Source organism: Bradyrhizobium sp. 142 (assembly GCF_023074015.1).
GTDB lineage: Bacteria > Pseudomonadota > Alphaproteobacteria > Rhizobiales > Xanthobacteraceae > Bradyrhizobium.
This window is the reverse complement of the sequence record NZ_JADPKQ010000240.1, coordinates 1-113665: the sequence shown is the minus strand read 5'-3', so window position 1 is coordinate 113665 and position 113665 is coordinate 1. Positions and strand designations below refer to the sequence as shown.

Genomic DNA, 113665 nt, shown 5'->3' with positions numbered 1-113665 from the left:
CGACAAGCCTCCGCCAGTCAATCCCAGCAAGCCAAAGCCCAGGTTCTCTCTCGACCAGCTGGAGCTCATCTATGTGTGATTTTCCCGGGACAGCCCTGCCGCAAGCGGGAGAGGGCGCGCACCGTCGCTGCGGCTGGATATCACGATACTCAGGAGCCTCTTGTAATGCCCGTCTCCCGCCGCTCGCTGTTGAAGGCCGCAGCAGCCGTGCCGGCGCTCTCGTTTCCGGGTATCGTGCGCGCCGCAGCGCAGACCACGTTGCGCTTCATTCCGGTGATCGACCTCGCCTTCGTCGATCCCATCTATTCGACCGCGCAGGTGTCGCGAAACCATGGCTTCATGGTCTACGACACGCTCTACGGCATGAGCTCCTCGCTTCAGGTCTCGCCGCAGATGCTGTCGGGTCACGTCATCTCCGGCGACGGGCTTCAATGGGACCTTGCGTTGCGCGACGGCCTGTTCTGGCACGACGGCGAACGCGTGCTTGCACGCGACTGTGTCGCGAGCATCCGCCGCTGGGCGGCGCGCGACGGCTTTGGCGGCGAGCTGATGGAGGCGACCGACGAGCTCGCGGCCGCCGACGATCGCACCATCCGCTTCCGTCTCAAGCGTCCGTTCCCGCTGCTGTCGCAGGCGCTCGGCAAGGCTGCGATCAATGCCTGCTTCATGATGCCGGAGCGGCTGGCGAGCCAGGATCCGTTCAAGCCGCTGACCGAGGTCATCGGCAGCGGTCCGTTCCGCTATCTCGCCGACGAACGCGTGCAGGGTGCCCGCAACGCCTATGCTCGCTTCGAGCGCTATCAGCCGCGCACCGACGGCAAGCCGGATTGGACCGCGGGACCGAAGATCGTGCACTACGACCGCGTGGTCTGGACCACCACGCCCGATGCCGGCACCGGCGTCGCCGCGCTCCAGACCGGCGAGCAGGACTGGCAGGAAACCACGCCGCACGATCTGCTCCCGGTGATCAAGGCCGCCGGCGACATCGAGACGCGCATCCTCGATCCCCGAGGCTATGCCTGCATGCTGCGCCTCAATCACCTCCAGCCGCCGTTCGACAATCCCGCCATCCGCCGTTCGCTGCTGGGGGCGATCGACCAGTCCGCCTTCATGACGGCGGTGGCCGGCACCGATCCCGCCTACCAGGTGTCGCCGATCGGCTACTTCGCGCCGGGAACGCCGATGGCCAGCGAGGTCGGCCTCGATGTCTTCCGCGGCCCGCGCGACTACGCCAAGGTCAAGGCGAACCTGAAGGCCGCCGGCTATAGCGGCGAGAAGATCGTGGTGCTGGTGCCCACCAACTCGCTGGCGCAGAAGCCGCTCGGCGAGATCGCGGTCGACAGCCTGCGCAAGGCTGGCATGAACGTCGAATATGCCGGGCTCGATTTCGCGGTGGTGCTGCAGCGCCAGCTCAAGAAAGACCCGCTTCCGCAGGGCGGCTGGAGTGCGGCGGTCGGCAACTGGCAAGGCATCGACTGGCTCAATCCTGCCGGCAATACCAATATCCGCGGTGAGGGCAAGGTCGCCGGCTGGTATGCGAGCGAGAAGATGGGCAGCCTGCGGAGCCAGTGGCTGGCCGCCTCCGAGCTTGCCGAGCAGCAACGCATCTGCCGCGGGATCCAGGCCGTGGCGTTCGAGGAAATTCCCTATATTCCGATCGGCCTGTACAAGCAGCCGACCGCCTATCGCAAAGCCATCACCGACATTCTCGACGGCACCGCCGTCTTCTGGAACGTACGTCCCGCATGAGCACGATCGCAATCTTCGGCAGCTATGTGCTGTCACGCAAGGACGGTGCGCAGGACGTGTTGCGCGACCATTGGGTCCTGGTCGAAGGCAGGAAGATCGCCGCGGTCACGCGCGACAGACCGAGCGCAGATCAAACTTACGACCGTCCCGGCCGCTTCGTGCTGCCGGGCCTGTTGAACCTGCACAATCACTGCTTTAGCGAGGCGGTGGCGCGCAGCCATACCGAGGACGGCAATGGTCGCCGCAACAACCAGAGCATCGTTTACACGGTACTGCTGCCGCTGACCAAGCGCGGCGCCGATCTGCTGTCGGCGGAGGAACGTCTTGCGGTGGCGCGGCTCGGCATCCTCCAGCTTCTCAAGGGCGGGGCCACCACCGTGATGGAGCCGTTCCGCAATTCGATCCCCGAGATGTTCGATGCCGCCGAGGAGATGGGCATCCGCTTCTACGGCGCGCCTTATCTCTTCTCGACCTCAGATGCCAAGGCCGGCCCAGATGGCGTGGTCCGCTATGCCGGTGATGACGGCACCGCCGACATGGCGACCTGGGATGCGCTCTATCAGCGCTGGAACGATCGCGGCGACGGCCGCATCGGCCTTGCGATGAGTCCGCATGCCACCGACACCTGCGGTCCCGATTTGCTCAAGGCTTGCGCGGCTCGGGCACGCGAACTGGGCGTACCCATCACGACGCACATGGCGCAGAGCCGCGCCGAGGTCGAGACCATCGGCAAACGCTATGGCGGCCGCACCCCGGCGCAATACCTCGACTGGCTCGGCCTGCTTGCGCCTGATCTCATGGCGGCGCACTGCATGTTCAGCACCGACGACGATCTCAAGCTGATGGCCGCGCGCGGCATGACCGTTCTGAATTGCCCACGCGTATTCGCGCGCGCCGGCATCACCGCGGCGTTCAGCCGCTTCGCAGAGCACGGCGTGCGTACCGTGGTCGGCACCGACGGCTACAACATGGATTTGCTCGGCGAGCTCAACGCCGCCTCGTTGATCTCCAAGACCACGTACCAGCGCGCCGACGTCGCGAACTCGCCGGAATTGATCGAGGCGAACACGGCCATTGCCGCCGACGTCATCAAGCGGCCGGATCTCGGCCGGATCGAGCCGGGTGCGACCGCCGACCTCACCGTCGTCGATCTCACCCATCCGCATCTTCAACCGCTGTTCGATCCTCGCCGCGCACTGATCGCACTCGCCAACCGCGCCAATATCGATCAGGTCATCGTCGACGGCCGCGTGCTGGTCGATGCCGGCCGCTATCTCGGCGCTGATGAAGCGGCAATTACGGCTGCCGGCACCGCGGCGATCGGCAATATCTGGGAGCTGCCGGAGGCGCAGGCGGCGTTCAACGGGTGAGAGTTCTCCTGGGCGCCACGAAGAAGGTGCGCTCCCTCTCCCGCTTGCGGGAGAGGGCAGGGGAGAGGGCTCTCCCCACAAGGAGACACTCCCCGCGTGGAGGCGCTACGCGCCGACCTCTCCCGCAAGCGGGAGAGGTTGAGCGCCCGCGGCTTGCACCGATCTAAACTGATGGCACTCCGCCCTAGTCCTCGAACTCCACCAGCGCCTTGCGCATGGTCTCGACCAGATCCAGCGCCACCGGCGAGGGACTTCGCTGCGCCGGAAAGACCGCGGAGAATTCGAAGTCGATGCGCGGCAGGAAGCGGCGCACGACGACGCCGCGGGTGGAAAATTCCTGCGCAGTGAAGGGATCGCAGATCGAGACCCCGAGCCCCGACGAGACCATGCCGCACATGATCTCCGACAGCGTGGTCTCGACCCGCAGCACGCGGTGGACGTCGCTGCGGTGAAAGACCTGGTCGACGAGGTGCCGGCTTGAAGATCCCGCCGACAGCGAGATGAAGGTCTCGCCTTCGAAGTCGCGAGGCTTCAGCACTTCTTTTTCGGCCAGCCGATGTCCGGTCGGCAGTACCGCGACACGCGCTAGTGAAGGCAGCCGCAGGCTCGGCAGGCCGGAATGGGCGATCGGCACCTCGGCAAAGCCGATGTCGCATTGATTGTTCAGCACCCAGTCGACCACGATCGGCGAGATCACGCCGAAAAAGGCGAGGTTGAGGTTCGGCCGTTCTTTGAGAAAGTGTCCGGCGAGCCGCGGCAAATAGCCGTTCGACAGCGCCGGCAGCGCGGCGATCCGCAGCGAACCGGTGCGGCGGCCGCGGATCTCCTCGGCTGCCGCGGTAATGCGCTCAAGGCCGACAAAGGAGCGCTCGACTTCGGTGTAGAGAGCGGTTGCCGCGGCGGTTGGCACCAGCCCGGTGCCGCGCCGCTCGAACAACTCCATCTTGAGCAGTGCCTGGAAGTCGCGCAGCAGTCGGCTGACCGCCGGCTGGGTCACGGTCATCAGCGCTGCCGCCTCGGTCACGCTTCCCGTCAGCATCGTCGCCCGGAAGGCTTCGACCTGCCGCGAATTGATCCGCGCCACTCCCATCTCCAATTATAACATTCAGGCATGCAGAGGGTGCCATTATTCATTGGACGATGGAAGCCAGGGTTTGCGATCTTTTTCATCAGAGCTGGAGACAGCCCGCTTTTTCGGCAGTTGGAGGGCTTCAGGCTCTCTCGATCGCAGCAACGCCGCTGGGCAGGGGCCGGACACCCTGGTCGGACTGGATTGGCGCCGAACCGAATGCGGACGATTTCAGCCAGCGAGACTCGTCGGCACGTCACCTCATCCCGGTATTGGAGATCGGTCCATATGAAGACTCTCAGCCTTCTGACAGCGGTCAGCATCGCGGCGCTCGTCGCCGCCCCGTCGGTCGCCTCCGCCCAGCAAAAGACGCTCTACGTCGCCGGCTACGGCGGCTCGTTCGAGAAGACGATCCGCGACGAGGTGATCCCGATCTTCGAGAAGGGGAATGGCGTCAAGGTCGAATACGTCGCCGGCAACTCCACCGACACGCTGGCAAAACTCCAGGCGCAAAAAGGCAATCAGCAGATCGACGTTGCCATCGTCGACGACGGCCCGATGTATCAGGCGATTCAGCTCGGCTTCTGCGGTAAGCTCGAAGGTCTTCCCACTAATCTCTACGACACTGCCCGCTTCAAGGATGATCGCGCCGTGGCGATCGGCATCGTCGCGACCGGCCTGATGTACAACACCAAGGTGTTTGCGGAGAAGGGCTGGGCGCCGCCAACCTCCTGGAACGACCTGAAGGATACGAAATACGCCAAGCAGCTCGTTATCCCGCCGATCAACAATACCTACGGTTTAGAGGCGCTGGTGATGCTGTCGAAGATGAACGGCGGCGGCGAGTCCAATGTCGATTCCGGCTTCAAGATTTTCAAGAACGACATCAATCCGAACGTGCTGGCCTATGAGCCGTCGCCGGGCAAGATGACCGAGCTGTTCCAGTCCGGCCAGGCCGTGATCGCGGTGTGGGGCACCGGCCGCGTGCAGAGCTTTGCCAATACCGGCTTTCCGGTTGAATTCGTTTACCCGAAGGAAGGCGCGGCAACGCTGCTGACGACCGCCTGTCCCATCACCAAGCCCAACACCTCGCCGCTGGCTTCGAGCTTCATCAAGATGCTGCTCGACCCAAAAATCCAGCTCGTGTTGTTGAAAGACTACGGCTACGGCCCGGTGCTGAAATCGCTCGTGGTCCCGCCGGAGCTCGGCAAGATGGCGCCGATCGGCGACCGCGCGGCAAAACTCTACAATCCTGACTGGACGGTGATCAACGAGAAGCGCGAGGAGTGGACCAAGCGCTGGAATCGCGAGGTCGAGCGCTGATCGGTCACACCGGAGACAGTGCCATGGCCTATCTCGAGCTCGATCGGGTCGCCAAGCAGTTCGGTGCGCAGACTGTGGTCGACGATTTCAGTCTTGCGGTGGCGAAGGGGGAGTTCATCTCCTTCCTAGGCCCTTCCGGTTGCGGCAAGACCACGACCCTTCAGATGATCGCGGGTTTCCTCGATCCCACGCGCGGCGTAATCCGCCTGGAGGGCAAGGACCTCACGGCGGTCCATCCGGCCAAGCGCGGGCTGGGTATCGTATTCCAGAGCTACGCGCTGTTCCCGCACATGACCGCGGCGGAGAACGTCGCCTTTGGCCTCGAGATGCGAAAAGTGCCGCGCGCCGAGCGGGCCGAGCGCGTCCGCGCAACGCTCGCAATGGTTGGGCTTGCCGGCTATGAAGACCGCCATCCGCGCCGCATGTCCGGTGGCCAGCAGCAGCGCGTGGCGCTGGCGCGCGCGCTGGTGATCAAGCCGAGCGTGCTGCTGCTCGATGAGCCGCTGTCGAATCTGGATGCCAAGCTGCGCGAGGAGATGCAGATCGAGCTGCGCCAGATCCAGCGCACCATCGGCACCACCACGATCCTGGTCACCCACGACCAGAACGAGGCGATGTCGCTGTCCGACCGCATCGTGGTGATGAGCCAGGGCCGCATTGAGCAGATCGCGACGCCGCAGGAGACCTATGAGCGGCCGGCCTCGGCTTTCGTCTCGCAGTTTCTCGGCAAGACCAACGACTTTGCCGCGACGATCGATCGGACCAGCGCGCCGGCGCGATTGGTCGCCGGCGCGTGGAGCGCGCCGGCGCCTGCCGGGCTCAGTGGTCCCGTGACGGTCAGCATTCGCCCCGAAAGGATCGGGTTTGCCGATGCTGGCCTCACGGCAAAAATCGTCACCCGCATCTTCCAGGGCAATCACTGGCTGTTTCAGTGCGAGAGCGAATGCGGCCCGGCGATCGTGATCCGCCAGAATGACGGCCAGTCCCAGCCGGTCGAAGGCGAGGCCGTTCGCCTTGCCTGGCGTCCGGAGGACATGAGCGTGCGCGGAGCCTCCGCGTGAGCACGGCCGCCGAGGAACGCAGTGCGCGCGCCCCTTGGGTGCTGACGGCGCCCGCCTTGATGCTGTTCGTCGGCGTGCTGCTGATTCCGCTGGCGATGACGGTGATGCTGTCATTCCACGACTGGGGCCAGTACAAGGGCATCGAGCCCGTCTTCATCCTCAAGAACTGGCGCGAGATCGCGACCGATCCCTATTACGCCGAGATGTTTGGGCGAACCTTTCGCATCGCGATCCTGACCACGCTGCTCACCGCCGTGTTGGGTGCGCCCGAAGCCTACATCCTCAACCGCATGAGCGGACGCTGGAAGAGCTTTTTTCTTCTCATCATTCTCGGGCCGCTGCTGATCTCCGTCGTGGCGCGCACACTCGGATGGGCGCTGCTGTTCGGCGGCAATAACGGCCTCGTCAACAAGCTCCTGATGTCGTTCGGACTGATCCGCTCACCGATTCCGTTCATGTTCACCGAGACCGGCATGGTGGTCGCGCTGGCCCATGTGATGATGCCGTTCATGGTTCTGTCGGTGTGGGCGGCGCTGCAACGGCTCGATCCGCAGATCGAGAATGCCGCGCTGTCGCTCGGCGCGGGCCCCATGACCATCATCCGCCGCATCATCATGCCGCAGATCATGCCGGGCGTGCTGTCGGGCGCGATCATTGTGTTCTCGCTGTCGGCCAGCGCCTTCGCGACGCCGGCGATCATCGGCGGCCGCCGGCTCAAGGTCGCGGCGACGCTCGCTTATGACGAGTTTCTCAACACGCTGGATTGGCCGCTGGGCGCTGCCGTCGCCACGCTCTTGCTGGCAGCGCTGGTCCTGATCGTCGTCGGCAGCAATGCGCTGATCGAGCGGCGCTATGCCGAGGTGTTCCGATGAGGCGGAACGGACCGCTCGCGCTGGTCTTCCACGCCATCTTCGTCATCATCATGGTGGCGCCGATCCTGGTGGTCTGCCTCGTCGCCTTCACGCCGGAAGGCTATCTGTCGCTGCCGACCAACGGCTTCTCGCTGCGCTGGTTCAGGACGATCGCCAATTACCCAGAATTCATCCATGCCTTCTGGGTCAGCCTTGGTCTCGGCGCGCTGTCCTCGTTCGTGGCGCTGTTGTTCGCCGTGCCGGCGGCGCTGGCGATCGCGCGCTATCGTTTCCGCGGCCGCGATTCGCTCGCCGCGCTGTTCCTGTCGCCGCTGATGATTCCGCACGTCGTGCTCGGCATCGCCTTCCTGCGCTTCTTCACCTCGGCAGGGATGGGCGGAAGCTTTGCAGCACTGATCATCGCGCATGTCATCATCGTGTTTCCGTTCGCGCTGCGGCTGACGCTTGCGGCTGCGACCGGCATGGATCTATCGGTCGAGATGGCGGCGGTCTCGCTCGGCGCCGGCGGCTGGACGCTGTTCCGCCGCGTCACGCTGCCGCTGATCTTGCCCGGCGTCATCAGCGGCTGGGCGCTTGCCTTCATCCAGTCCTTCGACGATCTGACCATGACCGTGTTCCTCGCGGCTCCTGGCACCGAGACGCTGCCGGTGCGCATGTTCCTCTACATCCAGGACAACATCGATCCGCTGGTGACGTCGGTCTCGGCCTGCGTGATCGCAATCACCATGACCGCCCTCATTCTGCTCGACCGCTTTTATGGGCTCGACCGTGTGCTCGCCGGCAAGGGCGATACGGGACGATAGGAGAACTCATGTCAGGGGAATACGACGTCGCCGTGGTCGGCGGCGGATTGCTCGGCTCCGCCATTGCCTGGGGTCTCGGCCGGCTCGGCAAAAGCGTCGCCGTGCTCGACGAGGGCGACATCACCAAGCGCGCTTCGCGCGCTAATTTTGCGCTGGTCTGGGTGCAGAGCAAAGGGCTCGGCATGCCCGCCTATACGGTCTGGACAGTGCAAGCGTCGCAGGCCTGGGGACGGCTCGCATCGGAGCTGAAGCAGCAGACCGGCCTCGACGTCTCGCTCCAGCAGAACGGCGGCTTCCATCTCACCCTTGGCGAGGACGAATTTGGCCAGCGCGCCGAGCTCGTCAAGCGCATGCACAATCAGACGGGCGCTGCCGACTACAAGATGGAGATGTTGCCGGCCTCCGAGGTGAAGAAAGCGCTGCCGCTGATCGGGCCGGAAGTCTCCGGCGGCAGCTTTTGTCCGCTTGACGGCCACGTCAATTCGCTGCGCACGTTCCGTGCCTTCCACGCCGGTTTCAAGGCGTTCGGCATCGACTATCTTCCGGAGCGGCCGGTCTCAGCGATCAGCAAGAGCGGCAGCGAATTCCGCCTGAACACGCCGCAGGGCGAGGTTCGCGCCAGCAAGATCGTGCTTGCCGCCGGAAACGCCAACCAGACGCTGGCACCGATGGTCGGACTCTACGCACCGATGGGCCCAACCCGCGGCCAGATCGTGGTGACCGAGCGCACCATGCCGTTCCTGCCGCATCCGCTGACCACGATCCGCCAGACCGACGAGGGCACGGTGATGATCGGCGACAGCAAGGAGGACGAGTTAGATGATCGCGCGCTGAAGCATTCCGTCAGCGCCGTGATGGCGGATCGCGCGCAGCGCATGTTCCCGCATCTGGCGCGGCTCAACGTTATCAGGAGCTGGGCCGGCATCCGCGTCATGCCGCAGGACGGCTTTCCGATCTACGACCAGTCCGAGACCCATCCCGGCGCTTTCGTCGCCTGCTGCCATTCCGGCGTCACGCTCGCCTCCAACCATGCCTTCGAGATCGCGCGCATGGTCGCCCAGGGTGCGCTCGAGCCGGAGCTGGTCGGTGCATTCTCGGCCAGTCGCTTCGGTGACACGGGTGCCGCGAACAACAGCGGGTACTAGAGATTCTTAAGGAGCCCAGGGCATCCCCATGTTTAAACGATCCGAACAGGACAAGCGACCGCAGGTCGAGATTTTCGTCGACGGCGTCGCCGTCGCGGCGCGCCAGGGCGACACCGTCTCGGCTGCGCTATTGGCTTCCGGCTGCGACGCACGGCGTTCGACCGCGGTGAGCGGCGCACCGCGTCTGCCCTATTGCATGATGGGCGTGTGCTTCGACTGTCTCGTCACCATCGACGGCGTCGGCAATCGCCAGGGCTGCCTCGTGCCAGTCACCGAGGGCATGCAGATCGAAATCCAGAAGGGCAAGCGGGAGATCGGACGATGACTTTTGCTCCCAAGCGCGAAGATTACGACATGGTGGTGATCGGAGCCGGGCCCGCGGGGCTCGCTGCCGCGGCGACATCTGCCGAGGCCGGCCTGTCGACGCTGCTGCTCGATGAGAACATCGGCCCGGGCGGCCAAGTCTATCGCGCCATCGCTTCGACGCCCGTGATCGAGCGCAATCAGCTCGGCGCCGACTACTGGGTGGGCGCCGACCTCGTGCAGGCGCTGCGCGCGAGCAACGCAGAGATCATCCAGCGTGCCACGGTCTGGAGCCTCGACCGCAATCTCGAGATCGCGGTCTCCGTGGGCGGTGCTTCCGCCTTCGTCAAGGCGAGGCGAGTGATCGTCGCCACTGGCGCGCTGGAGCGGCCATTTCCGATTCCGGGCTGGACCCTCCCGGGGGTGATGACCGCGGGCGCGGCGCAGACCATGCTCAAATCATCGGCTTTGGTGCCGGATGGTCGCACGGTGATCGCGGGGCAGGGGCCACTGCTCTGGCTGCTCGCAGCGCAGATTTTACGCCTCGGCGGCCGCATCGACCGTATCCTCGACACCACCGAGCGCGGCAATTACTTCGCCGCGCTGCCTCACGCTTTCGCCTTCCTCACCTCGCCGTATTTCGCAAAGGGACTTGCGATGATGCGCGAGGTACGGGCCAAGGTGCAGGTCGTGTCGCGCGTCATTGAGCTCGCCGCTTCCGGTGACGGCCAGCTCGCGAGTGTGAGCTATGTGGCCGGTGGCAAGCGCGAGACCATCCCTGCGGACCTGCTGCTGGTGCATCAGGGCGTCGTGCCCAACGTCAATATGGCAATGGCGGCCGGCGTCGAGCATCGCTGGGACGATCTGCAATTGTGCTGGTCGCCGGTGCTCGATGTGAGCGGCAGTTCGTCGGTCGCCGGCATCGCCATCGCCGGCGACGGCGCCGGCATCGGCGGCGCGGGCGCGGCCGTGGTGCGCGGCCGGATCGCCGCGCGGGCGGCGGTGGAGGCACTGGCTCCTGCGGCCGCAGCGAAGCTGCCGCCGATGGCGGCGTTGCGGGCCGATCTAGTCAAGGCCGAGCGCGGACGCATCTTCCTCGACACTCTGTTCCGCCCCGCGCGGCAGTTCCGCATTCCCTCAGGCGACACCATCGTTTGCCGCTGCGAGGAGATCGCCGCGAAGGACATTGTCGATGCGGTCGCGATCGGCGCGACCGGACCGAACCAGCTCAAAGCCTATCGCCGCACCGGCATGGGCCCGTGCCAGGGCCGGCTCTGCGGCCTCACCGTTACCGAGCTGATGGCGCAGGCACGCGGTAAGACTCCGCAGGAAATTGGCTATTACCGGCTACGCGCACCGGTGAAGCCGATCACGCTCGCCGAGCTCGCCGCCGTTCCGAAGAGCGAGGCCGACGTCAAGGCGGTGGTGCGCGGATGACAACAAACGTGGATGCGATCGTCGTCGGCGGCGGCATCCACGGGTGCTCGACCGCGCTGCATCTGTGCCTCGCCGGCATGAAGCCGGTGCTGATCGAGAAGGACTATGCCGGCCGGCACGCCTCGGGCGTCAACGCCGGCGGCGTGCGCCAGCTCGCGCGGCACGTCCCGGAGATACCGCTGTCGATCCGCTCGATGGAGATCTGGGACAAGATTTCAGAGCTGGTCGATGACGATTGCAGCTTTGAAAGCTACGGCCAGGTCTTGGTCGCGGAGAACGAGGATGAGCTCGCCGCCTGCCGCGCGCGCGTGGCGGAGCTCCATGCGCTTGGCTTTGTCCATGAGGAGCTGATCGACGCGACCGAGCTGCGGCGGCTGGTGCCTGCCGTGGCTGACACCTGTCCCGGCGGCGTGGTCTCGCGCCGAGACGGCGCCGCCAACCCGGCGCAGACGACGACGGCGTTTCGCCGCAAGGCCGAGCAGCTCGGCGCCACCGTGTGCGAAGGCGCGGCCGCCACGAACATCCGGCATAGCGGCGGCCTCTGGCACGTGGATGTTGGCGACCGGAGCTACGCCGCGCCGGTCCTCGTCAATGCCGCCGGCGCCTGGGCCGGATCAATCGCGGCAGCGCTCGGCGAACCGGTGCCGGTCGAAACCGTTGCGCCGATGCTGATGATCACCTCGCGCGTGCCGCACTTCATCGACTCCGTCGTGATCCTGCGCGGGCGAAAACTCTCCTTCAAGCAATTCAAGAACGGCACAGTGCTGATCGGCGGCGGCCATCTGGCGACGCCCTATCAGGATCGCAACGAGACGGTGCTGGACTGGAAGAGCCTCGCGACCAGCGCCCGCACTGTGTTCGAGCTGTTTCCGGTGATGCGCGATGCGACGATCATGCGGGCCTGGGCCGGCATCGAGGCGAAGACCAAGGACGATCTTCCGGTGTTCGGGCCGAGTGCCCGCCACAAGGGCCTCTATCACCAGTTCGGCTTCTCGCTGCACGGCTTTCAGCTCGGCCCCGGCGCCGGCGCCGTGATGGCGGAGCTGATCGTCAATGGCGGCACCCAGACCCGGATCGGCGATCTCGGCATCGAGCGCTTCCATCCCTCCACGCTCTAGCAACAAGAGGACATCATGAGCATCACCCGCAGCATCCGCACGCCCATCATGCACCGCGCCGTCGAAGCAGGCGGCTTCGTTTTCATCGGCGGCACCATCGCCGACGACACCAGCGTTTCCATGGGCGAGCAGACCCGCAACATCCTCGGCAAGATCGCCGGCTATCTGAAGGAGGCGGGCACTGACAAGAGCCGTGTCGTTAGCACCTCGATCTTCGTCACGGATCTGTCCAAGAAAAAGGAGATGGATGCAGTCTGGACCGAATTTTTCGGCGACAACCTGCCGACGCGAGCCACCGTCGGCGTCGCCGATCTCGGCGGCGGCGCGCTGATCGAGGTGGTGGTCACCGCGCTCAAGGGCTGATCCAGTCAGTCCGACCTGGCGAACATCCCGACCAGGGCCTCGCGCAGCCAGCGTTGTGCGGGGACCGTGTCGTTGCGCTGGTGCCAGAACAGGCTGACGATGCGCGGCGGCGCCTGGAGCGGAAGCGGCATGGCGTGCAGGAGCGGCGCATGGCGGGACTGCGAGCGCAGATCGCGCGGCAGTACGGCGATGAGGTCGGACTGCCGCACGATCTCGTAGGCGGCGCTGTAATGATTGACGGTTGCGACCAGATTGCGCGACAGCCCGCGCGAGGCCAGAAAGAGGTCGTAAGACGGCAGCGTCTTTCCGGCGAGGCTCACATCGACATGGCGGGCGTTAAGGAAGGTGCGCGTGCTCAGCCGCTTCCTGGCGGTAAACGGATGGTCGCGCCGCATGAAGCAGGCATAGTCGACGGTCCACAGCGAGCGTGAGCGAATGGCGGCCGGCTGCTGCGCCTCGTTGACATAGACGCTCAACACGCAGTCGACCCGGTTGTCCTCGAGCTGATCGGCGATCTCCAGAATGGTGTTGGGCACGGTGTGAACACGTGCCTTCGGCGCCAGCTCGCCGAAATGGTTCAGCAGGTTCGGCATCACCAGCGAAGCCACATAGTCCGACATCGACAGGGTGAACTCGGTCTGCGCGCGGCCGGGATCGAACACCTGCTCGTCGAGCGCGCCGCGCACGCTTTCCAGCGCTTCGCCGATCGGCTGCCACAGCACCACGGCGCGCTGGGTGGGACGAATTCCGGTGCCTGATCTGACGAACAGCGGATCGCCGAGTGCGTCGCGCAGCCGCGCCAGCGCGTTGCTGACCGCCGGCTGCGTCATCGTCAGCGCGGTGGCGGCGCGGGTGACGCTGCCCTCGGTCATCAGCGCCTCGAAGACTTTCAGGAGGTTGAGGTCGAGCGCGCGGAACGACACGGCGAACATTCACCACAGTGATATGCTAGATCAAGATTATAAATTATGACGATAATGTCACTTTGTCTATGGTTCCCTGACCCGGCGTGCCGGGCCGTGGGAATCGAGGGGGACTTTTCATGTCGATGATATCGGCGCGCATCGAGCGCCTTCCGTTTGCACGCTTCCACACGCATCTGCTGCTGATGGGCGGGCTTGGCTACGCGTTCGACGCAATGGACGCGGCGGTGCTCGCCTTCATTCTGCCGGTGTTGCGCACCGCATGGAATCTCTCAAGCGTCCAGATCGGCGTGCTCGGCAGCAGCACCTATATCGGCTTCCTGTTCGGCGCGCTGCTCGCCGGCACGCTTGGCGACCTGATCGGCCGCCGCGCGGTTATGATGTCGGCGCTGGCGCTCTACTGCGCCGCGTCGATTGTCAGTGCGACCGTCGACACGTGGCCGTCCTTCTTCGCCGCCCGCGTCGTCGCCGGCATGGGCACCGGCGCGGAGAGCGCGATCATCGCGCCTTACCTGGCGGAGTTCGTTGCGCGGCGCTACCGCGGCAGTTTCACTGGCGCGCTGGCCGGCTTCTTCTCGTTCGGCTTCGTCGCAGCCGCCTTGCTCGGTTACTTCATCGTTCCCGCCTATGAGAACGGCTGGAGCATCGTGCTGGTCATCACGGCGGTGCCGGTCGTCATGCTGCTGTGGTGGCGCAGGGCCTTGCCGGAATCGCCGCGCTGGCTCGAGAGCCGCGGACGGGAGAAGGAAGCGGAAGCCATCCTGGACGGGATCGAGGCAGGCTTTGCGCGCGAGGGCCGTGTCCTGCCGCAGCCGGTCGTCGAAGCCATGGCACCCGTCGGGACTGCCGGAACGCTGCTCGCCAATTTCGCGGCGCTGCTGGCAGGCCGGCAGGCGCGCATCACCATCATGACCTGGATCATGTGGCTTGCGATCACCTTCAGCTATTATTCTTTCTTCGTCTGGATTCCCGGCCTTCTGGTCCAGAACGGCATGAGCATCACCAAGAGCTTTGCCTACTCGATCGCGATCTATTGCGCGCAGATTCCCGGCTATTTCAGCGCCGCCTGGTTCAACGAGCGCATCGGCCGGCAGGCGACGATTGCGTCCTACATGGTGCTCGGCGGCGTCAGCGCGCTCGGGCTCGCCTTCGCGCAGGGCGACCAGCACATCATGCTGGCAGGAATCTTGCTGTCCTTCTTCATGAACGGCACCTATGCGGGCGTCTATGCCTACACCGCCGAGGTGTTTCCGACGGCGGTCAGAACCACCGGCGCCGGGCTCGCCTCCGCGATCGGCCGCATCGGTGCGATCGTCTCGCCGATTCTGGTCGGCTACCTCTATCCCAATTTCGGCTTCGCCGGCGTGTTCGGCCTCACCACCAGCGTTCTGCTGTTGGGCGCGCTCACCGTGGTACTGATGGGGGTGCCGACGCGCGGCCGCTCGCTGGAAGAGATTGCGGCCGGTGAAGCCGCATGACCCGGACACGACATCGCGCCGATCCCTTGCTCTGCGCCGTTGCGGCCGCGCAGGGCAGTCCCGATCAGCCGGATGCGCTGTTCGCGGCGCTCGACGGCGCCCTGAAGGCGGCGATCGGGCACAAGCTGTTCACGATCCTGACCTATGACGACCACAGCGGCGAAGCGGCGCGGGTTTATTCCAATTTTCCAGGACCGTATCCTGCTGGTGGCCGCAAGCGCCTGGCGCCGGGCCCCTGGACCGAGGCTGTTCTCGACCGCGGCGAAGCCTATATCGGCCGCACACAGGACGATCTGCGCGCCGTGTTTTCCGATCACGAGCTGATCGCCTCGCTCGGCTGCGCCAGCGTGCTCAACATGCCCGTGCGCTGGCGCGACCGCACGCTGGGCTCGCTCAACCTGCTCCACGAAGCGGACTGGTACGGTGAGGACGACGTGGCCGCGTGTCTCCCGTTCGCCCAGCTCGCCTTGCCCGGGCTGCTCACACCGTCCTGACCAGACAGGAACCGCCATGTCCAGCATCCTTCTCAAGAACGCCGCTCTGCTCGATCCGCTCAAGCCGGACCTGCTGGAGGGATATCATGTCCTGGTCGAGGATCATCTGATCAAGGAGGTCTCTGACCGGCCGCTATCGGCCTCCGCCGACCGCACCATCGATCTGAACGGCAAGACGCTGATGCCCGGCCTGATCGATCTGCACGTGCATGCGATCGCCGTCGAGCTCAACCTGGCGCAGCAGGTGCACATGCCGAACGTGCTGGTGACGCTGCGCTCGACGCTGCTGCTCCGCGGCATGCTGCGGCGAGGCTTTACCACCGTCCGCGATGCTGGCGGCGCCGGCCACGCGCTAAAGCAAGCGATCGAGACCGGCCTGACCGATGGTCCGCGCCTGTTTGTCTCCGGCCGCGCGCTGAGCCAGACCGGCGGTCACGGCGACATGCGGGCGCGTTCGGATTACCTCGCCAGCGACGCGCCCTGTCCCTGCTGCGTGCGCGTCGGCGTGCTGGCGCGCGTCGCCGATGGTGTCGACGGCGTGCGAAAGGCCGCGCGCGAGGAGCTGCAGATGGGCGCCGACCAGATCAAGATCATGGCCTCGGGCGGCGTCGCTTCGCCGACCGATCCGGTCGGGGCCTTCGGCTACTCCGAGGACGAGATCCGCGCCATCGTCGAGGAGGCGCGCGGCCGCCAGACCTATGTGCTCGCTCACGCCTATACCGCCGCGGCCATCGAGCGGGCCGTCCGCTGCGGCGTGCGCACCATCGAGCACGGCAATCTCGTCGACGAGCCGACTGCGCGCCTGATGGCCGAGAAGGGCGCCTATGTGGTGCCGACACTCGTCACCTATGAGGCGCTGGCCAACGAGGGCGCCCAATACGGACTGCCGCCGGAAAGCGTCGTCAAGATCGCCGGCGTGCGCGACGCCGGCTTGCGCTCGCTCGAGATCTACCGCAAGGCCGGGGTGAAGATCGGTTTTGGCAGCGATCTGCTTGGACCATCCCAGCGCCTGCAGAGCGACGAATTCCGCATCCGCGCCGAAATTCTCGGCGCGCGCGAGACCATCGCCAGCGCGACCGTGATCGGGGCCGAGGTGCTCGGTATGGAGGGCAAGCTCGGCCGAATCGTGCCCGACGCTTTTGCGGATCTGCTGGTGATCGAGGGCAATCCGTTGCGTGACGTTGCGTGCCTGCTCGGTCAGGGCGAACGCATTCCGCTGGTGATGAAGGCGGGCAAGATCCAGTTCGACAGGCTGGCCGCGTAGCGGCGTGGCGCGCCACGTCAGATTGCGGCTTGATCTCGTGCTTCGGCAGGATTAATTAGCAGCTCTCAATCAGGACATTCGCAGCAATGGATATCACCCCGACTGCAAAGCCAATCCGCCTTGCTCACGGGGAATTCCATGCCTGCTTCGATCATCCTGTCACGCCTTTCGCTGTCCACGCCTGACGGCCGCTCTCTCCTTTCCGACATCGACCTGACATTCGGCGCCGCGTCTCAATCCAAGGGCGGGTGCAAATGAGTGCCACGCCGCTCTGGCTCGCTTCATGTTTCGCGCCAATGCGGCCTCGCAAACTGTCGCGCGCCTAAGTGGCGGGCAAGTGTTTCGTGCAGCTCTCGCCTGTGTGCTTGGCGGGCCGACGCCACCATCGCTGCTGATCCTGGATGAGCCGACCAATCATCTGGACATCGAATCCATCGAAGCCGTCGAAGCCGGACTGAGAGCCTACGACGGCGCCCTGCTCGTCGTCAGTCATGATGAGGCGTTCCTGCAGGCCATAGGGATTGCGCGCCGGCTCGATCTTGCCGCCCACGATTGTCCGGCCGGGTAGAACAATGGTGCCGGCCGGGAGCAGATGATCTTTGGCGGCGCACTAGGCAAATCATCCGTTGTCAGCGACGCATGCGCTGGCCAAGGAGCTGCGCGGCCGCAATATCACCGTGAACGCGGTGGCGCAGGGACCGACCGCAACAAAGTTCTTTCCGGATGGCAAGACGAAGGAGGTGATCGATCACCTCGCCAGGCTCGCGCCGCTGGAGCGGCTCGGTCAGCCTGAAGACGTTGCTGCCACGGTTTCGTTTTCTCGTCGGATCGGACGGCGGATGGATCAACGGCCAGGTGCTGCGCGCCAATGGCGGGATCATCTGATCCCGCCTCACAATCCGGACATGGTTGCGATTGTTCAAAAGCCCGACGCCCTGCCCCTCAGCGCGCCGGGCGGAAAGATTGAATATCAATCCGTGATCCCAATGCCACCAGTTGTGACTTGTGGCGTACTGATTTTCTACTCCGGGAAACTACCGCAACGGAACTGGGGATAGGCGCGGCCTCACGCGCGGCCGCCCGGTTCCAAGGCCTCGCCCATCTCGAACGGATGGGCCATGGCCTCATGCAGCGCGTTGCGGTCGAGCTCGCCTTCGGAGATGCTGATCACGACACAGGCGACGCCGTTGCCGATCAGATTGGTCAGTGCGCGGCATTCGCTCATGAACTTGTCGATGCCGACCAGGATCGCGATCGACTGGATCGGAATATCAGGCACGATCGACAGCGTGGCGGCAAGCGTGATGAAGCCGGCGCCGGTGACGCCCGAGGCGCCCTTCGAGGTGATCATGGCGATGCCGAGAATACCGAGCTCCTGCCAGATCGTCAGATGGGTGTTGGTCGCCTGCGCCAGAAACAGCGTCGCCAGCGTCATGTAGATGTTGGTGCCGTCGAGATTGAAGCTGTAGCCGGTCGGGATCACGAGGCCGACCACCGAGCGCGAGGCGCCGAGATGCTCCATCTCCTCGATCATCTGCGGCAGCACCGTCTCCGACGACGAGGTGCCGAGCACGATCAGCAGCTCGTCCTTGATGTAGGCGATGAAACGCAGGATCGAGAAGCCGGCGAGCCGCGCGATCGAACCGAGCACGATCAGCACGAATAGCATGCTGGTCAGGTAGAACGTGCCGATCAGCGCGGCGAGGTTGCGCAGCGAGCTGAGGCCGTAGGCTCCGACGGTGAACGCCATCGCCCCGAAGGCGCCGATCGGAGCGACGCGCACGATGATGCGAATGATGCCGAAGAACATCTTTGCCGCCTTGTCGACGGCGTCCGCGATCGGCTCGCCGGCCTTGCCGAGAAAGGCGATGGCGAAACCCGACAGGATCGAGATCAGGAGCACCTGAAGCAGATCGCCGTGCGCGATCGCGCCCAGATAGCTGTCGGGAATGATCGCCATCAGATGGGCGACGATGCCCTCTTCCTTGGCCTTGGTGACGTAGGTCGCCACCGACTTCGGATCGATCGTGGCCGGATCGATGTTGAAGCCGTGCCCGGGCTGGAGCACTTCGCCGACGAGCAGGCCGACCGCGAGCGCCACCGTCGAGACCGTCTCGAAATAGATCAGCGACTTCAGCCCGACCCGGCCGACGCGCTTGAGGTCGCCCATCGATGAGATACCGTGCACCACGGTGCAGAAGATCACCGGCGCGATCATCATCTTGATCAGCGCGATGAAGCCGTCGCCGAGCGGCTTCAGCGGCCTTGCCGAGATCGGGATAGGAATAGCCGATGAGCACACCGAACGCGATTGCGATCAGGACCTGGATGTAGAGGATCTTGTACCAGGGCTGATGCCGGCGATGGATAGCTGGCTGGATCGCGACTTGTGTCATAGAGTGTGCCCCGGAACATATTGATCTTGCTTGATTTGCATCATGTGATGGCCGCCGCAGAAGCGACAATCACATTTTTGTCGGATCGCACGAAGATCAATCGCTGCTGCGCAACTCGGGGGGAACATGTCGATCGCAACGGGCTCCGAAGAGCAAGCGCAAGGCTATTTTCCAAATTGGAAACTGAAAACCTCCGGCGTGATCATGCCCGACGAGCGGTTGCCGCTGGGACAGACGATCGTCGCGGGCCTCCAGCACGGCGTCGCGATGTCGGGCGGAACCATCATCGCGCCGCTGCTGATGGGGTTCGATCCCAATGTTGCGCTGTTATTCTCCGGCATCGGCACCCTGATCTTCTTCGTGGTCGTGGCCGGACGTGTGCCGAGCTATCTCGGTTCGAGCTTCGCCTTCATCGCCGTCGTCATCGCCGCCACCGGCTATGCCGGTCACGGGCCGAACCCGAACCTGTCGGTTGCGCTCGGCGGCATTATCGCGGCCGGTGTGCTGTACGGACTGATCGCGCTGATCGTGATGTGGTCGGGCGTAGGTTGGATCGAGCGATTAATGCCGCCGGTCGTGACTGGCGCCGTGGTTGCCGCCATCGGCCTCAACCTCGCGCCGGTCGCCGTGAAGTCGGTGAGCGGCAGCACGTTCGATACCTGGATCGGGCTGTTGACCGTTCTGATCATCGGTGTGGTCGCGGTGGCCGCTCCCGGGCTTTGGCGGCGCCTGCCGATCATCCTGGGCGCGGTCGCCGGTTATGTCACATACTTTCTGCTCGCCAATGGCGTCGGTTTGGGCAAGCCGATCGACTTCGCGCAACTCTCGGCCGCGCCATGGATCGGCCTGCCGAACTTCACCACGCCGAGCTTTCAGGCCGATGCGATCGTCCTGATTGCTCCGGTCGCGATCATCCTCGTCGCAGAGAACCTCGGCCACATCAAGGCCATCGGTGCGATGACGGGGCGGAGTCTCGATGGCTTCCTCGGACGCGCGTTCCTCGGCGACAGTTTTGCGACGATTGTGTCGGCCTGCGGCGGCGGCACCGGCGTCACCACTTATGCCGAGAACATCGGAGTCATGGCGGCGACGAAAGTCTATTCGACGCTGCTGTTTGCCGTCGCAGCCCTGGTGTCGATCCTGCTCGGCTTCTCGCCGAAATTCGGCGCGCTCATCCTTTCGATTCCGGGGCCCGTCATCGGCGGACTCTCGATCGTGCTGTTCGGTCTGATCGCCGCCATGGCGGGGCGGATCTGGGTCGAGAACAAAGTGGACTTCGCAAATGCCGCCAACCTGATCACCGTCGCCGTGGCGCTGACTGCCGGCGCCGGCGACCTCACGCTCAAATTCGGCGCGTTCACGATTGGCGGGATCGGCACCGCAACCTTCGGCGCCATCTTCCTCTACCAGATCCTGACCTCGGCGCTCGCGCGCCGCGCGGAGTGAATCCCAGGGATGCGCCCAGGGGATGGAACAAAACCCGCCTTTCGTCGATGATGAGTCACTCCGGAGAACAACCATGCCGCAAACCGATCGCTCGACCCAGTTTCCCTCGCGCCTTCTCGGGCAATATGCGCTCGTGACCGGTGCGTCCCAAGGCATCGGGCGCGCCGTCGCCATCCGCCTCGCCCAGGAAGGCGCGACGGTTGCCATCAACTATTTCGGTCATCCCGAGAAGGCCGAGGAGACGCTCGCGCTCGCGCGCACCGCATCGAGTGATCGCGGCCACGGCAGGCTTGATCATGTCATCATCAAGGCCGACGTCGGCAACGAGCAGGAAATCGCCGCGATGTTCGAGGCAGTCCTGGCACGCTGGAAGCGGCTCGACTGTCTCGTCAACAATGCCGGATTCCAGCGGGAATCGCGGAGCGAGGCGCTCGACGTCGAAACCTATCGCCGCATCATCGACGTCAATCTGAACGGCTCCGTGATCTGCGCGCAGAAGGCGTTGTCGCATTTCGTCGCTCGCGGCGGAGGCGGCAGCATCATCAACTGCTCGAGCGTGCACCAGATGATACCGAAGCCCGGCTATCTCGCCTATTCGATCAGCAAGGGTGGCATGGCCAATCTGACGCGCACGCTGGCACTCGAATTCGCCGGCCGCGGCATCCGTGTCAACGCGGTCGGGCCGGGCGCAATCGATACGCCGATCAACGCGGCCTGGACCGGCGATCCCGAGAAGCGCGGCAACGTCGCAAGCCACATTCCGCTCGGTCGCGTCGGAACGCCGGAAGAGATCGCCGCCGTCTTCGCCTTCCTCGCCTCGGATGACGCGAGCTACATCACCGGGCAGACCATCTATGCCTGCGGAGGCCTGACGCTGTTTCCCGAATTCCGCGAGAACTGGGCGAGCTAACCGCGGTTGCGTCTGCCATCTGGCAAAACCGGGCGGCTCAGACTACATCTGCGCCATGACAAATGCTCCGCTGGCAAACCGTCCGCTCGAAGATTTCGTCGGCCGGCACGAACGTCTGTTCGTGCTAACTGGCGCCGGCTGTAGCACGAATTCGGGCATTCCCGACTATCGCGACAGTCACGGCAACTGGAAGCGGACCCAGCCGGTCAATTTCCAGGCCTTCATGTCGGACGAGCATACCCGCCGGCGCTATTGGGCCCGCAGCTTGATCGGATGGCGGCGGTTCGGCCAGGCGAGGCCGAACGATGCCCATCACGCGCTCGCCCGGCTCGAGGCCAGCGGGCGGTGCGAGATGCTGCTGACCCAGAACGTCGACCGGCTGCATCAATCCGCCGGCCACCGGCAGGTGATCGATCTGCACGGCCGGCTCGATCTGGTCCGCTGCATGGGGTGCGGCCGCAAGACGCGGCGCAACGAATTCCAGGATGCGCTTGGCCGCGCCAATGCGGACTGGCTGACGCTGGATGCCGCGGATGCGCCCGACGGTGACGCCGATCTCGATCACGCGGATTTCTCTTCGTTCAATGTGCCGGCTTGCGACTCTTGCGGCGGCACTCTGAAGCCCGACGTCGTGTTCTTCGGTGAGAACGTGCCGCGCGACATCGTCGCGACCGCGCAGGATCACCTGGAGCAGGCCGACGCCATGCTCGTCGTCGGCTCCTCGCTGATGGTCTATTCCGGCTTTCGCTTCGTGCAGACGGCCGCGCGCCGGCAAATCCCGATCGCGGCGGTCAATCTGGGACGCACCCGCGCCGACGATCTGCTCGCGCTCAAGGTCGAGGAGCGCTGCGAAGCGGCGCTTGCATTCCTGCTCTGAGCGCGGCGAGGCGAACACGCCTTGCCTATTGCATGGGTGCCAAGCAGAATGGCGATGCAGCGCTGCCGGCGTTGTTGCTGGCATGGAAATTGCTGTCATTTTTTCACCCAGTCTTGACGATCAGCACGGAGAATTTTGGAATGGTTGAGGGAGCCGAAGTGCGGCTTGCCGTCGATATCGGTGGCACGTTCACGGATATCGTGCTGGACGTAGGTTTGGATCGCAAAACGCGCAAGGTGCTGACGACGCCGGCGCGCCCCGAGGAAGCGGTGCTGGACGGGATGCGTCTCATTCTCGCCGATGCACGCGCGCGTATCAGCGATATCGACGTCTTCATTCACGGCACCACGCTCGCAACCAACGCCATCATCGAACGGCGCGGCGCCAAGACCGCTCTGGTCGCGACCGAAGGCTTCCGCGACGTGCTCGATATCGGCACCGAGAGCCGCTACGATCAATACGATCTGTCCATCGACAAGCCGAAGCCGCTGGCGCCGCGCAGCCTTCGCTTCACCGTGCCCGAGCGCATCGACGCCCACGGCGCCGTTCGCCTCCCGCTCGACGAGATGGCAGTGCTCGCGCTCGCGCCGAAATTGCGCGCGCTGAACGTCGAGAGCGTCGCGATCGCCTTCCTGCATTCCTACGCCAATCCCGAGCATGAGCGCCGCGCGGCTGCGATCCTGCAGGAGGAAATGCCCGGCGTCTCGGTGACGGTGTCGTCCGCCGTGTGTCCGGAGATCCGTGAATATGAGCGCACCTCCACCGCAGTGGCCAACGCCTATGTGCAACCCCTGATCGACGGCTATCTTGCGCGCATGGCGGACGCATTGCTGGTCGAACAGTTCCGCGGCGCGATTTACCTTGTCACCTCGGGCGGCGGCGTGACCTCGATCGAGACGGCGCGGCGCTTTCCGGTGCGCCTGGTCGAATCCGGGCCTGCCGGGGGCGCCATCTTTGCAGCGCAAATCGCCGCGCGTCTTGGCGAGAGCAGGGTGCTCTCGTTCGACATGGGCGGCACCACGGCAAAAATCTGCCTGATCGAGAAATACCAACCCGAGACCTCGCGCGTGTTCGAGGTCGATCGCGCCGCACGCTTCCTCAAAGGCTCCGGCCTGCCGGTGCGCATTCCCGTGATCGAGATGGTCGAGATCGGCGCCGGCGGAGGTTCGATCGCCCATGTCGACGCCATGAAGCGCGTCACCGTCGGTCCAGAGAGCGCCTCGTCGGAGCCGGGACCCGCCTGCTACGGCCGCGGTGGCCAGCGGCCGGCCGTGACCGACGCGGATGTCGCGCTCGGCCTGATCGATCCCGACGCCTTTGCGGGCGGCACGATCAGGCTCAGCCCGGAGCTGTCGAAGCAGGCGCTGCTGCGTGCCGTCGGCGAGCCGCTGGGGCTGTCGGCGGAAACCGCGGCCTATGCCGTGCACGAGGTCGTCTGCGAGAACATGGCGAGCGCGGCGCGCGTGCATGCGGTCGAGCGCGGCGCTGTGGTTGGCCAGCACACGCTGATCGCCTTCGGGGGCGCTGCACCGCTGCATGCGGCACGCGTCGCCGAGAAGATCGGCGTTTCCCGGGTGATCGTACCGTCGAACGCCGGTGTCGGCTCGGCCGTCGGCTTTCTTGCGGCCCCGATCGCCTATGAGCTGGTGCGCAGCCGCCACGTCCGGCTCGACGATTTCGACACGGAGGCGGTCTCCGACCTCTTGCAGGAGATGGCGACCGAAGCGCGCGCGCTGGTCGAGCCGGGTGCCGCCGGTGCGCCGGTGCGCGAGCGGCGTGCCGCTTTCATGCGCTATGTCGGCCAGGGCCATGAGATCTCGGTCGCGTTGCCGAACCGGCGGCTGGCGACCGCCGATCTCGCCGGCCTGCGCCAACAGTTCGAGTCTGACTATGCGGCGATGTTCGAACGGTCGATCCCGGGCGCCGCGATCGAGGTGTTGAGCTGGTCGGTCCTCGCCACCACCGAGGCGCGCAATCCACCGCGCGTCGCCGATGTGGCACGTATGCCCGCAGGCAAGGCGTCCGGCAGCCGAAGATTCTTCGACGGCCGGGCCGGGGAGGTGATCGAGATTCCGCTTTATCGCCGCGAGGACATGGCGCCGGGTGCGACCATCGCGGGCCCGGCGGTGATCGCGGAGGACGAAACCTCGACCTTCGTCTCCACCAGTTTTGACGCCCATATCGACGGTGCCGGCAGCATCGTCATGGAACGGAAGGCGGCGTAACCATGAGCAAGCCAAGCGGCGCGAGCCTGATCGATCTCCAGATCATGTGGCACCGGCTGATCGCCGTGGTCGAGGAGCAGGCGCAGGTGCTTTTGCGCACGGCCTTCAGCCCGATCGTGCGCGAATGCGGCGATCTATCGGCCGGCGTGTTCGACCTCAAGGGCCGGATGCTGGCGCAGGCGGTGACAGGCACGCCGGGCCACGTCAACTCGATGGCGGAATCAGTCAAGCACTTCATCGCGCATTTTCCGATTGAGACGATGAAGGGGGGCGACGCCTACATCACCAACGATCCCTGGATGGGCACCGGCCATCTTAACGACTTCGTCGTCACGACGCCCTGCTTCAAGGACGGCAAGCCGGTCGCGCTGTTCTCCTGCACCAGCCATCTCATGGACATCGGCGGCATCGGCTTCGGACCTGATGCCACCGACGTGTTCATGGAGGGGCTCTACATCCCGATGCTGAAGCTGATCGACCAGGGCGTCGTCAACGAGACGCTGATGGCGATGATCCGCACCAACACCAGGCTGCCGATCGACACCGAAGGCGACACCTATTCGCTCGCGGGCTGCAACGACGTCGGCTGCGAGCGACTGGTCGAGATGATGACCGAGTTCGGCATCGACACGCTCGACGAACTCGGTGACTACATCTGCGGCCGGTCGCGCGAGGCTGTGCTCGCCGAGATCGCAAAACTGCCGAAGGGAAGCTGGCGCAACACCATGGTCGTCGACGGCTATGATGCGCCGGTGACGCTGGCCGCGACGCTGACGATTTCGGACGCGGGCATCCACGTCGATTTCGACGGCACCTCGCCGGCCTCGAAGTTCGGCATCAACGTGCCCTTGTCCTACACCACAGCCTACACCGTGTTCGGCCTCGGCTGCGTCGTCGCCTCGCAGATTCCGAACAATGCCGGTTCGCTCTCGCCGCTGACGGTGTCGGCTCCCCCTGGCGCGATCCTCAACGCGCCGAAGCCCGCGCCGGTCGCCTCGCGGCACATCATCGGCCAGATGCTGCCCGACGTCGTGTTCGGCTGCCTGCGCCAGATCATCCCCGAGGACGTGCCGGCGGAAGGCACCTCCTGCCTGTGGAATCTCAACGTGCGTGGACAGACCCGTTCTGGCGCCGGCGGCAATTACGGGTTCTCGATGGCGGTGACCAGCAATGGCGGCACCGGCGCGCGCTTTGCGAAGGACGGGCTGTCGGCCACCGCCTATCCCAGTGGCGTGCGCGGCACACCGGTCGAGATCGCGGAGACGCAGACGCCGCTGATCTTCTGGCGCAAGGAGCTGCGTCCGGATTCCGGCGGGGCAGGGCGCACCCGCGGCGGCCTCGGCCAGATCATCGAGGTCGGCAGCGGCGTCGATGCTCCGTTCGACATCCTGGCCGCATTCGACCGCATCGAGCATCCGCCGCGCGGCCGCGACGGCGGCTGTGACGGCGAGGCCGGCTATGTCGGCCTCAAGTCCGGAAAGAAGCTGCGCGGCAAGGGCTTTCAGCAGGTGCCGCCGGATGACAGGCTGGTGGTACTGACGCCCGGCGGTGCCGGCATCGGTGATCCCCGGCACCGCGCGCCGACGGCGGTCAATGACGACGTCGAGAGCGGCCTGGTGTCCTCGGACAATGCAGTTGCGATTTACGGGCACGCGCGGTGACGAGCCGGCGTCGTGCGTGGATAACGAACGGAGAGACGGAATGATCACGCGACGGAGCTTCACCGCGGGCGCAGCGACGCTGCTCGCCGCCGGCCATATCTCGACCCGCGCGCGGGCTGCGGCGGTGAGCTGGGACATGTCGACGGTCTGGCCCGACGGCAATTTCCACACCCAGAACGCTTTCGCTTTTGCTGAGGAAGTGAAGAAGCAGACCGGCGGCGGCGTCGCCATCACCGTGAAGGCCGGCGGCCAGCTCGGCTTCAAGGGACCCGAGCACCTGCGCGCAGTGCGCGACGGCCTGGTGCCGCTCGCCGACGTCCTCAACATCCAGCAGGTTGGCGACGAGCCTTTCATGGGCGTCGAGAGCATCCCGTTCCTTTGCAGCTCGATGGACGAATTGAAGGTGCTGCACAAATATGTGCGGCCCGAATACGAGAAAGTCGCCGCGCGCAACAATCAGAAGATCCTCTACATCGTGCCGTGGCCGACGCAGTATCTGCACCTCAAGGTGAAGATCGCCGATGTCGACGGGTTGAAGAACATCAAGATCCGCGTGCCCGACAAGAATGCCGTCGACATGCTGGCGGTGGTCGGCATGGCACCGGTGATGATCCCCTGGGGCGAGACCATTCCCGCGCTGGCCTCCGGCGCGGTCTCAGGCGTCTCAACTTCGGCGGTGTCGGGCGTGGACGGCAAATTCTGGGAATTCTTGAAATTCATCTACCCGACCAATCACGTCTGGTCGTCGCAGATGCTTACCGTCAATCTCGACTCTTGGAAGGCGCTCTCGGGCGATCAGCAGCAATTGGTTTCCGGCATTGCCGCGAAGATGGAGCCGGCATTCTGGGCAAACTCGCTCAAGGCCGACGTCGACAGCCTCAACCGCCTGAAGGAGGGCGGCATGGAGGTGGTGCCGGTCTCGGATGCGATGATGACCGACATCCGCAACAAGACCGCGCCGCAGCTCGACGCTTTCCTCAAGCGCGCGCCGGCGGCAGACAAGCCGGTGCGGGCCTATCTCGCCGAAATGAAGCGCTGAGGTGATGGCGAGCGTCGTGCCTCCAGCTCCACAAAGCCTGAACGCAGCGGCACCGGCGCCGCTGCGTCTCCTACTCGACGGCATCGACCGGCTCGGCCGGCTCGACGGCTGGATCGGGGGCGGCTGCTTGCTCACGCTAACGTTGTTGATGCTGTGCGAGGTCGCAACCCGCTTCCTTTCGAACTTCCTGTGGTTCTTTCCGCCGACGATCTCGATCGCCTGGGAATACTCCTCCTACCTGATGGCAGCATCGTTCACCTTCGGCGCGGCGATGACGCTGCGCGTCGGCGGCCACATCCGGGTCGTGCTGCTGTTGAAGAACGTGCCGCCGCCGGTGCAGCGTGCGATGGAAGTACTTTCGGCGGCGGCTGGTTTCGCCTTCATGGCTTTCCTGACCTCGGCCATGGCAAAATTCGCCTTCGGCGCGTTCGTCCGCGGCCAGGTGTCGACCTCGAGCGACACCCCGCTGTGGTTTCCGCAAGCGGTCGTCACGTTCGGGATGCTGCTGCTCACGCTCCAGTTCCTGGCGCGCGCGATCCAGGCGGTGCTCGGCCTGCCGCTGGAGGATCACCGCATGAAGGCCTCTCCCGTCGAATGACCGCGCTCGCGCCTGCTACCGGATACCGGATTTCATGACCATCGAAGTCGTCAGCCTGTTCGTGATCCTGTTCGCGCTGCTGGCGGGAGGCGTGTGGATCGGCCTGACGCTGGCGCTCACCGCGACGCTGCTGCTGGCAATGTTCCGCTCGATCCCGCTCGACAAGCTGCTGCCGCAATACGCCTGGAATATCCTGACCACGCAGGAGCTGCTGGCGCTGCCGTTGTTCATCCTGATGGGCGAACTGTTGTTCCGCACGCGGCTGTCGCGCTCGCTGTTCCAGGGGCTGGCGCCATGGGCCGGGCTTCTGCCGGGCCGGCTTCTGCATGTGAACGTGATCGGCTGCACCATCTTCGCGGCGATCTCGGGCTCCTCGGCGGCGACTACGCAGGTGATCGGCCGCATGTCGCTCAACGAACTCGTGCGCCGCGGCTATTCGCGCGACATCGCGATCGGCTCGCTTGCAGGCGCCGGCACGCTCGGCTTCCTGATTCCCCCGTCTAACATCATGATCATCTACGGCGTGCTCGGCGACGTTTCGATCCTGAAGCTCTTCACGGCAGGTGTGCTGCCCGGCCTGTTGCTGGCCGCCACCTTCATGGGCTGGGTGATGCTGCACACGACGCTCGACGGCACGCTGGTGCCGGAGACCGAGGCGAAGCTGTCGCAGGTGCCATGGCGCGAACGCTTCGCCGCACTGAAGGACCTCGCGCCGGCGCTGTTCCTGATCGCCTGTGTGCTCGGCTCGATGTATGGCGGGCTTGCGACGCCGTCGGAAGCCGCCGCCGTCGGCGTGCTCGGCGCGGCGCTGGTCGCCTGGGCACAAGGCGCGATGTCGCAGCAGGTGATCCGCGACGTGCTGATCGGCTCGGTCGTCACCTGCTCGATGATCGCGCTGATCGTGCTCGGCGCCTCGATCCTAGGCAACGCGGCCGCTTTCCTCGGCATTCCGCAGGCGGTCGCCGCCTTCGTGAAGGGGCTCGGCCTGTCGCCCTTCATGCTGATCGTCGCGCTGATCGTCTTCTATTTGATCCTCGGCTGCTTCCTCGACGGCTTCTCGATGATCGTGATGACACTGCCGATCGTGTTGCCGATCGTGAAGGGAGCGGGCTTCGACGAGATCTGGTTCGGCATCTTCCTCGTGCTCGCGGTCGAGATGGCGCAGATCACCCCGCCGGTCGGCTTCAACCTGTTCGTGATCCAGGGCCTGACCGACGACGGGCTCGGCTACATCGCGCGCGTGACGATGCCGTATCTCCTCATCATGATCGGCTTCGTTCTGCTGCTGACGCTCTGGCCCGGCATCGTCACGATCCTGCCGCGGCTGCTATACGGATAAACCTGCGCCACCTTGGTGAGGTCGGGAGAAGAGGGCAATACACACCGAGTTTGCCGGCCGCCGTGATGTCGAAGGTGCAGAAAGTTCTTTATTTGGACATGCCCCGCACTGCGAGGGAACGTTGGATGGCGCGTCGGCATTGAGAAGCGTCGGCACTCCAGCCGGCTCATGATGGAGGAGATCAATTCATGAGGAAGCTTCTTCTGTCGGCGGCGGTCAGCGCCGCAATGTTAGCTGGCGGCACATTCGCAAACGCGCAAGGAACTTCGACGGGTGGGTCGAGCGGTCACGATCTCAAGCAATGCTGGGACGTGAGCAGTAAGGTGGTCCGCGACATGAGTGGCACCACTGCAACTGGACCGTCTGGAAATACTACGGTTGGTTCAACAACATCGCCGGGAGCAAGCTCTGGCACTACTACTTCTTCTTCTACTGCTCCTTCTTCCGCTACCAGCGCCAACGCCAATGCTTCGGCACGCCCCGCCGGAATGCCAGACTGCTAGCCTTCCGTTCACGGCGAGTTACAGACCACGACGCTGACTCCCCCCGCTTTACGGGGGTTTTCTTTTGTCTACCGGCCAGCCAATGCCGCAGTTGATGGCGCCGTACTGCGGCAAGCCACCAGTCGCTCCTTTGAATGTGGTTCGCTAAAGGCAAAGGTAAGCTGGCCTGTCGTTCCACGACGGCTATCGCATGCGCATCGCCATTGCACTCCATGTGATCCGGCGTACTCTAACTGCCGAGGAGGCAATAGCAGCCCCGTCCAACAAACGTAGCTTCGTAGCTTCTTTGGCGATCTTCGCTGGAGAGATCGAAACTTGCTGGGAGCCCGTACAGGGAGAAACCGACGGGTACTGAACGTAATCGCACCACGCAGTCGGCCTTTGAAAAGATGCAGTCGAATAATTGCAAAAGTGGGAGGACGTGCACATGAAAAAGCGGTGGCGAAATTCAGGTCTTCTTGTTATCGGCGCGATGCTGATCGCGTCGTCAGCCCTGGCTCAATCGGTGGATACTGCGCGGATCGAGACCGCCGGTCAGAACGATTGGCTGACCTATCACGGTTCATACAAGTCCTATCACTACAGCCCGCTCGCGCAGATCAATGCAAGCAATGTCGGCAATCTGAGCGTCGCCTGGATGCATATTCCTGGACGCTCCACCCGTGGCCTGCAATCAATGCCGCTCGTGGCTGATGGCGTGCTCTACTACACCGGTTCTTACAGCCGGGTTTTTGCGCTGAACGGCGCGACGGGCGAGGTGATCTGGTCCCATTTTCCGGAACTGGACGAGGTGCTGATCGCCCGCCAGACCCATTCTCCCTACAACCGCGGCGTGGCGCTCGGCGAGGGCAAGGTCTTTGTCGGCACCATGGATGGCAGGCTTCTCGGTCTGGATATGAAGTCGGGGAAGGTCCTCTGGGAAACCAGGCTGATCGACTCGCAGAAGCTCACGGTCGGTTTCACCGGTGCGCCGCTTTACGCGAAGGGTACGGTGATCATCGGAGCGCAAGGTGGTGAATGGCCGGGTCGCGGCCCGATCTTCGCCGTGGATGCCACGACTGGAAAGAAGAAGTGGGAGTTCCTGACGGTTGCAGGCACCGACGAGGCCATGAAGACGTGGGGAAGCGACTCCTGGCGCACGGGCGGCGGCGGCGGCTGGATGCCGGGCACTTACGACTCCGAGACCAACACCATCCTGTGGGGCACCGCAAATCCGGCGCCGCTCTACGATTGGTCGGGCGCCGACTACAAGACGCAAGGTGCGCGTCCCGGCGACAATCTCTATACGAGTTCAGTGATCGGTCTCGACATCGATACCGGAAAGCTGAAATTCTATCATCAGGAGTTACCGCACGACGCCTGGGACTTCGACAGCGCCGTCGGCGAATTTGTGATGTTGGAACGTGACGGCCAAAAGTTCGTGGTCCATCCGAACAAGGGCGGTTTCGTCTTCGTCTACGACCGCAATCTCGCCGTGAAGAATGTCTGGCGGCTCGTTGAGAATATCAATTTCGTCAAGGATATTGACAAGACGGGCGCTCTGATCGGCCGCCGCGACTTCACCGCGGGGAAAGTCACCGAACCGCCGCTGTGCCCATTCATTGGTGGCGGCGTCAGCTGGAACGCGGGCTCGTACAATCCGAAGACGGGCCTCTACTACAAGATCGGCCAGGAATGGTGCATGACGCTCGACGTCCAGAAGACGACGCCGGTCACCACGCCCCAGGTCCAGCTCAACATCGGCGCCGATTTCAAGATGGCCCCCCCTCCGGGCGGCGAGATTTATGGACATCTCGATGCGCGCGATCCCATCACCGGGGCCAAGAAGTGGGAGGTTCGCTATCCCGAGCCGCCGCTCGGGAGTGTCCTGTCGACTGCGGGCAATCTCGTATTCGTGCCCGACTCCCGCGGCATCCTTCATGCCTACGATGCTGAAACCGGGACCGAGCTGTGGAATCACAACAACGGCACCGGCCATCAGGGCGGCATCGTCAGCTATTCCATCAACGGCAAACAGTACATTGCCGTGGCCGCAGGCTTTGGCGGCATGCTGGCGGACGAGTACGCGCCGAACTTCGGCGGCGTCTACAAGAGCATGCCGCGTGACGACGGGGCGCTCGTCGTATTCAGTCTGAAATAGGCCGTCACAGATTGCCGGGGAGCAGGTGCAAGCTTGCTCCCCGTGCATTGAAGTTGCGGGCGTGCTTCAGGACATGAATGCTTCAGGACATGGAGCTGGATATCTTGAAATTGCATTTGAAGAAGTTCACCGCGCTGCTATCGGCGGTGCTGGGCGCCTCGTCGCTCTGTGCTGCACCGGTTCAAGCGCAGTCTGCTACCCCCGCACCGGACAACGGGACATTCGACGTCGAGCAGTTGTTCGCGGGGACTTGCGGCTTTTGTCACTCCGACGGCGGCCGGGCCGCCGGCAAGGGACCGCAACTGATGAATTCGCCACGCGACGACGACTTTCTTCACAACCGCATCAAGAACGGCAAGTCTGGCGCGATGCCGGCATTCGGCGGGGCCTTCACCGACGCGCAGATCGACCAGATCATCAAATATATCCGTGCCTTGAAGCCGCACGAGGGCTGAATCGCCGAGGCCCGATGCATCGATGCGAGGACGCGGAATGAAGGCGATTCTCTCGCTTCTTATGGTCGGTGCCGTCATCGGACTGTGGGCGCCGGTGCAGGCGCGAACCCTGGACGCGATCCGTTCGTCCGGCGTACTCGGGTTATGCGCCCATCCCAACTCGCTTCCGTTCGCGAGCAAGGCCGGCGATCCTCCCGGCTTTCAGGTTGAATTGGGCCAGGCGCTGGCACGCGAGCTCGGCGTCTCGCTGCGGCTCGACTGGATCATCACCCAATACCAGATGCGGAGCGCCGGCTGTGACATCCTTCTCGATGTCATTGCCGACCGCGAGGCGCAAGGCGAAACCCGCTTGAGGATCTCAAAACCGTATTATCGCACGGGCGTCGCACTCGCCGTACCGCCATCCAGCACGCTGGCCTCGTTCCAGAGCCTCAACGAGCATACCAAGGTTGGGGTGCAGGTCGGATCCGTCGCGGCCATGATCATCAGTCGGCGGCACGTGCCTACATCGACCTTCGGCTTCGAGAGCGACAGCCTCGATGCCCTGTTAAATCATGAGATCGATGCCGCTGCGGTTACTCCCACGGCGGCGAGCTATTTCAATCTGACGCATCCGGACAAGGCACTCCGCATCTTGGATCGTGACGAGAGCGTAACCGATCTCAACTGGAACGTTGCCGTCGGCATGGTCCGCCCGGATGATGCGTTGCGCGAAGCCATCGATGGAGCCCTTGAACGGTTGCGCAACGACGGCGCGATCGATCGGATATACGGTCGCTACGGGGTCGTACTGCAAGCGCCGAGATAGCAGCTATCGTCCCGGCCGCCGTGGCCGGGACGATCTCTCGAATGTCGCTACGCCGCCGCCTTCTTCCGGGCCTGCTCGGCCTTGTACAGCTCGAACTCCTCCGCGATCGCCTTCGCGATCGAAGGCCGCTGCCGCAGACGCTCGTAATAGGCCTTCACGTTTGGCCATTTCGCGAGCTCGATCGGCGGCGTCGCCATCGTCCAGTTGATCACCGTAACGAGGTAGGCGTCGGCGACGCTGAAATGATCGAGCAGGAAGTCGCGGCCTTTCAGGTAGTTGTCGAGATAGTCGAGCCGCGACAAGTTCTTCTCCAGCACGTAGGCTTTTGCTTCCTGCGGCGCCTTGCGGTCGAGCACGGGCACGAACAGGCCCTTGTGCAGCTCGGTGCCGATGAAGCAGAGCCATTGGTGCAGCCGCGTGCGATCGATCCCGGGTCGCGTGCCGATGCCGGACTGCGGGAACAGGTCCGCGACATATTGCAGGATTGCCGCGTTCTCGGTCAGCACCACGCCCTCGTCGGTGCGCAGCGTCGGCACGAGGCCGATCGGGTTCACAGTGCGGAAGTCGGAGCCGTCGTTCAGCACCGTCTTGGTCGGCGGATCGACTTCGAGATAGTTCGCCTTGGCGCCAGCTTCATACAGCGCGACGCGGGTCGCCATCGAACAGGCGAGCGGCGAGAAATAAAGATCCATCGTTGTCTCCTTGGGTAAATTCCCTGGGGCATTTCCTCGGAACTCAACCTGGCCAGATTGATTTTTGTACTGTCTTGCATATTATATCGATGGTCAAGGATTATTTTGCGAGATGGTACAAAAATCAAAGGGGCCGCCCGCAGTGGCATCCGAGCAGCCCAAGCGCCGTGGCCGCCCGCGTGCCTACGAGCCCGATGTCGCGCTCGGCAAGGCACTCGACCTGTTCCGCACGCAGGGTTTTGCCGCGACCTCGCTCGATGACTTGAGCGAAGCCACCGGCATGAACCGGCCGAGCCTCTATGGCGCCTTCGGCGACAAGCGCGAGCTCTACATCAAGAGCTACCAGCGCTACCGCGACGACGCGCGCGCCTCGATGACCGAGATCTTTCGCGAAGAGATGCCGCTGCGACAGCGTCTGGAGGGCATCTTCGCCTGCGCGCTGAACATCTATCTCTCAGGCGAGACCGGTCCGCGCGGCTGCTTCACGGTGGTCACCGCGGCATCCGAAGCAGTCAGCGATCCCGACATCCGCGCCATGGTGCTGGAGGGTCTGTCCGAGCTCGACAAGGCCTTTGCCAATTGCTTCCGCCGCGCGAAGGAAAAGGGCGAGCTGCCCGAGACTGCCGATCCAACCGTGCTGGCGCAACTCGCGTCCGCCACCGTCCACACCATCGCCATCCGCTCGCGTGCCCGCGTGCCGCGCAAGGAGCTGGAGGCAATCGTGAAGGGGGCGATCGATATGATGGTGGGCCTAGAGTCAAGCCGCCGTCCCGGCGACGGCCGGGACCCATAACCACAGGGAGTAGTTTGGCGAAGACTCTCGGTTAAGTGTTTAACCGGTACTTGCACCGCGCCTTATCGATGGATCACGCGGTATGGATCCCGGCCCCCGTGCGCAATTGCGCACTAGAGGCCAGGACGACAACGAGTTTGTAGTGAGATATCCCGCATCCGCTACGCCGCGCGGATATGTGCGAGGAAGCGGTCCACCTCGTCGCGCAGCCGTTGCGACTGTTTCGACAGCTCGACCGCCGAGCCCAGCACTTCCTCCGCCGCCGTGCCCGTGGCGGCGATGCCGTCGGTGACGCCGGCGATATTCTGCGAGACTTCGCCGGTGCGGGCCGCGGCCTGCTGGACGTTTTGCGCGATCTCCTGGGTTGCCGTGCCCTGCTGGCCGACGGCGGCAGCGATTGCGGCCGATATTTCGTCGACTTGCTGAATCGTCGCGCAAATCGACTGGATGCCTTCCACGGCGCCACTGGTCTCGCCTTGCACGGCCGTGACCTGCGCACCGATCTCCTCGGTTGCCTTCGCGGTCTGGGTTGCCAGCGCCTTCACTTCGGAGGCGACGACGGCGAAGCCGCGGCCGGCCTCGCCCGCGCGCGCCGCGTCGATGGTGGCGTTGAGCGCCAGCAAATTGGTCTGCCCCGCGATGCCGCTGATGAAGGAAACGACGTCGCCGATCTTCTGGGCCGCCTCGGCCAGGCTCTGCACGCGTGCATTGAACTGCCGCCCGTCGCTCGCGGCCTTGCCCACCACTTCGGTCGCATGCGCCAGCCGCCGGCTGATCTCGGTCATGGACGACGACAATTCTTCGGCGGCGGCCGCGACCGTCTGCACGTTCTCCGAGGCAAGCGCCGAGGCCGATGACACTGTGCGCGTCTGTTGCCGCGACTGCTCGACGAAATCAGACATCGAGCGCGCCGTATGCTCCATCTCGACCGCGGCCGCGGACACTGTGGTGACGACGTCGCGGATGCTGGCCTCGAAATTGTCGGCGAGCGCGGCGAAGGCGCGCCCCTTCTCCGCTTCGGACTGCGTCTTGGCATCGGCTTGGTCGGCCTGCAGCTTGCTGAAATTCAGCGCATCGTCGCGGAACACCGCAACCGCCTTCATCATCGCGCCGACCTCGTCATTCGCCTTGCTGGCGGGGATGGCGACGTCGAGCCGGCCCTCCGCGAGCTCGCGCATCACAGACGTGATGGACAGGATCGGGCGCGAAATGCTCCGTGCAATGAGATAGCCGACAATCGCCGCCAGCACGAGTCCGAGCGCGGCGATGCCGATCGCCAGCAGCCAGGCGCGGTCGGCGGAGGCCTCGTAATCGCCATTGTCCATCACCAGCTCGACCGCGCCGAGCGGCTTGCCGGAAAAGTCCTTGATCGGTCCAAGCAGCGCGGCGACCGGCGTGCCCTCGAGCTTGGCCCGCCGCACGGTGAAGCCACCCTCGGTGGCGTGGCCGTACTCGGCCGCATCGAAGAAGCTCCTGCCCTTCAGCGTGCCGCCGAACAGCTTGAAGCCGCTGCCGTCGGCAAGATGGAAAGCGACGTCGACGTGGCGGTTGGTCTTGAAGTCATCGAGGAACGGCTGGCCGAAGGTCAGGCCGAACTCGACGCTGCCGAGATGCTTGCCGCTTTGCGCGATCGGCACCACGCCGCGAATCCCGAGTCCGGCGACCCCGCCTTCGAGGCCGACCACGACCCTGCGCTCCTGGTTGGCGATAAGTACGGTCTTGCGGAAGCCCGAAAGGTCGTCGCCGAATTTGGCGGGCTGGTGCACGCGCAGATACGAGGTCGCCGGCGGCACGTGGAACTGGAACTGATCGACGCCATAGTCCGACTTGATGGCCGCGAACACGGGCCCGAACAGCCGCACCAGCGCCTCGCGGTCTTGCTTTGCCATCGCCTCCTGCGTCGCCGGCATCGCTGCCGCCACCGCGCTCATCGCGGCGGCGCGGTGCGATTCCTCGGCGATGCGCGATTGCAGGGCGTCGTAATGGCTGCGCAGCTCGCGCTGGTCGGCGCGATCGATGATACCTGCGATGATCCACATCGCCCCGAGCACGGCGAACAGCGCGGTCGCCGCCGCCGTCACTGCCAGCGCAACCGTGATCCGCATCCTGAGGCCGAGTGTCGCCCGCATGTCCGACTCGTTCTTTGAGCGTTGGTTAAGAACGTCTATCAACTTCTCGCTAAGAGAGGGTGAACGGGGAGGAGAGCGTGGTGGTTGTGCGGGTCATTTGGGACGACGGCTCGAGCCAAATGAAGAATGTCGTCCCGGCGAAGGCCGGGACCCATAACCACAGGATGCAATTTGGCGAAGACCCGTCGTTCGGGACTCCTACCGCCCACACCCGGTAGATTCCGCGGTATGGGTCCCGGCCTTCGCCGGGACGACACTGAAAGTGAGACGCTTGCGTTCTCCGAAATCCCGGGCGCCTAATACCCCCTTGCCCGGTCCACCACGTTCTCCAGCGCGCCGCTGGCCTCGAACCGCGCGATCTGCTCGGCGACGTAGGCCGAGATTGCTTCGGCGTCGGTGTCGGCGGCGTTGTGCGGCGTCAGCACCACCTTGGGATGGGTCCAGAACCGGCTGTCCTTTGGCAGCGGCTCCTGGACGAAGACGTCGAGCGAGGCGGCACCCAGCGTGCCGTCGTCGAGGCAGGCGAGAATGTCGTCCTCGTTCTGCAAGCCGCCGCGGCCGGCATTGATCACGACGGGCGCGCCGAGCGGGCTTTTGCGGTTGAGCTTTGCGAACACATCGCGGTTGAGAATGCCCCGTGTGTCCGGCGTCAGCGGCAGTAGGCAGACCAGAATGTCGGTCGCGCGCAGGAACGCATCTATCTGCGCGGCGCCGTGGAAGCACGCGACGCCCTCGATGACACGCGAACTGCGGCTCCAGCCCGCGACACAGAAGCCGAGCCGTCGCAGCACGTCGGCCGCGTCGGCGCCGAGTGTGCCGAGCCCCATGATGCCAACCGTGACGGCGCTCGCCGGCCCCTGATATTTCGGCTCCCAGCGCTTCTCGCGCTGCGACTGCCGCAGGTAAAGCTCCTGGCGATGGTGCATCAGCACGTGCAGCACGACATATTCAGTCATGCGGCCCGTGAGGTCGGGCACGGCGACGCGGACCAGCGGCACATCGGGCAGGCTCTTGTCCGCCATCAGAGCATCGACGCCGGCGCCGAGATTGAAGATCGCACGCAGGTTGGGGAAGGCGCCAAGATCGCCCGGCACCGGCTTCCACACCGCGGCATAGTGTACTTCGGCGGGATCGAGCCCGGCATCGGGCAGCAGCACCACGCGGCGGTCGCCACAGACCGCGTCGAACCGGGCCTTCCAGCGCTCCGGCAGCCAGTTCTGCTGCGTGCTGTTGATCAGGACGGCCAGTGTGCCTTTGGTCATTCCAGGTGCCTCGTCGGTTCCGCTTTGAAAGGCCCTCCTTGGCACGAACGGGCGGATTTTTCCTGCAAATTATTTCCGCAATCCTGTCGGGGCGAGGCATATTGGTTCGTCTTCAGAACAAGAGTTCAAGGAAAGTACGACCCATGCTCTACGCCATCCTTTGCTATCACGATGAGGACTTCGTCGGCTCCTGGAGCAAGGACCAGGACCAGGCCGTGATGAAGAAGCTCGCCGTGGTGCAGGACAAGCTCACCAAGGAGGGCCGGCTCGGGCCGGTGGCGCGGTTGTTGCCGACCACCGCGGCGGCGACGCTGCGCAAGGAGGACCCGCCGCTGGTGCTCGATGGTCCCTATGCCGAGACCAAGGAGCAATTGCTCGGCTTCTACATCGTCGACTGCAAGAATCTCGACGACGCGCTCGACGTCGCGCACGACCTTGGTGCCGCTAATCCCGGCGGCGCCTACGAAGTGCGCCCCGTCGGCGTGTTCAGGCCCGGAGGAAATCTGACGTGAGCGAGGCCGATACTGCCTGGATCGAGACCGCGCTGACCTCGGCGCGCCCCCAGGCCGTCGGCGCGCTGCTCCGCTACTTCCGCGATCTCGATACTGCGGAAGAGGCGTTCCAGAATGCGTGCCTGCGCGCGCTGAAGACCTGGCCGCAGAATGGACCGCCGCGCGACCCTGCGGCCTGGCTGATCATGGTCGGCCGCAACGTCGCGATCGACGAGGTCCGCCGCGCGCGCAAGCAGGCGCCGTTGCCGGAAGACGACCAGGCGATCTCCGATCTCGACGACGCCGAAGGCGCGCTCGCCGATCGGCTCGATGGCTCGCACTATCGCGACGACATCCTGCGGCTGATGTTCATCTGCTGCCATCCGCAACTGCCGGCGACGCAGCAGATCGCAGTCGCGCTGCGCATCGTATCGGGCTTGACAGTGAAGCAGATCGCACGCGCCTTCCTGGTGTCAGATGCTGCGATGGAGCAGCGCATCACCCGCGCCAAGGCGAAGGTCGCGGAGGCCGGCGTGCCGTTCGAGGCGCCCGGCGCGGTCGAGCGCTCCGAGCGGCTCGCCGGCGTCGCGGCGATGATCTACCTGATCTTCAACGAAGGCTATTCGGCAAGCGGCGATACCGCGGAGATCCGCAAGCCGCTGTGCGAGGAGGCGATCCGGCTGGCGCGGCTGTTGCTGCGGCTATTCCAGAGCGAACCGGAGATCATGGGGCTGACGGCGCTGCTGCTGTTGCAGCATGCGCGCAGCAACGCGCGCTTTGCCGACGACGGCTCGCTCATTCTTCTTGACGACCAGGACCGTTCGCTGTGGAACGGCACCTTGATCGCGGAAGGGTTGGCGCTGATCGACAAGGCGATGCGCCACCGCCGCAGCGGGCCCTATCAGATTCAGGCCGCGGTCGCCGCGCTGCATGCGCGCGCGGCGACGCCGGCAGAGACCGATTGGGCGCAGATCGATCTGCTCTACGGCGCGCTGGAGCTGGTGCAGCCCTCGCCGGTGGTGACGCTCAACCGTGCGGTCGCGGTCTCCAAGGTGCGGGGACCGCAAGCCGCGCTGGACCTGATCGAGCCGCTGGCGCCGAAGCTTGCTAACTACTTTCACTTCTATGGCGTGCGCGGCGCCTTCCTGATGCAGCTCGGCCGCAACGACGAAGCCCGCGTCGCCTTCGACCGTGCCATCGCGCTCGCCAACACATCGGCCGAGGCCGCCCACATCCGCATGCACATTGATAGATTGATCAGGGATAGCCAGCCAAAGGACGTTAACGGCGGCGCCAGGCAGGGCGCAAAGGCGAAGTAGGGCGGTGCTTACATCAACGTCGTCATAGCCGGGCTTGTCCCCGCCATCCAGGTTCTGTCTTGCTCTCCAAGTACGTGGATGCCCGGGACATAGGCGAGCGGAAGGGACGCCGTCCCTCGAACGGCTGTGCCCGGGCATGACGCGAGGTTGGCAGCATGCCAAAAAAGTTCTGTTCCGTGTTGTCGGCCCTAGCCCGTCCACTTCGTCCTAAGCCTGTATCCCGGGAGCCATTGATGCTAAAAGCAGTTGCCATCGTTGCCGTCGTGTTCGCGGTCGGTATTGCTGCCGTCCTCGTGCTCGCGCTGACCAAGTCCGACACCTTCCGTGTCGAACGCAGCCTCGCCGTGAAGGCGCCGGCCGATGCGATCTATCCGCAGGTCGCCGATTTCCACCGCTGGACCGCTTGGTCGCCCTATGAGGGGCGGGATCCCGCCATGAAGCGGACCTTCGGCGGAACCGCGCAGGGCAAAGGCGCGACCTATGCCTGGGATGGCAACAACAATGTCGGCGCCGGCCATATGGAGATCCTCGAGGCGAACGCGCAGTCGAAGCTTCGTATCAAGCTCGATTTCGAACGTCCCTTCGAAGGCCACAACACCGCCGAGTTCGCTTTTGTGCCGCAAGGCGATGCAACACTGGTCACATGGGCGATGTATGGTCCGGCACCGTTCATGTCCAAGGTCATGCAGGTCTTCATCAACATGGACAGCATGATCGGCAAGGACTTCGAGGCCGGCCTCGCCAGCCTGAAGAAGCTCGCCGAGAAGTAGCGAGCGTCACTGCCAGAAAGTGAACAAGGAGAGAAACGATGCTCAATCCCTATCTGTTCTATCAGGACACCTGCGAAGCGGCGTTCAACTATTACGCCAAGGTTCTCGGCGGAAAGATCGATGCGATGATGCGCGCCTCCGACGCACCGCCGGACGCGCCCGCCGCACCCGGCCGCGAGAAGACGATCATGCATGCACGGATGTCGCTGCCCGGCGGCAGCGTGCTGATGGCCTCCGACGCGCCGCCCGAGCATGCTCAGAAGCCGCAGGGCTTTTCGGTCTCGCTGACGGTCGCCGACGTCGCGGAGGCCGAGCGCAAGTTTAACTCGCTTGCCGACGGCGGCTCGGTCACAATGCCCTTCAGCAAGACGTTCTGGGCCAAAGGGTTTGGAATGTGCGTCGACAAGTTCGGCATTCCCTGGATGGTGAACTGCCCGGCGGAAGGGATGTGAGCGCGGGCGTGATCACCCGATGCATCAACTGGCGCCCCCCTCTCTCTGCGTTGTTGCAGGAGAGGGGAGGCACATGAGTAGTCAGTGCGTGCGCTCGGCCGCGGGTTCCCTCAACGGACCGATCCCGTCACCTCTTCGCTTGGCGGCGGAACGCAGCGAGGGCAGATCACGAGCTTCGTGCCGAGCTGCCTGTCATTCTCCGCTTCGATCTCGTCATGGACTGCCCACCATGCATCGGAGTACGGGCGCAACGTAGCCAGCACTCTTTCCCGTTCCCGATTGGGATCGCTCGCGGCGGGTGCTGGATTCACCACACGACGCTTCGTGACGGAGGGCCGGTTCGGATCCTGGCCGAGGCCGTCCCATGCGATGGGGCGGCGCTCCTGCGCCGGCGCCACCGTGCATCCCGCGATCGCTGCGCAGAAAATGAGCAGGATCAAGCCGGGTCGCATCATGCCGGGCCTTCGGTGCAGTACGTGTCACGCAAAAATCCACGTGGGAAACTTTGCATCGCGTCGGTCAATGGAACTCAAGGGAAACACTTAGCCGGCATGGCCGAATATCGAATCACGCTTCGCACTACATTGCGAGAGCAGTGAGGCCGCTTCGTGAAAAGATGCGGACCGCATCGCACAACAATTGGCGCAAGATTGGGCTGTGAACTCCGCGTCAGAATCGTTAATTGTGATTCATAAAATCTACAAACTAGGGTGGGACGTGACTTGGAAGGGGAGCGACCGATGGCGGCGGCGCTGCAAATCAATTTTGCTCTTTGGGGAATGCTGATCTGCGCAAGCATGAAGCTGGCGCCGTTGGTTCAGACTTTCCTTTAGAAGAACAACCAGTCTGTGACGATCATGGCTCCCTCTGCGAGCACGTAGAGCCAGCCAGCGGCTGCGACCGCGCTCGCAAGCCGGCGTGTTGATCTGCGTCACGCTGCTGCGTGCCGTCGAATCGTCATCGGCAGCGCGAAAAGATCGCGGCGAGATCGCGCCCCTTCAATACGAGCAACCGCGACGTGAGGCCGCCGTGGCGGCTGATCCAGTCGCGCACCGGACCTGGATAGGCTTGCAGCACCACTTCGGACGCCTCCGGCTCGGCATAGAACCGCCCGCGCCGGTCGACCGAGCGTGCCGCGTGGAAACCGAGCGCGGCGCGCTTCGTGACGCAGATACGCTCGCCTGGCACGATGCTCAGCACCAGCGTGCAAGCGGACAGGCAGGGCCCGTCGATCACCACGCGCTCGCCGCTTTCGCGCACCTTCTCGAACAGATCGAGGAACGTCCCGACTTGGCCGCCCGGACTCTGGATGATGCGGATTTCGGCGGCAGCGGGTGTGGCGGCGAACATTACGGCTGCGAGCGCCCAGGCCTTGACCATCGTCGTGATATGCATGGAACGCTCCACGAACTCGATCCCCGGGGCCTACCCATTGCGGCGCTGCCCGCGCAGCGTCGGCAGACCGATGCCGGCCGCATCGAAGCCGCCATCGACGGCCAAAATTTGGCCGGTGATGTAGCTGGACCGTTCCGAGCACAGGAAGAAGATCGCTTCCGCGAGTTCCTCTTCCAGGCCGTAGCGGTTGAGTGGAATGGCATCGTGATAGTCGGCGCGGATCTCCTGCGAATGCACCTGCTTCGCCATCGCAGTGTCGACCGGCCCCGGCGCCACCGCGTTGACGCGGATGTTGAGGGACGCGAGCTCAACCGCGAGCTGCTTGGTCAGATGCGCGAGCCCCGCCTTGCTGGTTCCGTACGCCGAGCGCAGCGTCGAGGCGCGCACCGCCGAGATCGAGGTGATGTTGACGATGGCGCCGCCGCTGCCGTCGCGCATCAACGGCACGGCCGCCTTGGTGCAGAGGAATGGGCCGGTGAGGTTGACTTCGAGCACGCGGCGCCAGTCGGCGTCCTGCGTCTCCATCAGCGGCGCGAACACCGCAATTCCGGCATTGTTGACCAGCGCATCGAGCCGGCCGAACCGCCGCTCGATCGTCTTGATCGCGGCGCCGACCGAGGCCACGTCCGAGACGTCGCAAGTCAGCGCCAGCGTCGTCTCGCCCTGGTCGATCTCGGCGACCGCGCGGCCGAGCAATTCGCGCTCGATATCGAGCAGCGCCACCCGCCAGCCCTCGGCCAGAAATTTTTTCGCGGTCGCAAGCCCGATGCCGCGCGCGGCTCCGGTGACGAGGGCTACGTTTTGCGGGGCTTGCGGCATTTTGCTGATCTATCCTGGGTCCGGGAGGTCGGTTGCGCGCGAGCGCTGGCTCCTTTACTTCTACTTCGCTTTGGCTCTGATGAGAAAGGGCCAGTCCCGCCAATTGAGCGGAGCAGGCGCGACTGCAGACCGGCCGCGGCGCAAGTTGCCGAAGATATCCTGCGTTCCGCCGACGCAATGCTTGGCGCGATGTCGGAACGGCCGTTGCTGCATCGTCTTCCATCGGGGTGTTGCCGAGGAGACCGATCGATGCCTGACGACCGCGAGAGCCTGATCCGGAAGCTGTTTGCCGTCTACCTCGCCAACGACCAGCAACAGGTTGCCGACGCGCTGGCCGACGAGTTCCGCTTCACCAGCCCTTTCGATGACGATCTCGACAAGGCGACATATTTCAAACACTGCTGGAGGGATACCGGCTGGATCGCGCGTCATGACATCGAGCGCATCTTCGTCGCCGGCGACGAGGCCTTCGTCACCTATCGCTGCCTGGCAACGGATGGCAGGAGCTTTCGGAACACCGAGTTTCTGACATTTGAAGGCGGCAAGGTGCGCCGCATCGAGGTCTATTTCGGCGCCGCCTTCCAGGACGGCCGCTTCGTACCGCAGTCGCGCTAGCGGGCGGCCAAGATCTTCGACGCAAGGCTTCTGAAAAGACCTCCGGGCCAAAACCTCCGGGCCATAGCCTCCAAAATAATTCTAGTCCGGTGTCGGTTTTGGAAGAGGGCGCTCGTCTTACAGGGGAGTGCGAGCCAGCTCGGCCCCCATCGGCAGTTGTTGGCCGCCATGGAATGAATGGATTCCGGGCCTGCGCCTTACTGCGCATCCCGGAATGATGAGGCAAACGAGGAAAGTCCCCATGCGATTCATGATGCTGATGATCCCGCTCGGTTACGAGACCGCGCCGCCGGACGTTCAACTCGATCCCGAGCGCGTCGCCGCGATGATGCGCTACAATGAGGCGCTGAAGGATGCCGGCGTGCTGATCACGCTCGACGGCCTGCATCCGCCGTCGACGGGTGCGCGCGTCTCGTTTGCGACAGGCGAGCCGATCGTGACCGACGGTCCCTTCGCCGAGGCCAAGGAAGTCCTGGGCGGCTACTGGATGATCGAGGTCGCCTCGCGCGACGAAGCCATCGCCTGGGCGAAGAAGTGCCCGGCCTCGCCCAACGAAATCATCGAGATCCGGCAGGTGCAGGAGATGAGTGACTTTCCGCCGGAGGTGCAGGAGGCCGCCGCCGGGTTTGCCGACCTGAAGACCAAATAGCCAAGTCAAATAGCCAAGGCGGCGGCCACGGCCGAAGCCCGAGATTTTGCCCACCAATCAAACCTGAGGAGACGCCTATGAGCACCGAACACACGTTTCTTGCCATCTATCTCGGCAGCATGACCGGCACGAAAATGGCGGCCTGGCAGGCGATGCCTGAGGCTGAACGGAAGGCGAAGGAGCAGGAGGGCTTGGCCGCCTGGCACGGCTGGGTCGAGAAGCACAAGGCCGTCATCGTCGAGCTGGGCGGCCCGCTCGGCAAGACCCGGAGGATCGACGCCAGCGGCGTCACCGAGGTCAGCAATGCGCTGACCGGCTTCACAGTGGTCCGCGCCGCCTCGCAGGAAGCCGCCGCAGAGCTGTTCAAGAACCACCCGCACTTTACGATCTTCCCGGGCGAAGCGATCGAGGTCATGCCGGTGTTGCCGATCCCGGGCCGCTAGTCGCCCCGCAACTACGGGACATGCAGTTAATCAAATCCCGCCTGCGCTAGTGACCTTCACGTCCAGCTCATGTAAAAGCCGTTCACATGAGCTGGCGCAAGGAGACGCGCCGCGCCGAGCGCGGCTATCACCACGGCAATCTGAAGGAAGCCTTGTTGCAGGCCGCCCTCGGATTGATCGCCGAGAAGGGCGCCGCCGGGTTCACCTTCGCCGATGCCGCGCGCATGGCCGGCGTCAGCGCCGCCGCGCCGTACCGCCATTTCCGCGATCGTGACGAACTGCTATCCTCGATCGCACAGCGCGGCTTCGAGCAGTTCGAAGCGCGCCTGACCGCGGCCTGGGACGACGGCCGGCCCGATACGGTCACGGCGTTCGAACGCGTCGGCAAAGCCTATCTCGCTTTTGCCCGCGAGGAGCCCGCTTTCTACAACGCGATGTTCGAATCGGGCCTGCCGGTCGATGCCAATCCGGCGCTCCAGGCTGCCAGCGAACGCGCTTTCAACATCATTCGCGCTGCGGCCGAACGGCTTGCGGCCCTGGCACCTCCCGGCACGCCGCGACCGCCGGCGCTGATGATGGCGCTGCACATCTGGTCGATGGCGCACGGCGTGGCCTCGCTGTTCTCGCGTGGCGATGCGGCGCGACGAAAACTGCCGATGTCGCCGGATGAACTGCTTGAAGCCGAGGTGCTGATCTATCTGCGCGGGCTTGGCTTCCCGACCGACCGGCGTCCGCCCGCGAAAAGCGCCGAGCCGCCGCCGGTGCCACCGGAGGCATCCTCCGGTTCTGGAGTGCCGCCGGGCGGTCCCTGGGGCAAGCCGAAATAAAGTTGCGCGAATGATGCCGAGACCGTGTTTGACGGTCGGCTTGACAAAATCGCGGGATGATTTAGCTATGTGAATGTTATTTACATTCACAACGGCGCTGATGCCGTCATGGAGAAGGAAATGGCCTACACCGCTGATGTCAATCGATGGCGCGGCCCTTCGGACCAACACTACGAGCGCCCTCACATGCTCGATACGCCCTGGCACCCCGGCTGGATCGCGGTGACCATCCTCGGCTTCATCATCTGGTGGCCGATCGGACTTGCCCTTCTCTTTTTCACACTCGGGAGCAGAAGAATGTCGTGCTGGAGTCACTCGGATCGCTGGCAGAACAAGATGGAGCGGATGCAGTACAAGATGGACCGCGTGCGCGGCCGTATGGAGCGCCGCGGCTTTGGCTTCGGCCCGCCCTCGAGCGGCAACCGTGCCTTCGACGAGTATCGCACCGAGACGCTGCAGCGGCTCGAGGAGGAGCAGGTCGAGTTCAAGAACTTCCTCGACCGTCTGCGCCACGCCAAGGACAAGGAAGAGTTCGACCAGTTCATGGCGCAGCACAAGACCCGTCCGACGCCGCCGCCGCCGACCGACCAGCCGCAAGGTTGATCCGGAGGCCGGCCTGGAAGCCGACATCTCGCAAAGCCTTCAGGCGCACGCCCCCAAAGTCCTGATGGCCCCGAGCCGCCCGCCTGCGCACCCCGCAGGCGGGCGGTTTGTTTTGAGGGGAATGCGGCTGGCGGCCGCGACGTTCAGAGCGTCTTGGTCAGCTCGCCGTGGCAAGCTGTGCGCGAACCGACGTCAGGAAATGTTCGTAGGCGTGATCCACGATCTCGTTGAGCGAACGCGTTCGCGCGAACATCGCCTTGGCCTCGGCAAGGAACTCGTCGCGGGTCGGTATCTTCGGCAAATGCAGATGCGTCAGCGCATCGACGCCTTCATGGGCGCGATTGAGGATCTCCTGCAGCGTCGGCCATTGCAATTGGGCCAGATCGGCGCGGCGCCGTGCCGACGAGATCGCATCCGCCAGAGTCTGTGCATCGAACCGTCCGGCCAGTTCGCGAGCCGCGCGGTTGATCACGCGAGCACCGAGCGGCTGCTCGTTGCGCAGCACCTGTTCGGGCGGCGCCTTCATGTTCCAGACGATGCCGATCCAGGACAAGATCTTCAGGATGTAATAGGTCACATCGATTTCCCACCAGCGAAAGCCCTGTCGCACGCTGCTCTGGTAGGCGTGGTGATTGTTATGCCAGCCCTCGCCGAGGGTGAAAAATGCCAGCAGCCAGTTGTTGCGGGAGTCGTCGCCGGTCACATAGCGCTTGCGTCCATGCACATGGGCAAGGGAGTTGATGCAGAAGGTCGCGTGATAGAGCAGCACCGTGCTCCAGAGGAAGCCGACGACCAGGCCAGACCAGCCAGCGATCAGGAAGCAGAGCCCAGCAAGCGCGACCGCCGGCAGGAGTTCCAGTCGATGCAGCCACATCAGTTCCGGATAGCCCGCAAGATCGCCGACTTTCACCAGATCGGTCGCGTCGTGCTGCCGGTAGAAAATCCAGCCGACATGGCTGTACAGGAAACCGCGGTGACGCGGCGAATGCACGTCGATTTCAGTATCGGAATGTAGATGATGGTGTCGATGCTTGGCCGCCCACCACAAAACGCTCTTCTGCGCAGTGCTCTGGGCGAGGCAGGCCAGGATGAACTGAAAGACTCGGCTGGTCGCAAACGCGCGATGCGAAAAATAGCGATGGTAGCCTGCTCCGATCGCAAACATCCGCGCGACGTACAGTGACACGCAGATCGCGAGGGCCTGCCACGTGATGCCCGTCCAGATGGCCGCAATACAGCTGAGATGGACCAGCAGGAACGGCAGGGCGGAGGGATACATGACGTCGTCGTGATGGTCGTCGGCGGGGGCGTTGGGCGACATATTTCAGCGTGACCTTGCGTGACCTTGGATGAGGCGGGCGTGGAATTTGCTCAGACGCGCCAAGGCGTCCCGTGTGCGAAAATCCCTGGGGTGGCGGACCACCGCGGGGTCTTGAACGAGATGTTTTTGATGGTACATCCCTGGTCAAGCAGTGCGGCGAAGTTGGTCGCCGCTCACAGGGCGTGCAGATTGTCCGGGGTCGAGTTGCCCATCGAGTTCATATGCAGCTTGGCCAAGTCGTTGGCTGAGATGTCGTTGGCCGACACACTCTTGGCCGAAACCCGACCAATTATATGGTTGCACATATCTGGCATGCAAGCTCGTAGTCTCACGGAAGCTGCGGTGCGGGGTCGCGGCTGCCGCCGACGCAACCTGGTGCGCGGGAGCGCCAACGGCCTATATTCGATCCATGACGAGGAGCGAGGCGGCGATGGCGCGAGCTGCGACCGTGATGAGCAACAGCCTCTGGCAGCAAATACGCGGCGAGGCGCAACGCGCGGCCGCTTCCGATCCCGTGTTCGGTTCTGTCCTTGCGGCCGCCATCTTCGCCCACGGCGATTTCGTCGCCGCCTTGTCCGATCTGATTGGACGCCGGCTCGGCGGCAGCGCGTCCGAGTGCGCACGCTTCACCGCATTTGCCCGCGACGCCTTTCGCGGCCAGCCGGGTCTGATCGAGGCGGCAAGTCGTGACTTGCAGGCCATCGTGATCCGCGATCCCGCCATCGCCGGCCTGTTGCCGCCGTTGCTGAATTTCAAGGGTTATGTGGCGCTGCAAGCCTGGCGCGTCTCGAATTGGCTGTGGAGTCACGACCATGCCGACGCGGCGTTGCTGTTTCAGAACGAGGCGTCGAACGTCTTGCAGGTCAGCATTCATCCGGCCGCACGCATCGGATCGTCGGTATATCTCGACCACGCCACCGGCATCGTGATCGGCGCCAATGTGGCGATCGGCGACGAGGCCACCATTCTCCAGAACGTCAGCATCGGCCGCAGCAGTGAACTGCCGACGCGCTCGCCTCGCATCGGCCGCGGCGTGTTCGTCGGTTCCGGCGCGACCATTCTCGGCGACATCACGATCGGCGATTTTGCCAAGATCGGCGCTGGCACGGTGGTGACGTCAGACGTGCCCGGCGGCTGCACGGCGGTCGGCAATCCCGCGCGGCTGACCAATTGCCCTGAACCTGCCTCTGCGGCCTGAGCCGCCGATCGAACCACCGGCTTTCAATCTTTCGGCGAGTGCAATGAAGACGGCAATCGTGATCGGCGTCCGGACCGGACCGCGGGCCCGGCGCCGGGCTCCGCCGGCGACGTGCCGCTGCTCAGGCCGCGCGCCGACCCTCGTTGCCAAGGTGCGGCGTGACCGGCTCCGAACTGGTCTGGCCCGGTGCGTCCAGCACGGCAACGTGGTGCCGGTGGACCATCTCCCAGCCCTTCCACCCCGTGAACAGAAGGATGCCGACGACGACCAAAGAGAGCACCACGCCCCACGGCTTGATCGCGGCCTCCGCGCCTTGGGCAAAGCGGAGATAGAAATTGATCAGGGCCAGCGCGACCGCCGCGAGATTGCCGGCCATATGGTACCAGGCGGCATTCAGGCTGCGAATGCGGGGCTCGCTGACGAAGTCCGTAAAGCCGGCCACGGCGGCAACGAGCGCCATGACAATGCCGGCGCCGATCAGCCACATCGCGGCCCTGGCCCAGAAGCCATCGCCGGTGCCAATGAACGCCAGATCGGCGATCGGCGCGCTGACCAGAAATGCGACGGGAAACGGGATAATCATCGGGTGGAGCGGGTGATCGCCGATGGCGGCAGTCGTCTTGGGGTTGATGGTCATGGCAAAACCTCGCCGAAAGTGATTTTCGGGACAATTTTCCGAGAGAGCGGTGGTTCCTCCGGGCGAGCGCCCCGACAACGCCACGTGGCGCATATCCTTGGGTTGAGAGCTCCCAATCGTCTGCACTCGCTACCTTTCCCGCAGCCAAATTCGGTCCCGGTAACCGCGCATTAACCAACGCCGGGCTCTGGTAATTGCGGACAATCGCGCCCAAAGCCCGAAGTCAAGGCCTTGGGTCGGGGCCCTTAGTTTTGACATCTTGGCAGGGAATGCAGACGGCCGGCTTTGGACGAGCCCTGTACCCCAGAAAAGACCAAGCTTTAAGCGGGCTTGCCGGCTGCGCCGGTTGGCGCGGCTGTCGGGGAAACGGCAGCCATTTGCTGCCGAAGGACACTGGATAACGATCGCCTTGAGAGGATACTGCTTATGAATCCGGCCGACGTGGCTCAGTCAGCCCTTCCGGTTGCCGCTTCCGCGGACGTGTCGCTGATTGCGCTGTTCTGGCAGGCTCACTGGATCGTGAAAGCCGTCATGCTGGGACTTCTGTCCTGCTCGGTCTGGGTCTGGGCGATCGCGATCGACAAGATTTTCCTGTTTGCCCGCACCCGCCGCTCGATGGACCGCTTCGAGCAGGCCTTCTGGTCCGGCGAGTCGATCGAGGAACTCTATCGCACGCTCTCGGCCAAGCCGACGCATTCGATGGCGGCCTGCTTCGTGGCCGCGATGCGGGAGTGGAAGCGCTCGTTCGAGAGCCATGCGCGCTCGGTCGCGGGTCTTCAGATGCGCATCGACAAGGTGATGAACGTCTCGATCGCGCGCGAGGTCGAGCGGCTGGAGCGCCGGCTTCTGGTGCTCGCGACGGTCGGCTCGGCCGGGCCCTTCGTCGGCCTGTTCGGCACGGTCTGGGGCATCATGTCGAGCTTCCAATCGATCGCGGCGTCGAAAAATACCTCTCTGGCGGTGGTCGCCCCCGGCATCGCGGAGGCGCTGTTTGCGACCGCCGTCGGCCTTATCGCCGCCATTCCTGCCACTATTTTCTACAATAAGTTCACCTCCGAGGTGAATCGGCAGGCCCAGCGGCTCGAGGGCTTCGCGGATGAATTTTCTGCCATTCTGTCGCGTCAGATCGACGAGCGGGGCTGACGGACGGCATGTATAGTGTCAGGGCACATTTGGGCAGCAGATCATGGGCATGAACGTAGCCAGTTCGTCCGGCGGCGGCGGGCGCCGCAGCCGGCGCAAGCCGGTCATGGCTGAGATCAACGTCACGCCGATGGTCGACGTGATGCTGGTGCTGCTCATCATCTTCATGGTCTCGGCGCCGCTGCTCACGGTCGGCGTGCCGCTCGACCTGCCGCAGACCCAGGCCAAGAGCCTCGAGCAGAACGACCAGAAGCCGATCCAGATGTCCGTCGACATCAAGGGCAAGGTGTTCATCGCCGACGCCGAGATCGCGATCAACGAACTGGTGCCGAAGCTCAAAGCGATCACGGATGCGCGCGGCGGGCTCGAGGAACGCATCTACCTGCGCGCCGACAAGAAGGCAGATTACGGGACCGTGGCCAAGGTGATGGGCCTGCTGTCCGGCGCCGGATTCAAGAAGCTGGCGCTCGTCACGGAAGCGGATCAGGGGTCCTAAGCCGGTGAAGGTGAACGTCGACAAGACACTGGTTGCGTCGATTGCCCTGCACGTCCTCGTGATCGGATGGGGGTTGTTCACCTTTAGCAGCAGGGCTTTCGTGCCGGCGGAAGAGTCCCTTCCGATCGATATCATCTCCAGCGACCAGCTCGCGCAGATCACCGCTGGGCAGAAGACCGGCGAAAAGGACAAGCCGAAGCCCAAGGTCGAGAAGATCGCGGAGGCCAAGCCCGAAGAGGACGCCGTCGGCAAGGTCACCGAGAAGAAAGAGCTGATCAAGACCAACTCGACCCCGGAGCCGCCGCCAAAGCCCGTCGAGAAGCCGGTCGAGAAGAAGCCCGAGCCGCCGAAACCGGTCGCCGAGGCCAAGCCCAAAGAAGAACCGAATCCGCAGGAAAAGAAGCCTGATCCGGCCAAGGAAGATCCGATTGCCGAGCTCCAGAAGAAGCTGGAGACCAAGAAGCCGCCGCCCAAGCCGCCGGAGCCCAAGGTCGCGGCGGTGCAGCCGCAGCAGCCCAAGCCCAAGGAGCGCTCGTTCGATCCGGCGCAAATCCAGCGCGAACTCGACAAGCGCGCAACGACCCGGCACGAGCTCACCGGGACGACAATGAATGCGTCCGCTTCGCTGGGATCGACGACCGGGACCGCCGTTACCAACGTTGCGACCTGGCGAGGCGCTTTCCAGGGTGCGGTCAAGCGCTGCTTCACGCCCACCTATAACGGACAGGACGCCGATCAGTACGAGGCTGACATCGATATTCCGATGAAGATCGATGGATCGCTCGCGTCTGAGCCTGTCGTCGTCGCGGTGAGGGGACCCTCGCGATCGATTGCCCAGGCCGTGGCGGAGAGTGCCAAGCGCGCCATCGTGCAGTGTCAGGTCTATTCGTTTATGCCAAAGCCGCAGTACGACAGCTGGAAGCTCATCCCGATGACTTTCGGCCTGAAAGATATGTTGTGACATCCGAACAAAAGAAATTTGCGATGAATGACGTCCGATCGATGAACCGCCGCCGCTTCATGACACTGACCGGATCGACGCTTGCGATGCTCGGGGGCGGACGGGCCTTCGCGCAACAGGCCCAGCCGCGGCTGCGCATCGATCCCACCGAATTTCAGCCTGTTCCGATCGCGATCACCAACTTCCTGCCGGGCTCGCCGTCCGACGGCGACGTCGGCAACGGCGTCACCCAGGTCATCACCAACAATCTGAAGCGCTCGGGCCTGTTTGCCCCGATCGACCAGGCCGCCTTCATCGAGCGCATCAGCAATATCGATGTGGCGCCGCAATTCCAGAACTGGAAGACCATCAACGCGCAGGCGCTGGTCACCGGCCGCATGACGCGGCAGCCGGACGGCCGGCTCAAGGCCGAATTCCGCCTCTGGGACGTGGTCTCGGGCCAGCAGCTCGCCGGCCAGCAATATTTCACCTCGCCGGAATATTGGCGCCGCATCGCCCACATCATCTCCGACCAGATCTATGAGCGGATGACCGGTGAGAAGGGCTATTTCGACAGCCGTGTGGTGTTCGTGGACGAGACCGGGCCGAAGGAGCGGCGCGTCAAGCGGCTCGCGATCATGGACCAGGACGGCGCCAATGTGCGCTATTTGACCCGCGGTGCCGATCTCGTGCTGACGCCGCGCTTCTCGCCGAACTCGCAAGAGATCACCTACATGGAGTTCGGCCAGGGCGATCCGAAGGTCTATCTCTACAACATCGAGACCGGGCAGCGCGAAATCGTCGGCAACTTCCCCGGCATGACCTTCGCGCCGCGGTTCTCGCCGGACGGCCAGCGTGTCATCATGAGCCTGCAGCAGGGTGGCAATTCCAATCTGTTCGTGATGGACCTGCGCTCGCGCTCGACCACGCGCCTCACCGACACGCCGGCGATCGACACTTCTCCTTCTTACTCCCCCGATGGCACCCGCATCTGCTTCGAGTCCGATCGCGGCGGCAGGCCGCAGATCTACGTGATGGCCGCGGGCGGCGGCGCGGCGCAGCGCATCTCCTTCTCCAAGGACGACACCAACGCCAGCTACTCGACGCCGGTGTGGTCGCCGCGCGGCGACTACATCGCGTTCACCAAGCAGGGCGGCGGGCAGTTCTCGATCGGCGTCATCAAGCCGGACGGCACCGGCGAGCGGCTCCTCACCTCTGGCTACCATAATGAGGGGCCGACCTTCTCGCCGAACGGTCGCGTGCTGATGTTCTTCCGCGATCCCGGCGGCGCCGGCGGACCGTCGCTGTTCTCCGTCGATATCTCGGGCCGCAATGAGCTCAAGGTGCCGACGCCGGGCTTCGCGTCCGATCCGGCGTGGTCGCCGCTGCTATCCTCAACGTCCGGACAGTAGCGGCCGGACCTCGGCGCGCGTTCGCTTGAACGCGCGCCTTTTTCCGAAAACTTTGCGAGATGTTTGTCCGCGGCAACAATTCTTTAAGGTTGTGCTCGGCAAACTTTTCCCAGTGCTTTGTTTCTATTGGCTTATTTCGATTGTTGAGGGTTCAAAACAACTCGACTTTAACGATGTTCCCTCAGAAAGACTTCATCTGAACTGGGTAAAAGTACGCGCCGGACAGGATGCGCGTTCAAATCAGATGCAGTTCGACAGCCAGAGCGGAGAGATCGATCAAAAATCCTCGCCGAATCTTTCGGCGGCGCTGACTGATTCGTTGTTCGAGGCTCCCGGCACGGTGCTGACCGGAATCGTCTTCTCGGCATTCTCGGCATCCCTGACGGCGCTGAAGACGGGACAGACGCTGATCTGGGGATTTGTCGCGCTTCTCATTCTCGCGGGAGCCATACGCGCCTTCGATTTGCACCGGTACCAGACTGGAAAGTCGGTCCTTAGTGTCGAACAAGCTGCGCGTTGGCAGAACCGTTACCAAATAGGAGCGCTCATTCAGGCCACCGTGATTGGCCTATGGTGTTCCACAACCCTATTGAGCAATGACGACGCCATCGCCCATATGATCGCTCTCTCGGTCACCACCGGAATCGTGGCGGGAGGAGCGGGGAGAGCCTACGGACGGCAATCGATCTTTCGTCTGCAAGCCACCCTGATATTCGGCCCGGCGGTGATCGCGCTGGCGCTGCACGCCACTGCCTATTACGTGGCCATGTCCGTCGTGTGTGCCGCGTTTCTTTTGTCCGTCATGAAGCTCTCGGCCAATCTGCACAGGATATTCTTGCGGGCGGTTATCGCGCGTGAGCGCGAGGCGGCGCTCGCCGGCCAGTTCGACACCGCCCTCAACAACATGCCGCATGGGTTGTGCATGTTTCGCGTCGACGGCCAGCTCGCGGTGATGAACCACCGCTTTGCCGCGATGATGAGCCTGCCTGACAATCTCGCACGGAGCAGGACGAGCGCGCGCGACATCGTCGCGGCGTGCGTCGAATCGGGATCGATTTCAGCCCCAAGCGGCGAGTCGATCATTGCCGACATCGAAACCTTGCAGGCAAAGGAGATCATTACCTCCGATCCCGATACGCAGAGGAACCGTTCGCTGTCATGGACCGTGCAGCCAATGGCCGACGGCGGCGCGGTTGTGCTGCTTGAGGATGTCACTGAGAGGCGCAATGCCGAGGCCAGGATCAGCCATCTTGCACGCTATGACGATCTCACAGCGCTGCCTAACCGCGTCAGTTTTCGCGACGAAATCGAGCGGTTGCTCGCGATCGCGAGGCATTCGGAGCGTCTGTCGGCCCTGCTCTTCGTCGACCTCGACCAGTTCAAGCAGGTCAACGACACGTTGGGTCATCCCTGCGGCGACCAGCTCCTGTGCGCGGTCGCCAACCGTTTGCGCGATATGCTGCGCCCCGAGGATTTCGTCGCGCGCTTCGGTGGCGACGAATTCGTCGTGTTCCAGCAGAACATCTCTTCGCCCGAGGACGCCGCGAGTCTTGCCCGGCGTATCGTCGAGCGCCTGAGCGAGCGCTACCGCATCGATAATCATTTGGTCGAGATCGGCGCCAGCATCGGCATCGCGCTGACCTCGCCGGGAGGCGACGTCCGGGCTGATACGCTGCTCAAGAACGCCGACATGGCGCTGTACCGCGCCAAGGCCGACGGCCGCGGCACCTTCTGCTTCTTCCGCGACGAGATGGCGGCGACCGTGGAGGCGCGCCGCACCCTCGAGCTCGACCTGCGCAAGGCGCTCGCCAACGAGGAATTCGAGCTGTTCTATCAGCCGCTGATCAATTTGAAGTCCGGCAAGATCACCACCTGCGAGGCGCTGCTGCGCTGGAATCATCCTGTGCGTGGCACGGTCTCGCCGATCGACATTATCCCTGTCGCCGAGGACATGGGCTTGATCGTTGATCTCGGCCGCTGGATCCTCCGCCGCGCCTGCATGGAATGCATGAAGTGGCCGGACGGCGTCAGTGTCGCCGTCAATTTCTCGCCGCACCAGTTCCACCAGCGCGACGTGCTGAGCGAAATCCGCTACGCCCTGGAGGTCTCGGGGCTGCCGGCGCATCGGCTTGAGATCGAGATCACAGAATCCTCGTTGCTGCGCAATACCCAACTTACCCATGACATCCTGTCACAATTGCATGCGCTCGGCGTGCACATCTCGCTCGACGATTTCGGTACCGGCTATTCCAGCCTCAGCTATCTGCACAATTTCCCGATGCAGAAGGTGAAGATCGACCGCTCCTTCCTGGAAGGCATCGACACCGACCGTCCGCTCACTCTGCTGCGCGGCGTGGCGCGGCTGTCTGCCGACCTCGGCATGTCAGTCGTGGTCGAGGGCATCGAGACCAACGAGCAACTCGAACTGATCAGTGCCGACGGGACGGTGACCGAAGGCCAGGGCTATCTATTCAGTCGGCCTGTTCCGGCCGTACGGATTCGTCAGTTGCTCAATGCCTCCCACGGCCGTCGCGGGGGCAATGATCCGATGGTCGCCGCATCGCGATCCATCGCTTGATAATTTCCTCCATCCATCTCTGAGGGCATCTGCTATCCCGCACTTCTACGGGGTGCAAAGGTTAACCCTAACGTTTCTAAGCCTTTGCAATTTCGTTAAGGAACCATTAATCTCGTCCTACTCGCAGAAGTTGTTGTAGCGTAGGGATTGCAGATGAAGTCCGGGGCCGAACCGCAGACGGCGCTTCTTCCACGTGGGGCCGCGCTGTTCGATCGTATCGACTATCGGCTCATCGAAACGCCGGAGGACAAAGATCGCCTCCACCTGATGCGTTATCGGGCCTATCTGCAGGCTGGACTGATCCCGCAGTCGGAGTCACAGCGGGTGACCGACCGTTTCGACGACGCGCCCAACGTCTGGAATTTCGGTGTCTACGTCGACGATGAACTCTGCAGTGCCGTTCGTATCCACGTTCTGACGTCCGAATGTCGGCTGTCCTACACCACCGAGGTGTTCGGCGACATCCTGCATCCTCGCCTCGACCGGGGCGAAGTTTTTGTCGATCCGTGTCGATTTGTTGCCGATCCCGAGATGCAGCAGCGCTTCCCGGAATTGCCGTATTTGACTGTGCGGTTACCCTTCGTTGCCTGCGAGCATTTCAATGCCGATGTCGGGCTTTCGATGGTGCGCACCGATCATCAGCTGTTCTACCGCCGCGTGTTCCTGTGCGAGACCCTCGGCGAACCACGCTCGTTTCCGGGCTGGCCGACGAAGAAGGCGGTCCTGATGGCATCGGATTATCCCAAGGTCCGGGACAGGATCCTGACCCGCTTTCCGATCATGCGCTCCAGTGCGTTTGAGCGGCGCATGTTGTTTGAGCGCAGCAGCCCGCGCCAGGCCGCCCCGCGGCCGGTGTTGCTGGCCGCCCAGCGGAATTCGGACGCGGTGGCCTCGGCAATCGGTTCCGTCCGCTAGGGACGATCCCCGACTCTCCATGCGACTGGCCCAAAATTCCGGCAAAGCCTGCGCTTTTGCCGGTTAAGGCGACTTGCCTTCACCCTCGCGCCACATTTACAACCCATTAACCATAGTGGTTGCTTTTCGCCGGTGGGGGGCATTTGACCGGCTCTGGCAACGTCCCATCAAGGTTGACGGAACGTTCGCTTAACCAACCCCCTGTAGACCGGACAGCAGTGGACTAACGTGAGCGTGGAGGCTCCGGAATGAAACATCCTATGCGCATCCTCCAGGGATTGAAGCTGGCTGCGGTGCTCGCGGTCGCGCTGTCGATGGGCGCCTGCGCCAACAAGAACCTGGGTGCCGATGCGATGGCCAGCGCGGCGACGCCTGGCAGCCAGCAGGACTTCGTAGTGAACGTGGGCGACCGCGTGTTCTTCGAAAGCGACCAGACCGATCTGACCCCGCAGGCGATCGTGACCCTGGAAAAGCAGGCGCAGTGGCTCCAGAGCTATCCGCGCTACAGCTTCACCATCGAAGGTCACGCCGACGAGCGCGGCACCCGCGAGTACAACATCGCACTCGGCGCCCGCAGAGCCCAGTCGGTGCGCTCGTTCCTGGCCTCGCGCGGCATCGACCCGAACCGCATGCGCACCATCTCCTACGGCAAGGAACGGCCGGTCGCCGTCTGCAACGACATCTCCTGCTGGTCGCAGAATCGTCGCGCCGTCACCGTGCTGAACGCGAGCTCCTAGACAGCCGCCCGTTCCACGACCAGGAAGCAATTTGCCGGCGCCCTCTCGGGCGCCGGTTTCGTTTCAGCGTCCTGTGATAGAAACCCCTTTGTTCGAGTCACATTTTTGGCGTACTCCCCTTCAATGTGTGATGCGTCGAAGGTTCCGTCGCAGGCCGTTTCGCTTTCGTCGTCAGGGCAAAATGTCATCGAAATTCAAGGCAATTACCGGCATCGTGGCGATCGCCGCGCTGCTCTCTCTGTGTTCGCCCGTCCTCGCTCAGTCGGACGATGCCGACCCTGAGATGCGGATCGAGCGGCTGGAGAACCAGCTGCGCCAGCTCACCGGCCAGAACGAAGAGCTGCAGTACCGCAACCGCCAGCTCGAAGAGCGCCTGCGTCAGCTCGAGGGCGGCGCGCAAGCCGCCCCCGGACTGCCGCCGGTGCAGCCCAATATCGCGGCCGTGCCGCCCGCTCAGTCCGCGCCGGTCTATCGCCAGCAGCCGCAACCCGCCCTGCCGAGCTACGAGCCGCAGGTTGCAGCTCCAGCTCCGATTGTTCAGGAACCACCAGCTCAGCCGGGCGCACCCGGCACGCGCCGCCGCGGCGATGCGTTCGATCCGAGCCAGAATCCGAGCGCGCCCGGCGCGCCGCGCGCGCTCGGCGGCGGACAGCAGCCGATGCCGGCAGGAGCCCCGGCCGGGGCGCCCGGCGGGCGCGGCGCCGGCGAACCGCTCGATCTCGCCAACACCGGCGCGCGCAATCCGCAAGCTGCCACGCCGGCGCCGACCCCGCCCGGCTATCCCGCGCCGGCCGGCGGCGGCCTCGCCACGCTGCCGCCCTCGGCATCGCCGCGCGACGAGTTCGACCTCGGCATTGGCTACATGCAGCGCAAGGACTATGCGCTCGCCGAGCAGACGATGAAGACCTTTGCGCAGAAATATCCGAGCGATCCGCTGCTCGGCGACGCGCAATACTGGCTTGGTGAGAGCTACTTCCAGCGCCAGCAATATCGCGACTCCGCCGAAGCCTTCCTCGCCGTCACCACCAAATACGAGAAATCGGCCAAGGCCCCGGATGCCCTGCTGCGGCTAGGCCAGTCGCTCGCCGCGCTGAAGGAGAAGGAGGCCGCCTGCGCCGCCTTCGGCGAGGTCGGCCGCAAATATCCGCGCGCTTCCGCGGGCGTCAAAGCCGCGGTCGACCGCGAGCAGAAGCGGGTGAAGTGCTAGAGCCTGATCCGGACCGGAAGCGCCGTGTCAGCGCAAAATGCAAGCGCGGAACGCTTTTGCGCGGAGATCATGCTCAAACAACACAACCGGGTTTGTTCCTGACAGCACAGGCGGAGCTGCGCTAAACAGGCGGTCCATTCGCGGACGATTGCAGCGTCATGTCAGACGACAACTCACCGATTTCGGCGCGCGAGGCCAGGCGGCTGCTCGCCGATTTCAAAACTGCGCCGGCGCTGGTGCTCGCGGTCTCCGGCGGGCCCGACTCGGTCGCGCTGATGTGGCTTGCGGCACGCTGGCAGCGCAGCCTTGCGCGCGGGCCTCGACTGCTGGTCGTCACCGTCGATCACGGACTGCGGCCTGAGGCGGCGCGCGAGGCGCGCGAAGTCAAGCGGCAGGCTGCGGCTCTCGGATTGTCGCACCGGATCCTGCGCTGGCGTGGGGCAAAACCGAAGACGGGGCTGCCTGCCGCTGCGCGCGAAGCCCGCTACCGCCTGCTCGCACAAGCCGCCCGTGCGGCCGGCGCGAGCCACGTGTTGACCGCGCACACCCGTGACGACCAGGCCGAGACCCTGTTGATGCGGCTGTTGCGCGGCAGCGGAATTGTCGGGCTGTCGGCGATGGCGCGCCTGGCGGAGCGCGACGGGATCGTGCTGGCGCGCCCGCTGCTCGACGTCCCCAAGTCGCAGCTCGTTGCGACCCTGAAGCGGGCCAAGCTCGGCTTTGCCGACGATCCCACCAACCGCGATACGGCCTTCACCCGGCCGCGGCTGCGCGCGCTGTTGCCGCAGCTCGCAACCGAGGGCGGCGACATCCGAAATCTGGCGCGGCTCGCTGCGCGGCTGGCGCGGGCCAATGCGGCGGTCGAGGTGCTGGCCGACGGCGCCGAGCGCTTCCTTCGCCTGCGGGATCGCGGCGATGCGCCGCGTGACCTGCGTGGGCGAAGCTTCGAAGCCGCTGGCTTCGCCGCTCTGCCGGAAGAGGTTCGATTGCGGCTGCTGCTGCGGGCGATCAACGCTCTCGGTCATGAGGGGCCGGCGGAACTCGGCAAGGTCGAATCCCTCCTGGCTGCGCTCGATCAGGCCATCGCAGGCGCCCGTACAGCCACAAAGGGCCGGCCAGCCCTGAAGCAAACGCTTGCGGGAGCCTTGATCAGCCTTGCCGGGGGGCGTATCCACGTCGCGCCGGCGCCGGCTCGGCGCAAGGAACGGATCAGGAAAGCGGATGCGGGCGGATCATGACACCGGCCGTATTGAGCCCGCGCCGTCAGGCCAGCCTTAACCAGGCGGGAAAAACCCCGGTCCGGGCGCCATTATTTCAGCGGGAATCGGACTAAGATGGGATAAATAGTCCCACCTCGTTCCCTTGGCAGCGACCGGGACGGCACCTAAATTGTATGGTCTAACCGAGAGGATTCCTTGGGGATTTCCTCGCACCGTCCGAGTAACTGCCCGAGTAACTGCCCAAGGATCAGGGCCGCGATCCGCGCGACCACGAAGGAAGATCGATGAACGCCAATCTGCGCAATTTCGCCCTCTGGGTCATCATTGTTTTGCTGCTGTTGGCGTTGTTCACGCTCTTCCAGAATCCGGGTCAGCGCGCCTCGTCCCAGGACATCGCCTTCTCGCAGCTTCTGAGCGAGGTCGATCGGGGGAATGTGCGCGACGTGGTGATCCAAGGTCCGGATATTCACGGCACCTTCACCAACGGCTCGAGCTTCCAGACCTATGCGCCGAACGATCCGACGCTGGTGAAGCGCCTCTATGACAGCAAGGTCCAGATCTCTGCAAAGCCGCCCGGCGACAACGTGCCGTGGTTCGTTTCGCTGCTGGTCTCCTGGCTGCCGTTCATCGCGCTGATCGGCGTGTGGATCTTCCTGTCGCGGCAGATGCAGGGCGGCGCCGGCAAGGCGATGGGCTTTGGCAAGTCGCGTGCGAAGATGCTCACTGAGGCGCATGGCCGCGTCACGTTCGAGGACGTCGCCGGCGTCGACGAGGCCAAGCAGGACCTCCAGGAGATCGTCGAATTCCTGCGCGATCCCGGCAAATTCCAGCGCCTCGGCGGCCGCATCCCGCGCGGCGTGCTGCTGGTCGGCCCTCCCGGCACCGGCAAGACGCTGATCGCACGCGCGGTCGCCGGCGAAGCCAACGTGCCGTTCTTCACCATCTCGGGCTCTGACTTCGTCGAGATGTTCGTCGGCGTTGGTGCTTCTCGCGTGCGCGACATGTTCGAGCAGGCCAAGAAGAACGCGCCCTGCATCATCTTCATCGACGAAATCGACGCGGTCGGTCGTCACCGCGGCGCCGGTCTCGGTGGCGGCAATGACGAGCGCGAGCAGACGCTGAACCAGTTGCTGGTCGAGATGGACGGCTTCGAGGCCAATGAAGGCGTGATCCTGATCGCCGCGACCAACCGTCCCGATGTGCTCGATCCCGCGCTGCTGCGTCCCGGCCGGTTCGACCGCCAGGTCGTAGTGCCCAATCCTGATGTCGTCGGCCGCGAGCAGATCCTGAAGGTTCACGTTCGCAAGGTGCCGCTGGCGCCGGATATCAACCTCAAGACCATCGCGCGCGGCACGCCGGGTTTCTCCGGCGCCGACCTGATGAACCTCGTCAACGAGGCCGCCCTGACAGCCGCCCGCCGCAACAAGCGGATGGTGACCCAGGCCGAGTTCGAAGAGGCCAAGGACAAGGTGATGATGGGCGCCGAGCGCAAGTCGCTCGTCATGACCGAGGAAGAGAAGCTGCTGACGGCCTATCACGAGGGCGGTCACGCCATCGTCGGCCTCAACGTCGTTGCGACCGATCCGATCCACAAGGCGACGATCATTCCGCGCGGCCGTGCGCTCGGCATGGTGATGCAACTGCCCGAGCGCGACAAGTTGTCGATGTCGCTGGAGCAGATGACGTCGCGCCTCGCCATCATGATGGGCGGCCGCGTCGCCGAGGAGCTGATCTTCGGCCGTGAGAAGGTGACCTCGGGTGCGTCGTCCGACATCGAGCAGGCGACGCGGCTGGCGCGCATGATGGTGACACGCTGGGGCCTTTCGGAAGCGCTCGGCACCGTGTCCTATGGCGAAAACCAGGACGAGGTTTTCCTCGGCATGTCGGTGTCGCGCACCCAGAACGCATCGGAAGCGACGGTTCAGAAGATCGACACCGAGATCAGGCGTTTCGTGGAAGAGGGTTACAACGAAGCGACGCGCATTCTCACCGAGAAGCGCGCCGATCTTGAAGCCCTTGCGAAGGGCCTGCTCGAGTTCGAGACGCTGAGCGGCGATGAGATCATCGACCTGCTCAAGGGCAAGAAGCCGAACCGCGAGTCCGTGCTCGAGCCGACCACGCCGCGCGCCTCCGCCGTGCCGCCGGCCGGCAAGTCGCGCCCGCGTCCCGATCCGGATCCCGGCCTCGAGCCGCAGCCGCAGGCCTGATCGCAAGCGGCAGATCGAATTAAAAAACGCGGCGGAAACGCCGCGTTTTTTATTGGCTGCGGTTCGCTGGTGCAGCGCGTCCGGGGCACGAGAGAAGCGCGCGATAGCCGCACACTCCTTGCAGACGAGGAACCGGTCACGTCAGGCGGCGCCGCCATTCACCACAGCGCTGGAGCCGTCAGCCCGCCTTGGGGCAAATGCGAGAAACATTAAAGAAGAACTTAACGCTTGCGCCCTACTTTGGCCCGCCATGACTGACCAGGTCGTCCACAGCGCGGTTCAACCGTTTTCGGCACGTGCAGCGCTCCCCTGGCTGGTGAGCCTTGGCGTCTATGCGTTGCTGCTAATCGTTGGCCCGCGGCTGCTCGGAGATCCCGACAGCTATTCTCACATCGAGGTCGGGCGTTGGATCATAGCGCATGGCACCCTGCCGGCGAGCGATCCTTTTTCGTTTTCGAAGCATGGCGCGCCTTGGATCACCTTCGAATGGCTCTCGGAAGTCATCTACGCCGGAGCCTACGCGCTTTCCGGCTGGCCAGGCGTCGTCGTCGTCGCAGCAGCGGCGATAGCGCTCGCCTTTGGACTGTTCACCGTCTTCCTGCTGCGCGAGCTTTCGCCAACTCTGACGCTTCTCATGGTGATGGCGGCCGTCATCTTGTTGGCGCCGCATATGCTGGCACGGCCGCACGTGCTCGTCCTGCCGGTGATGGTGGCCTGGGCAGGGGCTATGGTGCGCTGCATGGATCGTGGGGGGCCTCCGCCATACTGGGCCCTGCCGCTGCTGGTCCTGTGGGCCAATCTGCACGGCAGCGTGGTGCTGGCGCTTGGGTTGATCGGCCCTGCGGTGCTCGAGGCACTGCTGCGTGAGGGGCGAAGCGAATGGCCGCAGGCGATCCTGCGGTGGCTGCCATTCACGGCACTCGCGGTCGCGGCGTCCTGCCTGACGCCCTACGGGCCGGAACCGCTGCTGATGCCGCTGACGACACTCGGCCTTGGTCCGGCACTTGCCTGGATCTCGGAATGGCGGCCGCAGGATTTCAGTCACATAGGTGGCTTCGAGTTGCTGCTGCTGGCTGGCATCTTTGCGCTCGCGCGCGGCCTGACGCTGCCGGTCGTGCGGGCTTTGGTGGTGATCGGCTTGCTCCATTTCGCGCTGACGCAAATCCGCAGTGCGGATCTGCTGGCCATGCTGGCGCCGCTCTATTTGGCGGCCCCGCTGGGTCGGAAGTTCGGCGGACCGGCCGCAGACGATGCTGCGGTCTCGTCGCGCGGCCTGAATCTGATTGGGCTCGGTGTGTTGATCGCGATAAGCGGGTTGGCCTGGGCGCGTGACCTCAAGCCGGCTCCGATCATCACCCCTCAGGCTGCCATCGCCGAAGCCGACCTCGCCAAGGCGGGGCCCGTGCTCAACGACTATTCTTTTGGTGGCTATTTGATCTTTGCCGGCATTCCCACCTTTATCGATGGTCGCGGCGAACTGTACGGCGGACCGTTCATCGATCGCTACAATCGTGCCCTGTCGCTCATCGACCTCGGAGACTTTCTCAAGCTGCTCGACGAATACAACATCGGCGCGACGCTGCTCGCACCGCGAACACCGGCGGTAGCGATGCTCGACCGGCTGCCCCAGTGGCAGCGCGTCTACACCGACGACGTGGCTGTTGTGCACAAGCGGCGAGATACGCCGCAAAGATAAGTCAAGCCGCACCGAAGGCGGCGTATTGGCCCCCGAGCCACACGCCGCTCAGGACCTCTTCGAGGCGCCGTGCCGGTTTGGTGTCCCAGGGGAGCAGCAGGAAATGCCGCGCGCCGATCTCGCGCAAGCCGCCCGCAGCCATCAACTTTCGGGTTGTGCCGGCACCGAGCAAGACGGCATCCCGGTCAAACTCGCAGCGCGCAACGGCCAGGCGCGTCAGCGGGTTGTACGGATTGTGCTCGATCACGCAGACGAGCCCTCCGGGGCGCGCCACTCGCCGCATCTCGGCGATGAAATGCGCCCATTCGGCCGGCACGATATGGTGCATCACGCAGATGGCCGTGACCAGGTCGAAGCTGGCGTCGTCGAAAGGAAAAGTTCGCCCGTCGAATTCGCGGTAATCGACCGCACCGTTGTCGGTGCGCGCCTGTGTCAGGCTGGCCGACGAAACGTCGATACCGCTCAAGCGTCCGACCATGCCGTGCAGCAGGGGATGAAGGCTGCCTACGCCGCAGCCGACGTCCAGCATTTCGGGCCTCTCCGTGTCCAGCCGCTGCGCGATCAGATCGTGCAGGAGATCGGCCTTCGCGCGCATGAAGAAATGATGCGGCAGGCCGGAAAAGTCGATCGAGGATTGGACCACATCACGGTAGTTGTCGTGATAGCCGTCGAAGAGTTCGGTCATGCGTTGGGTCACTCGTTGACGGCGTGGATCGCGGGTGCCGCCGCCGTCTCGTTGCGATCGAAGCCAGCGCGTGTTTGCACCACGTAGAGCGGGCGGCGTTTCACCTCGGCATGGATGCGGCCGACATAGAGCCCCACGATGCCCGTCATCAGCATGTTGATTCCACACAGCAGGGACACGACGACGATCGTCGAGGACCAGCCGGTCACGAGATGACTGTCCTTGCCGAACCACAACAGGATCACCCAGCCGCCGTAGAGCAGTGCAAGTCCGGAGACGGTCAATCCGCACCAAATTGCAAGCCGCAAAGGCAGATCGGAAAAGCCAAGCGCAGCGTTCATCGCCAGCCGGACCATCTTGAACAGCGGGTATTTGGTTTCGCCCGCTGCGCGCTCGAGGCGATGGAAGGCGACCTCGGTCTGCCGGAAGCCGAGCCAGGCGATCATGCCGCGTACGAAGCGATCCTGCTCCGGCATCTGCCGAAGTGCGTCGAGCACCTTGCGATCGATCAGGCGGAAGTCGCCGACATCGGCGGGGATGCCGACGGAGGACACCCTGCCGAGAAGCCGGTAGAACAGATGCGCGGTCGCACGTTTGAAACGGCTTTCGCCGTCGCGTGACAGGCGGCGGGCGTGGACGATGTCGTTGCCTTCCTGCCATTTTGCGATCAATTCCTCGATCACTTCGGGCGGATCCTGCAAATCGGCATCCATGACGATGATCGCGTCACCTTGCGCGGCGTCCATGCCGGCGGTGATGGCGACCTGATGGCCGAAATTTCGCGACAGGCCGATGTAGCGAAAGCGCGGGTCGCGCGTGGCGAGCGCCCGTAGCACGATCGAACTGGAATCGCTGCTGCCGTCGTCGACGAAGATCGCTTCTGCCGGCCCGTCGAGCCGGGACAATACCAGGTCGAGCCGGCGCAACAGGACCGGCAACACGGCTTCCTCGTTGAAAACGGGGATAACGAGGCTGTAGCGGATCGATCTGGAACTGGCCGCCATGCGAAAGAATCCAACTCGGTTGCAGGGGCAGAAGTCTAATTCGTCGGTGGTTAAGGTGGCCTTGCCACAACTGTTAAGGTCTTTGGGGACGACGGCGGGTTGGGGCCGCCCGAGGGCGATTTGGGAGCCCGGCAGGCGGGGGATGGTGATGCCCGATTGACCCGGCTGTGCAGCCGCGGCTTCGATCTAGGACCGGCGGCGGATCTTGTAGAGAACAAATCGCTCTGAGACGTCCAACACCTCCAGCAGATCCGGCAGCGGGTTCGCGGCCGGCGGTCCAAGCACATAGAGGTAGTCGTAATCGCGGTACCAGGTGCGGACAAATGGCGGAACGTCCGCCGCCGGCTGGCCTGCCGCAATCGCGGCAAGCAGGCCCGACGGCACTGGCCCTCCGTAGGGAATGGCAAGACGACGCACGGCCTCGCGTGCCCGCACAGGCTGCTTGCCCGCTTCCGTGAATAGATTGGGCACGAACGCGTTGGCATAGTGCACGGCCAGCGTCGGCGCATAATACATGGGATACGAGGTGAGGTCGGCGAAGGGCGGGTCTCCATTGTCGCCCGTGCTGCCAACCAGGACGCGCGAACCGCGATCGAGCTTGTGGAACGACCTGACGATAGCCGCATAATCGGCACGGTAAGGCAGCCACACCGCGAGGACGACAGCGAGATTGATCAATATGATGCCGCTGATCCCAGCGAGCGCAGCCATTCTCCATGCCCGGCCGGGCAGCGACAGCGAGCAGAAGGCGGGCAGGATCAGGGCCGCGGCGGGAATCACGCGAAGGTCGACAAACGAGGTTCCGAACAGCTTCGAAGGAATGACCGCGTACAGGAGCGCAAAGGCGATCGCGAGCCAAATCCCGGCTGGCTCGAGCTTGAGGACGCCGCGTTTTGTGGCGAAAAGCAGCGAGATGGCGAGCGCCAGACCGGTCGCTGCCGCTGTCGTCAGATTGTAGCCGTTCATGATGCGGAGCGGCCAGATCGGCTTGAATCCGAGGAACCAGCTCGTTCCTTCGCTTCCGATCGAGCCCGAGGCCACATGCATGATCCCAAACAGGGCAAGCGCCGGTATGGCCAACGCGCCAAGCCGCGCGGCCGCGACCCGGTACGCTATTCGCTTTTGGCGGAGCCGACAAAGCTCGTAGAGGCCGAGCGTCGCACCGTAGATGCCGAGCGAAAAGAAATGCGCCACATACAGCGCGGCGACGAAGATCACGTTGGCGACGAAACGCAGCAGCCATGGGCCTTCTGCGAGCATCAGATAGACGGCGATGCCCCAGAGAGCGAGGCCCAGGCCGAACTCGAAGTTCACGAAGCCCCAGCTGAACGGCAGACAGTAGAGGAAAGCGAGCGCAGCGAAGCCGGCGAGATGGACCCGTCCCTTCCGGGCCCATTCAAGCAGAAGCGCGCCGCCGACGATCAGCATTTGGCTCAGCAGCAGAAACAGCCGTGTCGCGTTCTCGACGCTCATCAGCCGTGCCATCTGCGGGACCAGCAGGTCCATTCCAAGGTTGGGATAGAATGCCCAGGCCACCTCGTAATGCGGATTGGCATCGGGAGTGCCGTTCTGGCTCAGAATATACATGCGGGCGAGGTGATTGGGATAATCGACCATCGCGGGTATGGGGGTCAGCAGCACCGGAAGAAACGAGAGGGCCGCCAGCATTGCAAAAACGGCGATCGCCACGGATCGGTCCGAGCCGAGACGAGCCGGGATCGTCAAGGTCGGCCTGTCGGAAGGAACCATGTCATGGGGCCCCTGAGGTTTGAGCGCGGTGTGCCACGTCGAGTCTGCTTCACATTTGGAAGGACGTCTCGAGGTTACGCGTATACGCCCTGAAGTAGGTCTCACTTCGAAGGCGTCGCGGTCGCGCTGTCCGCATGGTCTCGTACATGGATCACTGCGATGTCATCCGTATAGATCCGCTTCCAGCCCTTGAGATGATCGAGGATCTGGGGACCAGGAGCGGCGGCAACCAGGAGCGTCGCGTCGATCTTGTACTCATCGAGCAGGCGAGGAAGCAGCTCAGGCTGTTTCCCCTCCGTCGCCTTGAAGAAGTCCATGACGAACTTTTCGCCATAGAGCTCGGCACGGCCGTCAGCGAAGACCGGGATATCGCGCGAGATCAGATAGCCGCCGAACTGATAGGCGTTGAAGATGCGCTGCGCCTTGCGCTGCTGGAGCAGGTCGACCGCCGCAACGGGTGTCTGCACCATCGTGAAGGTGAAGCGGTGCTGCCCCATATAGATCGACGTCGAGGTCCAGGCCGCCGCCACGATCATCAGCGCGCCAAGCGTGGTCACATAGCGGGCCGGCCAGCCATCGGTCCCGGCTGGGTCCCGCGGCGGACGCGCGGACATCTGGCCAAGCGGCTTCGCCAGCACCAGCGGTACCAGGAATGCAAAGGCCTCGATGCTCCTGACATGGGTCAGCGCGCTCCAGGTCAGGAACAGGATCAGGAAGATCCGGGGCGCCGAGAGCACGAGGCCGCGATAGTAGCCGAGCGCGATCAGGCCGAGCAGCGCGCCTTCGAATGGGGTGAACGTCGTGAAGTTCGCCGGCATCCATTCGAAGATCAGCGACAGCAGCTCGCCGAGGCTGAGGATGTTGGTCGCGCCCATCAGCGTCCGCCAGCCGTAAGGCGTGCAGCAGCTCGCGATCAGTGCACCGACGCCGAACAGCACCCAGCGCATGAACAGCCGAAGCCGTTGTCCCTTCTCGGCATGCTCGACCGCCTCGAGCGAGATCGGGCCGATCAGCGCGAGACCGAGCACGAAGCCGCCATGCAGGTTCGCCCAGAGCGCCATCAGCGGCAGCCATGTCCAGGACGGCCCGCTTCTGCGGTCGGCAGCCGCCATCAGCAGGCCGGCCCACGCCATCATGACGGGCAGCGCCAGGATATGCGGGCGCGCCAGGACATGAAGAAGCGACAGCAGCAGTGCCAGCATTGCAAACAGCACCGACCGCGGAATCTCGAGCTGTGCGTCGAGCAGATAGACGAACATGGCGGCCGTCAGCGCGATCGCGGTTGCGGTGAGGATCACCGGTCCGGCCCAGTCCCATTGCGCATAGGAGAAAGCGAACAGCACCTGCGACAGCCATGACGTCGAGATCCAGGGTGCCCCCGGCCGCGTGAAGGAATAGAAGTCGGTGTAGGGCATGGCACGATGATCGAGGATCCATTGCCCGATCTTGATCTGCCAGAATGAATCGGAATCCATCAGCAGCGTGTCGCCGACATAAACGAAGAAGAGGTAGGTGGCCGCACCGATGCACAGCGGCACCAGTGCACGCGCGCGGCTTTGCACCGCGATGCTGCTGGCAAAGGAAAGGGACATGCCGCCTCGTCGTCCTGTTGTTCTTGTCGGGGTGGGCCGAGCGGGCGGCATTGGACCACGCGCGGTCATAACTTCGAGTAAATCACCAGAGGTCGGTGTTGCTGCGGATATCAACGATTTAACGGATTGTTTTCAATTTCGGTTTACCATCGCAGAATACACGCAAACCGCTCCGGGTTTCCGCAGTCGAATTAACTGCGGCGAAATTCTTTGCCCGTACGTTCAACGCATGGTCGGGCGGCGCTGGGAAGCCGAAGAGACCAGACCAGTTGTAGCCTCGTGTAGTTTTTGGAGCAGTCTATGAAGAACCTCGTTTCGCGTTTCATGAATGATGAATCCGGCGCCACCGCCATTGAATACGGACTGATCGCCGCCGGCATCGCGCTGGCGATCATCACCGTCGTCAACAACCTCGGCACCACGATGAACGCCAAGTTCACCTCGATCTCGTCCAGCCTCAAGTAAGAGCTGACGAACCAGAAATCCAAAAGAGCCCCGTCCTTGACGGGGCTCTTTTTCTTTTTGGCGGACGATGGCAGGGCAAGACGGCCGTTGCCGTCGGCAAAAGGGGCGGCCAGTCGCGCGCTTATTCTTCTGCGAGGGTGGGCCGCCAGACCGGCGATAGAGCGGCCGCGTCGGCAGTCCGCGACAGGCGGCCGATCCATTCGAGATAGAATTTCGCGGCCCAGATCGACGCCGCGGCGACTGCGATGCCGCCGACAATGTCAATGATGTAGTGCGCGCCGATCACCGGCGTCGCCGCGATCATCAACAGGTTGAGCGCGGCCGCGATGCCGCCGATGCCGCGCACCGGCCACAGCGCCCACATGTAGAGCACGGCGGACGCGGCGTGAAAGCTCGGAAACGAGACGATGCCGGAGAGCATGAACAGCCGGAGCTCGTGCAGACTGCCGTCTCGGAGTGCGAGGATGTCGCGCAGCTGCCCGGCATAGACCGCGGTGTTGATTTCGGGGAAATGCGCAGCCGGCAGTTGCAGTCCGTAATAGGTGCCGATCGCCGGGACTACGGCGGAGATGGCGATGGTGACCGCGAGCGCGAGACTCATCGCGAGCATGAACAGTTGCAGCCGCACATAGCGCGCGGTCAGTGCCAGCACGATGGGAATGCCGAGCAGCGGCCATTTGATCAGCCCGTAGCCGCGGGCGAGAGCGTTCGCGACCCAGGGATGGTCGTTGACATATCGCGCGATCGGTTCGGGGTCGAGGCCGAGGGCGCGGTCGATCGCAAGCAGCGCCTGGTCCTGCAGCGGCCAGTTCAGCTTGCTCGCGCCATAGCTGAGCGGTCCGACGATGGCGCAGGTGAGAATGACCTGTCCGATCGTGCCGAGCGAAAACACGAGCTTTGGATCCGCAAGCTCGCCCTTAACCATCCGGTGGCAACAGACGATCGCGAGCAGGAACGTGGCGGTCGCCAGCGTCAGGCCGTAGGCGACCGGCTCGAGACTGAGCTGCGTGATGGGAAGGCCGAGCGCCAGCAGGCTGCCCATGGCCGCGATAGGAAGCCAGTTCAGCTGGAAGAGCCGCCAAGCCGTCCGGGAGTCCGTGTCGACCATGCTGCACCGAGATAAGATCGCCAGTATCACGGTACAGTCGCTGGCACACGCTAAAATAGATATAATGGATGTTCTCGCTTTTTCACCAGCCCGTTCGATACATCCTTTAGATGTGTCGTTCGCGATCCCGCCTTTTTGACGTGACGCTTCAAGCATTTCATCTTGTCATCCCCCCTGAATAGTTGTTCAGTCCTTGCGGGGCGATTTGCGACTATTGCAGTGACGAAGCGTTCGGCTGCGGGCGTGCGGCAAGCGTGTGGGACAGGAAGCGCGCCATGGTTTATCGGCGGACGCATCAAGTGGTTAAGCGCCTGGCGGCCCGGCGCAGTGCAATCCTCGCGGCGGCGCGCGAGGCTGCGGCGGAAGGCGGGATGGCGGCGGTGCAGATCGCGCCGGTCGCAGTCCGGGCCAATGTCGCAGCGGGCACCGTCTACCGCTACTTCCCCTCCAAGGCCGAACTGATCTCCGAATTGATTGCCGAAGTGTCGCGCGACGAGCTCGCGGCGATCCGGCGGGCGGCCGATGCCGCGCCCGGCCCATCCTCGGCGCTGGCGGCTGCCGTGACCACGGTTGCGGTCCACACCCTGTCACAGCGCAGGCTGGCCTGGGGCATCCTGGCTGAGCCGGTCGATGTCGATGTCAGCGCCTCGCGCCTCGCCAGCCGCCGCGAAATCGCCGGCGAGATCGCAGCGAGGATCGACGCCGCCGTGCGCGCCGGTCATTTGCCGGCGCAGGACACCGCGCTCGCCGCCACCGCGCTGCTCGGCGCGCTCCACGAGGCACTGGTCGGACCGCTTGCGCCCGATAATCTCGATGATCCCGCCAAGATGCGCGACGCCGTGCAGACCGTGACGCTGCTCGCGCTGCGCGCCGTCGGCGTCATGGATGCCCGCGCCCGCGGCCTGGTCGTGCAGCAGACGCTGCTGCCGACCACGAAAGCGCTGGTCGGGGCGTAAAAATCGCTGCGCGACCGAGGCGGAGGCCTCAATCCGCTCAGGCCGTTGCCGGAGCGTCCGTTTTCAGAAAACAGCAGCACGCTCGCCGGAATGGCCGGCTACTGTGCATGGGGTTGTTTTCGCGCTTTTTTGTCGTGCGCGTCCGGAATGACGCATCGACTAGATATTGGCCTCGCCCTCGGGACCGACGGAGGCGATGCGCACCATGTTGGTGGTGCCGGGGATGCCGAGCGGCACGCCGGCAACGATGATCACGCGCTGACCGGCGCGGACAAAGCCGTCACGGAATGCGATCTGGCCGGCGCGGCTCACCATATCGTCCTGGTCCCGCGCGTCTTCGGCTACCACGCAATGCACGCCCCACACCACCGCGAGCCGGCGTCCGGCCGCGATGTTCGGCGTAATCGCCACGATCGGCGGCTTCGGCCGCTCGCGTGCCACCCGCGTCGCGGTCGAGCCCGAGCTGGTCCAGCAGATCAGGGCCGGCAGGTCGAGCGTCTCGGCGATCTGCCGCGCGGCGTCCGCGATGGCGTCGCCGGCAGTGGATTCCGGCGCGGGCCGCTGCGCGGTGAGCACGGAACGATAGGTCGGGTCGCGCTCGACCTCCTCGCCGATACGGTTCATGGTCGAGACCGCCTCGACCGGGAATTTGCCGGCCGCCGATTCCGCCGACAGCATGATGGCATCGGCGCCTTCATAGACGGCGGTGGCGACGTCGGAGACCTCGGCGCGGGTCGGCACCGGCGACTGGATCATCGATTCCAGCATTTGCGTTGCGATCACCACCGGCTTGCCGGCGCGCCGTGCCATCCGCGTCATCTGCTTCTGAAGGCTCGGCACGCGTTCCAGCGGCAGCTCGACGCCGAGGTCGCCGCGCGCCACCATCAGCGCGTCGGAGGCTTCGATGATCTCGGCGAGGCGGTCGATCGCCTGCGGCTTCTCGATCTTGGCCATCACGGCGGCGCGGCCGCGGATCATCTTCTTGGCCTCGGTGACGTCGTCGGCGCGCTGTACGAAGGAGAGCGCAATCCAGTCGACGCCGGTGACCAGCGCCGCCTCAAGGTCGGCGCGGTCCTTCGGCGTCATCGCCGAGACCGGCAGATCCGTGTCGGGCAGGCTGACGCCCTTGCGGTCGGACATCCTGCCGCCGACCACGACGCGGGTCACCGCGCGCTCCTTGGTGGTCTCCTCCGCGATCAGCCGCACCTTGCCGTCGTCGAGCAGCAGCGCATGGCCCGGCCGCAGCGCGGCAAGGATTTCCGGATGCGGGAGATGGACACGCGTGGTGTCGCCCGGCGTCTTGTCGGAATCGAGGGTGAAGATCTGGCCGTTCTGGAGCTGGACCGCGCCCTCGACGAATGAGCCAAGACGGAGCTTCGGTCCCTGGAGATCGACCAGGATGCCGATCGGCCGCCCGTAGCTGCTCTCGACATTGCGGATCGTGGCGACCAGCTCCCGCATCTTGTCATGCGGGGTATGGCTCATGTTGATGCGGAAGAGGTCGGCGCCGGCCTCGAACAGGCGGCGGATCATCGCGAGATCTGAAGAGGCGGGTCCCAGGGTCGCGAGAATCTTGATACGGCGAAGACGCCTCATGGCTTATTTCCAGGCGGGGGCGGAGCGGCCGGTGGGAGGCCGGGCGAGCCCGGGGGCGTACCACCCGGCGGACCATTGGGCAAACCCGGAACTCCGCCCGGGCCAACCGTGCCGGGCATGCCTGGGACGCGCTGCTGCGCCGGCTGCTCGTTGGCGTCGGTGAGCTGCACCGTCCAGGCCCGCTGCTCGCCGGTATCGACCTCGAAATAGCCGGTGCGGTCATAGCCGCGTGCCAGGCAATCCTCGGTGCCGCGAATGGTGAATTCCTTGTCGCGCGAGCACATGAAGGCCTGGCCCGACCATTCGCCGCCGCGGTCATAGTCAATCGCGTAAATGTAGTAGTAGCGGGCGACCAGCGTTCCCCGGAGCAGCGTCTCGCAGGAGCGGGACGAGATGTTCCACCAGCCCTCGGTGGTCCAGCCCTCGGCGTCCTTGTAGCCCAGCGCAATGCCGACCCGGCTCGACGTGTTGTTGCAGAGGCGGAAGTCCGCGGAAGCGGGGCCGTTCCAGAGGCAGAACAGGGCAAGCACCAGCACCGGGGCGAACCGGGCAAGCAGGCGAACAGGGGAACGGGGGGATTCGGCGATCATTGTCGCGGAAGCTATATCAGATCATTGACGATTTGGCGTAGGGGCTCCGGAACCAGCCCAAGCCGGCTCAGTCCCCTGTGCGCCGCGATATGGCAAAATCTGTGACAGGACCCACCTGATCCCGTAAGGGTTTAGCCAGACAACGGGCCACTGCCGGGGAAGCGAACGATGGCAATCGACGACAAAACCAGAACAGAGCTCGAGGCGGCGGCCTTCCGGCGCCTGGTCGAGCATCTGCGGACGCGGACGGACGTCCAGAACATCGATTTGATGAATCTGGCGGGCTTCTGCCGCAACTGCCTGTCCAATTGGCTCAAGGACGCTGCGGATGCCAAAGGCGTCGCCTTGAGCAAGGACGAGAGCCGGGAGGCCATCTACGGCATGCCCTATGAGACCTGGAAGTCGAAACACCAGGGCACGGCCACGCCCGAGCAACTCGAGGCGATGAAGAAGGTTCATCCCGGTCACTGAATTCGCCTGACCGTCCAGATCGCTCCTCCCGGCGCGCGAGCTCTGAGTCGTGCGCAACGCAACCGGATTCTTGCCTCGGTGCACGAAAGTGTGGGCGCGCTGTGGACGAGCGCGATGCTGCCTTGAATGCGAGGGACGCCAACTCTAAGGGTCTAACCAGCACGCGCGGTGACGATGCCGGCGTCACCTCGTTTTGCCAGTTTCATTTGGGAGTACCAAGATGGCCACCTCCGCCGCCGTTCGCGACGACGAGCCCGCGACGAAATTTGCCAAGGACCAGCTCAAATCCATCATCGAGCGCATCGAGCGGCTGGAGGAGGAGAAGAAGGCGATTTCCGACGACATCCGCGACGTCTATGCCGAGAGCAAGGGCAACGGCTACGACGTCAAGGCGCTGCGCACCATCGTGCGCATGCGCAAGCAGGATCCCAACGAGCGCGCCGAAGCCGAGACGATCCTCGAAACCTACCTGCAGGCGCTGGGCATGATCTGAGGCGCCACGCCGGTTGGCGTTGCAGCGCACCAAGCTTGGGCAAAATCTCGTCGTCTGCTAGAGTGCTCGGTGAGAGGACCGAGCAATGGACGTGCCCGGACCAGAGCGCAGGCTCGCCGCGGTTCTCGCGACTGACATGGTCGGCTTTAGCCGGCTCATGGAGGTCGACGAGGCGGGTACCCTTGCGCGCCTCAAGACCCATCGGGTCGAGCTCATCGATCCAGCCATTGCCAAAAATCGTGGTCGCATCATCAAGACGACCGGCGACGGGATGCTCGCCGAATTCCACAGCGTCGTCGATGCCGTGCTATGTGCCGCCGAGGTTCAGCGCCGCATGGCACGGCGCAATGCCGACGTCCCGCCGCCGCGATGGATACAATTCCGCATCGGCATCAATCTGGGCGATGTAATCGTCGATCAAAATGACATCTTCGGCGACGGCGTCAACGTCGCAGCCCGACTTGAAGCCCTGGCCGAGCCCGGAGGAATCTGCGTTTCAGGCGCGGTGCGCGATCAGGTCGGCGACCGCTTGGACGGAGTTCAATTCGACGATCTCGGCGAACAGAGCGTCAAAAACATCGCCCGCCCGATCCGCGTCTTCCGCGTTCGGCTGGCGGAGGGGCCTGCAAGCCTGCCCGATGGAGCAAAGGCTGCCGATATGCCACGGGGTATCTCGAAGAAGCCGTCCATCGCAGTGCTGCCGTTCGCCAACATGAGTGGCGATCCCGAACAGGAGTTCTTCGCGGACGGTCTTACTGAAGACATCATTACGGAGCTTTCGCGCTTCCACGACCTGCTTGTCATCTCCCGCAACTCCGCCTTCGTCTACAAGGGCAAAGCCGTAAAGGTCCAGGACATCGGCCGTGAGTTCGGTGTCGACTACGTCATTGAGGGCAGCGTGCGGAAGGCCGGGGGGCGCGTCCGCGTCACCGTGCAGCTGATCGATGCGGAAACCGACCGCCATATCTGGGCCGAACGCTACGACCGCGAGCTCCAGGATATTTTTGCCATCCAGGACGAGATGACCCGCGCAATCGCCGCGACGCTACCGGGTCGCGTGGAAGCAGCAACGCACGACCGCACCAAGCGCAAGCCGACCGATAACATGGCCGCCTATGAATGCGTGCTGGCGGCAAAGCTCCTGCATCACCGCTCGACGCGCGAAGACAACGCTCAGGCGCAGATGCTGCTTAACCGGGCGCTGGCGATGGATCCGAACTACGCCCACGCCCACGCGTGGAAGGCATGCGTGCTCGGCCAGTGCTGGATCTATGGTTGGTGCGCTGATCGCGATGCGACATTTGAACAGGTGGCTTCGGAACTCGAGACCGCGTTGGCGCTCGATGACAATGATGCGGACGTGCACCGGATCCTCGCCGCGCTCAATCTGACGCGCCACGATTACGAAAGAGCCACGTATCATCAGGAGCGCGCGCTCGCCCTCAACCCGAATTACGATCTAGTAGTCGTGCAGCAGGGAGAGCTTCTGACCTGGCTGGGTCTGCCTGAGGAAGGCATCGACTGGATCAAGAAAGCGATGCGTCTCAACCCTTATCATCCCGAGCGTTTCTGGAGCCATCTGGGCCGCGCTTATTATTGCGCGGAGAAATACGCCGATGCCGCTGAGGCCTTTTCAAGGATCACACGAGCCGACTATACCCATCACGCGTTCCTCGCGGCGACATTCGCGCAGATGAACAATGCCGTCGCGGCTGGAGCTCACGCTGCCGAGGTTCTGAAGCGCGAACCAGGATTCTCGGTGGCAGCCCATCTTGCAACCCTGCACTACAAGCGCGAAGTGGACCGCCAGCGCCATGAAGCTGGCCTCATCAGGGCCGGCCTGCCGGCATAATCAATTCGAGTGGGAAAGAAGGCAGGGGACCGCTTTGCGGGCCCCGAGCTCTCAGCGCAGCGCCGCCGTGCGCACGACGAAGGACGTCGTCTCGAGCTTCGCAGTCGCGGTGCCCGAGAAACTGTCGCAGGACAGGCCCTGCATTGGATCGTCGACAAAGCCCATCGCGATCACGGACTGCGGCTTGACGAAATAGGCGCGCATCGCCGCCGTGTCGAGCTCGCCCATCAGCGTGACCGACATCGAGCGGCTGGCGCTGGGCGACAGCATCACGATCTTGAGCCAGATGCTCTCGCCCTTGGCCGCGGAGAGCCGGGTCGCGGTTGCGACCATGCCGTCGATGCGCTTGCCGACCACCGTGTTGATCTCGGTCGCGGGCGCGAGGTTGCGGGACGCGGGGCGGGCGGAGCGCGGGATCGGCGCGGAGGCGGCGACCACGTTGGCGCGGTCGACCGGCGAGGCGGAGGCCGGTGCGTAGGCCAGCGCCTGATAGGCCGACGACGATACGCTTGCGGTCGGCTGCGGGTCGGTGGCGAGTGCCTGGCGCGCCTTCAGCGCGGCGACCTGCGCGGGCGTTGCCTGCTGCGGCGTGGCCGGGAAATCCCAGAAGCCGCGGGCATTGATGATGTCTGCCGGCGTCTCCGGCTTGGCGGCAGCCGGCTTGTCAGCCACGGGCTTCGGCTTGGGCGCCGCAACGATTTGCGTATCCGCCGAGGCGAGCTGGAGCGTAGCGGCGACTGGCTTGGCGCGCGGCGTCGGCACCGGATCGGAGGACTTGGCTGCGGCTGCGACCACGGTCGGCGCGGACGGTTTGGCGGCCGCGGCGGGGCCGCCCTCGTCATCCTCGTCGCTGCTGCTGGCAGCCGGAGCCGACTTGCCCTTGAACAGCGCGGCGAAGAAATTCGGCTTGCTGCCGGCGTCCTCGCCATTGCCGCGCCGCTCGATGTCGGCCTTGGCGAACTCATAGCCCTTCAGCGGCGTGCCGTCGGTCGGGACATGGACCGTGCGGCCGTCCGGGAAGACGCGGGCAAGCTGGTCATGCGTCATGCGCGGCCAGTGCCGGATGCTGCCGGTGTCGAGATGCACGAAGGGCGAGCCGGAGGTCGGATAGAAGCCGACCCCGCCGCGCTGCAGCCGCAGGCCGGCGAAGCGGATCTGCTCCAGCGGCACGCCCGGAATGTAGAAGTCCATCGCATGTCCCAGCATGTGCTGGCTGAAGCGCGCGACGCCCGAGGAGCGGCGGCGGAGCATGGCGTTGGTGGCGGGGGAACGGTAGGAGGAGATGATCTGGATCGGCTGTTTGCCGTCGACGTCGCGATAGACTTCCCAGAGGATGTCGAAGAGGTGACGGTCCATGACCGTCTCGTCCTGGGTGCGCCAGTCGCGCAGGAAATGATTGAGCTGCTTCAGCGCCGCTTCGTCGAAGCGCCCGTCGCGCTTGAAGGTGACGGTGAGATCTTCGCCGGAATGGGTGTGGTGGAAGGAGAGCGTCTTGGTCTCGTTCAGCGCGGCGGCATCGTGAACTGAACCCGCTGCAGCAAACAGCAATACGGATGCGAGGCCGATCCGCGATCCAGCCTTCACGCCCACATGGGACAACGACAGCACAGCGAATTGGCGTGCGAGACCAGTCAGCACGTTAGAGCCCACCCAGTCGACCAGCGTTCAAAATGGACTCTCCCGCCAACCCCGTTAGCGCGCGAAAGAGGATGAACGCTTTGTTAAAGCGAGAAGGTTAATTTGAGGTTGACCTTCCCGCCCCCAAACCAAGTCAGAACGCAAACCTAACCGGTTGAGTGTGGCAAAAAAACGCCCGCTGCCTGAGTTCGGGTGGAGAATGTTTAACGTTAAGCGAACGCATCCAGAGGATGAGGTCGCTGTTTTGATTGAAGAATTTCAGAAGCAGCGATCAAGAGGCCTCAGCGGGTGAACACCCGCTGCTGCTGCGGACGGCGGCCAATCGGAGCCGGCGGCGGGGTCGGCGCCCCGAACAGCCGCTCGAAGAAGTTCAGACCGGACGAGCCGCCGCCATTGTTGGCTATCGCCACGCCGGACGGCAGCGTCGTCGCCGGGCGCGAATAGCTCGGCTGGGAGCGAGCTACGACGTTCTCGAGATCCTTGCCGCGGCCGTTCTTCAGGATGTTGATCATGGTCGCGTCGCGGCCATAGACGTCCTTGCGGAATTGCAGCTTGCCGCCATCGTCCACGAACGCGGTCTGGTAGGTGATGTTGACCGGGATCGGCGTCGGGAATTTCAGGTCGATCTCGCTCTTGCCGTACATGCTGCGCACGCGCTCCGGCGTGTACTTCTCGTTCGGCATGGCGATGTTGAGTAGAACGGACGCGTACTGATCCGGATTCTGTACACGCATGCAGCCATGGCTGAAGGCGCGTTCGTCCCGCGCGAACAGGTTCTTGTCCGGCGTGTCGTGCTGATAGACCAGGAACTTGTTCGGGAAGTTGAAGCGGATGCGGCCGAGGGCGTTCGCCTCACCCGGTGGCTGCGAGATGTGCACCGAACCGTCGCGATTCTGTTCGAGCTTGAGGCCCATGCGCTGAAGCACGGTCGGGTCCTGCTGAAGCGCCGGCAGATATTCGTTGTAGACGATCGAGGGCGGCACGTTCCAGGTCGGGTTGACCGTGATGTACTTCATCGTCTCGGTGAGGAGCGGCGTGGCGTGCTGGCCCGGCTTGCCGGTGACGACGCGGGTGGTCCAGACCTGCTGGCCCCGCTGCATCACCTTCAGCGTATAGTCCGGAATGTTGAGGATGACATAAGCGTCGCCCAGCGCAGGCACGCCGAGGTCGCGCGGCAGCCAGCGCCAGCGCTCCATGTTCACGAGCACAACGTCGATCTGCTTGTCGCGCTTCGGGCTGTTCAGCGCCTTGACCGTCTTGTCGTCGAGGATGCCGGTCGGCTTGATCTCGGCGCCGTCCTGGAATTTCCGCACGGCCTCTGCGACCGTGGCGTCATAGCGGGTGTCGCTGGCATTCTCGGCGATGCCGAGCTTGGCGCGGAGCTGCGGCACGCGCGGATCTTCCACGACGATCTCAGCCTGCTTCTTGCCGCGAGCCGGCGTGTATTTCATTGCGGGGCCGTCGGCGATCTCGATCACCGGGCCGTCGGTCTGGCCGCGCAGCTGTGCGAGCTTCGCCTTGAGTTCTTTGTAGAGCTTCTGCGGCGGATTGTAGCTGTCGAGCGCCGCGGAGGCATCGGTCGCGGTCGTGACCTTGGCGAGCACGTCGTTCGGGTCGACCGGATGCTCGGGATAAAGGATGTCGGCGCTGACTTGGGACCAGTGCATGCGGCCGCTCTGGGCCTGGCGTGCATAGTCGAACATGCTGGCGGTGAGCTTCAGCTCGGCATCGGCGAGGGCATCGGGCGTCGTAGCGGCGGCGAAATCCGGCACCGGATAGTCGGCGGGATTGAGGCCATCGGAGGCCGCATCCTTCAGCCGGGCGATCACGCCCTTGGCCGCAGCGGTGAGGCTGCCGCCCTGGGTCCAGACCGGCGCGTAGTCGCGCGCACCGTAAAACTTCTCGACGGCGGCGCGTTCGTTCTTGCGGTCGAAATGGCGCGAGGTCTTGGCGCCGATGATGTCCTTGAGCTTGTCGGCGACAGGCTGATCGGCGGCGGGAACGTTGCTCGCGGCCTTCAGCGGTTCGGACGCCGGGGTCGCTGTGGCGGCGGCAGGGGCCGCCGGAGTCGCCGGCGCCGTTGCAGTGTCAGCTTTGGCGGGCTCGGACTTTGCGGGTTCGGTCTTTGAAGGTTCGGTTTTGGCCGTTTCGCTCTTCGGCGCTTCGGTCGCGGGCGCGGTCGCGACGTCGGAGGGCTTGGTCTCGACCTTGTCCACTGTCGGCGCGGCTTCCGCCTTCACCGGCTCCTTCGCGGAGTCCTGAACCGTGGCGGTGGTGTCGAGCTTGATATCGGCTGCGCTCGGAGGCGGGACGTTTGCGGGCTCGGGGCGCGGGATCGCGGCTTCGATCGCGAGCTCGGCGGCGCTGCTGCGCGCCTGATCCTGCGCCAGGGCTGAGCCGCCCGACACCGTGAGGAAGGTCGCCGCGACCGCCATCAAGACGCGGTCAAAGCCTGCACGGTGGTTCAAACAGTCACGCATTGTGTCACACCCCTTGGGTGAACCGCCCCTGGTGGAACGGCTTTGTTATGTCTTTTCAGCTTCGGCTAAACCGCGCCGGCCTCTCGCAAGTTGCACGCCTGCACGCAACGATTCTTACGCAGACGATATACAGGCCCCGTTTTTGCAGCCAGCGTTACCCGGGACAACTCACGACAAACTGACTTCAAGAAAGCCCCTTTGCAACGGATAGTGCGCTTCTGCCACGCGCTTTTCCCTTTGTCTGTCACTTCCAGGTCACGGTTCGAATCGCAGTCGAATTCTTTCGTCATGCGAAGGGTTTAAGGCGACATCGCGCGATCGGGCAGTCGGCCGTTGGCAACGCGGCTCAGTGCGTCTCCTCGCTGCTTTTGCCGCCATGTCCGGGCACGTCGGCTTCATCGAGTTTTCGGTAGAGCGTGGACCGGCCGATTTTGAGGCGGCGGGCGACCTCCGACATCTGTCCGCGGTAATGCGAGATCGCAAAGCGGATGATCTCGTTCTCCATCTCCTCCAGCGGACGGACATCGCCGGTCGCGGTCAGCATGGCCAGGTTTCCTGCCGAGGGTAGGGGTGCAATCGGTATTTCATTACCCGAGACCAGCGAGGGCGCCGCAATCGGCTCGAGCATCAGCGGCGCGGTCGGAATCTCGGTTGCCACGTGCTGATGCGAGGCGAGCAGCGGAAAATCGTCGAGGCCGAGCTGGTCGCCGTCGCTCATCACCACCGCGCGGTAGACCGCGTTTTCGAGCTGGCGGATATTGCCCGGCCAGTCGAGCTGCGAAAGATGCGCCACCGCCTCGCCGCTGATGCCTGCGATGGCGCGGTTTTCTTCGGCGGCAAAGCGCGCCAGGAAATGCCGCAGGAGATGCGGAATGTCCTCGCGGCGGGCCCGCAGCGAGGGAATTGTCATCGGCAGCACGTGCAGACGATAAAACAAATCCTCGCGGAAATGGCCCTGCTTCACCCGCTCCAAAAGCTTGCGGTTGGTTGCCGAGATGATGCGGACATCGACTTTGACGGGCTTGCGGCCGCCGACCGCCTCCACCGCGCCCTCCTGGAGCGCGCGGAGCAGCTTGACCTGCGCGGTCAGGGGCAGCTCGCTGACCTCGTCCAGAAACAGCGTGCCGCCATGGGCTTCGACGAACTTGCCCATGTGCCGTTCGGTGGCGCCGGTGAAGGCACCTTTCTCGTGGCCGAACAGGATCGACTCGACGAGGTTGTCGGGAATCGCGCCGCAATTGACCGCAACGAACGGCTTTGCCTTGCGCTCGCCGCTGCCGTGGATGGCGCGCGCGAACATTTCCTTGCCGACGCCGGACTCGCCCTCGATCAGCACCGGTATCGACGAGCCCGCCGCCTTCTGCGCGGTCCGCATCACGCTCGCCATCGCCTCGGCGCGCGTGACGATGTCGGAGAAGGTCAGCCGTCCCTCGCGGCTGTGACGGATGCGCTGCAATTCACCCTTGAGCGCGGAGGCGTTAAGCGCATTGCGAAGCGACACCTGGAGCCGCTCCATGCCCACCGGCTTGACCACGAAATCGGCGGCACCCGCGCGCATCGCCGAGATCACGTTATCGATGCCGCCATGGGCGGTCTGCACGATCACGGGAATGGTCAGTCCGGCTTCGCGGATCTTCGCCAGCACGCCCATGCCGTCGAGGCCAGGCATCACCAGATCGAGCACCATGGCATCGATGGCGGGCGCGTCGGGGGCGGTGAGGATGGCAATCGCGGCGTCGCCCGAGTCCACGACGACCGTCTCATAGCCGCATTTCTGCACCATGTTCTCGACCAGCCGGCGGGCTACAGCGTCGTCATCGGCGATCAAAATACTGGCAGCCATGGTGTTCCCCGCACGCTACTACTATCTGTCTCGAATCGGGGCACTCTGGCCGAAGCCGATTAACGCACTCTTAAACCTTGATGGCCCCGCCCGCCGCCGCGATTGTTGAACACAGGTTTCCCACACAATGAATTCGCGCTCCAAATCCGCTCGTAATAAATCCGCTCGTACCAAGCCCGCCCTCGGCAAGCCGACCACCAAGAACTCCGCTGGCAAATCCCCTCCCAAGGCAAATTCCTCCAGGCCTGCGAGCAAGACCGCCAAGCTTCCGGAGTGGAACCTCGCCGATCTCTATTCCGGGATCGATGCTCCGGAAGTGGCGCGCGATCTCGAAAGGATGGACGCCGATTGCGTCGCGTTCGAGACGGACTACAGGGGCAAGCTCGCGACAGGAACAGCAAACGAAGATGGCGGAAAATGGCTCGCGCAGGCCGTGCGGCGCTATGAGTTGATCGACGATCTCGCCGGCCGTCTCGGCTCCTATGCCGGTCTGGTCCATGCCGGCGACAGCGTTGACCCTGCGATTTCAAAGTTTTACGGCGACGTCTCCGAGCGTCTGACGGCTGCGTCCACCCACCTTCTGTTCTTCGCGCTCGAACTCAATCGCATCGATGACGATATTTTGACCGGCGCAATGCAGGCGCCGGAGCTGGCGCATTACCGTCCCTGGATCGAGGATTTGCGCAAGGAGAAGCCGTACCAGCTCGACGACGAGCTCGAGCAGCTTTTCCTGGAGAAGGCGCAGACCGCCTATTCCGCCTGGAACAGGCTGTTCGACCAGACCATCTCGGGTCTTCGCTTCAAGATCGGCGCAAAGGAGCTGGCGATCGAGCCGACGTTGAATCTGCTGCAGGACCGCGACGGCGCCAAGCGCAGGAGCGCGGCGCAAGCGCTGGGAAAAACCTTCAAGGCCAATGAGCGCACCTTCGCGCTGATCACCAACACCCTCGCCAAGGACAAGGACATTTCCGACCGCTGGCGCGGCTTCAAGGACGTCGCGGATTCCCGGCATCTGAACAACCGCGTCGAGCGCGAGGTTGTGGATGCGCTGGTCGCCTCCGTGCGCGCAGCCTACCCAAAACTGTCCCACCGCTACTACGCGCTTAAGGCGCGCTGGTTCAAGAAGAAGCGGCTCGCCCATTGGGACCGCAATGCGCCGCTGCCCTTTGCCGCGACCGGCACTATCGCCTGGCCCGAGGCGCGCAGCATGGTGCTATCGGCCTATCGCGGCTTCTCGCCTGACATGGCCGACATCGCCGAGCGCTTCTTCACCGACCGCTGGATCGATGCGCCGGTGCGCCCGGGCAAGGTGCCGGGCGCCTTCTCGCATCCGACCACGCCGTCGGCGCACCCCTATGTGCTGATGAACTATCAGGGCAAGCCGCGCGACGTGATGACGCTCGCCCACGAGCTCGGCCACGGCGTGCACCAGGTGCTGGCGGCGAAAAACGGTGCGCTGATGGCGCCGACGCCGCTGACGCTGGCGGAGACTGCGAGCGTATTCGGCGAGATGCTCACGTTCAAACGGCTCCTGGCGCAGACCAAAAATGCAAGGCAGCGCCAGGCCCTGCTCGCCGGCAAGGTCGAGGACATGATCAACACCGTGGTGCGGCAGATCGCGTTCTATTCGTTCGAGCGCGCGGTCCACACCGAGCGCAAGAACGGCGAGCTCACCGCGACGCGGCTCGGCGAGATCTGGCTCTCGGTGCAAGGCGAGAGCCTGGGGCCTGCGATCGAGATCAAGGCGGGCTACGAGAACTACTGGATGTACATCCCGCACTTCATCCACTCGCCGTTCTACGTCTACGCCTATGCCTTCGGTGATTGTCTCGTGAACTCGCTCTATGCCGTCTACGAGAACGCGGCCGAAGGCTTTGCCGAACGCTATCTCGGCATGCTCGCAGCCGGCGGCACCAAGCATTATTCCGAGCTGCTGCGTCCGTTCGGGCTGGATGCCAAAGACCCAAAATTCTGGGATGGCGGTCTTTCGGTCATTGCCGGCATGATCGACGAGCTCGAGGCGATGGGCTGATGCCGCGCATTCCTCGGAGCGCGTGGCTTTCGACCTGATGTCTGGGTACCGGCTGCTCAGCGGAGCTACGCCGGATAGAAGCGCAAGCTGCGTCTTGGCGCATTCATGCCGAACGGGGGCGTTGCGAATATTTGTAGCGCTGTGAGTTCCAATCCGCGCCTCCACGCTCCCTGGCGGTCCTCGCGATCGTCTTGATATTTGCTACGTGGGATTGAACGTTCGCGCGGCCCGCAAGACTAACCTTGATAGATTGCGGATATAATTTTCAACTATTGATTGTGGATCGGTCGATTTTGCCTGGGGAGATGCCCATGCGCGATCAAGGGCCCGCCGCGCCAGTTCCCGAAGCACGAAATACTGCAGCGGTCGATGAGGAGACGCCCTGGTGCGAGAAGCACCATCAAATCGTCCGCGACGAGATCGCGGCAATCAACACGCGGCGTGAGCCGGAACGGCGCCTCGATCCCGCTACCCTGGAGCCTTGCCAGTTGCTCGACGTCGTCGGGCTCGCGTTGTCCGGCGGCGGCATCCGCTCGTCGGCCCTTTGCCTCGGCGTGCTACAAGCCTTGAATCACCACAACCTGATCGGGCGGATCGACTATCTCTCCACGGTGTCGGGTGGCGGCTATATCGGCACTTCGCTCAGCGCGACCATGACGGCGGCAGGGCGGTTTGTATTCGGTGAAAGGCCGGTCGCAGGTACCGTAACCGCTGCCGAAATCAGCGACACGCCTTCGGTCGGACATCTCCGCAACTATTCCAACTATCTGATTCCCGCCGGCGCACGCGATCTTCTGACCGGATTTGCGATTGTCGTGCGCGGCTTGGTGGCCAATATCGGGCTGACGTTGCCCATCGTGCTACTGCTTGCCGCCGTCACCATATGGTCGACGCCGTTGCGCAGTTGCCTGACGGTCGCGAACGTCTTTGGTATCGGCCTCAACGATCGCAAATTGTGCGAATTGCATGATTTTGGCAGCATCGATCGTTACGGCTTCAGCGCCTTTGGCGCGGCCGCGGCGCTGGTGCTGCTTCTCTGCGGCGGGCTGACCTATTTGAGCTCCCGTGCCGTTCGCGGCAACGGCCCCAGCATCGTGTGCGCCTACCTTGCCGGTATAGCCTTGCTGCTCGGCGTCGCCTGCGACTTTGCACGGTTTCTCAAGGTCCAGCACTTTGCGCTGACCCTGGCCATCGCTGTCATCGGGGTCGTCCTGTTCTTCGGATGGGCACTCAAGCAGTCGTTCGCGAGCCCGGGAAAGCGGCAGGAATTTCGCTCGCATTGGCCGAGTATGGGCGCGACCTTTCTGGTGCTGCTGGCGGCGATCGCCTTCTTCGAATTTCAGCCGTTCATGCTGGAGCAGATGTTTGATGTTGCCGAGAGCAACGCAATCGGCGGACCGGCTGCCGCTGTTGCAATCACCTGGATCAAGTCGCTCGCGGCAGCCGCTGCGCCAATCGGCATCATCGTCACCGCATTCAGGCAGCAGTTCGCTGAACTGCTGAAAGGCAACAGCGTATCTTCGCAATGGGGATCGCTGGTGCTCGCGGTCGTCGCCAAGGTGGCGCTTTGGATTGCGGGCCTCGCACTTCCGCTCATCATCTGGGTCGCATACCTCTATTTGTCGTATTGGGGCATCGCCAACGACTTGTTCGAGAGGTGCCCGTCGGCTCTGGGGGCTACCTCCCAAAGAGAGTGCCTGGTCAACGCCAGATCGAATACGCCGTCCGGGAGTTTGGCAGGCAAGATCCAGTTCGATGCCAGCAAGGGTACCCTGTCAGCCGAGATTACGCCGCAGGCCGCGCCGCCGGTCGTGGCCGATACCGAGCGGTTGACACCCACTTGGCATGCCCCGGCATGGCTCGAATTCCTGGCCCAGAAGGCGGGGCATCTGGTTCAGGCCCGCATTCCCAGTCTGTTCCAGGGTTCGGCCTCGGAACTCAGCTACTCGTTCAGTCTTCCGATGGTGATCCTCTACACGTTTGCCGGGCTCCTGCTGTTTGCCATCTCGTTCTGCCTGACGCCGAATGCGAACTCGCTGCATCGGCTCTATCGCGATCGGCTGAGCAAGGCTTTCCTGTTCGATCCGACTCGTTCGGCCGACGGTGGCATCGCCCGGGCCGAAGCCAGCCTCGATCAGGGGCGTGATTTCAGGACGCTCGATCGCATGAAGCTGACCGATCTCTACGCCGCTCCGACCGAGACCGCCCGTATTCCGGGGCAGCCGGCAACGCCGACGTTGCGCGGGCCGTATCAACTCATCAATACGGCGCTAAATATTCAAGGCTCGGACTTTGCCAACCGGCGTGGCCGCAACGCGGACTTCTTCATGTTCTCCGCCCTGAACGTCGGTAGCGAGGCAACGGGCTATGCATCCACCGGCTTGCTGCAGGACGATGAGCAAAGTCTCGACCTTGCGACGGCAATGGCGATTTCCGGCGCGGCGGCTTCCTCGAACATGGGCTCGAACTCGATCAAGGCGCTGACACCCACGCTCGCGCTTCTCAACGTACGGCTGGGCTACTGGCTGAAGAACCCGCGTTACGTCGACGCGCGCGTGCGGCCGCAGCGCCGCTCCACACCGCTTTATTTCTGGTCCGAAATCTCGGGGCGGCTGTACGAGAATAGCGACAGTGTCTACCTGACGGACGGCGGCCACATCGAAAATCTTGGCGTCTACGAGCTGTTGCGCCGCCGCTGCAAGGTGATCATTGCGGTGGATGCGGAAGCCGATGCGCCGATGAATTTCGGTTCGCTGATGACGCTGCAGCGCTACGCCCGCATTGATCTCGGCGTCCGGATCGACTTGCCATGGACGCCGATTCGCGAACGCACTCGCGCGCTGATGGCGCGCAATGCCGACAAGGCCGGCGATCCGTCGTCTCCTCCCGATGTGGACGGCGACGCTCCGCAAGACCACGTTCACGTCGCAATCGGCTGCATCGATTACGGGGGAGAGGAGAAGGGCTATCTCGTCTATGTCAAATCTTCGCTCACCAGGGATGAGAACGACTACATCCGGGACTACGCGCGGCGGAATGATCGCTTTCCGCACGAGACCACCGGCGATCAGTTCTTCTCGGAGGAGCAGTTCGAGGTCTATCGTGCGCTTGGTTTCCACATGACCCATGGCTTCCTCGCCGGCGACCATCCCGTCGCGGTCGGTCCCGGTACGGCGCCGCGCACGGCGCGGTTCACCGAGGCGGGCGAGAAGGCGATCGACGAGGTTCGCCGTTCCCTGGGCTGGCCGGTCGTCGAGCGGCCCACGATGATGGCGGGGACGATCGCCGGGCTGGATCAGGGGTAGGCTGGCGGTAAAACATTTGTTGAACGGTTTGGCGAGGTGTGTTATACATATGTATAATATGCTGGTTGGACCCTGGCCATGAAGATCGAGATCAAGAAGATCGGCAATTCGGATGGTCTGCTGTTGCCCCGGGAGTTGATGCAGCGGCTCGACCTCAAGCGCGGACAGCAATTGCACATTGTGGAATTGCCCAGCGGGGGCTTTCAGGCCGTGCCGTACGATCCTGATTTCGAGCGAACGATGGAAATCGCCGACGAGGTGATGGACAAGTATCGCGATACACTCGCTGCGCTCGCCAAATAATCGGCTCTGGCATGAGCGATCCTCAGGCGCCGCTCTGGATCACCTACGAGCAGGCTGTCGCGCTTCACGCTCGACAACTCCGCCGTTTCGGCGGAGCGCCGGGATTGCGCGACGAAGGCATGTTGCGCTCGGCGCTGGATCGACCGATCAACAAATGGCGCGACGAGCAGGCGCCGCTGGACGAGCTTGCCGCCGCCTATGCATTTGGGCTCGCAAAAAATCACGCATTCGTCGATGGAAACAAGCGCATTGTTTTCATGGCGATGATGGTCTTTCTGCGCAAGAACGGCGTGGCGTTCAGTCCCGATCCGGCAGAAGCGACAATCATCATGCTTTCCCTCGCCGCCGGCGAAGTCAGCGAGCAGAGCCTTGCGCGCTGGATCCGCGACAATTGGAATTCCAAATGACCTGATTTGCGGGAAAACCGCTCATTGGTGCCGTTGCCCTGCCCGAAGGTTTGCGGTATTGCCAGCCGGGAATTGACTTTCGACTGGGGACATCCATGGCTGACCATAGCGAAGTGGCGTACACCACCGCCGACGGCAATGACTACGTTGCCCACGAGCAGACCTATGAGGGCTTCATCAAGCTGGTGAAGTACGGCACGGCCTCGGTCGCGCTCATCGTGATCCTGATGGCGATCTTCCTGACCTGATCCATCGCCGGCCGCACCGCCAATGCCGGCGGTGCCCAGAAAATTTGCACACAAGCCGGTTCTAAAACCGGTATCCAACGTTGCGGGAGTAACGCTAAGTTCGCGTGCGCGCTTTTTCCCGCGTCGCCGGAGGGCCTATGAAGATCGCCGTTGCCAAGGAAATCGATCCGTCGGAGCCGCGGGTCGCCGCTTCGCCTGATACGGTGAAGAAGTTTAAGGCGTTGGGCGCCGAGATCGTGATCGAGCCGGGTGCCGGCCTGAAGTCGGGCCTGCCGGATTCCGAATTCACCGCGGCGGGCGCCACCGTCAGCGCGGATGCGCTGAAGGACGCCGACATCATCATCAAGGTGAAGCGCCCCGAGGCCTCCGAGCTCGCGCAGTACAAGCGCGGCGCGCTCGTCATCGCCATCATGGATCCCTATGGCAACGAGGCCGCGCTGAAGACGATGGCCGACGCCGGCATCTCGGCCTTCGCGATGGAATTGATGCCGCGCATCACGCGCGCGCAGGTGATGGACGTGCTGTCCTCGCAGGCGAACCTCGCCGGCTACCGCGCCGTGATCGAGGGCGCCGAAGCCTTCGGCCGTGCCTTCCCGATGATGATGACGGCGGCCGGTACCATTCCCGCCGCCAAGGTGTTCGTGATGGGCGTCGGAGTCGCTGGCCTGCAGGCGATCGCGACTGCGCGTCGCCTCGGCGCCGTCGTCACCGCGACTGACGTGCGCCCCGCGACCAAGGAGCAGGTGGAATCGCTGGGCGCAAAATTCCTTGCCGTCGAGGACGAAGAGTTCAAGAACGCGCAGACCGCCGGCGGCTACGCCAAGGAAATGTCCAAGGAGTACCAGGCCAAGCAGGCCGCGCTCACCGCCGAGCACATCAAGAAGCAGGACATCGTGATCACGACCGCGCTGATCCCGGGCCGCCCGGCGCCGAAGCTCGTCTCGGCCGAGATGGTCAAATCGATGAAGCCCGGATCGGTGCTGGTCGATCTCGCCGTCGAGCGCGGCGGCAATGTCGAGGGCGCAAAGCCCGGCGAGGTCGCCGAGCTCGATGGCATCAAGATCGTCGGCTACACCAATGTTGCCGGCCGCGTCGCGGCGTCGGCTTCCAGTCTCTACGCGCGCAACCTGTTCAATTTCATCGAGACCATGGTCGACAAGGCCAGCAAGGCGCTGGCCGTCAATTGGGACGATGAACTCGTCAAAGCGACGGCGCTGACCAGGGACGGCGCTGTCATCCACCCGAACTTCCAGCCGAAAGCCTAGGAGAGCCGCCATGGAGCACATTGCACAGGTCGTCGACCCCTTCGTCTTCCGGCTGTCGATTTTCGTTCTCGCCGTTTTCGTCGGCTATTTCGTGGTGTGGTCGGTGACGCCGGCGTTGCATACGCCGCTGATGAGCGTGACCAACGCGATCTCGTCGGTGATCGTGGTCGGCGCGCTGCTCGCGGTCGGCGTCGGCATGATCTCGAGCGGCTCGGGCTGGGCGCGCGGCTTCGGCTTCATCGCGCTGATCTTCGCCTGTGTGAACATTTTCGGCGGCTTCCTTGTCACCCAGCGCATGCTGGCGATGTACAAGAAGAAAGTGAAGTGAGCGGCGTGCACCTCGGGGTGACGAAGACAATGGGGGACCTGAGATGAACGCCAATCTGGCTGCAGTTCTGTATCTCGTGGCGGGTGTGCTGTTCATCCTGTCACTGCGCGGGCTGTCGAGCCCCGCCTCATCCCGGCAGGGCAATTTCTTCGGCATGATCGGCATGGGAATCGCGGTCGCGACCACGCTGGCCAGCCATCCGCCGGCAGACGGCCTCGCCTGGCTGCTGGTCATCCTCGGCATCGCCATCGGCGGCAGCGTCGGCGCCGTGATTGCGCGCCGGGTGCCGATGACCTCGATGCCGGAACTGGTCGCGGCCTTCCACTCGCTGGTCGGTATGGCCGCAGTCCTGGTCGCCGCCGGCGCGTTCTACGCGCCAGAGGCCTTCGACATCGGCGCGCCCGGCAACATCCATCCGCAGAGCCTGGTCGAGATGTCGCTCGGCGTCGCCATCGGCGCGCTGACGTTCACCGGCTCGGTGATCGCGTTCCTGAAGCTGTCCGCCCGCATGAGCGGCGCGCCGATCATCCTGCCGTTCCGCCATGTCATCAACATTGTGCTGGCGCTGGCGCTGGTGTTCTTCATCGTCGGCCTGGTGCTGTCCGGCAGCGCGCTCGACTTCTGGCTGATCGTCATCCTCGCGCTGGCGCTCGGCGTGCTCATGATCATCCCGATCGGCGGCGCCGACATGCCGGTCGTGATCTCGATGTTGAACTCCTATTCGGGCTGGGCGGCGGCGGGCATCGGCTTCACGCTCGGCAACTCCGCACTGATCATCACCGGCGCGCTGGTCGGATCGTCGGGCGCGATCCTGTCCTACATCATGTGCCACGCGATGAACCGCTCCTTCATCTCGGTCATCCTCGGCGGCTTCGGCGGCGAGACCGCCGCGGCCGGCGGCGCGACCGGTGAGCAGAAGCCGGCCAAGCTCGGCTCGGCGGACGATGCCGCCTTCATCATGAAGAACGCCTCCAAGGTCATCATCGTGCCCGGCTACGGCATGGCGGTGGCGCAGGCCCAGCATGCGCTGCGCGAAATGGGCGACGTCCTGAAGAAGGAAGGGGTCGAGGTGAAGTACGCGATCCACCCGGTCGCGGGCCGCATGCCTGGCCACATGAACGTGCTGCTGGCGGAAGCCAACGTGCCCTATGACGAGGTATTCGAGCTCGAGGACATCAACTCCGAATTCGCGCAGGCCGACATCGCCTTCGTGATCGGCGCCAACGACGTCACCAATCCGGCCGCCGAAGAGGACAAGACCTCGCCGATCTACGGCATGCCGGTGCTCCAGGTCTGGAAGGCCGGCACCGTGATGTTCATCAAGCGCTCGCTCGCCTCGGGCTACGCCGGCATCGACAATCCGCTGTTCTATCGCGACAACACCATGATGCTGCTCGGCGACGCCAAGAAGGTGACCGAGAACATCGTCAAGGCGATGTAGCAGCCGAGGCAGGCGGACCGTGGCCCCTGAACAATGAGTGGCACCGGTCCCATCGCATGCCGCCGAAGGCGACGCGGAAGCAGCGCGTCGCATGGCACGCTGCCCGCGTGGCGGCGTGTGGCTGCCGCGAGATCCCCTTGAGTATCCGGCTCGATGTCATGAAATTGCTGCGGAGCCGTCGCAAGCCCTAAGTCGGGAGCGGGCGACGCAGTCATGATATTCGTGAAATGGATCGTTCTCCTGCTCGTGACCGGCTATCTCGCCGGTCTCACCGTGCTGTATGTCAGGCAGCGCGAGATGCTGTTTCCGATCCCAACCGCCGCGCGTACGACGCCGGCAGCGGCGGGCTTTCCGGAAGCAGAGGAGCATGTCCTGACCTCGTCGGACGGCGAGAAGGTCATCGTCTGGCACGCGCCGGCAAAGCCCGGCCGGTCCGTCGTCCTCTATTTCCACGGCAACGGCGACTCTCTGGCCGGCCTGGTCGGCCGTTTCAAGGCCATCACGGCCGATGGCACCGGCCTCGTCGCGCTGTCCTATCGCGGCTATGCCGGCTCGAGCGGCGCGCCGAGCGAGCAGGGGCTGTTGCTCGATGCTGCGGCCGCCTACGCTTTCACGAGCGCGCGCTACGCGGCGGAACGGATCATCGTCTGGGGCTTTTCGCTCGGGACCGGCGTTGCGGTCGCGGTCGCTTCCGAGCATCCGGTGGGCAAATTGATCCTGGAGGCACCTTACACGTCGGCCGTCGATGTTGCCGCCTCGCTCTACCGGTTCGTTCCGGTCCGCCTGCTCATGCGCGACCCATTCCGTTCCGACGAGCGCGTTGCCCGCGTCACGGTGCCGCTGCTCGTGATGCACGGCACCGATGACCTTGTCATTTCGATCGTGTTCGGAGAGCGTTTGTTCGCGCTCGCGCATGAACCGAAGCAGTTCGTCCGCTTTGCGGGCGGTGGACACGACAATCTCGATTCTTTTGGCGCGATCGAAACGGTGAGGCATTTCATTGTATCCTAGACCGTCCGTGACGAGGTGTGTCTGCGCGCTCATCACCTTGGGCATCGCGCTGTTGCCGCGGCATGCATGGGCCGCAACCGGGCTCGACGGTGCGACGATGCGCTGGCCCTATGCGCTGCCCTTTGGCGGCCTTTTGCTGTCGATCGCACTGGGGCCGCTGCTGTTTCCAAAGTTCTGGCACCACCATTACGGCAAGATCGCCGCGGCCTGGTCACTGCTGGCGCTCGGCTCGCTCGTCTGGTTCGCTGGCGGCATGGCGACGCTCGCCGCGTTCGTCCACGCCATGCTCGCCGAATATTTCGGCTTCATCGTGCTGCTGTTCTCGCTCTATGTCGTGGGGGGCGGCATTCTCATCAGCGGCGACATCAAGGGTACGCCGGCGGCCAATACCGGCATCCTCGCGCTCGGTACGCTGATGGCGAGCGTCGTCGGCACCACGGGGGCCGCCATGATCTTGATCCGTCCGCTGATCCGCGCCAATCGGGCGCGGCGCTATAACGCCCACATCGTCGTCTTTTTTATCATCCTGGTCGCCAATGTCGGCGGCGCACTGAGTCCGCTCGGCGATCCGCCGCTGTTCGTCGGCTTCCTGCATGGCGTCGACTTCTTCTGGACAACGCGGACCATCTGGTTCCAGACGGCGATCGTTGCTGGACTATTGCTCGCCATCTTTGTTGTCGTCGACGCCTGGCGCTTCCGCAGGGAGCCGTTGTTTGCCGACGTAGGGCCGGCGGAGCCGCTGCGGATCCGCGGGCTGATCAATCTGCCGCTGATCGCGATGATCGTCGCCAGCCTGCTCGCCTCGGCGATGTGGAAGCCCGGCATCGCCTTCGACATCCTCGGAACGAAGCTGGAGCTGGAAAGCCTGGCCCGCAATGTGGTGCTGCTGGCCATTGCCGCCCTGTCGGTCTGGCTAACGCCGGACGAGCACAGACACGCCAACGGCTTCACCTGGGAGCCGATCCGCGAGGTCGCAAAGCTGTTCGCCGCCATCTTTGTCGCCATCATCCCGGTGCTGGCCATGCTCGACGCGGGCCACCACGGCGCCTTCGCCTGGCTGCTGTCGGCGGTGACGGCGCCAGACGGGGCGCCGCGCGAGGTCGCGTATTTCTGGTTCACCGGCCTGACGTCGGCCTTCCTCGACAACGCGCCGACCTACCTGCTGTTCTTCGAACTCGCCGGCGGCGACCCGCAGGTGCTGATGGGCGAGCTCTCGGGCACGCTTGCTTCGATCTCGATGGGGGCCGTCTACATGGGGGCACTCACTTATATCGGCAACGCGCCGAATTTCATGGTGAGCAGCATCGCAAGCGAGAGCGGCATCGAGATGCCGAGCTTCTTCGGTTATCTCCTGCGCGCCGGCGCCGTGCTGATCCCGCTGTTTTTGCTGCTGACCCTGCTGCCTGTCGCGCCGATCCTGCACTGGCATTGAATCTGCCTGCCAATTTGCTACTGCTCCTATCGAACAATTGGAGCCGGTGGATGAGCGCGCATAGCCCGATGCCCCAGTCAGCCTGGATCTTTCCGGCGCTGGCCGTGCTGCTGTTCATGGCCGTCGGCGCGACGGACTATGTATTCACGCTCTCGCTGGGCGGACTTGTCTTCGCGACCGTCCTGCTCGTCATCCTGTTCGGCACGGTGTTCGCCGCTGTCCATCATGCCGAGGTGATCGCCGAACGGGTCGGCGAGCCCTATGGAACGCTGGTGCTGACGCTCTCGGTTACCATCATCGAGGTAGCGTTGATCACCACGATCATGTTAGGAGCCAAGCCCGCCCCGCAACTGGCGCGCGACACCGTGTTCGCCGTGGTCATGATCGTCTGCAACGGCCTCGTCGGGCTCTGCATCTTCATCGGCGGTCTGCGCTATCGCGAGCAGGGCTTTCAGCTCTCCGGCGCCAACGTCTATCTGAGCGTACTGTTCGCGCTCGCGACCATCACGCTGATCATGCCGAACTACACGACCACCACGCCGGGCCCGGCCTATTCGGCGGTCCAGCTCGGCTTTGTCGACGTTGTTACGCTCGCGCTCTACGGGGTGTTCCTCTATACCCAGACCGTTCTGCACAAGGACTATTTCGTCCACGAGCGGACAGACGGCGAGGGTGCGGGCGCCCATCTCTCGGGCCGGATATTTTGGCTGAGCGTTGCTTTGCTGCTTGTCTCGCTGCTGGCGGTGGTGCTGCTCGCGAAGAAATTCTCGCTGGTTGTCGATGCGGTCGGCGCCAAGATCGGTGCGCCGCCGGCCTTTGCCGGCCTGCTCGTTGCAGTTCTGATCCTGTTGCCGGAAGGTGTCGCGGCCGTCTCGGCGGCCCGCAAGAACGATCTGCAGAAGAGCATCAACCTTGCGCTCGGGTCGTCTCTGGCCACCATCGGGCTGACCATCCCAGCCGTCGGCGTTGCCACCTACGCGTTCGACAAGGAGCTCGAGCTTGGACTCAACGAGCAGGGGATTGTCCTGCTGGCGCTGACCTTCTTTCTGAGCATGCTGACCTTCGGCACGGGCAGAACCAACGTCCTGTTCGGGCTGGTGCATTTGGTGGTATTTGCCGTCTACGTGTTCATGGTCTTCGTCCCCTAGAGCGGAATGAGATCGAATCGTCATCGCGTTTAGGCACGGTTGCGTCCCAGGAGAATTCCAATGCTTGCCGCCAAATCCGAGGTTCAGATCGACAACGAGGAGGTCCGGGTCACCGAGTGGCGGCTGGCGCCGGGCAGCGCGACCGGGCATCACACCCACGGGATGGACTACGTGATCGTTCCCGTCGTCGCCGCCGAAATGACCATCGTGGCGCCCGGCGGCGAACGCTCCAAGGCGCAGCTTGCTGCCGGAAAATCCTATTTTCGCAAGGCCGGCGTCCAACATGATGTGCTTAACGAAACCTCAACCGAGATCGTGTTCCTTGAGATCGAGCTGAAGCCGTAAGTCCGGCGTTACTATTTGCCATCGATCGGTCGCAGTTGATCCCTTACTATGCCTCAAAGTTCCCGCATCAGATCGCGGGGAGTGGCCGGAATGCTGAAATACATCGCTAAAATTTCGATGGACATCTTCCCCTCGGTGCTCGCGACGATCATCGGGGCGTACATCGTTAATCATTACATCAATGCCAAGCCGGCGGCGGATGCGCCTGCGGCTGTGGTGGCGCCCGCCCAAGCCGGCAAGAATGGCAAGCCCGCCGATGTCGCCAACCTCCCGGCGCCGGGTGTCAAGGCCAAGGGCATCTCCGAGAAGAGCGTGACGGACAAGCCGGCGGCCGAGAAGCCCGCCGATCACCCGGCGGCCGAGACCAAGGCTGCGGACTCCAAAGCTGCTGATTCCAAGGACTCGAAGGCTGCCGAGTCCAAGACTGCGGACGTAACACCGGCCGAGACCGCGCCGGCCGGCCCGCGCGGCCGGCCTTCGGCGCGTGAGAAGGCCGCCGCCGCCAAGTCCACCCCGGCTGTTGCCGCTCCCGTGACCGCCGCTCCGGTGGTCGAGGCCAGTTCGGCGCCGGTTGCAGCCTCGCCAGCCGCTAGCCCCGACGCCAACGATCTCGTCCGTGCCGCGATCGAGCGTTTGCGCAAGTCCTCTGAGAGCAAGTCGCCTGAGACCAAGTCTGCCGACAAGTCGCCGGAGCTAGCGCCGCAGGAAGCTAGCCGCGCACCGGAAGCGGGACCCCGCGTCCAGGAAGCGCCGCGCGTCGTGACCGCGGCGCCGTCGATGGTGCGCCCGCTGCCGCCGCCGATCACGGTGTCGACACCGCAAGCCGAGACCTATGCCAACGGACCGTCGCCGGCGAGCCCGCCCTACACGGCCTCGGTCGATAACGACAATGTCAACCGCCTGACGCCGCCGGCTGACATCCCCGTCCCGATGATTGCGCCGCCGCTCGACCTGCGCGCGGACGCAGGCGGCCCGATGGTGCGGCCCAAGACCAATGTCGCCGACGAAATGTTGTCCGGCGTCAAGTCGATGTTCCACGCCGTTATTCCGAAGAGCATCACCCCGGATTAATAAGACGCCTGCGTTGCGCTCGATCGCCCCTCAGCCGCCGACGCGGGCAAGGCCGCTGCGCGCGGCGTCGTCGCGCGGACGAAGCGAGACAGCCTTGGTGTAGGACGCCGCCGCCTTGGTCCTGTCGCCCAGCCGCTCATAGACCTGCCCTCGTGTCGTCCAGATCTGGGCATTGTGCGGCTCGGCCTCCGAAGCCTCGTCAAGGTCGGCCGCAGCCTCCTTGACCTTGCCGACGGCGAGATAGCTGACGGCGCGGCCAAGCAGCGGCTCAGCCTTCTGTGGGTTGAGCCCGTTTGCCGCACCGAAATCGGCGATCGCAAGCTCGTGCTCGTTGCTGCCCTGGTAGATTAGGGCCCGGCCATAGAGAGCCTGTGCGTTGTAGGGATCGAGCGCGACAGCGCGATTGAACTCGTCGAGTGCCGCGACTGCATCTCCGGACTTCGCCAGGGCCTGGCCTTTGGCCGTACGGCTTTGCGCTTCGTTGACACTGCCGGCACTGACAGCGCTTTCGGTGGCCACTGCCTTGGGCGCTTCCTGAGGCTTCTCCTTTTCCGGCATCAGCGAGCCCAGGTCGAAGGAGCAGCCACAGAGCGCGATTGACACCAGAGCCAGCGTGAACGGTCGCTGCCAGGTTCGGCATGCGCGTCCCAGGCTGAGCTCAGGGAAAGGGAGGGCCATCTACGGTTGGCTCGCGCTGGTGCCGCATCGGTAGTGCCCCGTCCCAGAAAAGGCACCTCTACAAAACAATAACGCGGGCCCGGGGCCCGCGTCATCGAAAACTCAGTCTTGTAAATTCGGCAAGATCAGCGGGGTCCGCGCGGACCGGCACCCGGGCCACTACGGCCGCCGGCAGCACCACGATCGCCGCCGGGACCCGCGCCGAACACCGGCTTCGGCTTCATCGGCAACAGGCCTTCACGCTGCAGCTTCTTGCGGGCGAGCTTGCGCGCGCGGCGCACGGCTTCGGCCTTTTCGCGGGCCTTCTTCTCGGAGGGCTTTTCGTAGTGACCGCGGAGCTTCATCTCGCGGAAAATGCCCTCGCGCTGCATCTTCTTCTTCAGCGCCTTGAGAGCTTGGTCGACATTGTTATCGCGGACGAGAACCTGCACGCGGCATCCTCTTTGGTGGATCGGATTTGAATTCTGGTAAGTCTAAGGGGATGGCAAAGCGCAAGCCCTTAACCTTGAGGGCGCGGATGTATCAGACAAAACCTGACATGTCCACCTGCGAAGCGGTCTATCGGGCCAAGTTATGCCATTAAATGGGGCGAAAACTCCGCCTTGCGGTCGCATTTTGGGTGATTTGGTGCCAAAAGGCGGGCCGTTTTCCGGAAGTTGATCCGGAAAATCTGGAAATTTGGGGAGACGTCACATGGACATGAAGAAATGTGCCGCCGAGGCCATCGGTACCTTCTGGCTCACATTCGCAGGCTGCGGCAGCGCCGTGATCGCGGCCGCCCTTCCGCAGGTCGGCATCGGCTTGGTCGGCGTGTCCCTCGCGTTCGGCCTGAGCGTCGTTACCATGGCCTATGCGATCGGCCATATCTCGGGCTGCCATCTCAACCCGGCCGTCACGGTCGGCCTTGCAGCTGGCGGACGCTTTCCAACTGGGCAGATCCTGCCCTACGTGATTGCGCAGGTGGCTGGCGCGATCGTGGCCGCGTGGCTGCTCTACGTCATCGCAAGCGGGGCTCCCGGGTTCGACGTCACCAAGGGCTTCGCATCGAACGGCTACGACGCGCATTCACCCGGTCAATACAGCATGATCGTGTGCTTCATCACCGAGGTGGTGATGACCATGATGTTCCTGTTCGTCATCATGGGCGCGACTCATGGCCGCGCGCCCGCCGGTTTTGCGCCACTCGCGATCGGGCTCGCGCTGGTGATGATCCATCTCGTCAGCATTCCCGTCACCAACACGTCGGTAAACCCGGCGCGCAGCACGGGACCGGCCCTGTTTGTCGGCGGCTGGGCGCTGGCTCAGCTCTGGCTGTTCTGGGTCGCACCGCTGATCGGTGGCGCGCTGGGCGGCGTGATCTATCGCTGGCTGAGCGAAGAGCCCACCGGCGTCGTCGCGGGCGCGAAGACGGCGTGATCGGAGAGCGGGATCGCAGGCAATCGCCGCGGTCCCGTTACTTGCCCGTTGCCGGCTTGACTTCGGTGACGTGGCCCATCTTGCGGCCGGGGCGCGGCGCGCCCTTGCCGTAGATGTGGACGGTCGCGCCCGGGGCGGTCAGCCATCTCTCGTAATCGTTGATCTCGTCGCCGATCAGATTGGTCATGGTGACAACCTCGCCGTGGCGCACAGGCCTGCCGAGCGGCCAGCCGGCAATGGCACGGATGTGCTGCTCGAACTGGGAGACAGACGCGCCGTCCAGCGTCCAGTGTCCGGAATTGTGCACGCGCGGGGCGATCTCGTTGACCAGCACCTTCGGTCCGGTGCCATTGGCGAGAACGAACATCTCGACGGCGAGCACGCCGACATAGTCCAGTGCGTTTGCGATTTTACCTGCGATGCTGCGGGCTTCCTCCGCCAGCGGATCCGGAATCGACGCGGGCGCCCGCGACACTTTCAGGATGTGGTCGCGATGCTCGTTCTCGGTGACGTCGAAACACTCGACCTGGCCCGCGGCCGAGCGCGCGGCAATCACAGAAATCTCGCGCTCGAACGGCACGAAGGCTTCCAGGATGGCCTGCTTGGTACCGAGGCTGGTCCAGATCCTGGCGATGTCGTCGCCCTGGCGGATGATGGCCTGGCCTTTGCCATCGTAGCCAAAGCGGCGGGTCTTCAGCACGGCCGGGAGTCCGATCCGGACGATTGCCTCGCGTAACGAAGCGACGGACGTGACGTCGGCATAAGCAGCGGTGCCGATGCCGAGCCGCGTCACGAAATCCTTCTCGGCGAGCCGGTCCTGGGTGGTCTCGAGGACCTTGCGGTTGGGCAGAACCGGGCGGCGCGCATCCAGCACCATCGCGGCGGCCGCCGGCACGTTCTCGAACTCGTAGGTGATGACGTCGACGTCGTTGGCGAACATCTCCAGCGCCTCGACATCGGCATATTCGGCGCAGGTTGCGTTCAGCACGACGTCGAAGGCCGGCGAATCCGGGTCGGGTGAGAACACCTGGCAGCGCAGGCCGAGCCGTGCCGCCGACATTGCCAGCATCCGGCCGAGCTGTCCGCCGCCGAGGATTCCGATGGTGTCGCCGGGCTTCAGCTTCACCGGTCTGGTGTCCGTCACGCCCTGTCCTCCGGGCGTTCGGCAACCGCCTCGGTCTGCGCCTTGCGCCAGGCTGCAAGGCGATCGGACAGGGCCGGGTCGGACAGTGCCAGCACGCTTGCGGCGAGCAGCGCCGCGTTGATCGCGCCCGCCTTGCCGATGGCGAGGGTGCCGACCGGGACGCCGGCGGGCATCTGGACGATCGAGTACAGCGAATCCAGGCCCTTGAGGGTCCTGGATTCGATGGGAACGCCGAAGACGGGGAGTTCCGTCAGCGCTGCAGCCATGCCGGGCAGATGCGCGGCGCCGCCGGCGCCGGCAATGATGACCTTGTAACCCGCCGCCTTGGCGCCCTTGGCGAAAGCGAACAGCCGATCGGGGGTCCGGTGGGCCGAGACGATGCGGGAGTCGGCGGCGATGCCGAGCGCTGCAAGCGTGTCGGCTGCATGCCGCATTGTCTCCCAGTCCGACTGGCTTCCCATGATAATGGCGATCGGCGCGGTCATGACGTCAATTGTGCTCGGGAAAACGGAAACATAGGCCAGATTAACGGTTCCGGCCGGCGGATCGCAAGGCGGTGGCAAGGAGAAGGGAATGCACTATCCTGTCTTGGTGAATCCCCGCAAGCCTTCATTGAGCAGGATGCCCATGAAGAAACCGAAAAGGGCAAGCGCTGCGAAGGCCAAAAAGGGCCGCAAGACCAGCGCGAACCGATCCAGGACTGCACCCAGGCGTTCCGCCGGGCCGGCCCGTCGCTTCGCGTCGGCCGATGACGGCGCCAAGGCTGCTATCCGCAACCTGCGGAGCAAGCTCAAGGCGGCAATGCTGCGGGTCGCGGAACTCGAGGCGGCCGCCGATACCGATTTCCTGCTCGACATCCCGAACCGGCGCGGCTTCGAACGCGAGCTCAACCGCGCCATTGCCTACATGAAACGTTATCGCGCTAGCGGGGCGCTGATCGTGCTCGACGTGGATCGGCTGAAGCCGGTCAACGATTCCTTCGGCCACGCCGCCGGCGATGAGGTGCTCAAGGCGATTGCGGGAGCACTGAAGCGGCAGATCCGCGCGTCGGACGTGGTCGGCCGGCTCGGCGGCGACGAGTTCGCGCTGCTGTTGTGGAATCTCAGCGAGACCGATGCCAAGGCGAAGGCCGCGATTTTCGAGCAGGCCGTCGACGAATTGTCCTTTGTCTTTCGCGGACAGCGCGTGACTGCGGGCGCTTCCGCCGGCGTCGCGTTGCTCGGCCCGCAATCCGATGCGGCTCGTGCGCTGGAGCAGGCCGACGCCGCCATGTATGTCCGCAAGGCGCACCGGCGGCATGAGCCGCACGTCAGGCTCGTCGGCAACTAGAGCATGATCCGGACCCGAAGGGCCGCGTTAGCGCAAAGTGTGCAGCGGTTTTCCCTCGCGACAAACGCGGAACGCGTTTGCGCGGAGATCATGCTCGAACAAAATGAATCAAAGCGTGGCGAGATCTTGCGGCACGTTGCCGAATTTGCGCAACAGCGTTGCGTCACCGAATTCGCCGGTCATGGGATTGCCGCTGCGGCTGAATGCGACTGCGCCGATGTGGCCGGCACCGCGCGCCAGGATCTCGGCGCGCCGCAGCGCTGCGGCCGAGGATTGACATTCCTCAGCCGCACCCGCGACCGGCGATCCGTCGGCATCCATCAAAAAGGGCATTGCAACGTAATAGGTCACGTCCGACATGGCGTTGCTCCAGGGGGTGAACTCAGGCGGCGCTGCTCTTGCTCCGCATCTTGCTGCGTGAAGTCTCCGGAATGCAGCCGGCCGAGATCGCCGCCTGCAACTCCTCGAGTTCGGCCTCCAGATATTCGTTGGCCATGATCAGCGCCTTGATGGTGCTGCGCAGATTGCCGTCGCACATCGCGATCGCCTGATCGCAGGCTTGTTCGTAATGGCTGTTGTCGAAAAGGGCGGTTGCCGACATGCGCGTTGTCCTTGGGCGTTTGCTGGGCGGTTTTCTGGGGCATCAGGGTCTGTAAATGTTCCTTTTTTGTTCTTTTCGAGTCAAGCGGATTCAAATGCTGCGAAGCGCCCCCGGAACGATGGCTGTGGATCAGGCGATGATGTCGGGCGTGATCTGGTCTTCGATGAACGCGATGCGATCTCGCAACAGCAGCTTGCGTTTCTTCAATCGCTGTAACCGCAATAGGTCAGGGGCAGGCGATTGATGCAGTGCATCGATCGCCGCATCGAGATCTCGGTGTTCCTGCTGCAACCGGGCGAGCTCGGCTTCGAGCTCGCGCTCGTCTTCATGGGTCATGTCTGCGGTGGCCGAAAACCGATAGGCTGAGATTAAGGCTGTGGATGCCCTGTGGAAATTATCGTCCTTGCGCCGCGTGACCGCAAGCGATCTCGGATCGTGGCTTACGGATCTACCGCAAGTTATTTCCCTGGATCGCAACGGCGCCGCGCAGACGCATTGATATCACGGATTTTTCCGCCGCGGTTCCCTTACTCACGCTTCGTTACATATGAATTTTCAAAAATGACACTGCGATGATGGATACCCATCGACAGAACGAATCGGTGATGTACACTTGCTCGTCCGGATCGAATCCAAGGTTGCCCCTACCGAGGAGGTTTCGAATGACAATTCAGGCACATCTGGTTGAATTGGAACGGAAGCATAAAACTCTCGAAAACGAATTGCACGAAGCTCTCGTGCACCTTTCAACAGACGACCTGCGAATTGTTGAGTTGAAGCGCCGGAAGCTGATGGTCAAGGACCAGATCGAGCGATTGAAGCAGAACGAAACGCTTCACTAGTGACCCCCGTAACAGCGTAGAGTTGATCCTACCCTTTCACGCAGGGATGAGAGCTTTTGCGCTCGTCCCTGCGTAAGGCTGCGTCGTATAGACTTGTTTGCGCTAGAGTCCCGCGAACTCGGCGACGTGATCCGCGATTGCGAGCGATGACGTCAGCCCCGGCGATTCGATGCCGAACAGATTGATCAGGCCTTCGACCCCATGATCGCGCGGGCCCTGCATCAGGAAATCCTGCGTGGCGACGGCCGGCGGCACAATCTTCGGACGAATGCCCGAATAGCTCGGCAGCAGCGCGCCATCGGGCAGCGTCGGCCAGTATTTGCGGATCGCCGGATAGAAGCGCTCGGCGCGCGAGGGATCGACCGCGTAGTCGATCGTCTCGATCCATTCGACGTCCGGGCCGAAACGCGCCTGGCCTGCCAGGTCCAGCGTCAGATGCACACCGAGCCCGCCCGGTTCGGGTACCGGATAGATCAGGCGCGAGAACGGCGCCTTGGCGTTGCAGCTGAAGTAATTTCCCTTGGCGAGGTAGGCCGGCGGAATCCGGTCCAGCGGCATGCCGTCGATGTTGCGCGCCACCGTCGTCGCCGAGAGACCTGCGGCGTTGACGAGCAGGCCGCATTGCAGCGTCATCGGCGATTCGCCGCCGGCGTCGATCTCGATGACGCCGCCCGTCGCCTTGGCGCGGATCATCGGCGTGCGAAACGCAAAGGCTGCGCCCGCCGCCTCGGCCTCGCCGCGCAGCGATAGCATGTAGGCGTGGCTGTCGATGATGCCCGTTGAAGGCGAGAGCAGCGCGGCGTCGCAGGCAAGCGCCGGCTCCAGCGCGCGCGCGGCCTCGCCGGAGAGCAGCTGCATGTCGAGTACGCCATTGGCCTCGGCATGCGTCTTGATCGATTGCAGCTTCTCGGTTTCCCTTGCACTGGTGGCGACGATCAGCTTGCCGCAATTCCTGTGGGGGATCCCGCGCTCGGCGCAGTAGCGGTAGAGGGCGTGCTTGCCGCTGACGCACATGCGCGCCATCCAGCTTCCGGCGCGGTAGTAGATGCCGGCGTGGATCACTTCGCTGTTGCGCGAGGAGGTGACGGTGCCGATGGCTTCGGCCACCTCGAGCACGATCACCTCGCGGCCTGCCTGCGCCAGCTTTCGCGCCACAGCGAGCCCGATCACGCCGGCTCCGATGACGACGCAGTCGACCCTATCCATGGTTGTACGAGATGTCCGCTGGAACCGTCGATGGCATCGGAGCCCGAAGGCGGCCGCCAACGCCGTTTTCCGTTAACGAGGCATTTATCATGTCAGGGCAATTGTCGTATTTGATGTTACATTTTTCTGTTGCGCGTACAGGCGTTTACTCGATCCAAACCCGTGAAGCCAGACAATCCCGTGCTGAAATCGCGGGTGGCTGATGGCTGAGAAGAACTGGCACGTGGGCAGCACGCTTCCGATTGCTGTGCAGGCCCTCGTGTGCCTGGCCAGCGCGGTCGCGCCGGCGCGCGCCTCTTCTCTGCTCGAAGAGCTTGCTCCGGTGAGCCATCTCGGTAGGCTTGAGCCCAGTCTGGTCTGGGAAGCCTTGATCGGAGTAATCGCGGTCTGCTCGCTGCTGGCGGCGATCGCGCTGTGGATCCATTCCGCGGTGGGCCGGGCCAAGCGGTCGCAATTGCGGCGCAACGCCTTCGTCTCCTCCGCCATGAACAGTTTGAACCAGGGCGTGGTGATGACGGATGCGCAGCGGCGCATCATCTTCTGCAACGACCGCTATCTTGAGATCTACGGCCTGTCGCGGTCGGATCTTTGGGCCAACATGGACGGCCACGACCTGCTCAAGCTGCGGCGCGACCGCGGCGTCCTTGGTGTCTCCGACGACGAGTTCTACGAGAAGGCGGCAAGCCTGAACGGCCTGATCACCGAACTGCCGGACGGGCGGGCCATCCTGGTGAAATATTTCGTGCTGCCCAACGGCGGCTCGGTGGCGACACATCTCGACGTCAGCGAGCAGCGCCGGCTGTCGCGGCAGCTCGCGTCTACCAAGCAGTTTCTGGAAACGGTGCTGGACAACGTGCCGGCCTGCGTTGCCGCAAAGACCATCGAGGACGGCCGCTACATCTTTGCCAACAGCGCCTATGAGCGGTTCTGGGGCTTCTCGCGGGACTATGTCGCCGGCAAGAATGCGCGCGAGTTGTTCGCGCCGGTCTCGGCGGCCAGCATCGAGGCGACCGACCAGGCGGCGCTCAACGCGCCGGACGGTCAGTTCCGCAATGAGTTCGAGGTCGAGCGCGGCGCGACCCGGCGCATGGTTGCCTCGATCCGGATCGTGGTCCGCAACGAGAACAACCAGCCCGAATTCCTGCTGCTGGTGTTCGAGGACATCACCGACCGGCGCTCGCTGTCGCAGGAGCTGGAGAGCACCAAGAAGTTCCTCGAGCTCGTGGTTGACAATATCCCGGTGGCGCTGATCGTGGAGGAGGTCAAGGACGGCCGCTACCTGCTCGCCAACCGCAGCGCCGAAACGATCCTCAACCGCAGGCGCGAAGAAGCCACCGGCCTGACCGCCGCCGATATCTTCAATCCCAAGGAAGCCAAGCTGATCATCGCGCGCGACGAGGCTGCCATCAAGAAGCGCGGGATGATCACCGAGGAGCACCCGATCTCCACCAAGGACGGATTGCGCTTGTTCCTCACCCGCCGCGCCACCGTGCTTGGCGATACCGGCGAGCCGCAATATCTGATCAAGACCCACGAGGACGTCACCGACCGGCGGCAGACCGAATCGCGCATGGCGCACATGGCCTATCATGACGGCCTGACCGACCTGCCGAACCGCGCGGCCTTCCTACAGGCCCTGACCCAGATGATCGAAGCCTGCGAGGGCACCAGCGAGGAGTTTGCCGTCCTCTGCGTCGATCTCGATGGACTGAAGGAGGTTAACGACGTCTTCGGCCATGCGCTCGGCGACAAGCTCTTGGTCGAGGTGGCGCAGCGGCTCCAGGATGCCGCGCGCGGCGGCGTTGTGGCGCGCCTGTCCGGCGACGAGTTCGGCCTTATCATCGACGGCAAGCAGCCGGAGACGGGCCTTGCGCTGGCGCAACAGCTCGGCGATGCCGTCGCCCGGGAATTCCAGATCGACGGTCGCGCGGTCCGCGCCGGCGTCACCACCGGCATGTCGATCTTCCCGCATAATGGCGCCGATGGCGCCTCGCTGCTCGCCAATGCGGGTGCCGCGCTGTTCCGGGCAAAGCAGAAGTCACGCGGCACGATCAGCCTCTACCAGCCGGAGATGGACCAGCAGATCCGCGACCGCCGCGTGCTGCACCAGGACCTGTCCATGGCGATCAGGAATGGTGAGCTGTCGCTCGCCTTCCAGCCGCAGGCGATCGCCGGGCATAGCGTCGCCGAAAGCGAGATCATCGGCTTCGAGGCGCTGGCGCGCTGGCAGCATCCGGTGCGTGGCCAGGTCTCGCCGGCTGAGTTCATCCCCATCGCGGAGGAGAGCGGCCTGATCGTCGAGATGGGCGAATGGATTCTTCGTCAGGTCTGCCGGGAGGCGGCGTCGTGGCCGAAGCCGCTCCAGGTCGCGGTCAATCTGTCGCCGGCGCAGTTCATGCACGGCGATGTGGTCGGGCTGGTCCATTCGATCCTGCTCGAGACCGGGCTCGCGCCTGGCCGGCTCGAGCTCGAAATCACCGAGGGCGTTCTGATCGAGGATTTCGATCGCGGTCTGGCGCTGCTGCGCCGGCTGAAGGCGCTCGGCGTGCGTATCTCCATGGATGATTTCGGCAGCGGCTATTCCTCGCTGAGCTACCTGCAAGCGTTCCCGTTCGACAAGATCAAGATCGATCGCGCCTTTGTCATCAATCTCGGGCGCAACCCGCAATCGGCGGCGATCGTGCGCGCCGTGATTGATCTCGGCCACGGCCTTGAAATGTCGATCATCGCGGAGGGCGTCGAGACGCTCGACCAGCTGACCTTCCTCGCCAAGGAGGGCTGCGACGGCGTCCAGGGTTATCTGCTCGGCAAGCCGTTGCCGATCGGGCAATATGCCGGCCTCGTCGGCCGCGCCGAGACCATGGAGCTTGCGCTCAAGACCGGCTAGCTTGTTTTCAAGCGAAGTGGATTTTGGGTCGCGTCAAGAAAACGCGTCAAAACGAGAATCTTGAGCCCCGTCCCGATTTCATCGGAACGGAAATGGCCCTAGTGATGGCGGGCGCTTAGTTTCGCTCCTCTCGACGGCTTCATGGCGGATTACGACCTCGCGATCATCGGCGGCGGGCTGAACGGTGTCAGCCTCGCGCGCGATGCCGCCGGCCGCGGCCTGCGGGTCATCCTGGTCGAACAGGGCGATCTCGGCGGCGCCGCCTCGTCGGCGACGCCGCGGCTGGTCCACGGCGATCTGTCGGTGCTGGAACGGCGGGGCTTCTGGCGGGTGCGCCGGGCACTGGCCGAGCGACGGATCTGGCTCAGAATCGCGCCGCATCTGGTCAGGCCGATGCGCTTCGTGATCCCGGCTCATTCGGACGAGCGTCCGCCGTGGCTGCTGCGCGCCGGCCTGTTCGTCTATGATAGCCTCACGCACCGGGGCGGCCTGCCAGCAACGACGACCCTCGACATTACGCATCATCCGGTCGGCAACGCCCTGAAGCGTCCGTTCGGGATCGCTTTCGAATATTCGGATTGCGTCGTCGACGATTCCCGCCTGGTGGTGCTCACGGCACTGGATGCCGCCGAACGTGGCGCCGTGATCCGGACCGGAGCGCGCTGCGTGCGCGCCGACCGGACCGATGTCTGGCGGCTTGCCGTGATCGACCGCGGCTATCGCCGGATGATCACGGCGCGCGCGCTGGCCAATGCCACGGGGGCCTGGACCTCGATGGTCGCCGAGACCGTGCTGCGGCAGCCGCAGCCGCCGATGGCGGCCATGCAGATGAGCCAGATTGTCGTGCCGCGGCTGTTTGAGTCCGGGAACGTCTACGTCTTCCAGAACAACGACGGGCGGCTGATCTTCGCCAGTCCGTTTGAACACGACTTTACGCTGATCGGCACCGTCACGCGTGCCTTCACCGGAGACCCTGCGATCGTGGCGATGCCGGGCGCCGACATGGCCTATCTTTGCGAGGCGGCGAGCCGCTATTTCCGTGAACGGGTCGCGCCGGCCGACGTGGTGCGGACCATCGCCGGCGTCAACTTGGTGCCGGCATCGCCGCGGAGGCGGGACGGGACGGCGCAGTTTGACGCGCGCCGGCGCAAGGCGCCGTTGCTCACGATGTTCGGCGGCGACATCACCACCTCGCGCCTGCGCGCGGAGCTTGCAGTGACCAAGCTGACGCCGTTCTATCCGATGTCGCCGCGCTGGACCGCCGGCGCGGCGTTACCTGGCGGAGACTTCGCCTGGGATCGGTTCGATGACGAGGTCGATCTCGCGCGCGACCGCTGGCCGTTTCTGTCCGAGCCGCAGTCTCAGCGGCTGGTTGCAGCCTACGGCTCGCGGCTACCGGCTGTGCTCGGCGAGGCGAAGACCCGCGACGAACTCGGCCCCGGCTTCGGTCCGGAGCTGACCGGTGCAGAGGTGCGCTATCTCATGAAGATGGAATGGGCGCGCTTCCCCGACGATATTCTGTGGCGCCGCTCCAAGCTCGGGCTGACCATGCCCGCCGACGACCGCGACGCGCTGGCCGTATTCATGGCGAATGTAAATGATCCGCCTCGGACCGGTTGAGCAAAGGCCGATCGGCCGCTAGCGTGCGGTGGAATCGGGTTGGCGGGAAACATGGCTGAAGAGTTGCCCAAAATGGAAGCCGCAGCGGGTGTTGCGGATGTGGAGACACATCCGGCGCTCGACCAGCCGTTGCTGCGCATCGAGGGAGCGGCGAAGTCGTTCGGGACGTTCCGGGCCGTGGACGGCGTCTCGCTCGATATCAGGGCCGGCGAGTTCTTTGCGCTGCTTGGTCCGAGCGGCTGCGGCAAGACCACGCTGTTGCGCATGCTCGCCGGCTTCGAGGCACCGGACGAGGGACGCATCCTGCTCGGCGGCAAGAACATCGCGCAGGCGCTGCCGCACGAGCGCCCGATCAACATGATGTTCCAGAGCTATGCGCTGTTTCCGCACCTGTCGGTGCGCGATAACATCGCCTTCGGCCTGAAGCGCGCCGGCATGGCGCGCGCCGACATCGACACGCGCGTTGCGGAGATGACGGCGCTGGTGAAGCTCGAGGGGCTGGAAAAGCGCAAGCCCGACCAGCTCTCCGGCGGCCAGCGCCAGCGCGTGGCGCTGGCGCGTGCACTGGCGCGCCGGCCGCAGCTCCTTCTGCTCGACGAGCCGCTCGCGGCGCTCGACAAGAAGCTGCGCGAGAGCACGCAAGGCGAGCTGATGGCGCTCCAGCGCCGGCTCGGCACGACTTTCATCATCGTCACCCATGACCAGGAGGAAGCGATGACGATGGCGAGCCGGATCGGCGTGATGAACGCCGGCAAGCTCGCCCAGGTCGCGAGTCCCCGCGAACTCTACGAGGCGCCGCGCTCGCGCTGGATCGCGGAGTTCGTCGGTGACGTCAATCTGTTCGACGGCGAGTTCAGGCTGCGCGACGGTCATCGCCTGGTGATCGCCACGCGCGACGCCGGCACGCTGGTGGTGGCCGAGCCGCGCGAGCCCACCGACGGAACAAGATTGTCGGTCGCGATCCGTCCCGAGAAGGTCAAGCTATCTCGCCTTGGCCCGGTGAGCGAGGCCGGCCATGAGACGGCGATCAACCGGCTGGACGGCGTGGTCGCGGACATCTGCTATCTCGGCGGCTCCACCGTCTACAAGGTGAAGCTCGACACGGGTGGCATGGTGCAGGCCTCGGTGGCCAACAGTGCGCGCCTCGACGCCGATGCCTATAGCCTGAACCAGCACGTCGTTGCGTGGTTCACGCCCGACGACTGCGTGGTGCTGCCGCCATGAGCGCGCGCCGCATCTTCGCGCGACCGGCGCGCTTTGCCGCGATCGCGCCTTATGTCTGGATGGTGCTGCTCTTCCTGGTGCCGTTCGGCTTCGTACTCAAGATCAGCCTGTCGCAGACCGCGATTGCGCAGCCGCCTTACGAGCCGGTATTCGACCTGACGGCGGGATGGGCATCGCTTGAGGCTGCCTTTGCCGCGCTGTCGATCGACAATTTCAAGCTGCTGGTCTCCGACGACCTGTATGTCTACGCTTACGTGCGCAGCCTCACGGTTGCCGTCACAGCGACCGCGCTGCTGCTCTTGATCGGCTATCCCATCGCTTACGGCATGGCACGGCTGCCGACCCGCTGGCAGGCAGTGGCGATGGTGCTGGTGATCGTGCCGTTCTGGACTTCGTTCCTGATCCGCATCTACGCCTGGATCAACATCCTCCAGCACGACGGCCTGCTCAATCGGATCCTGCTGGCGCTGCATCTGGTCAGCCAGCCGGTGGTGTGGCTCTCCACCGACAGCGCGATGTATATTGGTATCGTCTATTCCTACCTGCCATTCATGATCCTGCCGCTCTACGCGACGCTCGCCAAGATGGAGCCGGCGCTGGAGGAGGCCGCCAGCGATCTGGGCGCGCCACCCCGGCAGGTATTCTGGCTCGTCACTTTCCCGCTATCGCTGCCGGGCGTCGGCGCCGGCGTGCTGCTCTGCTTCATTCCGATCGTCGGCGAGTTCGTCATTCCCGACCTTCTGGCCGGCTCAAATTCGCTGATGATCGGCCAGACCCTGTGGCTCGAGTTCTTCACCAACAAGGATTGGCCCGTCGCGTCCGCTGCGGCCATCATTCTCCTCGTGGTGCTGTTGGTGCCGCTCCTGCTGTACGAACGGCTGCAGCGCCGGCAACTGGAACAGGGGCGGTGAGGCGATGCGCAAACGCTCCCGCCTGTCCCGCTTCAACATCGCCTCGCTCGCGCTGGGGCTAGGGTTCCTTTATTTGCCGATCCTCATTCTCGTCATCTATTCGTTCAACGCCTCGCGGCTGGTGACGGTGTGGGGCGGCTGGTCGCTGCGCTGGTATCACGAGTTCTTTGGCGACCGCGCCATGATCGAGGCGGCCTGGATGAGCCTCGAGGTCGCGGCCTCCTCCGCGAGCATCGCCACCCTGCTCGGCACGCTGGCCGCCGTCGCGCTGTCGCGCGGCGAGCGCTTTGGCGGCCGCACGCTGTTCTCCGGCATGCTCTATGCGCCGCTGGTGATGCCGGAGGTGATCACCGGACTGTCGCTGCTGCTGCTGTTCGTGGCACTGAACGCCGAGCGCGGCTTCTGGACGGTGACGATTGCGCACACCACACTGACGATGTGCTTCGTAGCGGTGGTCGTGCAGTCCCGCCTCGGCTCGCTCGACCGTTCGCTGGAGGAGGCTGCGATGGACCTCGGCTGCGACCCGGTCCGCGCGTTCGCTGCCGTCACGCTGCCGCTGATCGCGCCCACCATCGTCGCGGGCTGGATGCTGGCTTTCACGCTGTCGCTCGACGATCTCGTGATCGCGAGCTTCACCACCGGCCCCGGTTCGGCGACCTTGCCGATCCGGATCTATTCCGAGGTGCGGCTTGGCGTGAAGCCAGAGATCAACGCGATCTGTACGCTCGTGATCGGCCTGATCGCGATCGTCATCGTTATCGCCTCGCTCGTCTCGAAACTGTCGAGCTCGCAGGGCGAGAGCGCGGCGCCGCTTTAGACCGCGCTGTCATTGCGAGGAGCTCTTACGACGAAGCAATCCAGTCTGTCTCTGCAGAGGTAGTCTGGATTGCTTCGCTTCGCTCGCAATGATGAGCGCTATTTACGACTTCACTGCACCCGCCGTGAGCCCGCCCACCATGTAGCGGCGGAAGGCGTAGTAGATTGCGGCCGGCGGCAGCGCGTAGATGAAGCCGGTCGTCATCAACAGCTCCCAGGGCGAATCGTCGGCGGCGAGGAAGTTGCCGAGCGCGACCGGGAGCGTGATCTCGCGGTCGTTCGAGAGCAGCAGGAACGCGTAGAGATATTCGTTCCAGGCGAGCAGCACCGCATAGGTGCCGATCGCGACCAGCGAGGGCATCATCAGCGGCAGGTAGACCAGGCGGAAGATCTGGAGCGTGGTGGCGCCGTCCATCACCGCGGCCTCGTCGAGCTCGACCGGCAGCTTGTCGGACGCTTGCTTCAGCACCCAGATCGCGTAGGGCGAGGCGATCGTCACCATGGCGAGGATCAGTGCCCAGTGATTGTTGAGCAGGCCGTAATTCCCCATGGTGCGGTACATCGGCACGGCGAGGAACGCCGCGGGGATGAAATAGGTAAACAGCGCAAGGTTCATCACGATGCGCCCGCCGGGCACCTTCAGCCGCGAGATCGAGAACGCCGCCGCGGTGGCGATGAACAGCGTCAGCACGCCGACAGAGGCGGCGATCACCAACGAATTCCAGAACTGAACGTAGAAGTCGCGCAGGAAATAGTGCTGCTGCTTGAACACGATTTCGAAGTTGTGCAGCGTTGGATGATCCGGCCACAGCTTGCCCGAGAACGCGTCCTCCTTCGGAGAGATCGCGAACAGGAACATGTGATAGATCGGAACCATCGTCCAGATGAAGACGGGAATGCCGATCAGCAGCAACCGCGCTTCGGTCGCGACTTCGCGTAGGGTAGGGATCTTCATCGCGACAACCGTTTCATCATGAAGTACACGAGCGGCAGGACGAACGGCATCGCGCAGACGATGGAGGCCATCGCGAGCGAGAGCTGGTCGAGCCTGAGATAGCGGATGCCGAGCGTCGCCAGCACGTGCGTGAGGTCGGCCGGCCCGCCGCCGGTGAGCAGGTAGACGCTGTTGAAGTCTCCCAGCGTCCAGATCATCGAGAGCAGCGTGCAGGTGATGTAGAGCGTCTGCATCGACGGCCAGGTGATGAAGCGGAATTTCTGCCACCAGCTCGCACCGTCGACCTCGGCGGCCTCGAACAGATCGTGCGAGATCGCAAGCCGGCCGGTGATCAGGATCAGCGTCCAGAACGGCAGCGACTTCCAGATGTGCACAGCGATCGCCATGGTCAGCGCCACCGTCGGGTCGTTCAGCCAGTTCGGGCCGTCATCGCCGGTGAAAGAGAAGATGAGGTGGTTGATCACACCCCATTCGGGATTGAGCATGAAGCGCACCGACAAAATGGTCGGGATCGACGGCACCGCCCAGGGCAGGATGAAGATCACCGAAAGCCATTTGATCCAGGTGCGCTGCTGCGCGAAGAAGCCGGACAGGAACAGCGCGATCAGCATCTTGATGTTGATGCCGATGACCAGGAAAATCAGCGTGTTGACCGCGGCGCGCGCGAAGATCGGGTCGTTATAGAGCGCGACATAGTTCGCCGGAGCACGCGCCAGCCAGAGCCCATAGCAGACGGGATAGACGACGAAGGCGAGGAAGACGAGCAGATAGGGCGCGAGCAGCACGATGCCCCAGACCTGCGCCGGGGTCAGCCGCGACGACAAGGGCGGTGAGGGGATCGCATGATCGCCAGAGAGCGTGATCGCCATTCTTTAGGACTCTTCAAAACGAATTGCCGGCCGCGAGAGGCGGCCGGTGGCTGTTCTAGCACCTCTCCCCGCGGAGCGCAGGGCTGTCCCGGGAAAATCACACATAGATGAGCTCCAGCTGGTCGAGAGAGAACCTGGGCTTTGGCTTGCTGGGATTGACTGGCGGAGGCTTGT

Annotated in this window: 103 protein-coding genes and 3 pseudogenes; 75 read left to right on the top strand and 31 right to left on the bottom strand. The window is 64.1% G+C overall.

Annotated features, from left to right (window positions below):
* Positions 1-165: 165 nt before the first annotated feature.
* Together IVA82_RS22590 and IVA82_RS22585 are read left to right on the top strand one after the other, a co-directional pair.
* Positions 166-1749, top strand: a complete 1584-nt coding sequence (locus tag IVA82_RS22590; RefSeq protein ID WP_247390746.1) for an ABC transporter substrate-binding protein — start codon at positions 166-168, stop codon at positions 1747-1749.
* Positions 1746-3119, top strand: coding sequence for an amidohydrolase family protein (locus tag IVA82_RS22585; protein WP_247390745.1), 1374 nt, complete (start codon positions 1746-1748; stop codon positions 3117-3119). The genes IVA82_RS22590 and IVA82_RS22585 overlap by 4 nt, the downstream gene beginning before the upstream one ends.
* Positions 3120-3303: 184 nt before the next feature.
* Here IVA82_RS22585 and IVA82_RS22580 read toward each other — a convergent pair whose 3' ends face one another.
* Positions 3304-4203 (bottom strand): LysR substrate-binding domain-containing protein, encoded by a 900-nt coding sequence (locus IVA82_RS22580; RefSeq protein WP_247390744.1) that lies wholly within the window; start codon positions 4201-4203, stop codon positions 3304-3306.
* A 273-nt stretch (positions 4204-4476) separates the two neighbouring features.
* On the opposite strand from IVA82_RS22580, the gene IVA82_RS22575 reads away from it, so the two are divergent.
* Genes IVA82_RS22575 through IVA82_RS22535 form a run of 9 tightly spaced genes read left to right on the top strand, consistent with a single transcriptional unit; the run spans position 4477 to position 12613 of the window.
* Positions 4477-5511 (top strand): ABC transporter substrate-binding protein, encoded by a 1035-nt coding sequence (locus IVA82_RS22575; RefSeq protein ID WP_247390743.1) that lies wholly within the window; start codon positions 4477-4479, stop codon positions 5509-5511.
* Positions 5512-5534: 23 nt separating this feature from the next.
* The gene (locus IVA82_RS22570) at positions 5535-6572 is read left to right on the top strand and encodes an ABC transporter ATP-binding protein (RefSeq protein WP_247390742.1); all 1038 of its coding nucleotides are present in this window, start codon (positions 5535-5537) and stop codon (positions 6570-6572) included.
* A complete protein-coding gene (locus IVA82_RS22565; RefSeq protein ID WP_247390734.1) occupies positions 6569-7444 on the top strand; it encodes an ABC transporter permease in 876 nt (291 codons plus the stop codon). Before IVA82_RS22570 ends, IVA82_RS22565 begins: the two co-directional genes overlap by 4 nt.
* A complete protein-coding gene (locus tag IVA82_RS22560) occupies positions 7441-8247 on the top strand; it encodes an ABC transporter permease (RefSeq protein WP_247390732.1) in 807 nt (268 codons plus the stop codon). The genes IVA82_RS22565 and IVA82_RS22560 overlap by 4 nt, the downstream gene beginning before the upstream one ends.
* Before the next feature lie 8 nt (positions 8248-8255).
* Positions 8256-9392: an FAD-dependent oxidoreductase gene (locus IVA82_RS22555; RefSeq protein WP_247390730.1), complete on the top strand. Its 1137-nt coding sequence runs from the start codon at positions 8256-8258 to the stop codon at positions 9390-9392.
* A gap of 28 nt (positions 9393-9420) precedes the next feature.
* The gene (locus IVA82_RS22550) at positions 9421-9717 is read left to right on the top strand and encodes a (2Fe-2S)-binding protein (RefSeq protein WP_247390728.1); all 297 of its coding nucleotides are present in this window, start codon (positions 9421-9423) and stop codon (positions 9715-9717) included.
* Positions 9714-11132: a (2Fe-2S)-binding protein gene (locus tag IVA82_RS22545; protein ID WP_247390726.1), complete on the top strand. Its 1419-nt coding sequence runs from the start codon at positions 9714-9716 to the stop codon at positions 11130-11132. The genes IVA82_RS22550 and IVA82_RS22545 overlap by 4 nt, the downstream gene beginning before the upstream one ends.
* The gene (locus IVA82_RS22540) at positions 11129-12250 is read left to right on the top strand and encodes an FAD-dependent oxidoreductase (protein ID WP_247390724.1); all 1122 of its coding nucleotides are present in this window, start codon (positions 11129-11131) and stop codon (positions 12248-12250) included. The genes IVA82_RS22545 and IVA82_RS22540 overlap by 4 nt, the downstream gene beginning before the upstream one ends.
* Before the next feature lie 15 nt (positions 12251-12265).
* Positions 12266-12613: a RidA family protein gene (locus tag IVA82_RS22535; protein WP_247390723.1), complete on the top strand. Its 348-nt coding sequence runs from the start codon at positions 12266-12268 to the stop codon at positions 12611-12613.
* A 5-nt stretch (positions 12614-12618) separates the two neighbouring features.
* On the opposite strand, the gene IVA82_RS22530 is transcribed toward IVA82_RS22535, so the two are convergent.
* Entirely contained in the window at positions 12619-13545 is a 927-nt protein-coding gene (locus IVA82_RS22530) for a LysR family transcriptional regulator (RefSeq protein ID WP_247390721.1), read from the bottom strand.
* 110 nt (positions 13546-13655) lie between these two features.
* Between IVA82_RS22530 and IVA82_RS22525 the strand changes: the two genes are divergently transcribed.
* The 5 genes and pseudogenes from IVA82_RS22525 to IVA82_RS22505 all read left to right on the top strand — a co-directional run.
* Positions 13656-15014 (top strand): MFS transporter, encoded by a 1359-nt coding sequence (locus tag IVA82_RS22525; RefSeq protein WP_247390720.1) that lies wholly within the window; start codon positions 13656-13658, stop codon positions 15012-15014.
* Positions 15011-15508, top strand: a complete 498-nt coding sequence (locus IVA82_RS22520; protein ID WP_247390718.1) for a GAF domain-containing protein — start codon at positions 15011-15013, stop codon at positions 15506-15508. Before IVA82_RS22525 ends, IVA82_RS22520 begins: the two co-directional genes overlap by 4 nt.
* Positions 15509-15524: 16 nt before the next feature.
* Positions 15525-16772: an amidohydrolase family protein gene (locus IVA82_RS22515; protein WP_247390716.1), complete on the top strand. Its 1248-nt coding sequence runs from the start codon at positions 15525-15527 to the stop codon at positions 16770-16772.
* A 229-nt stretch (positions 16773-17001) separates the two neighbouring features.
* A pseudogene (locus tag IVA82_RS22510) lies at positions 17002-17340 on the top strand (ABC transporter ATP-binding protein); the annotation flags it as partial.
* 76 nt (positions 17341-17416) lie between these two features.
* Positions 17417-17657, top strand: a pseudogene (locus IVA82_RS22505) (SDR family oxidoreductase); the annotation flags it as partial.
* A gap of 181 nt (positions 17658-17838) precedes the next feature.
* On the opposite strand, the pseudogene IVA82_RS22500 reads toward IVA82_RS22505, so the two are convergent.
* Positions 17839-19168: pseudogene (locus IVA82_RS22500) on the bottom strand (dicarboxylate/amino acid:cation symporter).
* 126 nt (positions 19169-19294) lie between these two features.
* On the opposite strand from IVA82_RS22500, the gene IVA82_RS22495 reads away from it, so the two are divergent.
* From IVA82_RS22495 to IVA82_RS22445, 11 genes are all read left to right on the top strand, one after another.
* Positions 19295-20614 (top strand): solute carrier family 23 protein, encoded by a 1320-nt coding sequence (locus tag IVA82_RS22495; protein ID WP_247390714.1) that lies wholly within the window; start codon positions 19295-19297, stop codon positions 20612-20614.
* Between the two features lie 73 nt (positions 20615-20687).
* Positions 20688-21524, top strand: coding sequence for an SDR family oxidoreductase (locus tag IVA82_RS22490; protein WP_247390712.1), 837 nt, complete (start codon positions 20688-20690; stop codon positions 21522-21524).
* 55 nt (positions 21525-21579) lie between these two features.
* Entirely contained in the window at positions 21580-22401 is an 822-nt protein-coding gene (locus IVA82_RS22485) for an NAD-dependent protein deacetylase (RefSeq protein WP_247390708.1), read from the top strand.
* Between the two features lie 140 nt (positions 22402-22541).
* The gene (locus IVA82_RS22480) at positions 22542-24626 is read left to right on the top strand and encodes a hydantoinase/oxoprolinase family protein (protein ID WP_247390699.1); all 2085 of its coding nucleotides are present in this window, start codon (positions 22542-22544) and stop codon (positions 24624-24626) included.
* 2 nt (positions 24627-24628) lie between these two features.
* Complete coding sequence (locus IVA82_RS22475; protein WP_247390697.1) at positions 24629-26287, top strand: hydantoinase B/oxoprolinase family protein; 1659 nt, start codon at positions 24629-24631, stop codon at positions 26285-26287.
* Positions 26288-26327: 40 nt separating this feature from the next.
* The gene (locus IVA82_RS22470; RefSeq protein WP_247390695.1) at positions 26328-27326 is read left to right on the top strand and encodes a TRAP transporter substrate-binding protein; all 999 of its coding nucleotides are present in this window, start codon (positions 26328-26330) and stop codon (positions 27324-27326) included.
* A 4-nt stretch (positions 27327-27330) separates the two neighbouring features.
* Positions 27331-27924: a TRAP transporter small permease gene (locus IVA82_RS22465; RefSeq protein ID WP_247390693.1), complete on the top strand. Its 594-nt coding sequence runs from the start codon at positions 27331-27333 to the stop codon at positions 27922-27924.
* A 34-nt stretch (positions 27925-27958) separates the two neighbouring features.
* Positions 27959-29263 (top strand): TRAP transporter large permease subunit, encoded by a 1305-nt coding sequence (locus IVA82_RS22460; RefSeq protein WP_247390692.1) that lies wholly within the window; start codon positions 27959-27961, stop codon positions 29261-29263.
* 930 nt (positions 29264-30193) lie between these two features.
* Complete coding sequence (locus IVA82_RS22455) at positions 30194-31906, top strand: PQQ-binding-like beta-propeller repeat protein (RefSeq protein ID WP_247390690.1); 1713 nt, start codon at positions 30194-30196, stop codon at positions 31904-31906.
* Between the two features lie 104 nt (positions 31907-32010).
* Positions 32011-32361 carry a cytochrome c gene (locus tag IVA82_RS22450; RefSeq protein ID WP_247390688.1) on the top strand — a complete coding sequence of 117 codons (351 nt, stop codon included), beginning with the start codon at positions 32011-32013 and terminating at the stop codon, positions 32359-32361.
* 37 nt (positions 32362-32398) lie between these two features.
* Complete coding sequence (locus tag IVA82_RS22445; protein ID WP_247390686.1) at positions 32399-33169, top strand: transporter substrate-binding domain-containing protein; 771 nt, start codon at positions 32399-32401, stop codon at positions 33167-33169.
* Positions 33170-33216: 47 nt separating this feature from the next.
* On the opposite strand, the gene IVA82_RS22440 is transcribed toward IVA82_RS22445, so the two are convergent.
* On the bottom strand, positions 33217-33861 hold the full coding sequence (locus tag IVA82_RS22440; protein WP_247390684.1) for a glutathione binding-like protein: 645 nt from the start codon (positions 33859-33861) through the stop codon (positions 33217-33219).
* A gap of 112 nt (positions 33862-33973) precedes the next feature.
* On the opposite strand from IVA82_RS22440, the gene IVA82_RS22435 reads away from it, so the two are divergent.
* Positions 33974-34654, top strand: coding sequence for a TetR/AcrR family transcriptional regulator (locus IVA82_RS22435; RefSeq protein WP_247390682.1), 681 nt, complete (start codon positions 33974-33976; stop codon positions 34652-34654).
* A 161-nt stretch (positions 34655-34815) separates the two neighbouring features.
* Here the strand turns inward: IVA82_RS22435 and IVA82_RS22430 are convergent, their stop codons facing one another.
* Positions 34816-36783: a methyl-accepting chemotaxis protein gene (locus tag IVA82_RS22430; RefSeq protein ID WP_247493526.1), complete on the bottom strand. Its 1968-nt coding sequence runs from the start codon at positions 36781-36783 to the stop codon at positions 34816-34818.
* A gap of 296 nt (positions 36784-37079) precedes the next feature.
* Positions 37080-38045: a glyoxylate/hydroxypyruvate reductase A gene (locus IVA82_RS22425; protein ID WP_247390678.1), complete on the bottom strand. Its 966-nt coding sequence runs from the start codon at positions 38043-38045 to the stop codon at positions 37080-37082.
* Between the two features lie 143 nt (positions 38046-38188).
* Here IVA82_RS22425 and IVA82_RS22420 point away from each other — a divergent pair, with 143 nt between their 5' ends.
* From IVA82_RS22420 to IVA82_RS22405, 4 genes are all read left to right on the top strand, one after another.
* On the top strand, positions 38189-38557 hold the full coding sequence (locus IVA82_RS22420) for a YciI family protein (protein ID WP_247390676.1): 369 nt from the start codon (positions 38189-38191) through the stop codon (positions 38555-38557).
* Positions 38554-39855: an RNA polymerase sigma factor gene (locus IVA82_RS22415; RefSeq protein ID WP_247390675.1), complete on the top strand. Its 1302-nt coding sequence runs from the start codon at positions 38554-38556 to the stop codon at positions 39853-39855. The genes IVA82_RS22420 and IVA82_RS22415 overlap by 4 nt, the downstream gene beginning before the upstream one ends.
* Positions 39856-40088: 233 nt before the next feature.
* Entirely contained in the window at positions 40089-40625 is a 537-nt protein-coding gene (locus tag IVA82_RS22410) for an SRPBCC family protein (protein WP_247390673.1), read from the top strand.
* Between the two features lie 38 nt (positions 40626-40663).
* The gene (locus tag IVA82_RS22405; protein WP_247390671.1) at positions 40664-41077 is read left to right on the top strand and encodes a VOC family protein; all 414 of its coding nucleotides are present in this window, start codon (positions 40664-40666) and stop codon (positions 41075-41077) included.
* Between the two features lie 110 nt (positions 41078-41187).
* Here IVA82_RS22405 and IVA82_RS22400 read toward each other — a convergent pair whose 3' ends face one another.
* From IVA82_RS22400 to IVA82_RS22390, 3 genes are all read right to left on the bottom strand, one after another.
* Positions 41188-41532 carry a hypothetical protein gene (locus IVA82_RS22400; protein ID WP_247390670.1) on the bottom strand — a complete coding sequence of 115 codons (345 nt, stop codon included), beginning with the start codon at positions 41530-41532 and terminating at the stop codon, positions 41188-41190.
* 502 nt (positions 41533-42034) lie between these two features.
* Entirely contained in the window at positions 42035-42457 is a 423-nt protein-coding gene (locus tag IVA82_RS22395) for a hypothetical protein (RefSeq protein WP_247390750.1), read from the bottom strand.
* A gap of 45 nt (positions 42458-42502) precedes the next feature.
* Positions 42503-43291 (bottom strand): SDR family oxidoreductase, encoded by a 789-nt coding sequence (locus IVA82_RS22390; protein ID WP_247390667.1) that lies wholly within the window; start codon positions 43289-43291, stop codon positions 42503-42505.
* Positions 43292-43540: 249 nt separating this feature from the next.
* Here IVA82_RS22390 and IVA82_RS22385 point away from each other — a divergent pair, with 249 nt between their 5' ends.
* From IVA82_RS22385 to IVA82_RS22365, 5 genes are all read left to right on the top strand, one after another.
* Positions 43541-43906, top strand: a complete 366-nt coding sequence (locus IVA82_RS22385; RefSeq protein WP_247390665.1) for a nuclear transport factor 2 family protein — start codon at positions 43541-43543, stop codon at positions 43904-43906.
* Positions 43907-44147: 241 nt separating this feature from the next.
* Complete coding sequence (locus IVA82_RS22380) at positions 44148-44555, top strand: YciI family protein (RefSeq protein WP_247390663.1); 408 nt, start codon at positions 44148-44150, stop codon at positions 44553-44555.
* A 77-nt stretch (positions 44556-44632) separates the two neighbouring features.
* A complete protein-coding gene (locus tag IVA82_RS22375; RefSeq protein WP_247390662.1) occupies positions 44633-44998 on the top strand; it encodes a hypothetical protein in 366 nt (121 codons plus the stop codon).
* Positions 44999-45084: 86 nt separating this feature from the next.
* Complete coding sequence (locus tag IVA82_RS22370) at positions 45085-45825, top strand: TetR/AcrR family transcriptional regulator (RefSeq protein WP_247390661.1); 741 nt, start codon at positions 45085-45087, stop codon at positions 45823-45825.
* A gap of 120 nt (positions 45826-45945) precedes the next feature.
* Positions 45946-46428 carry a DUF2852 domain-containing protein gene (locus IVA82_RS22365; RefSeq protein WP_247390660.1) on the top strand — a complete coding sequence of 161 codons (483 nt, stop codon included), beginning with the start codon at positions 45946-45948 and terminating at the stop codon, positions 46426-46428.
* 157 nt (positions 46429-46585) lie between these two features.
* Here the strand turns inward: IVA82_RS22365 and IVA82_RS22360 are convergent, their stop codons facing one another.
* Positions 46586-47749, bottom strand: coding sequence for an acyl-CoA desaturase (locus IVA82_RS22360; protein WP_247390659.1), 1164 nt, complete (start codon positions 47747-47749; stop codon positions 46586-46588).
* A gap of 430 nt (positions 47750-48179) precedes the next feature.
* Here IVA82_RS22360 and IVA82_RS22355 point away from each other — a divergent pair, with 430 nt between their 5' ends.
* Positions 48180-48947: a serine acetyltransferase gene (locus IVA82_RS22355; protein WP_247390658.1), complete on the top strand. Its 768-nt coding sequence runs from the start codon at positions 48180-48182 to the stop codon at positions 48945-48947.
* 121 nt (positions 48948-49068) lie between these two features.
* Here IVA82_RS22355 and IVA82_RS22350 read toward each other — a convergent pair whose 3' ends face one another.
* Positions 49069-49584: a DUF2231 domain-containing protein gene (locus IVA82_RS22350; protein ID WP_247390657.1), complete on the bottom strand. Its 516-nt coding sequence runs from the start codon at positions 49582-49584 to the stop codon at positions 49069-49071.
* A 426-nt stretch (positions 49585-50010) separates the two neighbouring features.
* Here IVA82_RS22350 and tolQ point away from each other — a divergent pair, with 426 nt between their 5' ends.
* From tolQ to IVA82_RS22295, 11 genes are all read left to right on the top strand, one after another.
* The gene (gene tolQ / locus IVA82_RS22345) at positions 50011-50727 is read left to right on the top strand and encodes a protein TolQ (RefSeq protein WP_018641591.1); all 717 of its coding nucleotides are present in this window, start codon (positions 50011-50013) and stop codon (positions 50725-50727) included.
* A gap of 43 nt (positions 50728-50770) precedes the next feature.
* Complete coding sequence (gene tolR / locus IVA82_RS22340) at positions 50771-51223, top strand: protein TolR (RefSeq protein WP_148742955.1); 453 nt, start codon at positions 50771-50773, stop codon at positions 51221-51223.
* A gap of 4 nt (positions 51224-51227) precedes the next feature.
* Positions 51228-52184: a protein TolA gene (locus IVA82_RS22335; protein WP_247390656.1), complete on the top strand. Its 957-nt coding sequence runs from the start codon at positions 51228-51230 to the stop codon at positions 52182-52184.
* Between the two features lie 41 nt (positions 52185-52225).
* A complete protein-coding gene (gene tolB, locus IVA82_RS22330; protein WP_187436229.1) occupies positions 52226-53575 on the top strand; it encodes a Tol-Pal system beta propeller repeat protein TolB in 1350 nt (449 codons plus the stop codon).
* Between the two features lie 244 nt (positions 53576-53819).
* Positions 53820-56153 (top strand): EAL domain-containing protein, encoded by a 2334-nt coding sequence (locus IVA82_RS22325; protein WP_247390655.1) that lies wholly within the window; start codon positions 53820-53822, stop codon positions 56151-56153.
* A 153-nt stretch (positions 56154-56306) separates the two neighbouring features.
* Positions 56307-57068: a hypothetical protein gene (locus IVA82_RS22320; protein ID WP_148742948.1), complete on the top strand. Its 762-nt coding sequence runs from the start codon at positions 56307-56309 to the stop codon at positions 57066-57068.
* A 248-nt stretch (positions 57069-57316) separates the two neighbouring features.
* The gene (gene pal, locus IVA82_RS22315; RefSeq protein ID WP_148742946.1) at positions 57317-57805 is read left to right on the top strand and encodes a peptidoglycan-associated lipoprotein Pal; all 489 of its coding nucleotides are present in this window, start codon (positions 57317-57319) and stop codon (positions 57803-57805) included.
* A 181-nt stretch (positions 57806-57986) separates the two neighbouring features.
* Positions 57987-59012 (top strand): tol-pal system protein YbgF, encoded by a 1026-nt coding sequence (gene ybgF / locus IVA82_RS22310; RefSeq protein ID WP_247390651.1) that lies wholly within the window; start codon positions 57987-57989, stop codon positions 59010-59012.
* Positions 59013-59170: 158 nt separating this feature from the next.
* The gene (gene tilS, locus IVA82_RS22305) at positions 59171-60250 is read left to right on the top strand and encodes a tRNA lysidine(34) synthetase TilS (protein WP_247390650.1); all 1080 of its coding nucleotides are present in this window, start codon (positions 59171-59173) and stop codon (positions 60248-60250) included.
* A gap of 266 nt (positions 60251-60516) precedes the next feature.
* A complete protein-coding gene (gene ftsH / locus IVA82_RS22300) occupies positions 60517-62439 on the top strand; it encodes an ATP-dependent zinc metalloprotease FtsH (RefSeq protein WP_014439804.1) in 1923 nt (640 codons plus the stop codon).
* A gap of 250 nt (positions 62440-62689) precedes the next feature.
* Positions 62690-64135 (top strand): hypothetical protein, encoded by a 1446-nt coding sequence (locus IVA82_RS22295; RefSeq protein ID WP_247390649.1) that lies wholly within the window; start codon positions 62690-62692, stop codon positions 64133-64135.
* Position 64136: 1 nt separating this feature from the next.
* On the opposite strand, the gene IVA82_RS22290 is transcribed toward IVA82_RS22295, so the two are convergent.
* The 4 genes from IVA82_RS22290 to IVA82_RS22275 form a co-directional block, all read right to left on the bottom strand.
* Positions 64137-64820 (bottom strand): class I SAM-dependent methyltransferase, encoded by a 684-nt coding sequence (locus tag IVA82_RS22290; protein WP_346658813.1) that lies wholly within the window; start codon positions 64818-64820, stop codon positions 64137-64139.
* An 8-nt stretch (positions 64821-64828) separates the two neighbouring features.
* A complete protein-coding gene (locus tag IVA82_RS49035) occupies positions 64829-65824 on the bottom strand; it encodes a glycosyltransferase family 2 protein (RefSeq protein WP_346658812.1) in 996 nt (331 codons plus the stop codon).
* Between the two features lie 186 nt (positions 65825-66010).
* Positions 66011-67573 carry a hypothetical protein gene (locus IVA82_RS22280; RefSeq protein ID WP_247390646.1) on the bottom strand — a complete coding sequence of 521 codons (1563 nt, stop codon included), beginning with the start codon at positions 67571-67573 and terminating at the stop codon, positions 66011-66013.
* A 101-nt stretch (positions 67574-67674) separates the two neighbouring features.
* The gene (locus IVA82_RS22275) at positions 67675-69165 is read right to left on the bottom strand and encodes a hypothetical protein (RefSeq protein ID WP_247390644.1); all 1491 of its coding nucleotides are present in this window, start codon (positions 69163-69165) and stop codon (positions 67675-67677) included.
* A gap of 300 nt (positions 69166-69465) precedes the next feature.
* Between IVA82_RS22275 and IVA82_RS22270 the strand changes: the two genes are divergently transcribed.
* Positions 69466-69630, top strand: a complete 165-nt coding sequence (locus tag IVA82_RS22270; protein WP_148742979.1) for a Flp family type IVb pilin — start codon at positions 69466-69468, stop codon at positions 69628-69630.
* A gap of 121 nt (positions 69631-69751) precedes the next feature.
* Here IVA82_RS22270 and IVA82_RS22265 read toward each other — a convergent pair whose 3' ends face one another.
* On the bottom strand, positions 69752-70738 hold the full coding sequence (locus IVA82_RS22265) for a phosphatase PAP2 family protein (protein ID WP_247390642.1): 987 nt from the start codon (positions 70736-70738) through the stop codon (positions 69752-69754).
* 275 nt (positions 70739-71013) lie between these two features.
* Here IVA82_RS22265 and IVA82_RS22260 point away from each other — a divergent pair, with 275 nt between their 5' ends.
* Complete coding sequence (locus tag IVA82_RS22260) at positions 71014-71694, top strand: TetR/AcrR family transcriptional regulator (RefSeq protein WP_247390641.1); 681 nt, start codon at positions 71014-71016, stop codon at positions 71692-71694.
* 159 nt (positions 71695-71853) lie between these two features.
* On the opposite strand, the gene pyk is transcribed toward IVA82_RS22260, so the two are convergent.
* Both pyk and IVA82_RS22250 read right to left on the bottom strand, forming a co-directional pair.
* Entirely contained in the window at positions 71854-73290 is a 1437-nt protein-coding gene (gene pyk / locus IVA82_RS22255; RefSeq protein ID WP_247390633.1) for a pyruvate kinase, read from the bottom strand.
* Positions 73287-73880 (bottom strand): DUF1036 domain-containing protein, encoded by a 594-nt coding sequence (locus tag IVA82_RS22250; RefSeq protein ID WP_247390630.1) that lies wholly within the window; start codon positions 73878-73880, stop codon positions 73287-73289. Before IVA82_RS22250 ends, pyk begins: the two co-directional genes overlap by 4 nt.
* A gap of 168 nt (positions 73881-74048) precedes the next feature.
* Here IVA82_RS22250 and IVA82_RS22245 point away from each other — a divergent pair, with 168 nt between their 5' ends.
* The 3 genes from IVA82_RS22245 (at position 74049) to IVA82_RS22235 (ending at position 76696) form a co-directional block, all read left to right on the top strand.
* Complete coding sequence (locus tag IVA82_RS22245; RefSeq protein ID WP_247390626.1) at positions 74049-74351, top strand: DUF1244 domain-containing protein; 303 nt, start codon at positions 74049-74051, stop codon at positions 74349-74351.
* A gap of 220 nt (positions 74352-74571) precedes the next feature.
* On the top strand, positions 74572-74844 hold the full coding sequence (locus IVA82_RS22240; RefSeq protein WP_148742927.1) for a DUF2312 domain-containing protein: 273 nt from the start codon (positions 74572-74574) through the stop codon (positions 74842-74844).
* A gap of 85 nt (positions 74845-74929) precedes the next feature.
* Entirely contained in the window at positions 74930-76696 is a 1767-nt protein-coding gene (locus IVA82_RS22235; protein ID WP_247390623.1) for an adenylate/guanylate cyclase domain-containing protein, read from the top strand.
* A gap of 51 nt (positions 76697-76747) precedes the next feature.
* Here the strand turns inward: IVA82_RS22235 and IVA82_RS22230 are convergent, their stop codons facing one another.
* The 3 genes from IVA82_RS22230 to IVA82_RS22220 form a co-directional block, all read right to left on the bottom strand.
* Positions 76748-78334 (bottom strand): DUF882 domain-containing protein, encoded by a 1587-nt coding sequence (locus IVA82_RS22230; RefSeq protein WP_247390621.1) that lies wholly within the window; start codon positions 78332-78334, stop codon positions 76748-76750.
* A 281-nt stretch (positions 78335-78615) separates the two neighbouring features.
* Complete coding sequence (locus IVA82_RS22225) at positions 78616-80814, bottom strand: L,D-transpeptidase family protein (RefSeq protein WP_247390612.1); 2199 nt, start codon at positions 80812-80814, stop codon at positions 78616-78618.
* Positions 80815-81160: 346 nt separating this feature from the next.
* Entirely contained in the window at positions 81161-82657 is a 1497-nt protein-coding gene (locus IVA82_RS22220) for a sigma-54 dependent transcriptional regulator (protein WP_247390610.1), read from the bottom strand.
* 127 nt (positions 82658-82784) lie between these two features.
* Here IVA82_RS22220 and IVA82_RS22215 point away from each other — a divergent pair, with 127 nt between their 5' ends.
* The 13 genes from IVA82_RS22215 (at position 82785) to IVA82_RS22155 (ending at position 96993) form a co-directional block, all read left to right on the top strand.
* Positions 82785-84689 carry a M3 family oligoendopeptidase gene (locus IVA82_RS22215; protein WP_247390608.1) on the top strand — a complete coding sequence of 635 codons (1905 nt, stop codon included), beginning with the start codon at positions 82785-82787 and terminating at the stop codon, positions 84687-84689.
* 311 nt (positions 84690-85000) lie between these two features.
* Positions 85001-87994, top strand: coding sequence for a cell division protein (locus IVA82_RS22210; RefSeq protein ID WP_247390606.1), 2994 nt, complete (start codon positions 85001-85003; stop codon positions 87992-87994).
* Positions 87995-88072: 78 nt separating this feature from the next.
* Positions 88073-88297 (top strand): AbrB family transcriptional regulator, encoded by a 225-nt coding sequence (locus IVA82_RS22205; protein WP_247390603.1) that lies wholly within the window; start codon positions 88073-88075, stop codon positions 88295-88297.
* An 11-nt stretch (positions 88298-88308) separates the two neighbouring features.
* Positions 88309-88704 carry a type II toxin-antitoxin system death-on-curing family toxin gene (locus IVA82_RS22200; protein WP_247390601.1) on the top strand — a complete coding sequence of 132 codons (396 nt, stop codon included), beginning with the start codon at positions 88309-88311 and terminating at the stop codon, positions 88702-88704.
* Positions 88705-88799: 95 nt separating this feature from the next.
* Positions 88800-88952, top strand: coding sequence for an aa3-type cytochrome c oxidase subunit IV (locus tag IVA82_RS22195; protein ID WP_008136857.1), 153 nt, complete (start codon positions 88800-88802; stop codon positions 88950-88952).
* A 137-nt stretch (positions 88953-89089) separates the two neighbouring features.
* On the top strand, positions 89090-90217 hold the full coding sequence (locus tag IVA82_RS22190) for a Re/Si-specific NAD(P)(+) transhydrogenase subunit alpha (RefSeq protein WP_247390599.1): 1128 nt from the start codon (positions 89090-89092) through the stop codon (positions 90215-90217).
* Positions 90218-90227: 10 nt separating this feature from the next.
* Positions 90228-90545, top strand: a complete 318-nt coding sequence (locus IVA82_RS22185; protein WP_007596278.1) for a proton-translocating transhydrogenase family protein — start codon at positions 90228-90230, stop codon at positions 90543-90545.
* A gap of 43 nt (positions 90546-90588) precedes the next feature.
* Complete coding sequence (locus IVA82_RS22180) at positions 90589-91986, top strand: NAD(P)(+) transhydrogenase (Re/Si-specific) subunit beta (protein ID WP_247390597.1); 1398 nt, start codon at positions 90589-90591, stop codon at positions 91984-91986.
* 213 nt (positions 91987-92199) lie between these two features.
* Positions 92200-92997: an alpha/beta hydrolase gene (locus IVA82_RS22175; protein ID WP_247390595.1), complete on the top strand. Its 798-nt coding sequence runs from the start codon at positions 92200-92202 to the stop codon at positions 92995-92997.
* A 7-nt stretch (positions 92998-93004) separates the two neighbouring features.
* Positions 93005-94429 (top strand): sodium:proton antiporter, encoded by a 1425-nt coding sequence (locus IVA82_RS22170; RefSeq protein ID WP_247390593.1) that lies wholly within the window; start codon positions 93005-93007, stop codon positions 94427-94429.
* Positions 94430-94479: 50 nt separating this feature from the next.
* Positions 94480-95577: an ionic transporter y4hA gene (locus IVA82_RS22165; protein WP_247390591.1), complete on the top strand. Its 1098-nt coding sequence runs from the start codon at positions 94480-94482 to the stop codon at positions 95575-95577.
* A 60-nt stretch (positions 95578-95637) separates the two neighbouring features.
* Positions 95638-95922 carry a cupin domain-containing protein gene (locus IVA82_RS22160; RefSeq protein WP_027545550.1) on the top strand — a complete coding sequence of 95 codons (285 nt, stop codon included), beginning with the start codon at positions 95638-95640 and terminating at the stop codon, positions 95920-95922.
* Positions 95923-96012: 90 nt separating this feature from the next.
* On the top strand, positions 96013-96993 hold the full coding sequence (locus IVA82_RS22155) for a hypothetical protein (protein ID WP_247390588.1): 981 nt from the start codon (positions 96013-96015) through the stop codon (positions 96991-96993).
* 30 nt (positions 96994-97023) lie between these two features.
* On the opposite strand, the gene IVA82_RS22150 is transcribed toward IVA82_RS22155, so the two are convergent.
* Both IVA82_RS22150 and rpsU read right to left on the bottom strand, forming a co-directional pair.
* The gene (locus IVA82_RS22150; protein ID WP_247390585.1) at positions 97024-97671 is read right to left on the bottom strand and encodes a tetratricopeptide repeat protein; all 648 of its coding nucleotides are present in this window, start codon (positions 97669-97671) and stop codon (positions 97024-97026) included.
* 125 nt (positions 97672-97796) lie between these two features.
* Positions 97797-98102 (bottom strand): 30S ribosomal protein S21, encoded by a 306-nt coding sequence (gene rpsU / locus IVA82_RS22145; RefSeq protein WP_148742902.1) that lies wholly within the window; start codon positions 98100-98102, stop codon positions 97797-97799.
* Between the two features lie 262 nt (positions 98103-98364).
* Here rpsU and aqpZ point away from each other — a divergent pair, with 262 nt between their 5' ends.
* The gene (gene aqpZ / locus IVA82_RS22140) at positions 98365-99087 is read left to right on the top strand and encodes an aquaporin Z (protein WP_247390584.1); all 723 of its coding nucleotides are present in this window, start codon (positions 98365-98367) and stop codon (positions 99085-99087) included.
* A gap of 37 nt (positions 99088-99124) precedes the next feature.
* On the opposite strand, the gene IVA82_RS22135 is transcribed toward aqpZ, so the two are convergent.
* Both IVA82_RS22135 and purE read right to left on the bottom strand, forming a co-directional pair.
* Positions 99125-100231 carry a 5-(carboxyamino)imidazole ribonucleotide synthase gene (locus IVA82_RS22135; RefSeq protein WP_247390581.1) on the bottom strand — a complete coding sequence of 369 codons (1107 nt, stop codon included), beginning with the start codon at positions 100229-100231 and terminating at the stop codon, positions 99125-99127.
* Positions 100228-100716 (bottom strand): 5-(carboxyamino)imidazole ribonucleotide mutase, encoded by a 489-nt coding sequence (purE, locus tag IVA82_RS22130; RefSeq protein ID WP_247493525.1) that lies wholly within the window; start codon positions 100714-100716, stop codon positions 100228-100230. The genes IVA82_RS22135 and purE overlap by 4 nt, the downstream gene beginning before the upstream one ends.
* 142 nt (positions 100717-100858) lie before the next feature.
* Between purE and IVA82_RS22125 the strand changes: the two genes are divergently transcribed.
* Positions 100859-101560: a GGDEF domain-containing protein gene (locus IVA82_RS22125; RefSeq protein ID WP_247390576.1), complete on the top strand. Its 702-nt coding sequence runs from the start codon at positions 100859-100861 to the stop codon at positions 101558-101560.
* Between the two features lie 108 nt (positions 101561-101668).
* Here IVA82_RS22125 and IVA82_RS22120 read toward each other — a convergent pair whose 3' ends face one another.
* The 3 genes from IVA82_RS22120 to IVA82_RS22110 form a co-directional block, all read right to left on the bottom strand.
* A complete protein-coding gene (locus IVA82_RS22120) occupies positions 101669-101920 on the bottom strand; it encodes a hypothetical protein (RefSeq protein WP_247390573.1) in 252 nt (83 codons plus the stop codon).
* Between the two features lie 22 nt (positions 101921-101942).
* On the bottom strand, positions 101943-102161 hold the full coding sequence (locus tag IVA82_RS22115; protein ID WP_129275230.1) for a hypothetical protein: 219 nt from the start codon (positions 102159-102161) through the stop codon (positions 101943-101945).
* A 129-nt stretch (positions 102162-102290) separates the two neighbouring features.
* A complete protein-coding gene (locus tag IVA82_RS22110; protein ID WP_027545541.1) occupies positions 102291-102497 on the bottom strand; it encodes a DUF465 domain-containing protein in 207 nt (68 codons plus the stop codon).
* Positions 102498-102823: 326 nt separating this feature from the next.
* Between IVA82_RS22110 and IVA82_RS22105 the strand changes: the two genes are divergently transcribed.
* A complete protein-coding gene (locus tag IVA82_RS22105; protein WP_187436220.1) occupies positions 102824-103003 on the top strand; it encodes a DUF465 domain-containing protein in 180 nt (59 codons plus the stop codon).
* Between the two features lie 102 nt (positions 103004-103105).
* On the opposite strand, the gene IVA82_RS22100 is transcribed toward IVA82_RS22105, so the two are convergent.
* Positions 103106-104209 (bottom strand): NAD(P)/FAD-dependent oxidoreductase, encoded by a 1104-nt coding sequence (locus IVA82_RS22100; protein WP_247390572.1) that lies wholly within the window; start codon positions 104207-104209, stop codon positions 103106-103108.
* 202 nt (positions 104210-104411) lie between these two features.
* Between IVA82_RS22100 and IVA82_RS22095 the strand changes: the two genes are divergently transcribed.
* The 5 genes from IVA82_RS22095 to IVA82_RS22075 all read left to right on the top strand — a co-directional run bounded on the left by IVA82_RS22095 (position 104412) and on the right by IVA82_RS22075 (position 111668).
* Positions 104412-107096, top strand: coding sequence for an EAL domain-containing protein (locus IVA82_RS22095; protein WP_247390570.1), 2685 nt, complete (start codon positions 104412-104414; stop codon positions 107094-107096).
* 141 nt (positions 107097-107237) lie between these two features.
* On the top strand, positions 107238-108716 hold the full coding sequence (locus IVA82_RS22090) for a glycerol-3-phosphate dehydrogenase (protein WP_247390567.1): 1479 nt from the start codon (positions 107238-107240) through the stop codon (positions 108714-108716).
* Between the two features lie 51 nt (positions 108717-108767).
* On the top strand, positions 108768-109940 hold the full coding sequence (locus IVA82_RS22085; protein ID WP_247390565.1) for an ABC transporter ATP-binding protein: 1173 nt from the start codon (positions 108768-108770) through the stop codon (positions 109938-109940).
* A complete protein-coding gene (locus IVA82_RS22080; protein WP_247390563.1) occupies positions 109937-110851 on the top strand; it encodes an ABC transporter permease subunit in 915 nt (304 codons plus the stop codon). The genes IVA82_RS22085 and IVA82_RS22080 overlap by 4 nt, the downstream gene beginning before the upstream one ends.
* Positions 110852-110855: 4 nt before the next feature.
* The gene (locus IVA82_RS22075; RefSeq protein ID WP_247390561.1) at positions 110856-111668 is read left to right on the top strand and encodes an ABC transporter permease subunit; all 813 of its coding nucleotides are present in this window, start codon (positions 110856-110858) and stop codon (positions 111666-111668) included.
* Positions 111669-111770: 102 nt separating this feature from the next.
* Here the strand turns inward: IVA82_RS22075 and IVA82_RS22070 are convergent, their stop codons facing one another.
* Complete coding sequence (locus IVA82_RS22070) at positions 111771-112622, bottom strand: carbohydrate ABC transporter permease (RefSeq protein WP_148742883.1); 852 nt, start codon at positions 112620-112622, stop codon at positions 111771-111773.
* Entirely contained in the window at positions 112619-113491 is an 873-nt protein-coding gene (locus IVA82_RS22065; RefSeq protein ID WP_247390559.1) for a sugar ABC transporter permease, read from the bottom strand. The genes IVA82_RS22070 and IVA82_RS22065 overlap by 4 nt, the downstream gene beginning before the upstream one ends.
* Positions 113492-113665: the final 174 nt, after the last annotated feature.

Excerpts from the sequence above, each read along its gene's own strand:
- IVA82_RS22065 (WP_247390559.1), bottom strand. The coding sequence starts at position 113,491 with ATGGCGATCACGCTCTCTGGCGATCATGCGATCCCCTCACCGCCCTTG.
- IVA82_RS22095 (WP_247390570.1), top strand. The coding sequence starts at position 104,412 with ATGGCTGAGAAGAACTGGCACGTGGGCAGCACGCTTCCGATTGCTGTG.
- IVA82_RS22295 (WP_247390649.1), top strand. The coding sequence starts at position 62,690 with ATGACTGACCAGGTCGTCCACAGCGCGGTTCAACCGTTTTCGGCACGT.
- tolQ (WP_018641591.1), top strand. The coding sequence starts at position 50,011 with ATGAATCCGGCCGACGTGGCTCAGTCAGCCCTTCCGGTTGCCGCTTCC.
- IVA82_RS22200 (WP_247390601.1), top strand. The coding sequence starts at position 88,309 with ATGAGCGATCCTCAGGCGCCGCTCTGGATCACCTACGAGCAGGCTGTC.
- IVA82_RS22210 (WP_247390606.1), top strand. The coding sequence starts at position 85,001 with ATGCGCGATCAAGGGCCCGCCGCGCCAGTTCCCGAAGCACGAAATACT.
- IVA82_RS22350 (WP_247390657.1), bottom strand. The coding sequence starts at position 49,584 with ATGACCATCAACCCCAAGACGACTGCCGCCATCGGCGATCACCCGCTC.
- IVA82_RS22240 (WP_148742927.1), top strand. The coding sequence starts at position 74,572 with ATGGCCACCTCCGCCGCCGTTCGCGACGACGAGCCCGCGACGAAATTT.
- IVA82_RS22090 (WP_247390567.1), top strand. The coding sequence starts at position 107,238 with ATGGCGGATTACGACCTCGCGATCATCGGCGGCGGGCTGAACGGTGTC.
- purE (WP_247493525.1), bottom strand. The coding sequence starts at position 100,716 with ATGACCGCGCCGATCGCCATTATCATGGGAAGCCAGTCGGACTGGGAG.
- pal (WP_148742946.1), top strand. The coding sequence starts at position 57,317 with ATGAAACATCCTATGCGCATCCTCCAGGGATTGAAGCTGGCTGCGGTG.
- IVA82_RS22455 (WP_247390690.1), top strand. The coding sequence starts at position 30,194 with ATGAAAAAGCGGTGGCGAAATTCAGGTCTTCTTGTTATCGGCGCGATG.
- IVA82_RS22260 (WP_247390641.1), top strand. The coding sequence starts at position 71,014 with ATGGTTTATCGGCGGACGCATCAAGTGGTTAAGCGCCTGGCGGCCCGG.
- IVA82_RS22380 (WP_247390663.1), top strand. The coding sequence starts at position 44,148 with ATGCGATTCATGATGCTGATGATCCCGCTCGGTTACGAGACCGCGCCG.
- IVA82_RS22475 (WP_247390697.1), top strand. The coding sequence starts at position 24,629 with ATGAGCAAGCCAAGCGGCGCGAGCCTGATCGATCTCCAGATCATGTGG.
- IVA82_RS22550 (WP_247390728.1), top strand. The coding sequence starts at position 9,421 with ATGTTTAAACGATCCGAACAGGACAAGCGACCGCAGGTCGAGATTTTC.
- IVA82_RS22105 (WP_187436220.1), top strand. The coding sequence starts at position 102,824 with ATGACAATTCAGGCACATCTGGTTGAATTGGAACGGAAGCATAAAACT.
- IVA82_RS22555 (WP_247390730.1), top strand. The coding sequence starts at position 8,256 with ATGTCAGGGGAATACGACGTCGCCGTGGTCGGCGGCGGATTGCTCGGC.
- IVA82_RS22525 (WP_247390720.1), top strand. The coding sequence starts at position 13,656 with ATGTCGATGATATCGGCGCGCATCGAGCGCCTTCCGTTTGCACGCTTC.
- IVA82_RS22590 (WP_247390746.1), top strand. The coding sequence starts at position 166 with ATGCCCGTCTCCCGCCGCTCGCTGTTGAAGGCCGCAGCAGCCGTGCCG.
- IVA82_RS22515 (WP_247390716.1), top strand. The coding sequence starts at position 15,525 with ATGTCCAGCATCCTTCTCAAGAACGCCGCTCTGCTCGATCCGCTCAAG.
- IVA82_RS22165 (WP_247390591.1), top strand. The coding sequence starts at position 94,480 with ATGAGCGCGCATAGCCCGATGCCCCAGTCAGCCTGGATCTTTCCGGCG.
- IVA82_RS22155 (WP_247390588.1), top strand. The coding sequence starts at position 96,013 with ATGCTGAAATACATCGCTAAAATTTCGATGGACATCTTCCCCTCGGTG.
- tilS (WP_247390650.1), top strand. The coding sequence starts at position 59,171 with ATGTCAGACGACAACTCACCGATTTCGGCGCGCGAGGCCAGGCGGCTG.
- ftsH (WP_014439804.1), top strand. The coding sequence starts at position 60,517 with ATGAACGCCAATCTGCGCAATTTCGCCCTCTGGGTCATCATTGTTTTG.
- IVA82_RS22195 (WP_008136857.1), top strand. The coding sequence starts at position 88,800 with ATGGCTGACCATAGCGAAGTGGCGTACACCACCGCCGACGGCAATGAC.
- IVA82_RS22460 (WP_247390692.1), top strand. The coding sequence starts at position 27,959 with ATGACCATCGAAGTCGTCAGCCTGTTCGTGATCCTGTTCGCGCTGCTG.
- IVA82_RS22445 (WP_247390686.1), top strand. The coding sequence starts at position 32,399 with ATGAAGGCGATTCTCTCGCTTCTTATGGTCGGTGCCGTCATCGGACTG.
- ybgF (WP_247390651.1), top strand. The coding sequence starts at position 57,987 with ATGTCATCGAAATTCAAGGCAATTACCGGCATCGTGGCGATCGCCGCG.
- IVA82_RS22190 (WP_247390599.1), top strand. The coding sequence starts at position 89,090 with ATGAAGATCGCCGTTGCCAAGGAAATCGATCCGTCGGAGCCGCGGGTC.
- IVA82_RS22435 (WP_247390682.1), top strand. The coding sequence starts at position 33,974 with ATGGTACAAAAATCAAAGGGGCCGCCCGCAGTGGCATCCGAGCAGCCC.
- IVA82_RS22480 (WP_247390699.1), top strand. The coding sequence starts at position 22,542 with ATGGTTGAGGGAGCCGAAGTGCGGCTTGCCGTCGATATCGGTGGCACG.
- IVA82_RS22320 (WP_148742948.1), top strand. The coding sequence starts at position 56,307 with ATGAAGTCCGGGGCCGAACCGCAGACGGCGCTTCTTCCACGTGGGGCC.
- IVA82_RS22120 (WP_247390573.1), bottom strand. The coding sequence starts at position 101,920 with ATGTCGGACGTGACCTATTACGTTGCAATGCCCTTTTTGATGGATGCC.
- IVA82_RS22485 (WP_247390708.1), top strand. The coding sequence starts at position 21,580 with ATGACAAATGCTCCGCTGGCAAACCGTCCGCTCGAAGATTTCGTCGGC.
- IVA82_RS22220 (WP_247390610.1), bottom strand. The coding sequence starts at position 82,657 with ATGGCTGCCAGTATTTTGATCGCCGATGACGACGCTGTAGCCCGCCGG.
- IVA82_RS22400 (WP_247390670.1), bottom strand. The coding sequence starts at position 41,532 with ATGATGCGACCCGGCTTGATCCTGCTCATTTTCTGCGCAGCGATCGCG.
- IVA82_RS22085 (WP_247390565.1), top strand. The coding sequence starts at position 108,768 with ATGGCTGAAGAGTTGCCCAAAATGGAAGCCGCAGCGGGTGTTGCGGAT.
- IVA82_RS22110 (WP_027545541.1), bottom strand. The coding sequence starts at position 102,497 with ATGACCCATGAAGACGAGCGCGAGCTCGAAGCCGAGCTCGCCCGGTTG.
- IVA82_RS22290 (WP_346658813.1), bottom strand. The coding sequence starts at position 64,820 with ATGACCGAACTCTTCGACGGCTATCACGACAACTACCGTGATGTGGTC.
- IVA82_RS22375 (WP_247390662.1), top strand. The coding sequence starts at position 44,633 with ATGAGCACCGAACACACGTTTCTTGCCATCTATCTCGGCAGCATGACC.
- IVA82_RS22245 (WP_247390626.1), top strand. The coding sequence starts at position 74,049 with ATGGCAATCGACGACAAAACCAGAACAGAGCTCGAGGCGGCGGCCTTC.
- IVA82_RS22150 (WP_247390585.1), bottom strand. The coding sequence starts at position 97,671 with ATGGCCCTCCCTTTCCCTGAGCTCAGCCTGGGACGCGCATGCCGAACC.
- IVA82_RS22280 (WP_247390646.1), bottom strand. The coding sequence starts at position 67,573 with ATGGTTCCTTCCGACAGGCCGACCTTGACGATCCCGGCTCGTCTCGGC.
- IVA82_RS22470 (WP_247390695.1), top strand. The coding sequence starts at position 26,328 with ATGATCACGCGACGGAGCTTCACCGCGGGCGCAGCGACGCTGCTCGCC.
- IVA82_RS22420 (WP_247390676.1), top strand. The coding sequence starts at position 38,189 with ATGCTCTACGCCATCCTTTGCTATCACGATGAGGACTTCGTCGGCTCC.
- IVA82_RS22560 (WP_247390732.1), top strand. The coding sequence starts at position 7,441 with ATGAGGCGGAACGGACCGCTCGCGCTGGTCTTCCACGCCATCTTCGTC.
- IVA82_RS22355 (WP_247390658.1), top strand. The coding sequence starts at position 48,180 with ATGGCGCGAGCTGCGACCGTGATGAGCAACAGCCTCTGGCAGCAAATA.
- IVA82_RS22490 (WP_247390712.1), top strand. The coding sequence starts at position 20,688 with ATGCCGCAAACCGATCGCTCGACCCAGTTTCCCTCGCGCCTTCTCGGG.
- IVA82_RS22390 (WP_247390667.1), bottom strand. The coding sequence starts at position 43,291 with ATGCCGCAAGCCCCGCAAAACGTAGCCCTCGTCACCGGAGCCGCGCGC.
- IVA82_RS22185 (WP_007596278.1), top strand. The coding sequence starts at position 90,228 with ATGGAGCACATTGCACAGGTCGTCGACCCCTTCGTCTTCCGGCTGTCG.
- IVA82_RS22205 (WP_247390603.1), top strand. The coding sequence starts at position 88,073 with ATGAAGATCGAGATCAAGAAGATCGGCAATTCGGATGGTCTGCTGTTG.
- IVA82_RS22360 (WP_247390659.1), bottom strand. The coding sequence starts at position 47,749 with ATGTCGCCCAACGCCCCCGCCGACGACCATCACGACGACGTCATGTAT.
- IVA82_RS22175 (WP_247390595.1), top strand. The coding sequence starts at position 92,200 with ATGATATTCGTGAAATGGATCGTTCTCCTGCTCGTGACCGGCTATCTC.
- IVA82_RS22530 (WP_247390721.1), bottom strand. The coding sequence starts at position 13,545 with ATGTTCGCCGTGTCGTTCCGCGCGCTCGACCTCAACCTCCTGAAAGTC.
- IVA82_RS22325 (WP_247390655.1), top strand. The coding sequence starts at position 53,820 with ATGCAGTTCGACAGCCAGAGCGGAGAGATCGATCAAAAATCCTCGCCG.
- IVA82_RS22430 (WP_247493526.1), bottom strand. The coding sequence starts at position 36,783 with ATGCGGGCGACACTCGGCCTCAGGATGCGGATCACGGTTGCGCTGGCA.
- aqpZ (WP_247390584.1), top strand. The coding sequence starts at position 98,365 with ATGGACATGAAGAAATGTGCCGCCGAGGCCATCGGTACCTTCTGGCTC.
- IVA82_RS22225 (WP_247390612.1), bottom strand. The coding sequence starts at position 80,814 with ATGCGTGACTGTTTGAACCACCGTGCAGGCTTTGACCGCGTCTTGATG.
- IVA82_RS22125 (WP_247390576.1), top strand. The coding sequence starts at position 100,859 with ATGAAGAAACCGAAAAGGGCAAGCGCTGCGAAGGCCAAAAAGGGCCGC.
- pyk (WP_247390633.1), bottom strand. The coding sequence starts at position 73,290 with ATGAGGCGTCTTCGCCGTATCAAGATTCTCGCGACCCTGGGACCCGCC.
- IVA82_RS22535 (WP_247390723.1), top strand. The coding sequence starts at position 12,266 with ATGAGCATCACCCGCAGCATCCGCACGCCCATCATGCACCGCGCCGTC.
- IVA82_RS22465 (WP_247390693.1), top strand. The coding sequence starts at position 27,331 with ATGGCGAGCGTCGTGCCTCCAGCTCCACAAAGCCTGAACGCAGCGGCA.
- IVA82_RS49035 (WP_346658812.1), bottom strand. The coding sequence starts at position 65,824 with ATGGCGGCCAGTTCCAGATCGATCCGCTACAGCCTCGTTATCCCCGTT.
- IVA82_RS22425 (WP_247390678.1), bottom strand. The coding sequence starts at position 38,045 with ATGACCAAAGGCACACTGGCCGTCCTGATCAACAGCACGCAGCAGAAC.
- IVA82_RS22520 (WP_247390718.1), top strand. The coding sequence starts at position 15,011 with ATGACCCGGACACGACATCGCGCCGATCCCTTGCTCTGCGCCGTTGCG.
- IVA82_RS22235 (WP_247390623.1), top strand. The coding sequence starts at position 74,930 with ATGGACGTGCCCGGACCAGAGCGCAGGCTCGCCGCGGTTCTCGCGACT.
- IVA82_RS22370 (WP_247390661.1), top strand. The coding sequence starts at position 45,085 with ATGAGCTGGCGCAAGGAGACGCGCCGCGCCGAGCGCGGCTATCACCAC.
- IVA82_RS22410 (WP_247390673.1), top strand. The coding sequence starts at position 40,089 with ATGCTAAAAGCAGTTGCCATCGTTGCCGTCGTGTTCGCGGTCGGTATT.
- IVA82_RS22275 (WP_247390644.1), bottom strand. The coding sequence starts at position 69,165 with ATGTCCCTTTCCTTTGCCAGCAGCATCGCGGTGCAAAGCCGCGCGCGT.
- IVA82_RS22115 (WP_129275230.1), bottom strand. The coding sequence starts at position 102,161 with ATGTCGGCAACCGCCCTTTTCGACAACAGCCATTACGAACAAGCCTGC.
- IVA82_RS22385 (WP_247390665.1), top strand. The coding sequence starts at position 43,541 with ATGCCTGACGACCGCGAGAGCCTGATCCGGAAGCTGTTTGCCGTCTAC.
- IVA82_RS22250 (WP_247390630.1), bottom strand. The coding sequence starts at position 73,880 with ATGATCGCCGAATCCCCCCGTTCCCCTGTTCGCCTGCTTGCCCGGTTC.
- IVA82_RS22395 (WP_247390750.1), bottom strand. The coding sequence starts at position 42,457 with ATGGTCAAGGCCTGGGCGCTCGCAGCCGTAATGTTCGCCGCCACACCC.
- IVA82_RS22540 (WP_247390724.1), top strand. The coding sequence starts at position 11,129 with ATGACAACAAACGTGGATGCGATCGTCGTCGGCGGCGGCATCCACGGG.
- tolB (WP_187436229.1), top strand. The coding sequence starts at position 52,226 with ATGAACCGCCGCCGCTTCATGACACTGACCGGATCGACGCTTGCGATG.
- IVA82_RS22100 (WP_247390572.1), bottom strand. The coding sequence starts at position 104,209 with ATGGATAGGGTCGACTGCGTCGTCATCGGAGCCGGCGTGATCGGGCTC.
- tolR (WP_148742955.1), top strand. The coding sequence starts at position 50,771 with ATGGGCATGAACGTAGCCAGTTCGTCCGGCGGCGGCGGGCGCCGCAGC.
- IVA82_RS22545 (WP_247390726.1), top strand. The coding sequence starts at position 9,714 with ATGACTTTTGCTCCCAAGCGCGAAGATTACGACATGGTGGTGATCGGA.
- IVA82_RS22080 (WP_247390563.1), top strand. The coding sequence starts at position 109,937 with ATGAGCGCGCGCCGCATCTTCGCGCGACCGGCGCGCTTTGCCGCGATC.
- IVA82_RS22215 (WP_247390608.1), top strand. The coding sequence starts at position 82,785 with ATGAATTCGCGCTCCAAATCCGCTCGTAATAAATCCGCTCGTACCAAG.
- IVA82_RS22440 (WP_247390684.1), bottom strand. The coding sequence starts at position 33,861 with ATGGATCTTTATTTCTCGCCGCTCGCCTGTTCGATGGCGACCCGCGTC.
- IVA82_RS22585 (WP_247390745.1), top strand. The coding sequence starts at position 1,746 with ATGAGCACGATCGCAATCTTCGGCAGCTATGTGCTGTCACGCAAGGAC.
- IVA82_RS22575 (WP_247390743.1), top strand. The coding sequence starts at position 4,477 with ATGAAGACTCTCAGCCTTCTGACAGCGGTCAGCATCGCGGCGCTCGTC.
- IVA82_RS22405 (WP_247390671.1), top strand. The coding sequence starts at position 40,664 with ATGCTCAATCCCTATCTGTTCTATCAGGACACCTGCGAAGCGGCGTTC.
- IVA82_RS22075 (WP_247390561.1), top strand. The coding sequence starts at position 110,856 with ATGCGCAAACGCTCCCGCCTGTCCCGCTTCAACATCGCCTCGCTCGCG.
- IVA82_RS22365 (WP_247390660.1), top strand. The coding sequence starts at position 45,946 with ATGGCCTACACCGCTGATGTCAATCGATGGCGCGGCCCTTCGGACCAA.
- IVA82_RS22070 (WP_148742883.1), bottom strand. The coding sequence starts at position 112,622 with ATGAAGATCCCTACCCTACGCGAAGTCGCGACCGAAGCGCGGTTGCTG.
- IVA82_RS22265 (WP_247390642.1), bottom strand. The coding sequence starts at position 70,738 with ATGGTCGACACGGACTCCCGGACGGCTTGGCGGCTCTTCCAGCTGAAC.
- IVA82_RS22570 (WP_247390742.1), top strand. The coding sequence starts at position 5,535 with ATGGCCTATCTCGAGCTCGATCGGGTCGCCAAGCAGTTCGGTGCGCAG.
- IVA82_RS22180 (WP_247390597.1), top strand. The coding sequence starts at position 90,589 with ATGAACGCCAATCTGGCTGCAGTTCTGTATCTCGTGGCGGGTGTGCTG.
- IVA82_RS22160 (WP_027545550.1), top strand. The coding sequence starts at position 95,638 with ATGCTTGCCGCCAAATCCGAGGTTCAGATCGACAACGAGGAGGTCCGG.
- IVA82_RS22270 (WP_148742979.1), top strand. The coding sequence starts at position 69,466 with ATGAAGAACCTCGTTTCGCGTTTCATGAATGATGAATCCGGCGCCACC.
- IVA82_RS22495 (WP_247390714.1), top strand. The coding sequence starts at position 19,295 with ATGTCGATCGCAACGGGCTCCGAAGAGCAAGCGCAAGGCTATTTTCCA.